This window comes from Thioclava litoralis, from assembly GCF_045278885.1.
GTDB classification, from domain to species: Bacteria; Pseudomonadota; Alphaproteobacteria; order Rhodobacterales; family Rhodobacteraceae; genus Thioclava; species Thioclava litoralis.
In genome coordinates this window covers 1-115,343 of the sequence record NZ_CP135445.1, presented here as the reverse complement: position 1 = coordinate 115,343, position 115,343 = coordinate 1, and the positions used below count along the sequence as shown (strand labels likewise).

The window sequence follows — 115,343 nt, the reverse complement described above, 5'->3', positions numbered from 1 at the left end:
CGACCGGGACGTTTCGGGGACACGGTCGTGACCCTGCGCCAGCTTACGGGCTTGCCCTGCCTGATGGCAGGGGTCGCGCTGCATCGACTAACACATTGGCAGGGCCGCCATTTTCTGGCGATCCTTGCGCTTGGCATGGCAAGCTGTCTGGCCGAGGTGCTGGTGTGCCACCGGCTGGGACTGCGCGCGATGGATCTGCAATGGGGCCTGCATGTGCCCCTGATCACCTTGGGCCTTCTGGGCACCGCGCTGCGCTGGCCTGATCTGGCCCCGCGATGGATGGCCCGCTGGGGGCTGCGCGACAGTCTGACCCTCTACCTGCTGCATCCGCTGGCGCTGCTGCTGGTTGCCGCGCTCTGGACGGGGCATCCGGTCAAGTGGCTGCCGCCGGACTTGCCCGGCCTGCTGCTCTGGGCAAGCGCCTCCGTGATCACCGTTCTGGCGGCAGCGATCATCGCCAAGCTGCCCCTGCTGAACGCCTTTATGAATGGCGATCTCTCGCGGTTGCTGGCCCCGACAAAGCGCACCGCGACAGATGCGCACCGCGCCGAACACGGCCAGAGGAACAGCCCGCCCTAAACGTCACCCTCAGGCGGAATGCGACCCCGCCGCCATTTCCGCAGACGGCGTTGCCTTGGGGTCCTCGGGACGCGCCTCGGGCCTCGGAGCCGCGCCAGCCTGCCATTCGGCGTGGCCCTGCGGTGTCAGCCTCCCGCGCCGTTCGGCCGCAACCAAGGGCTCTGATGCGGCAGGGAACCGCTCGACATGGTCAATGATATAAAGCGGGCGGCCCTTGGCCTCCATGAACATCCGGCCCAGATATTCACCGATGACCCCCAGAACCAGAAGCTGTGCGGCCCCGATAAAGAGCATGGTCATCATCACCGATGCCCAGCCGGAGACCGTTGTGAAAAAGGCCCATGAAATCAGGGTATAGGCCAGCAAAATAACCGCCCCTGCAGCCGCAACAAGCCCCAGATAGGAGGCCATGCGAAGCGGTTTCACCGAAAATCCCGTGATGGCATCAATCGCCAGAGATAGCATCTTGCGCAAAGGATAATGGGTCTGACCGGCAAAACGCTCCTCGCGGATATAATCGAACGGCTCCTGTCGCAGCCCGATCCACGCGACCATCCCGCGAATAAAGCGGTGACGTTCGGGCATCGACAGCAGATGGTCCAGCGCACGGCGGCTCATCAGACGGAAATCGCCGGTATCGGCAGGGATCGGCACATCGACCATATGATTGAGCAACCGATAGAACCCCGCGGCCGTGCCCCGTTTGAAGGCGGTTTCCCCCCGCCTTGCAACCCGCCGGCCATAGACCACATCCACCCCCTGATCCATGCGCGCCATCATCGGGCCAAGCAGCTCTGGCGGGTCCTGCAAATCCGCGTCGATAATGAAAATGCGCGCGCCGCGTGCCAGATCCAACCCCGCCGAAAGCGCAAGCTGGTGCCCGTGATTGCGCGCCAGCCGGATGGCCACCACCTGCGGCACATCCCGTGCCATCCGCGCAATCATCGGCCATGTCATATCTCGCGAACCGTCATCGACCAGAATGATCTCGAAATCCTCGCCACAGACGGTCTCGCAGGCGCAGAGCAACCGCCTGAGGGTCTCGGGCAAGGACTGCTCCTCGTTATAGCAAGGCACCACGACCGATAGTAACGGCCCTACGGCCATGCGGGTCGCAGGCGGGCCGTCCTGCTGCGGCGCGCGCCCGTCCTCGGGCTTTGCGTCGGGCCGGATATGGGACGGCGCGGCATGGGGCGGCGCGGTATGGGGCGGTGGGGTTTGCGGTCGATCCAATTCGGTTTGAGGCGTCATGATCACTCTCCGGTCACGCCCCCTTCAAGGGCTGTATGAATAGGTGAGAACACAAGGCAACAGGAAATAAACCAAAAGTTGTGCAAACTGCTATCGCGCGACAGTGCCGGACGGCACAGCCGCCAGCGCCTTTTCCGCAGAAAGAGTCTGTAAAACCCTGTAACGGGCATTGCTCCAGACCGGACGGGTGCAGTCCTGCAGGCCGTCGCGCGCTGCGCCATCCCCGTTGCGCTCGATGACAAGGTAATCCACCGGACGAGAGGCCGGCAACTGCCCCAGCGCGGCGCAATCGCCCGCAAAAACCTGCTGACGGAGCTGCAACAAACGATACCAGCGAATGATCTCCGAAGGGGTGGTGGGCACGAATTTCCAGTTCACCAGAGTTGCCCGCTGGCTAAGCCGTTCCAGCCCCAATCGCGGCATGTCGGCATCGCTGCGCATGTCGCCTTTGGCAGGCGCAATCAGGAACAGCGCCTCGGGCGGCGTCGATCTGCGCATCCATGCGACCAGCTCGGCATCCTCGGCCGACAGGCTATGGGCCAGATCGGGCACAGGCTGATGCGCCAGATTATAACCCAGCATCAGATATTGCGGTGCCACCCATGCCCCTGCCAGCAGAAAGGCCGCCAGAACGGGGCGCAGCATCGGCCTGCGGACCTTCTGGGGCGCCGCCTGCCCCGAGCCATCGGACAGCCGCGCCGTGATCCAGCGCAGCCCCGCCATGAAACTCAGCAGCAGGATCAATGATCCCGGTCGGAACATATAGAACATCCCGAAACGCTGGGTCTCGCGGTCGAGAAAGGCCAGACAGACCGCCAGCACCAGATAGAGGTTCAGACAGGCGACAAGCAGCATCAGACGCCGGTCCCGCGCCTGCGACAGATCCTGCCGCGCAAGGCCGAACGCCAGAGCCGCGATCACCGCCGCCATCAGGACCCCCGGAAACCACGTATGCGCGAACTCGCCCATAGAGACAAAGGGGGCAAGATGGTGCGGATTGCGGAAAACGGCATAGATCTGGTTGAGCGTCATCGACAGCCCTGCCATATCGGGTGTGCCGCCGGCCATCCTCTCGGAAAGGATGATCCAGACCAGCGGGGCCGTCAGCAGCAGATAGATTGCGAAAAACACCGCCATGCGCCGCCCTCTGGCCCCCTTGCGTCCCAAGGCGAACATGCCCAGCACCACCAGCATCCAGAACCCGCCCACAAGGAAATGCATCCATGTGGCCAGCGCGAGGCACAGCGCCGCCGCGAAAGCCGGAAACATGCGCGTTGCGGCACCGTCCGACCATGCCACCGCCAGCCCCGGAAAAATGAAGACATAGGCCAGAACCTTGGCCTCGACGCCCTGAAACAGCCATTCCTGCCCGAAGAGCGATTGCGGGGTGGCGACAAACAGCACCAAGGCGACCGTGGCCCCCGCGAGGCTTAGATGAAAGGCACGGGCCATCAGGCTGTAGCCCAAGGCAAGAGCAGGCAGGCATAGCGCCAGCAACGCAAGTTTGGCCCCGTCAAACCCGAACAGGTTGATCAAACTGCCGATCACGGCAAAACTGGCCACCCGCGCTTGCGAGGCATCGCGCACAGCATGATCGGGGCCGGACAGCTCGGGGTGGAAATGCGCCCAAGCAAGATCGAAGTAATTGACTTCATTGCCGGACCACCCCATGCGCCACATTTCGGGCACCAGCACGAACACCGCCGCAGCCCAGAGCAGTAGAAATGCGGCAGGCCCGGAGCGCGCGACAGGATCGGTCAGAAGTCTCATAAAGGACGCTCCTGTCGTTCGGTCGGCGGGCGGAACACGACCGTCCGCGCAAGAAGGAAAAAGGCCGCGCTGTAGCCGATCATCGCCACAGCCTGCGCCAGCCAGGAGGGCCAGAGGCGGAGACCGATCGAAAGGAGCGCGAGATTCAGCAGCCAGCACAACGCCACACACAGCACGAAGCGCAAGGCATGCCGCAAACCGCTTTGCGGGTGCTTGCGTGCGGCAAAAGTGATCCGACTGTTCAGCACGAAAGAGGTGACCAGCCCCAACACATAGCCGCCCGCATTGGCCCAGACCGGTCCGACCCCGCCCCACATCAACAGCAAGATAGTGCCATAGCCCACAGCCGTGTTGATCAGCCCGACAAGGGCAAAGCTTACCGCCTCGAAGCCTATCCCGCGCATGGAAGGGCGCATAGGGCCGCAATCAGAGGCATCAAAAAGATCTTCCGCGGGTTCCGCCATTGCCAGAAAACCTCCGAGAAGGACGCAAGGCAAGCTTTTCGGGTGCTCCGGACTACGGATCCCCTCCTCGCCTACGCTCAATTTCAAAATAACAAGAGACATCGCCCTGCCAAGCGCGCCCCCTGCCCTGAAGAAGAATAAAACGGCACTATTTCTAGGGACTTACCGCAGCCATCCCGAAAACGGGCGCCGCAAAATACGCATCCTAGGGTTGCAATGTGAAAAAGATTTGTCACGCGAAAAATGCGTCAGTAACAGAAAAACATATCGGCTTGTGTTAAAGAGATAACCAAAGCTGGCCATTTTCGACACCGCCCCCGAAGGGGCGGCACCAGAGCAACAGAGCCGGGAAGACCAGATAGATCAGGCCGCTTTTTTGCGGCGGCGCGCAACAAAACCACCCAGACCCAGAGCCCCTGCCAGCAGCGGCAGCGCTGCCGGAACCGGAACGGCAGGCACATCACTGATGGTCACGGTCACCGGTGCCGAAGAGGTCGACAGGAAGGCGACGGTCATCGAATAGTCATAGCCTGACGGATTGGAATCAGCGCTCAGATCATAGGTAAAGCTCGACCCGTGTGCCGCCGTCTCCATATCGAAGCTGCCATCGGTATTGATGCTATAGAGAATCGACCCCGCCGAATCCGGCGCATCGATATCGAACAGATACGTGCCGCTTTCAGCCACTTCGAACGAAAAGCTGAAAGATTGATAGACCCCGAGCCCGGGGACCGACAGCCCCGTGCTCACGCCGCTATAGGGGCCGATAACAGCCGCATTGGCGGCAAAACCGGCACCAAGGCTTACGGCAGCTGCAATAGCTGCGGTTTTCAGAAACGTCATGGAAAGCTCCCTCATCCGGAAGAACAGCCGCTGGATCGCGCCAGCTTCGGCTGTCTGGATAAACATGTTTGGAAACAAAACAGATGATACTGCGCTGCAGAACACACCTGCATGCCCCCCTTATGTCGTGTGCGCGCAGACGGAATCAAGAGAAATTGATGGAAATTGACGATGTATCTAAAATATGCTTATTTTCCGTGACGGTTTACAGAAAATGCAGCCGAAACAGGCGAATTTAAGAATCTTTTTTCTAAAAATCCCTCAATGGAGGGTGAACTCTCAGGAATTGCCCTAGATTGACTTTGGACGTAGCGTCCACATGTGAGTTAATAGGTTAAAAAATGATTAAATTTGTAGACCATTCAGAAAATTGGCTGTAATTCATGCATATCATTGCACGTTCTGGTTACCTTCCGTCGGCGTTTGCGGCGAAACCAGCTTGGTTCAGATTAGCTTAACAAGTGTTTCACCACCAAAAGACTGCCCAGCAGCTTGATTACACTCTCCCCATTTGTGGACTTATCTGATGAAATTTTCTTCGACCATGCCGACCTATGAAGGACCGGCCCCTTATGTGGGACACCGACCGGGATTTTATCAACGTCGGGGCAAACGCATTCTGGATATTTTTCTAGCCCTGCTGCTTCTGCCGGTATTGCTGCCGGTCATCGCCGTTCTATGGCTGATGGTACGTCGCGACGGAGGCCCGGGGCTTTTCGTGCAACCCCGCATCGGGAAAAATGGCAAAACCTTCCAATGTTACAAGCTGCGCACCATGCTTGTTGACGCCGAAGCCAAACTGCAAAAAATGTGCGCCGAAGACCCCAAGCTGGCAGAAGAATGGCATGTCCATCAAAAGCTTAGCATTGACCCCCGGATCACCTCCGTCGGTCGTTTCCTGCGCGCCACCTCGCTGGACGAGCTGCCCCAGATTTTCAACGTGTTCAAAGGCGATATGAGCTTTGTGGGCCCTCGCCCCTTCCTGATCGATCAGGAATCCCTCTATCGCAACGCAGGCGGCGCCGCCTATTTTGACATGCGCCCCGGCATTACCGGCCTGTGGCAGGTCGAAGGCCGCAATTCCACGACCTTCGTCGCCCGCGTCACGTATGACGATGATTATTTCGACAGGCTGAGCCTGAAAAGCGATCTGGGGCTGATCGTCAAGACCACATCGATTGTCGTCAAGCGCACCGGTCGATAAGCCACGATTTCTGACGCAGCCCAAAAGGCTTACAGGCGCATGTCCCGCCATGCATCCTAGTTTGGACCCGACCCGAGGGCAGGTCTGCCATCTTCCGCCTAGAGCCTCGGACCGTCCGGATTTGCGATTCACCACCGGCACAAGCTGTGTTAGGGTTTCGCCACGTCCTGAGTTGGCGTTTCTACAGGTAAAGGCGCGGGTTCTGCCATAACCCGCGCCTTAGCCTTGTCCGTCATACGCAACAGCCGCGCACAATCGGATACCAGCCCCGACAGCCCCTAATCCGAGGCAACGAAAAATGCAGAGCATGATCAAAACTCTTGATCATGCTGCTGTCGTTTACGGGTTCCCATACCACCTAAAGATGCATTACCAATGCTGCATATAATCTACCTGAGACACTAAGGGCGCGACATCACTCACGGAACTTCCGGTCGCGCCCGATTTTTCTGATACAGACCAAGGATCGGACGCGCCTATTTCTGACGCGGCACCTCGCCTCTCTGGGCAGATGCCCGGATCAACCGTCCCATCCCATGCAAAGTCTCGTCGGCACAAGCCGCCGTCGGTTTTGCGGGCTTGTCGATGACCGCTGCGTCCGAAAATCTGCTGCAGAAGATGATGAGGCCAGAAATCTGCGAATATTAGTATTCGCGCCGCAAGTGACATCGTATCGTCGAAACGAAAACAATTGAACAGCCGAAACTATGTCGTTCTCCCTAAGTTGGCAACTTGTTCGGGGAAAACTGATATCTGTTCGTCGGAATTAGCTTCAGGCAACCTTTGCTTGCCCTGCGTATCATGATCGCCGTTGGTGGCGGGCGGTCCGAATTCGCGAAGCTGACGTTTGGCCAAATCATCTTTTGACCACGGGTATGCACTTACGAAGGTTGCCAAAGGTCGCAAGATAATCGATGCAGCGCAGCATACGGCCAGAAGGGCGGGTGTTGTTGAAGAAGTCAGTCAAGATCGCCGGTTTTGAGGCTCGTCGTCGCTGAACCAGGCCGTTGCATTCGGGCAATCCCCCGCTCCTCCGCCTCAAGACGGCATGATAGCCGTTCATCTCATGCTGCGGCCTCCTGCTTGATGCTTCGCGGGCGCAGCTTCGCGAGTTTTCATAGGTTCTGGGCGATGGCGGCGAGCAGGAATTCGTCTTTGACGCCGTTTGGTCCGCGTAGCCGCGCCATCAACTCTGCCGCGATCACGCTGTCTTCCGCCGACAGATTGGCATCCCATTTCTCGCGGCTCCGGAAGGTAAGTTTCTTGGGCGCCACAGGCTCTCTCCTTGTCTTCGTCATCAAGGAACAGCCTAACCCAAGCCCCCGAAATCGCGCAGAGCGCAGCCTCTATAGGCCAGAAGTAAATTGATCCAGTAATGATGATCCTTGAACACCAAATCTCCCGCCAAATGCCGCCGCCCGCGCGATCTGCAAGCACGATCCCAATCTCAAGGACAGCGGGTCCGCCATGCAGTCGAGCTGGGCGCGGTGGTGCCAGCAGCGGCTTGATCCCCGCATCGAACGCGGGACCTCCAAAGAGGTTACGGGGCGTGACCAATAAGCTCGGGTTGCCTTCAGGTTGGTTGGCACAAAACCTGGCCATGAAACAGCATGCCGCCAATATGGCTGAGAGTGGCGCCCTCACGGTTCTCACCCGTCATCCCACAAGAGTGAAGGACTTCCTTTCATAAATTTGACCACCGGTCTCTGAATATCCCGATGACTGAAGCAGACGGAATGCCGTTTCACCTGCCCTCCTGCTTACTGGCTCATTGAAGCCACTATAGCTGCATGCAGATCCGGGCTCATCTTGGCATCCATAAATCGGTCCAATTTCTGAAGACCAGTTTTAACGCCTTTCGGGCTGGTATCATTCTCGCCCCCTAGCAGGTCATACAGTAGCTCCGCCAGAATTTTCTGGGCATCAGGATCGAGGTTCCTAAAGGCCTCTGTCTGCTCCAGCGATCGAAGTCCATCGTCAGAAACAACAAATTTTTTCCTCAAAAAATAAGCTCCCCAAATGTAGCGAGATTCCTCAGATTTGCATTTATTGGCAACCGTCAGCCGATATGTCCAACCATTCAATGACGCAGGTTGCCCACATGCCCGCTGGCCCTCTTTCATTCGCACCTGATGAAATGGGTCACCTTCTGCAAGCGCTTGGCCAGCTCTTCAGGTGGAAGCGCGTCGGCACCATCCGCCAAGACCGGCTCCACGCCATTCTGGGCCAGAAACAGCTTTACAATCTCACCGCGGATCGCGAAATTCACGTTTTGCGGAATATCCCCGATCTCGTTCTGGATGACCTGCGCATCGAGCTTGGCCACCACCACGCCCACGATCTGCCCGCGTGCATCGCTTACCGGCCCGCCCGAATTGCCGGGCTGGACAGGCGCCGAAATCTGCATCCGGCTACCATCGCCCGACAGCCCCTTCACACTGGTCACGGACCCGCGCGTGACATTCAGCCCGCCCAAGAGCCCCGCCAGTGGATAGCCCGCGACGGTGACATCGGAATTCAACCCCGCGGGGCGCATCGCAAATTCCGCCACCGGAAGCCCAGTCACGCCTTGCACCTGCACCAGCGCCAGATCGAAGCTTTCATCCTTGCCAACAAGCGTTGCCGGCGTTCCGTCCACGGAAATCGCGCGGCAATCGCCCGCGACATGGGCATTCGTCAGGATCATCCCGTCGGCGGCAACGGCAAAGCCGGTCCCCGTTCCGGCATGCGCAGGCTCAGGCGCATCGGGTTCCGCCTCCAGCGGGCGCTGAGCGACCTCTCCGGTCACGGCAGGTTCGTCCTCCTCTTCCATGGCTGCGAAGAAAGCGGCGGTCCCCTCCAGTAGCTCACCATCCTCGGGCAGGAACATATCCGGCCCCTGATATGGCAGGATCGAGCCTGTCACCACGGCGAAAGCCCCGCCATCCTCATCACGCGCCCGCACCAGAAGCGTCGACCAATGACCGGCCGCCACATAATCCGAACGGACATAGAGCGTCTCGCCATCGCGCCCGCGCCCTGAGGTGATCCAGAGGCGATCCTTGCGCACGGTATAGGGTGTGCCTTGGCTGTTTTGGGCGACATAGTCATGAAAGCCTACGGTCATCTCCAGATCGACCTGAAACAGCGAGACGCCCAAGGACGAGTGGTCATCGACCAGATCGATCCCGTGCCCATCGCTGCGCGTCACAAGCCGCATCTCGTTCATCGGCACAAGGAAAGACAGATCGGAGGAGCCGAAGTAATGCCGCCGCCAGCCTTCTTCCACGAACCGCGAGACTGTCGCGGCAACCACAGCGACAGGCGCGAGATTGGGCGGGTTCTCGAGATCAAGACCCAGATCTGCTTGACGCATATAGGCTTTCAGGGACCGGTTACTGCCCGCCCCCCATTTCCCATCAATCATGCCCGAATAAACGCCTTGCAGCGCCAGCCCCGCTTGGAGGTAACGCAACTCATCCGCGGTCAGATCACGCGCATCGAATGTCTCGAGCAATTCATTCTTAGTCCAGGACCAACCCGGTTCGGGCGTGAACAGACTGGCAGCAGCAAGACAAACAAAGCCAGCAACACCTTTGAGCATCAGAAAACCCGTCAAATAAAACGCCCAATCAATCAGCCAATCTTCCGTCAGATAAAAGGTTCTGTCCAGAGGACTACTGCAGTGGCAAGCAGCATATCCTTTCAAATGCCCCGAATTCTTCGCATGCCATATGACGCATTGACCATTGACCCCCGGACCAAGGATCGGCTTCATGATCAGGCATAGATTTTCTGATAAGACCCGTTCCATCCCATGTCCGAATTCGATTACCTGCGCGACAAGTTGCGGCGCTTGCGCGAGCAGAACCCTGCGGATCTGAACCTGCGCTGCCATCGCGCGGTCACATGGCTCTGCCGGTCCGATGATCTGGTCGCAGACGACCCCGATGCGGCGTTCATCTTCGGCTGGATCGCCTTCAACGCCGCCTATGCCCGCGACATCGGCAATGACCCTACAGCGCCGGAACGGCGAGTGTTTCAAGACTTCTTCACCGCTCTCGTGGCCGCCGACCCGAAGGGCCGCATCGCCCATGAGCTCTGGTGCCAGCATGAGGGGCTGATCACGCGGCTTCTGGATAACCCCTTCATATTCAACCCGTTCTGGCGCTTCCATAATGGCGACACCGAGGACGCCGATTGGGCCGAGCGTTTTGCCAAGGCCAAGGACGTCGCCCGCGAGGCGATCGAGCGCGAGAATGCGGCGCATCTTCTGTCGATCCTCTTCGACAGGCTCTATGTGCTGCGCAACCAGCTGATGCATGGCGGCACGACATGGGGCAGCCGAGTGAACCGCGCGCAGATGCGCGACGGGGTCGAGGTTCTGCATTGCCTGCTGCCTGTCTTCGTGGACACGATGATTTCGGCACCCGACAGGGATTGGGGCATCGCCCATTATCCCGTGATCGAGGACCCGCCCGTAACGGATATTCCCTAGATGCATTACCCTTTTCTCGTCGCCGATCCCCGCTCGGGGCTGCAGTTCCGGCTCTCAGATACCCTTCTGGCCGAACTGTCGCTGGCGCCCATAGCGGCGGAGTGGCCGGTGGGCCGGATAATCGCCGAAGCGCCCGATCCGGTCTGGGCCGAAAGCCTTGCCAATGCGCCCGTCGAGACGATCTCGGCGGTGAGCACCGCGCTTGAGGATCTGGTTATGGCCACGCCCGATCTGCGCGTGCCGGTGGTCGATCTCCCCGAGAGCCGCGCCAAGCGGCATCTCCTCGCGCTGACCCGTCTTTGGGCCTATCTGGGCAAGGCGCTGGCCGAGGGGCTCGCGCCCCTGCGCCATGTGCTGGAGCTACCGCATGGATGCTTCCTCGCCCCGCTGCCGGTCGTCGAAGGCTCGCTTGACCCGCAGGCCCCCGCCGCGATGCAGGCGCTTTATCAGCGCCTGAAGGATGAATTCGGCACGGTGAGCGCCCCCACCCGTGGTCGCTCGGCCAAGAGGGAAGCCGCCTCCATGCGCTGCAAGGCGGCCTCACGGCCCCTGAAATCACGGCAGGTCCTGCGGATACCAGCCTACGTTTTTACGGGCTACGCGACCCTGCCGCCTGCGCCGATTTTGCCGCAGCCCATGCGCGGGCGCTGATCGAGGCGGGCGTTGCCGCCCGCGAGATCGCGGTGCTTTCCGCCGCCGACCCGCGCCAGATCGCCCGCGCTTTTGCGGCGCAGGGCGTGCCCCTCTCGGGACTGCCCAAGGGGCTTCCCGAGCGCGATCTAATCGGCGAGGCCGCTCGGGCCGCGTTGTGATGGTAGTCTCCGACATGTGGCATATCCCTTTCTCAGCTGAGAATTGACGGCGTCTGGGCCTGCATCCCCTCGTCCAGAATATTCACCGCAAAGTGCCCTGCCTGTTCCAACCTGATCCGCATCCGCGCCCGACGGGCAACCGAGATCGCAATGAGCGGCGGATCGAGCGAAACTGACATGAAAGCGCTAAGTGTCATGCCGTGATCCCCGTCTTCCGTGCGGGTTGAAATCACACAGACGCCGGAGGCAAAGCGCCCGCAACAATCGCGCAACGCGCGCGGATCGATGGCGGGCCTGATATCATCATACATCGGAAGGCCTTCTTTGTAAAATGAGGCGGGCCTCGGCCAGCCCCGAACATTATCCCCGAATGTCAGCCCTGTAATTCAGACCGCACAATCGCCGCACCCGAGACAAGTGCCGCAAGCTTGCCCCGCGCCACATCGCGCGACAGCGGCGCCATGCCGCAATTGGTGCAGGGGTAAAGCTTATCGGCATCCACAAAGTTGAGAGCCTCCCGCAGGGTCGCGGCCACGTCTTCGGGCTTCTCGATCACATTGGAGGCCACATCAATAGCGCCGACCATCACCTTCTTGCCTCGGATCAACTCGATCAGATCCATCGGCACATGGGAGTTATGGCACTCGAGCGAGACCAGATCGACGCTGGATTTCCGGATGCTGGGGAATATCTCTTCATATTGACGCCACTCTTGGCCCAGCGTCTTCTTCCAGTCAGTATTGGCTTTGATGCCATAGCCATAGCAGATATGGACAGCCTTTTCGCAGGTCAGCCCCTCCATCGCACGTTCCAGCGTGGCCATGCCCCAGTCATTGACCTCTTCAAAGAAGACATTGAACGCGGGCTCGTCAAACTGGATGATATCGACGCCGGCCTCCTGCAATTCACGCGCCTCCTCATTCAGGGCCACGGCAAATTCCCATGCCAGTTTCTCGCGGCTTTTGTAATGCGCGTCATAGAGCGTATCGATCATGGTCATCGGGCCCGGCAGCGCCCATTTGATCGGGGCGCTGGTCTGGGCACGCAGGAACTTGGCATCCTCGACAAAGACAGGTTTCTGGCGCGAGACCTCGCCCACCACAGTCGGCACGCTGGCCTCATAACGGTTGCGGATGGTGACCGTTTCGCGCTTCTCGAAATCCACTCCTTCGAGATGTTCGATAAAGGTAGTCACAAAATGCTGGCGGGTCTGTTCGCCATCCGAGACGATGTCGATGCCCGCTGCTTGCTGTTCGCACAGTGCCACGCGCAGCGCATCTTCTTTGGCCTCGGTCAGCGCCGCGCCATCAAGCTTCCATGGCGACCAGAGCGTTTCAGGTTCGGCAAGCCAGCTGGGTTTGGGCAGGCTGCCTGCGGTAGATGTGGGAAGAAGTCGGGTCATGTCGGTGCTTTCTGTATCAGGCCGCAAAACGGGCGGCCCATTCGGCGAGACGCGCCTGATGGGGTTTGATGAGATGCTTGGCAGTATATTCGCCTTGAGTTATCGCCAGCTGGCTGCGCTCCTCGCGATCATAGGTGATGCGGGTGGGCGAATAATCGTCATGCGTCAGGCTCGGGCGGAAGATCTCGGCGGCACGGGCGTTCGCGTTATAGATCTCGGGGCGGTAGATGCGCTGGAAGCTTTCCATCGTTGCAATCGTAGCGATCAGCTCGAGATCGCTATACGCATTGGTCAGATCGCCCGCGTGATAGAAAGCCAGAGGGGCTACGCTGCCCTCGGGCATGAAATAGCGCGCCTTCAGCCCCATCTTGCCAAAATAGCTTTCGGTCAGAGAGGTATCATCGGCCAGATATTCCGCGCCCAGCACAAGGTGATAGCCCGCCGTCCGCTGGTAGATATTGTTATGCGACACACTCAGGCAGATGACAGGCGGTTTGTCCGAAAGCGCCTTATAGGCGGGGGATGCGAGAAAGCTTTTGAACAGCTTGCCATGCAGATCACCGAAATCCTCGGGCACGTCGAAATGCGGGCGATCCTTGTTGAACTGCTGCAGGCGCAGGCTGAAATCATAATCGCGGACATAGGAGGAGAAGTTATTGCCAACCAGCCCTGCGATACGCGTGCAGCTTCGATGGTCGCGAATGCTGGTCTTGAGCATCTCGATAACCGGAAAGCGCTGGCCCTGCGGCAGATCCATCTCGACCGAGAGGATATCAAGCTCGACCGAATAGCGGTCGGCCGTGGGATTATCCCATTGCGCCAGAGCGTTGAAGCGGTTGTCGATCATACGCAGCGCGCGGCGCAGGTTATCACGGCGATGCGCCCCGCGTGCAAGATTTGCAAAATTGGTGGTCAGGCGCGTATGGTCGCGCGGCGCGTAGCTTTCGTCAAAACGCAGCTTCGAGACCCTGAAAGTAAAATCCTCGGACATCATATGGGCATCCTGTCATGGCGGTGGACACCCTTTATGTGCCTGCAGGGTGCCAACCAATCAGCGGTTGAAAAGTGGTACCGCTGATATGGAAGAAACCCGACATGAAGAAAAATGATTATATCTCAGAGATCCATGACGCACTGTCATGTCAGGCCTCGACACGGGCCGCCAGTTCGATAAACCCGCGGAAATAATCGGGTAGGTCCCCGTTGCGGTGGCCCAGATGGATGGATTGGGCGATCCCCTCGCCCAGATGCAGCCCGCGCACACCTTTTGCCCCGCGCAACAGCCAGTCGGGGGTCACGCTGACGGCTCTGCCCGACGCCACCAGCCGCAGCATCAGGTCGGTCGTCTCGACCGTGCGGTGACGGCGGGGGAGCGTATGCGCGGGGATCAGGAACTGGCTGTAGATATCCAGCCGCTCGCGCGAGACAGGATAGGTGATCAGCGTCTCGGCGACCAAATCCTGCGGCATAACCCATGACTGCGCAGCCAGAGGGTGACGATTGGCCACGGCCAGAACCAGCTCGCAATCAAAGACCGGTGTATACTCCAAACCGTGATGTTCAGACAGGGTCAAGGGTCACAAGGATATCGATCTCATGGCTCAGCAGGGCCGCCAGCCCCCCGAACTGGAAGGCCGTTGTAACATCCAGATCGACATCGGGCCAAGCCGCCAGGAACGGGTCCACCACCCGCATCAGCCAATCCTGACAAGGGTGGCACTCCATCCCGACACGGATCGCGCCGCGCCGCCCTCGGGCATAATCCTCCAGCACGGTCGCGCCATATTCCAGCTGCGGCAGTACCCTTTGCGCCAGCCCCAGCAGATAGTCGCCCGCAGGTGTCAGCCGCAGAGCTTATGGCCCTCGCGCTCCCACAGTTTGACCTGATGGCGGTCTTCAAACCGGCGGATTGGGTCAGGCACAATTTTTCCGCCGCCGCCGTCAGACTTCCCGTGCGATCGATCTCGCGCAAGATAGCCAGAGGTTGGGTGTCGATCATCGTCCATGCTCCGCTTTGTCAGGGGGATATATAGGCAGGCGGCCCGAACCCCACAATCGCATTGCACCCACGCCCCCCCGCGTTGGTCGCCGTGCCCTTCACTCGGCTCTGATCAAATCGACTGCGGGCATGGCCTGCAGGCAGGGATCATCCTCGGGCACAGCCACCATGGTCAGCCCCCATTCGCCCAACAGGGCAAGGAGTTCAGGCATGTCTCCCGACAGACGCCGCCGTTCCTGACCCTGCTTTGTGCGGAACTGCAACCACAGCCCGTCGCCTTGCGTGCAAAGAGAGCCATCACAACTGCGCGGGATCTCTGTCCGCGCATTCTCCATCGTCAACACCAATGGCTGCCCCGTGCGGGTCCGGTGCAAAAAACCCGCCATGATCTTGGCCGCCGCATCGGCGCCCAGCCCCACCGAGAGCCTCACACCCGCAGCGCCCAACCGACGGAACCCGCCCCCGTTCACACGGGGGTCCGGGTCCTGCATGGCGCAGACAACACGGGCGATACCGGCAGAGATAATCGCATCGGTGCAGGGCGGTGTCTGCCCCCAATGGCAACACGGTTCGAGCGTGACATAAAGCGTGCCACCCCGCGCCTCTTCCCCCGCGGCCTCAATGGCGGCGCGCTCTGCATGCGGGCGCCCGCCCGGATAGGTCGCGGCCTCGGCCAGAGCCCGACCGTCCTTTACCAGCACACAACCCACGGGAGGATTGGGCCAGACGAGCCCCTGCGCCCCCCGTGCAAGATCCAATGCCCGCTGCATCCATTGCGTGTCAGAGCAGCGTCGGGTTCGGGGCATCGCCATAGACCAGCTTGGGGTCAAATGTCTTCTGCGGCTCACGGAACTCCAGCGGCTTACCGGCAGCAGCACCAAAGGGTACCGAGCGGTAGAAACACGAGCGATACCCCACATGGCACGAGGCCCCCGATCCCGTCACCGCAACCTTGATCCAGAGCGCGTCCTGATCATCATCGATCCGCGCCTCGACCAGCTTCTGCACCAGCCCCGACGTCGCGCCCTTATGCCAGACGGTTTGCCGCGTGCGGCTGAAATAATGCGCCTCACCTGTGGTGATGGTCAGCCGGAATGCCTCGTCGTTCATCCAGCCAAGCATGAGCACCTCGCCGCTTTGCGCATCCGAGGTGATACAGGGCATCAGCCCGTTGGGACCGAATTTCGGTGCCAGATCGGTGCTTTCTTCGACCTGCTCGACGGTAGTCCTTGGTTGGAAGGTCGGTTCTGTCATCACGTTTTCTTTTGGTGCCTTGTGTCGCGTAATGTTATATTGTAACAATAATGACCTAACAGAGCAGATTTGTAAAGGGCGGCCATGACGCAAGCGACAGAAAACCGCTGCCCCGTCACCGTGTTGACAGGCTTTCTGGGGGCGGGGAAAACCACGCTTCTCAACCATCTGATCCGCGACCCGCAGGCCGGCCGGATCGCGGTGGTCATGAACGAATTTGGCGATGTGGGCCTTGACCACGACCTGATCGAAGAGGCCACCGAAGAGACCGTCCTTCTGCCATCGGGCTGCCTGTGCTGCACGGTTCTGGGAGATCTGGCCAAAACCCTGCAACGGCTAGCCCAACGTAAAGACGCGGGCGAGATCGCCTTTGACAGGGTGGTCATCGAAACAAGCGGCGTGGCCGATCCCGCGCCCGTGATCCACACGCTGGCCACCGACCACCAGATTGCACAGGCCTACCGACTGGATGGGGTGGTGACGGTTGCCGATGCGGCCACAGGGATGGCTGCGCTGGACCGGCAGTTCGAGGCAGTCAATCAGGTGGCCGCGGCCGATCTGGTCATCGTCTCGAAAACCGATCTCGTGCCCCCCTTACAGCTTGCCCGCTTTGAACATCGCCTCGGAAGTATCAATCCGCATGCGCGGCAACTTCATGCGCAAAACGGACAGGTGCAGCAAGGGGTTCTGTTCAACCTCTCCGCCATGCGCAGCACTGTCGAGATGGCAGAGGTCGAAACCTGGCTGGGGCACCCCGATCCTTTGGCCGGCCTCTCGGGAATGGCCCCCAAGCCCGCGCCTTTTGCCCCCGCCCCGCATAGCCCGCATGACCACCGCATCAGCAGCGCCTCCGTCACACTAAAAGACCCGATCCCGGCAGAGACATTCGATCTGTGGCTGGACACGCTGATTGCGCTCAGGGGGCCGGATATCTTGCGCATCAAGGGGATCTTGCATGTTGAAGATGCAGACTATCCCTTCGTCTTCCACGGTGTACAGCATATCTTCGAGATGCCCGTGCCGCTGAAACACTGGCCCTCGGATGACAAAACCAGCCGTGTCGTGGTGATCGCCCGCGATATGACACAGGCCGATCTGGACGCCAGCCTGACAATGCTGCGCCTGCTTCCCGCACAAGAGACAACCCAGACTGCCGGCATCATGGTCCATTCCATCGACATGCCCGTATGACCTCGCCCCTTTGAAAGACCTCCCATGATCAATATCCGCCTGCCCGACGGGGCGATCCGCACGCTTTCAGATCAGAGTTCTGCCGCCGATCTGGCCCGAAGCATCAGCCCCAGCCTTGCCAAACGCACAGTGGCCGCCGTGGTCGATGGCGCCCCCGCAGATATGTCGGCGCCCTTGCCCGATGGCGCCCAAATCGAACTGATCTCGCGCGACGATCCCCGCGCGCTGGCGATGATCCGCCATGATCTGGCGCATATTCTGGCTCAAGCCGTGCAAGATATCTGGCCTGACACGAAAACCGCCATCGGCCCCGCAATCGATCACGGGTTCTACTATGATTTCGACCGCGAGCCCCCCTTTACCCCCGAAGACCTGCCGCGGATCGAGGCCAAGATGCGCGAGATCATCACCGCAAAACAGCCCTTTACCTGCGAGGAATGGTCGCGTGAAAAGGCGCGTGCGCATTTCGAGGCAGCGGGCTAACCCTATAAACTGGCGCTCTTGGAGGCCATTCCCGAGGGCGATCCGGTCAAGATCTACCGTCAGGGCGGATGGCTCGATCTGTGTCGCGGACCGCATCCTCGGGCACAGCCACCATGGTCAGCCCCCATTCGCCCAACAGGGCAAGGAGTTCAGGCATGTCACCCGACAGACGCCACCGTTCCTGACCCTGCTTTGTGCGTAGCTGCAACCACAACCCGTCGCCCTGCGTGGAAAGGTAGCCATCACAGCGCTGGGGGATCTCTGTACGCGCACCATCCATAGGCACCACCAGCGGATGCCCTGTACGGGTCCGGTGCAAAAAGCCCGACATGATCTCGGCCGCCTCATCGGCACCCAGACCCACCGAAAGCGTCACCCCCGCAGCGTCCAGCCGCCGGAATCCGTCCCCGTTCACACGGGGATCAGGGTCCTGCATTGCGCAGGCAACGCGAGCGATACCGGCAGAGATAATGGCATCGGTGCAGGGCGGTGTCTGCCCCCAGCAGGAGCCACTGCACCAGAAGATCGGGAATGTTGGCCAGATCCGCCACCCCGATATGGCGGGTAAAGAGCCACAGCCAGAGCGGATAGGCCCATCCCTCGCGGGTCCAGATGTAGATGATATCTCCCGCCCATTTCTGGTTTGGCGCCGTCGCCGTGAAATCCTGCTTGAGATGCTTCGGGGCGATGTTGAAGCTGTAGTCGCTGTCGGTCGTGCGCTTGAATTTGCGGCTTCTCAAGACCTGGATGCCATTGTCACGCATGATCCGGGCGATCCTATGTTGCCCGACCTGGACGCCTAGCTCGTTCAGTTCCTGCGTCATGCGCGGGCGGCCATACGGTGATGCGCCGAACCCGACACAGCTTTGACATCGCCGCAACCCAATCTGATCATGGTTCTCCCCTCGACCCGGGACTGATCTTCTGGGGACTGAAAATGCGCCGCACCGAAAACCGGAGCGGCGCGGAGGATGCCGGGAGGAAAGACACCTCAATCAATCCGGCGGCCGTTTCTTTGCAGCTTATTCTGCCGCGAACTGGTTCATGGTGTTGGCCGCGCCGCCCGCTTTCAGCGCCCGTTCGCCCCCGACCATTTCCTTGAAGGTATCGCCCAGATCGGACCCCACCTCGTGCTGGTGCTTGACCGCAGAGATGCCGCGACGGATCTCTTGCCGCTGAACGGTCGAAACATAGGCCAGCATCTTGTCCTCGCCGAAATAGCCCTGGCTCAGCTCGTCCATGGATTTCGCGGTGAGGTGGAAGGTCGGCAGCGTGATCAGGTTGTGGAACACGCCCGCTTTCGTCGAGATGTCGAACTGGAAGTTGCGCAGACGGTTGTCCGCCTCAAGCCCAAGCTCGGTTTCGTCGAAATCGGCCTTCATCAACTCGTTGCCCGCCGGGTAATCGGCCTCCTTGATCTTGCCCTCTTCAAGCCACTGATCGCGGACCTGTTTGCGCAGATTGAGCGTCCAGTTGAACGACGGCGAATTGTTGTAGGTCAGTTTCGCATTCGGCACTTTCTCACGGATTTCATTCACCATACCGGCGATCTCATCCACGTTCGGCGTGTCGGTTTCGATCCACAAAAGATCGGCCCCGCCATGCGACAGCGACGCGATGCAATCCTCGACCACACGGGCGCGCCCGGTGTTCGGTTTGAAAGGGAAAAGACCGTTGGGCAGCCGACGCGGACGCACGAACTCACCGTCCTGATAGAGCGCTAGCTCGCCTTCTGAGATCGGGGTTTCTTCCGTGATCTGTTCGGTGTCGAGCCATTTGATATAGTCTGAGGCCAGATCGCCCGGCGCGGCGGAGACCGGCACTTTCTGCGTCAGACCGGCCCCGAGACTGTCGGTGCGGGCGACGATCACACCATCATCGACGCCCAGTTCTTCGAAAGCCAGACGGCAGGCGCGCAGCTTTTCGATGAAGTCCTCACGTGGTACGGTGACCTTGCCGTCCTGGTGACCGCATTGCTTGGCATCCGACACCTGGTTCTCGATCTGGAGACAGCAAGCCCCGGCCTTGATCAGTTCCTTCGCCAGAAGGTAGGTCGCATGTTCGTTACCAAAACCGGCGTCAATGTCGGCGATGATCGGCACAACATGGCTCTCGAACGTGTCGATCTTCTCGATCACCGCTTTACGTGTCTCCTCCGTAGTGGCCAGCTTCAACTCCTTGAACAGATCGTTCAAAGCCACCTCGTCGGCCTGACGCAGAGAAGTATAAATCTCGCGAATGAGGTCGGCCACCGCGGTTTTCTCATGCATGGACTGATCCGGCAGATGCCCCCAGGTGTTGCGTAGACCGGCGACCATCCAGCCGGAGAGATAGACATAGGTGCGTTTCGTGGTACCGTTCAGACGTTTCACGGACTTGATCATCTGTTGGGCATGAAACCCGGACCAGCAACCAAGCGACTGGGTGAACTTCGTCGCATCCGCATCATAGGCGGCCATGTCGGCGCGCATGACACTCGCCATGTCGCGGGCAATGTCGAGATGGGTGTCATAGGTGTTCTGGATCCTGAGCTGGATGATGTCGTCCACGGTGACACCGCCTGCGGCTTGGCTGTTCGGGTAGCGGGCTTCAAGCTCCTCGCGAAGCTCGGCATAGGTTTTGTGCTGTTCCATGATATATCCTCTCTGTGGCAGTTTGAGCAGACTGGCGGGCAAGCGCATGGGTATCGGCCCGCCAAAGGGGGAAAGCTGTGTAATCAGGTCCATCAGTCGAGCGCGTTCAAGACATCATAGGCTGGGACCGTAATGAAATCGGGCATCTCGTGCGCCGTCACCGCTTCGTGCAAGAGGCGCAGCGCAGAGGCGTAATGCCCGCGGTGGAACCCAACCGGGCCAATCCGGTCGAGAATGTCCGACACCTCCGCCTGCAACAGCTTGCCGAACCACTCGGCGTCCATCTTGCGCGCGCCACTTCCGTCCAGCGCAACCTCCACCCCGTGACGTATCCATTGCCAGAGCTGCGCGCGGCTGATCTCGGCGGTGGCCACATCTTCCATCAGGTTGTGGATCGGCACAGCGCCCCGGCCCGAAAGCCATTGCGACAAGTATTCGAGCGCGACGGAGATGTTCATCCGCACCCCGGCCGCAGTGACCCTGCCCCGATGTGGTTCCAGAAGTTTGTATTCTTCAATCCGGTAATATTGCCGTGGGCGTTTGATCTGATTGGCCTCGGGCATATGGCGATCAAAGACCTCCATTGCGACCGACACCAGATCGGGATGTGCCACCCATGTACCGTCATGGCCCAGCTGCACCTCGCGCAGCTTGTCAGCCCGGACTTTCTCGAAAGCCGCCTCATTGGCCGCCGAGTCGCCCTTCACCGGGATTTGCGCCGCCATGCCGCCCATGGCGTGAATGCCGCGCCTATGACAGACCTTAACGAGCTGTGCGGCGTAGGTCGCCAGAAACGCCTTGTCCATCGTGACTTGCGCCCGGTCGGGTAACGCGTATTCCGGATGCGCGCGCAGCGTTTTGATATAGCTGAAAATGTAATCCCAGCGACCACAGTTTAGCCCAGCAATATGGTCGCGCAGCTCCCAGATGATCTCATCCATCTCGAAAGCTGCACGCAGGGTTTCGATCAGCACGGTCGCCTTGATCGCGCCCTGCGGCAGTCCGATCCGATCCTGCGCCCAGACAAAAATCGCATTCCAGAGCCGCGCCTCGCGATGGTTTTCCAGCTTTGGCAGGTAGTAGAACGGCCCCCGCTCAGTTTTATAAAGCTCATGGGCGTTGTGAAAGAAAGACAAACCGAAATCGAACAAGGCGGCGGACATCGGCTGGCCGTCGATCAGCACATTGGCCTCTTCCAGATGCAGCCCCCGCGGGCGCACGACCAGCGTCGCGGTGTGTTCTGCGGTGCGATAGGATTTGCCGGTTTTCGGATTGTCGAAGGCAAGCGTGCCGTCGCGATAATCCATCAGGTTCACCTGACCGGCGATCATGACGTCGAAACGCGGCGCAGAGGCGTCTTCGAAATCTGCCATAAAGACTTTGGCCCCGGAATTCAGCGCATTGATCATCATCTTGCGATCCACCGGACCGGTGATTTCGACCCGACGGTCCTGAAGCGCCTCAGGCACGCCCGCCGCCTGCCAGTACCCGCGCCGGATGTCCTGTGTTTCCGACAGATATTCCGGCAGATGACCGGTGTCATAGCCGTTCTGGCGCGAGGCACGCGCGTTCAAAAGTGTGCGCAGCGGCGTCGCAAACTCAGCATTCAGCGCGATGAGAAACTCCAGCGCCTCTGGCGTCAAAACGTGCTCCGCCCCCGCGACATCGCGCAGCACAAGCGCCTTCGAGTGTGTTAGATCCAGAGCCATGATTTCCTCCCTTATGTCAGTTCAATTTCTGTATGCATCGACATGCGATTCCTGTAGTTAGATTAGTAATGTCATGAAAAACTTCACTATCTATTTGTTATCAAATGGTTATATTGTAATTTTTGTAATTTCTTTCATGGCCGATTTGTAATGTTGTCACGCCAGAAACGGCACACTGAGCTAAACGGGAGAAGCAGGGCATGAGTCCTAAAGGCGTCAAACTGAACATCGGCAACCGCCTCAAGGTGCTGAGAAAATCGCTTGGGCTGACACAGGCGCAGATGGCGGCGCAGCTCGATGTCTCCACCAGCTACATCACCCTGATCGAGACGGATCAGCGCCCGGCCTCTGCTAAACTTCTGATGAAGCTCGCACAGGTCTACGACATGAACATCTCAGAGCTGGCCCCGGAGATCGACACGCAACTGACGGCGGATTTCGAAGCGGTGCTGAAAGACCCGGCGCTCGAACTGCCGCGCCTACCGAAAAGCGAGATCGATGCCGTGCTGCAAGCTTCGCCCCGGATCGCCGCAGCTCTGGTGCGTCTGCAAGGCAAGCACACCGACGCCATGATGCGCAGCCAGACCGACGAGAACCCGCTCACGGATCGCAACAAGGTCGAAGTGCTGGGCCAGATCGCACGCCCGGTGGAGCGGGTGCGCGACTGGTTCTATGCCAACAGCAATTACATCGCCCCGATTGACGAGGCCGCCGAAGCCCAGGCCACCGACATGAGCTTGCATCGCGAGGAACCGCACATAGCACTCACCGAACGGCTGACACGCCATGGTATCCGCGTGCGCATCCTCCCGGCCACCGTCATGAGCGGGGCGCTCAGGCGCTACGACCCGCATCGCAAAGAGTTGATGCTCTCAGAACTTCTCACTCAACGCAGCCGCCGGTTTCAGATGGGGGTTCTGATCGCGCGGCTTGAGCACGAAGAACTGATGGATACGGTGATGGCTAACGCGGGCTTCGGCGGAGACTGCGAAAGCCTCGCCCGTGTAAGCCTCGCAAATTACTTCGCCGCCGCCCTGCTCATGCCTTACAAACGCTTTCTCGCCGCATGTGAACAGGAGCGGTACGATATCGAGCTGATTGGCCACCGCTTTGGCGCGAGTTACGAACAGGTGGCGCATCGCATGTCCACCCTGCAACGGCCAGACGCGCGCGGTGTGCCGTTTTTCTTCGTGCGGATCGACCGGGCGGGGAATATCTCCAAACGCTTCAGCGCGGGCCGTTTCCCGTTTTCGCGCTTCGGTGGCACATGCCCGCTCTGGAACATCCATGGCGCTTTCGAGACCCCCGAACAGGTCCAGACACAGGTCATTCGGATGCCGGAGGGCGCAAGCTACCTGTCGATTGCCCGCACCGTGACCCGCGTGGGCGGCACCTATAATGCACCTGCACAGAAACATGCGATCGGTCTGGGATGCGACCTCTCCTACGCCGCGCGCCTGGTCTACGCCGACGGGCTCGATCTCGGGACCACCGAACCGACGGACATCGGGTTGAACTGTTACCTCTGTGAGCGCCGCAACTGCGCCTCACGTGCGCAAGCCCCGATCAACCGCAAACTCGCGATCAACGAACGCGAACGCAGCCTCGCCCTGTTCCGGTTCGAGGGCGAAGTGTGATCTCAACTTCCTTTCCTCCCTCAATGAGGGCATTCATGCAAAAGCGATGTCGTCCACTCAGCCGTGAAGGCATTTCGCTTTAGCTGCCCAAGCTGAGCCGATGCTGTTCGCGAATATGGGCCAAAAGGATCATGTCGCGGCGCTGACGTAGCGATGGCGGCCTGTGACGCCATGCCCGGAGCCCACGGTCCGAAACTTGCATCAGGCGACAAAGACGGGCGCGTGAAAGATCTCCGCGATAATCCGCAATGAACTGAAATCTCATTGCTTTTGACACGCGAAGAAGATCTCGGTGGGTTCAATCGGTCAGCGCAACATCTTTGATATGAGATGGTGTGAAAGGACTGGGCATGGCGCAATCTGCACGTATTGGATTTTTGCGAGAACAGAAGGCGGAACTCTGCCAACGCTGGAAGAATGGCGAAACTCTTAGCGAGATTGGTCGTGCCTTGGGTAAGCACGTGGCCTCTGTCTTTGCCATCCTCGTCGCGCGTGGTGGCTTCGCGCCTGTAGAGCGCAGGCATAAGGTGGGAGCGCTTACCTTTGCCGAGCGAGAGGAAATTTCGCGCTCCCTGAGTTCGGGGCGGTCTGTGCGGCAAATCGGTCGTGATCTTGGGCGGGCCCCCTCCACGATTAGCCGTGAGGTTTCGCGAAACGGGGGACGATTAGTTTATCGCGTAGCTCGGGCCGAAGATCAGGCTTGGACGCGCGCCCGCAGACCCAAGCCATGCGCATTCGATCCGCGCACCAGTCTTGTGATCGACGATAGTGGTTTTCAGCATCTCGATCACCGGGATGTCACCGCCATCGCCATCAATGTCCAGATCGGCAGAGACAATCCCCAGCTCGACGGCGTAGCAATCCCCCTTGGGGTTGTCCCAATGGGCCAATGCGTTGAAACGGTTGTCGATCATGGTGAGCGCCCGGCGCAGGTTGTCCTGACAGCTTTCCCCACGTGCCAGATTGGCAAAATTGGTCGTCAGCCAGGTGTGATCCGCCGACGTATAGTTTTCGTCGAAGCGAAGGGTCGAAATTTTGAATGCAAAATCTTCGGTCTGGTGATCGCTTATCCTGTGTGCCTGAGATTTGGCCAAAGGCCCAAGGCGGATCCCGGAAGGTTGCGTCAGGGCTTGCCAGTCTCGGGTCCGGTGTCTCAACTGGTGGTCGTCATTAGGCTGCGGAAGCCTTAGTCTCGGGAACCAAAGCAGTTTCGTGGCTGTATGCGCGAAAATAATCATGAATAGAAATGATAATATTTCTGAAATACATGACTGAACATCATATTGATGCTCCCCCTAAGGGAGCCGTCAGATTTGGACGGTGGCGGCCAGTTCCATGAAGCCGCTGAGATAATTGGGGCGTTCCCCCTTACGATGACCCAAATGAATCGACTTTTTGATCCCCTGCCCCAGACCCACGCCTCTCACCCCCTTGACTTCGCGCAGCAACCAATCCGGCGTTGCGCTGACTGCACGGCCCGACGCCACCAGACGCAGCATCAGATCGGTGGTTTCCACCGTGCGGTGACGACGCGGCAGAGCATGAGCAGGGATCAGAAATTGGGTATAAATATCCAGCCTCTCGCGGGAGACCGGATAGGTGATCAGGGTGTCCCCCGCCAGATCAGCCGGTTCTGCCCGATCTTTGCGCGCCAAAGGATGGGTTTCGGCCACGGCCAAAACCAGCTCATAGTCAAAGACGGGTTGATACTCGATCCCCGGCTGCTCGACCGGATCAGGCGTGACGAGAATGTCGATTTCATGACTCAAAAGCGCAGCAAGGCCACCGAACTGAAAGGCCGTTGTCACGTCTAAATCCACATCGGGCCATTGCGACAGAAACGGATCAAGCACACGCATCAGCCAGTCTTGGCAGGGATGACATTCCATCCCCACCCGGATCGCACCGCGCCGCCCGCGGGCATAATCCTCAAGCACCACGGCGCCATATTCAAGTTGCGGCAACACGCGATTGGCCAGCCCCAGAAGATACTCCCCCGACGGGGTCAGGCGCAGTTTGTGACCTTCGCGCTTCCAGAGTTTCACCTGATAACGTTCTTCGAACCTGCGAACAGCATGGCTGACGGCTGATTGCGTCAGAAACAATTTATCGGCAGCCTGTGTCAGGCTGCCCGTCCGATCAATTTCACGTAAAATTGCCAGCGGTTGGAGGTCAATCATCAGGTATGAATCCTTGCTATAGATCTCTGATATAATCGTGCTGCAACATCATATCCAACCCCGAAGCATGCGCAGCGATCCACTGCACATTCAATACAAAAGCGTTTGAAATCAGCCCCCTTACTCCGGCGCGACCGATGCGGCTATTGAATTGTCCAGCGCCTCGAAAGTGTTTAGGCTGATGGTCTCATAAAGCTCCTTGCGGGTTTGCATCTCCGGGATCATCGTCGTCGTGGCCCCGTCGCGGGCAAGGGCGGCGTAGAGTTTTTCCTGCGCCTTGTTGGCGACCCTGAGCGAAGACACCGGCCAGATCACCATGTCATAGCCCAGCTCTTCGAACTCCTTAGCGGTAAGCGCGGGCGTGCGCCCGAATTCGGTCATATTGGCCAAAAGTTTGACACCGGGCAAAGCCGCGCGCATCTCTTTGAACATCTCGACCGAGGTCAGCGCCTCCGGGAAAATCGCATCGGCGCCCGCTTCGACGTAAAGTTTCGCACGAGCCACCGCGCCCTCAATCCCCTCAGAGGCCGCAGCATCTGTGCGAGCGATGATGACGAGATCGCGTGAGGCTTTCGCCGCCGCCGCCACTTTCGCCGCCATATCGGCCGCAGAGGCGAGTTTTTTGTCATTCAGGTGGCCGCACTTCTTGGGCAAAAGCTGATCTTCGAGATGCACGGCGCCCGCGCCGGCCTCTTCGAAGGCGCGCACCATATGCATGACATTGAGCACTTCGCCATAGCCGGTGTCGCCATCAACCAGAAGCGGCAAGCCAGAGGCGCGCGCGATCTGGCGAATGAAGAAACAGACCTCATCCACGGTAATAATGCCCAGATCCGGCAGGCCCATCGATGCGGTCATCGCCGCCCCCGACAGGTACAACGCCCCGAACCCGGTCGCCTTAGCCTGAAGCGCGGCCTGACCGTTATGCGCGCCCGGAAGCCGCAAGATGCCCGTTTCATTCAGCGCCTTGCAAAAGCGCCGCCCGGCGCTCTCTGCGGGCAAATCATCTGCAATCAAATAAGTCATGGTCTCACTCCGCTGCTCTGGGAAAGTCGATGCCCCGCCGTCCGAGCGGCAGGAAGGGGCGGTTTTCGGGGCCGATATAATTGGCCGAGGGACGGATGATCTTGTTGTCGATCCGCTGCTCGATCACATGCGCCCCCCAGCCCGAGGTTCGGGCAATGACGAAAATCGGTGTAAACATCGCCGTCGGCACGCCCAGCAGGTGATAGGAGACGGCGGAATACCAGTCGAGATTCGGGAACATACGCTTGGTCTCCATCATCACGACTTCGATCCGCTCGGCGATGTCATACATTTTCATCGAGCCTGCCGCTTCCGACAGGTGCCGGGCGATGCGTTTGATCACCACATTGCGCGGATCGGAGACCGTGTAGACCGGGTGACCAAAGCCGATCACCACCTCCTTGTTGGCGATACGCGCGCGAATGTCGCTTTCGGCCTCCTCCGGCGTCTCGTAGCGTTTCTGGGTCTCAAAGGCGACTTCATTCGCGCCGCCGTGTTTCGGCCCCCTGAGCGCGCCGATCGCCCCGGTAATGGCGGAATAGACATCCGCCCCGGTGCCCGCGATGGAACGCGCGGTGAAGGTCGAGGCATTGAACTCATGCTCGGCATAGAGGTTCAGGGTCACATGCATGGCACGGACCTCGTCCTCGTTGGCCTGGTTACCATGCAACAGATGCAGGAAATGCCCGGCGATACTGTCGTCTTCGGTCTCGACCTCGATCCGTCGCCCGTTCTGGACGTAGTGATACCAGTAGAGCAGCATTGAACCCTGCACCGCGATCAACCGGTCCACAATGTCGCGCGCGCCAGCGGTGTTGTGATCGCTGGCCTCAGGTAAAACGCAGCCCATCGCCGAGGCCCCGGAGCGCAGCACGTCCATCGGATGTGCCGCTGCCGGGATTGCCTCAAGCGTTTTACGCACGGCTTTCGGCAGGCCCCTGAGCACCTTGAGCTTGGCCTTGTAGGCATCGAGCTCTGCGGCGGATGGCAGGCAGCCATGGATCAACAGATGCGCAACCTCCTCGAACTCGCAACTCTCCGCAAGATCGAGAATATCATAGCCGCGATAATGCAGGTCATTGCCGCTTTGCCCCACCGAGCACAGCGCGGTGTTGCCTGCTGTGACGCCCGAAAGCGCCACGGATTTTTTCGGTTTCTTGATGTCGCCGCTCATGTTTTCCTCCAATCAAAAATGCCATGCGGACGCAGCGCGCCGAGCTTTTCGGCATCGACCACGAAATTGAGTTGGCCCAGATCACCCGCCTTGAGATCGGCAAGCCCCTCGGCCACATCGAGAAAGCGCTGTTGTTCGGGCGCGCTCAGCACGCCTTCCGAGAGGGTCAGGAATTTCCGGACGTAATCCGCCCGCACGAAGGGGCGCGCCCCGTCGGGATGGGCATCGGCCAGTGCCAGCTCATCCACGATGTGGGACCCGTCATCAAGCGTGACCGTAACCCGCCCGCCGAAGGCCTTTTCCTTCGGATCGCGGACGTGATAGCGGCGCGTCCATTCGGCATCCTCGGCGGTCGAGATCTTGTGCCAGAGCGCCACGGTCGAGGGCCGCCGGGCGCGCTCCGGCGCATAGCTTTTCTCGTGGTGCCAACCGCCATCTTCGAGCGCGACCGCAAAGATATACATGATCGAATGGTCCAGCGTCTCGCGCGAGGCCGTGGGGTCCATCTTCTGCGGGTCATTCGCCCCGGTGCCGATCACGTAATGGGTGTGATGCGAGGTCTCGATCCGGATCGATTGGACCTTGGACAGATCGCCGATCTTCGGTCCCATGCGGCGGGCAAGGTCGATCAACGCCTGACTTTGGTACTCCGCCGAATACTCCTTGGTATAGGTGTCGAGGATCGCACGTTTGGCCTCACCTTGCTCCGGCAGCGGCACGTGATAGACGGCATCCGGCCCAGACAGCAGCCATGCGATAAAGCCGTCTTCGCCTTCCCAAGCCGGGCTGGGAGCACCTTCGCCGCGCATCACACGGTCAACGGCCTCGATCGCCATTTTGCCCGCGAAGGCCGGCGCATAGGCTTTCCATGAGGAAATCTCGCCCTTGCGCGATTGGCGCGTCGTGGTTGTCACATGCAGCGCCTGCTGGATCGCCTGATAGATCACCTCGACCGGCAGGTTCAGCGCGGTGCCGATCCCGGCTGCAGCCGATGGCCCGAGATGGGCGATATGGTCGATCTTGTGCTCATGCAGGCAGATGCCCTTTACCAGATCGACCTGAATCTCATAGCCGGTCGCCAGCCCTCGGATCAGATCAAGGCCAGAGAGGCCTGCATGCTGCGCGACCGCCAAAACCGGCGGGATATTGTCGCCCGGATGAGAATATTCGGCGGCCAGAAAAGTGTCGTGGAAATCCAGTTCTCGCACCGCCGCACCATTGGCCCAGGCGGCCCATTCCGGGCTGACGCGGGTGTCGGTCGGCATACCGAAAACAGTCGCGCCGGGGGCATAGGGATGACACAGTGCCTGCGCCCGAGCCGAGGCCACCGGACGGCGCGACACCGAGGCGGCGGCAACGGCGGCGTTGTCAATCACCCGGTTGATGATCATCTCGATCACCTCGGGGGCCACCGCGACCGGGTCGGCTGCCACCTCCGCGATTTTCCAGGCCAATTGGTCTTCGCGGGCCAGATGTTCGGCGGATTTATAGCTCCGCACATCATGCGTTTTCATATAGTCTCTTCCTTCTTTAAGAGCTTTTCAGTGAGGGCGCGTGGGCGCCCGGCTGCATCCACGGCCACCATCACGAACTGTCCCTTGAGGGCCTCGCGACGACTGCCGGTGTCCATCTCTTCTGCGATGCCCGTGACCGCGACACGCATGGAACTGCGACCAATACGGATGATCTCGGACCGAAGCTCCAAAAGCTCCCCGACCCGGACTGGCGTGGTGAAATCCACCTGTTCCGAACGCGCCATCACCACCGCACCACGCGCCCTGCGGGCCGCGGCGACAAAGGCCGCCCGCGCCATTAGCGACAAGGCCGTGCCGCCAAACAACGTGCCATAGTGGTTCGCCTGTTCGGGAAAGATCATTTCGACCATCAGAGTCGGGTCATCGAGCTGATCGTTTGGATGACCATCGGGCGTCTGGGACATCAGGGGCTCCATCTATCGGTTTGTGGAAACCGAACTTCGCAAAATTAGCAAAGCCAGCTTCACACAAGGATGAAGCCAATATAAACTACTGAAAACGCGTATATTTGCGAAGGGATGTCTTATAAATTGCGAATATTGCGAAGGATGAGAGAATGAAAAAACCTTTCATGGGCGTCCGCCTGCGCCGCCTGCGCGAAGAGCGCAGCATGACCCAAGCCGCGCTGGCCCGCGCTCTGGAGATTTCGCCAAGCTATCTCAATCAACTCGAACGCAACCAGCGGCCTTTGACTGTGCCCGTATTATTGAAACTGAACGCCGTCTTCGGACTGGATGTGCAGTTCTTTTCAGAGGCCGAAGAAGCGCGTCTCATCCCTGATCTGCGGGCCGCGCTGGCCGATCAGGGGGCGGGGGCATCTCTGGCGGAGGTGCGCGAGATCGCGGCCAATATGCCCGGTGTCGCCCGTGCAATCATCGCAACACACGCCAGGCTGCGCGAGAGTACGGAGCGCATGGACCTGATGAACGGGCGCCTCTCCGGGGAACTCGGTGCAGGCCCTGCGCCCTTTGAGGCGGTGCGCGATTGGTTTTATGAACAGCATAACTATGTGCCTGCCCTGGACGAGGCAGCCGAAAGCATCGGACAGGGGCTACGCCCCGGACGGATAGCCGAAGGGCTGATCGACCGCCTTGCCGGGCGACACGGTATTCGTGTGGTGCTGGCGGATGACACCCGCGCGCTGCGCCGGTTCGATGCGGGAGCGGGGGTCTTGCATCTGTCATCGCAGCTGACAGCGGGGCAACGCGCTTTTCAGATGGCGACGCAGCTTGGGTTTCTGGAGCAAGGGAGCCTGATCGAACGGCTGGCCTTGGAGGCCGGGATGGAAAGCGACGACGGGCGCGCGCTTCTTCGTATCGGGCTGGCGAACTACTTTGCCGGGGCGGTGATCCTGCCCTACAGCAGTTTTCTCGAAGCCGCTGAGGCCGAAAGCTATGACATCGAACGGCTTGCCCATCGGTTCGGGGTGGGGTTCGAGACCACCTGCCACCGGCTGTCCACCCTACAACGGCCCGCGGCGCGCGGCGTGCCATTTTTCTTCGTCAGGGTGGATCGCGCGGGCAATATTTCCAAGCGTCAGTCCGCGACCGACTTTCACTTTTCGCGGATCGGCGGATCGTGTCCGCTATGGAACGTCTACGCGGCCTTCTCGCGGCTCGGCGAGGTGCTGACGCAGGTGGCACAGATGCCGGATGGACGCAGCTACCTCTGGGTTGCGCGCATGGTGCGCCACGGAACGGGCGGCTTCGGCGCACCAGTCAAGGAATTCGCTGTGGCGCTCGGCTGTGATCTGTCGCATGCGGAGCGGCTTGTCTATTCCCGCGGGCTGGACCTGAAGAACCCGGACATTGCCACGCCGATTGGTGCGGGCTGCAAAATCTGTGACCGCCAGGACTGTGCGCAGAGGGCCTTCCCCATGACGGGGCATCCGTTGCGCCCAGACCCCGGTGTGTCGCGGCTTGCGCCCTATTCCAGCAAGGACGGCGGGTAAGTTCGGCTGATCCGCCAGCCGGTTCATCCCGAGGCGACGCGTCAGAAGGTTGAACTGATGGGTATCGGTCATCTTTTGCCAACCCTCGATCAGCGCCTCACGCTTGGCAGGATCGGCCATAGGCGCCTCCGGTGCAGGCACTGGCTCGGGCGAGATGTCCGGCACCTGCTCGGCGAGGCGCAACTCCGCCACAAGCGCCGCCCAGGCGTGCCGACAAAGACCCACGTCTTGAACCTGCTTCATAGGCTGGTGGATGGTATGCCGACCGACCAGCCCGACGTGACGCCGCCTTCAAGTCTCGTTTTGACGAAGGAGCCTGATACTCACGAACGGCCCTGGGCGCATCCGCGGGATCAATCGCTCCGGCGTCCCACTCATCCTTCGGCGTAGAGTTCTGCTTGTTGGCATCAGCTTCAATCAGGCTGGCATCAATAGCCATGCGCTGGCCACTGACCAGTCCCTCTGCGATACACCGTGCGACAGTCGTCTCGAAAAGATGCCGCAGTAACTCGCTGTCACGGAAACGGCCGTGTCGGTTCTTTGAGAAGGTAGAGTGGTCAGGGACATGGTCGCTGAGGTCCAGGCGGCAGAACCACCGATACGCCAGGTTCAGATGCACCTCCTCGCACAGCCGCCGCTCTGACCGGATGCCGAAGCAATACCCTACCAGCAGCATTCGGATCAGCAGCTCTGGATCGACTGAGGGGCGCCCCGTGTGGCTGTAGAAATCGGCAAGGTAGGTTCGGATCCCGGAGAGGTCCACGAACCGATCAATGGAACGCAGCAGGTGGTTCTGCGGGACATGATCCTCCAGAGAAAACTCGTAGAACAGCGCCGGTTGCGCCTCCTGCCGCGGTCCCATCATCGCCGATCCTCCCGTCCCTTGCAGGAATTGAATCAGCCGATGGCCCTTCGATCAAGCACGAGTTTTTCAACAAAATACGCCGATTTCTGGCCGCATGCTGCACTGCGTTGATTATCTTGCGACCTCTGGCAACCTTCGCGAGTGCATGCCCTTGGTCAAAAGATAATTTGGCAAAACGTCAGCTTCGCGAATTCGGACTGCCCACCACCAACGGTGATCATGAACCGTAGGGCAAGCAAACGTCGCCTAAAGCTATTCCCGACGACCAGATATCGGTTTTCCCCAAACAAGTTGCCAACTTAGGGCGAATAAGTTCCAATTTAGGGAGAACGTCACAAGGAAGGAGTTGGCTGGGGCGGTAGGAACCGAACCTCAACCATACGACCCTGAAAAAATGACTGAATATCAAACATGTAATTATGAGACACAAAGGTCAGATCGTCGTGATGTGTAACCTTCTGTGTAAACATAGTTAGACACTTGCAACACGTCCAGACCATCTAGAAACTATCTCGTGGCCTGTTCTGGAATGTAGCAAATCTACCGCCTATATCGAGTCAAACAAACGACGAGCCGTTTCCATGCAACTCTACAGCAACCGTGCCTTCGATATCCATTACCAGCATCTGGTCGGCGAACCCGAAGCCGCCGCCAGCTAAGCAAAGGGGCGGCCCCATAGGCCGCCCCCGTTCCTGTCCCGCCGCTCAGATCGAGAGGAACCGCGAGACCTTTTCCTCGTCCACCGAGGCGCGCGGCGCATCATGGACGATATCGCCATTCTCGATCACCAAGATCCGGTCGGCCACATCCAGCGCGAAACTCAGCACCTGCTCGGACACAAAGATGGTCAGCCCGCGCTCGTCACGGATGCGGCGCAAAACCCGCGCCATCTCGCGGATGATCGAGGGCTGGATCCCTTCGGTCGGTTCGTCCAGAAGCAGCACTTTGGGGTTTGAGGCCAGCGCCCGTGCAATGGCCAGTTGCTGTTGCTGACCGCCCGAAAGGTTGCCACCGCGCCTGTGGCGCATCTCCTTGAGCACCGGAAACAGCTCGTAGAGATTTTCGGGGATCTCGCGCCGTCCCGTGACGGTCAGGCCTGTGCGGATATTCTCCTCTACCGTCATCGCCGAAAAGATCATCCGGCCCTGGGGCACATAGGCAATGCCGCCCGCCACCCGCTTATGCGAGGGCATCTGTGTCATATCCAGACCATCCACCATGATCCGCCCCGATTTCGGTGGCACGATCCCCATCAGGCTTTTCATCAGGGTCGTCTTACCCATGCCATTACGGCCCATAATGGCCACGATCTCGCCTTTGGGGATAGAAAACCCTGCCCCGTGCAAAATCTCGCTTTCGCCATAGGCGGTGCGCAGCTCGGTTACATCCAGCATGTTAACTCCTCAATGGCCCAGATAGACTTCGATGACATTCGGATCGGCCTGCACCTTGGCCATCGACCCTTCAGCCAGCAGCTTACCCTGATGCAGCACGGTAACCCGCGTGGAGATATCCTCGACAAATTTCATGTCATGCTCGATCACCAGAACCGAACGATCGGCCACGATCCGGCGCAACAGCTCGGCGGTCTTGACCCGCTCGGCCACCGACATGCCCGCCACCGGCTCATCAAGCATCAATAATACAGGATCCTGGATCAGCAACATGCCGATCTCCAGCCACTGCTTCTGGCCATGGCTGAGAAAGGCGGCTTTCACCGACAGCAGATCGGAAAGGAAGATTGTCTCGGCGATCTCTTCGATCCTCGCACGCACCTGCGCATCGCGCCGGAAGGCCAGAGCCCCAAAAACCGAGTGGCCGCGCGGATAGGAGATCTCGAGATTCTCGAATACCGTCAGGTCCTCATAGACCGAAGGGGTCTGGAACTTCCGGCCGACACCGGCATGCACGATCTGGTCCTCACGCAGCTTGCGCAGGTTCTGGCCTTTGAAATCGATCCGTCCGCCAGTGGCCTTGGTGCGGCCACAGATCAGGTCAAGCACGGTGGTTTTGCCCGCCCCGTTAGGCCCGATGATGACGCGGCATTCATTGGGCGCGATATAGAGATTGAGCCCGTCCACCGCCTTGAACCCGTCAAAGGACACGGTCAGGTCTTCCACGGTCAGCACGAGATTGGGATTTATGTAATTCATGATCTTACTCCGCGGGGGTGGTATGGGGTTCGCCTTGCGGCGCGCGGCGGCTCAGGCGCGGAGCGATCTGGCTGTTCCAGATACCGGCCAGCCCCTGCGGGAAGAACAGCACCACCGCAATAAACAGTGCCCCAAGCCCGAACTGCCACAGATCGGGGAAATTCTCCGAAAACAGGGTCTTGGCAAAGTTCACCAGAAGCGTGCCCCAGACCGCGCCCAGAAGCGAGTTCCGCCCGCCAACAGCGCAGAAGATCACCATCTCGATCGAAGGCACGATACCCACGAAAGTCGGAGACATGAAGCCCACCTGCAGGGTGAACATTGCCCCCCCGATCGCCGCGAAAGCCGCACCGATACAGAAGACGAAAATCTTGAACGAGGCGACATCATATCCCGAGAACCGCACGCGGTCTTCCTGATCACGCATGGCAATCAGGATCCGCCCGAGTTTCGAATGGCGGATATATTGCGCCAGAGCCAGGCAGGCGAAGAGAAGCCCGCCATTGACGAAATAAAGGATCGTCTTGGCGTCATCGGTCCGGATATCCCAGCCTTTGAGTGTGCGCAGATCGGTGATGCCGTTGACCCCGCCGGTATAGCCCTGCTGGCCGATGATCAGGATCGTCAGGATCGCGGCAATCGCCTGCGTGATGATCGAGAAATAGACCCCGCCCACACGACGCCGGAACATCGCCGTCCCGATGATGAAGGCAAAGATCACCGGCACGGCCACCACCGCCAGTACGGAAAAACTCAGGGAATGGAAGGGCTGCCACCACAGGGGAAGCTGGGTGATCTGGTTCCAGTCCATGAAATCGGGGATGCCGGGTGTCGTCTGGATCTTGGTGGCCTCGGGGGTCGATGCTTCGAGTTTGAGAAACATCGCCAGGGCATAGCCACCAAGTCCGAAGAAGATGCCCTGCCCGAGGCTGAGGATGCCCCCTGCCCCCCAACACAGCACGAGCCCCACCGCGACAAAGGCATAGGTCAGGTATTTGCCGAACAGATTGAGCCGGAACGGGTCGAGAAAGAGCGGGAAGACCACGAAGATCAGGAGGGCAAGGATCACGGCGCCCAACAATTCGGTCCGGTCTAGGAACGGGTGTTTGGCCAGCGCTGGCCCTTTGGACGTGTTTGAAACGGTCATTGCGGGCCTCATTTACGGAGTTTCAGCGAGAAGAGCCCCTGCGGGCGCAACATCAGGATGATGACAACGGTCAACAGCGTGAGCACCTTAGCCATCGAGCCGGACAGGAAAAATTCCATGATCGACTGGGCCTGCGAGATCGAGAAGGCAGAGACGATCGTGCCAATCAGGCTTCCCGCGCCGCCAAAGACCACCACGAGGAAAGTATCCACGATATATTGCTGGCCTGCGGTCGGCCCTGTCGACCCGATCATCGTGAAGGCGCAACCTGCCACCCCTGCCACACCGCAACCGATGCCGAAGGTCATGCGGTCGGTCATCGCGGTATTGATCCCCACGGCATTGGCCATTGTCCGGTTGGCCACGACGGCACGCACCTGCAACCCCCAGCGCGAGCGGAACACCAGCACATAGATCGCCGCCGAAATCGAGACCGCCAGCGCCATCACGATCATGCCGTTGATCGGCACCTCGATCATATCGGTCACATTCCACGACCCCATCATCCAGTCGGGCAGGCTGACGCCCACTTCACGTGCGCCAAAAATGGTGCGATAGGTCTGCTGCAAAAACAGCGACAGCCCCCATGTAGCCAGAAGCGTGTCGAGCGGGCGCTTGTAGAGCCTGCGGATCAGCGCCCATTCCACCAGCATGCCAAGGGCCCCTGTCACCACAAAGGCCAGCACCATCGCGACGAAGAAATAGATGCCGTAAAGCGCGGGCAGATAGGCCTCGAACAGATGCGAGACCATATAGGTGACATAGGCGCCCAAGATCATGAACTCGCCATGCGCCATATTGATCACGCCCATCTGACCGAAAATGATGGCAAGCCCGAGGGCCATCAGGACGAAAACGGAAAAGAGGATCAGGCCGGCCACGCCCTGCATGGCAAAGATCGCCATCAGATCGCTCCAGCTATAATCGGCGAACATATCGCGCCTCCTTGAATGTGAGGGAAGGGTCGGCTGGACCCGAACAGGAAAAGCGGCGGAGAGACCTCTCTCCGCCGAAGTCAGAGCGACTGTCGCCAAAACGACTTCAGTCACAGGGGAAAGCTGACGCGGAAGACCCGCTTACTGATAGCCCTCGGGGAAGGGGTTCGGCTCGACCAGATCCTTGGTGGCATAGACCTCCTCGAACTGGCCGTTACTCAGGGCCTTACCCACCCGCGTATGTGACCAGAGGTGGTGGTTCTCGTGGATCTTCACCTCGCCACAGGGCGCATCCATCGCGATCCCCGGACTGGCGGCACGGATCTTGTCGATATCGAAGCTGCCCGCTTTCTCGACAGCGGCCTTCCAGAGCCACGGCCCGAGATAGGCGTTCTGGGTCACATCGCCCACAACCATATCGGCGCCCCACATCTCTTTGAAAGCAGAGACGAACGTATGGTTGGCCTCGTTATCGAGCGACTCGAAATATTTCATACAGGCATAGGCGCCCTCGATATTCTCGCCGCCGATGCCACGGATCTCGTCTTCGGTGACCGAGATGGTCAGCAGAAGCGGCTTTTCCTTGCTCATGTCGATGCCCGCCGCCTTCAGCTGTTTGTAGAAGGCCACATTCGAGCCACCGACCACGATCGCATAGATCACATCGGGGCGTTTGAGCTTGATCTTGTTGATGACCGAGTTGAACTGGGTGTTGCCAAGTGGATAGTAATCCTCGCCTACGACCTTCCCACCCAGATGGTCCTCGATATGTTTGCGCGCGATCTTGTTAGAGGTGCGCGGCCAGATGTAATCGGAACCCAGCAGGTAGAAGCTTTTCGCGCCCTTCTCCTGATTGACCCAGTTGAGCCCAGCGATGATCTGCTGGGTCGCTTCCATGCCGGTATAGATGACATTCGGGCTTTCCTCGAGACCTTCATAGAAGGTCGGATAATAGAGCATGCCGTTATACTGCTCGAAGACCGGCAGCACGGCCTTACGCGAGGCGGAGGTCCAGCAGCCCATGACCGAGGCCACCTTGTCATCCACCAGCAATTTGCGCGCCTTCTCGGCGAATGTCGGCCAGTCGGAGGCACCGTCTTCCTGCACGAATTTGATCTTGCGGCCAAGCACCCCGCCCTGCGCGTTGATCTGTTCAATCGCGAGTTTCTCGGCCTGCACCGAGCCGGTTTCAGAGATTGCCATTGTGCCGGTGATCGAATGCAGGATGCCCACGGTGACATCGGTATCAGTGACCGCCAGCCCCGTTGTGTTCACGGCAGCGGTCGGGAAATCCTGTGCAAAAAGCGCCTTGGGGGTAAAGAGCGAGGCGCCGAAGGCTGCGGCGGCGGTTCCGGCAAGGAACTGGCGGCGGCTGGGGCCTGCGCTCTGGGTCAGGTCCGGCTTGCGAGACATAGTGAACTCCCTTGAAGTTGGTTGGGCTGGATTTTTCGTTGCAATGGCGCCCCTTAGGTTTGGATCACCCCAGTTTGGACGCCTCATCCCGACCCTGCGCCTGATTGACCGATATCGACATACGTAGATTGACGTATTCATCTGCGCCTTTTGTCCGGTCATGGTGTAGGAAGGCCGCAACCCCGTCACAGAACGGGGCGCCACAACAGGGAGATCAGGCGCGATGCCCATACCGCAGGAGGCAACCGGCGAACGCCGGCGCTATAACCGCTGGGTGGCGAATGAAACCATCGAGGATTTCGCGCTGCGCTTTACCGCGCGCCGCGCGCGGCGCTGGAGCATGGCTCGGGTCGTCAATACAGCACTCGGCTCGATCTCGTTTCTGGCGCTCGAGGCGATAGGGGCAACGCTGGCAGTCAGCTGGGGCTTCGAGACGACCGCGCTGGCCATTCTGGTGGGCGGGATCATTATGATGCTCACAGCCCTTCCCGTCTCCTATTATGCGGCACGCTACGGGGTCGATATCGACCTTCTGACGCGGGGCGCCGGGTTTGGCTATTTCGGCTCGACGCTCACCTCGCTGATCTATGCCTGTTTCACCTTCATCTTCTTCGCGCTCGAAGCCGCCATTCTGGCGATGGCGCTGGAACTGATCTTCGGACTGCCGCTGCGTTTAGGCTATCTGATCTCGGCGGTGGCGGTGATCCCACTCGTGGCATACGGGTTCTCGAAAATATCGTCGTTTCAGGCGATTACCCAACCATTCTGGATCATCCTCAATCTGCTTCCCTTCGGCCTATTGGCGTTCACAGGCTATGATTTCCACATATGGGAGGGGTTTTCCGGCACGCTTCAGACCGGCCCCGACGGCAGCCGCACCCCCGACCTCCTGGCCTTCGGGGCGGCCTCCGGCGTGGTGTTGTCGCTGATCGCGCAGATCGGTGAACAGGTCGACTTCCTGCGCTTCCTTCCCGAGCCCAAAAGCCCGAAAGACCGCCGCAGATGGTGGTGCGCGGTGGTCGCGGGCGGTCCGGGATGGGTGGTGCTGGGCGCGGCCAAGATGCTGGCAGGCGCATGGCTTGCCATCTATGTTCTGCGCGAGAATATCGCACTGGTGCATCTGGCCGATCCGACCGAGCTTTATCATGCAGCCTTTGCCGCGGTTCTCCCATGGCCCGCCCTCGCCCTGATGACGACAGGAATTTTCGTGGCGCTATCGCAGATGAAAATCAATGTGACCAATGCCTATGCAGGCTCTATAGCATGGTCGAATTTCTTCTCGCGGATCACCCATGCCCATCCGGGCCGTCTGGTCTGGCTGATCTTCAATGTCTCGATCGCGCTCTTGCTGATGGAGCTGGGCGTGTTCGGCGCCCTCGCGGCCACGCTGACATTCTATGCGCATGTGGCGGTGGCATGGATTGGCGCGCTTTTTGCCGATCTGACAATCAATAAACCCCTTGGCCTCTCGCCCAAAGGGATCGAATTCCGCCGCGCCTATCTGCATGACATCAACCCCGTGGGAACTGGCGCCATGCTGGGGGCCGCCTGCCTATCCCTTCTGGCCCATAACGGGATATTCGGGCCGGACCTGGCCGCTCTGTCGACATTTCTGGCCTTTTTCCTGGCCATTGCACTTGCGCCCGCGATCGCTCTGGCCACGCGCGGACGCTATTATCTGGCGCGTCCGCCAGAGGCCGATATTCCGCATCTCCGCCCCCATAAACATGGCGAAGAAGGCGCATTGGTCGAATGTGCGGTCTGCCAATACCGGTTTGACGCGCAAGATATGGCACATTGTCCTGCCTATCATGCACCGATCTGCTCGCTCTGCTGTTCGCTCAATGCCTCTTGTGGCGATGCCTGCAAGCCCGATGCCACGCTAAAGGCGTTCTGGGCACGGACATTACTCGATCATCTGCCGCAATCGGTGAGGGCAGTGCTGCATCAGCGGCTCACACGGTTTTTGCTGCTGACCGGTCTGATTTCCGGTGCCATTGGCGGGGTATTATGGGTCATCCGTGCCCGCTCGGGAGGCGAGCTGCTCGACCCTATTCTGGGGCTTATTCTCGCCGTGGCGATTATTCTGACAGGGATCGTCGTCTGGCTATTTATCCTCAGCGCCGAGGCCCGCAAGGCCGCCATCGCCGAGAGCGAAACCCAGACCGAGAAGCTACGCCGCGAGATCCGTGCCCATGAGCGCACCGATCAGGCGCTCCAGCAGGCCAAGGAAAAGGCCGAGGCCGCCAATCTGGCAAAGACCCGCTATATGGGCGGGATGAGCCATGAATTACGCACACCCCTCAATGCGATCTATGGCTACGCCCAGATCCTCGAGGCCGACCCCCGCCTGCCCGCGGGCCGCCTGGACGCCGTGCGCGCCATCCGTCGCTCGAGCGAACATCTGGCAGGGCTGATCGAGGGGCTTCTGGATATTTCCAAGATCGAGGCCGGACGGCTTGAACTTAACCGCACCCGTGTGCATTTCCCCGAGCTTTTGCACCAGATCACCGAGATCTTCGATGAAACCGCCCGCGAGGAGGGGATCGCTTTCGAGGTGGTCTACGAGACTCCGCTGCCCAACTGGATCGTGGTCGATGAAAAGCGCCTGCGTCAGGTGCTGATAAACCTCTTGTCGAACGCCTTCCGCTATACCGAAGCCGGCACAGTGACGCTGCGGCTGCACTGGCGCAACCACGTGGCCCGCATCGATGTCATCGACACCGGCGCAGGGATCGCGCCCGAAGACCTGACCCGCATCTGGGCCCCCTTCGAGCGCGGGCGCGGCGTGCGTCGGTCGGGCTCGGGTCTGGGACTGACAATCACCCAGCTCCTGACCGACCTGATGGGTGGCGAGATCTCGGTGAAAAGCACGCTGGGCCAAGGCAGCACCTTCCAGCTGCGCCTCTATCTGCCCACAGCCTCGCGCACCGCAGGCCATATCCGCACAGCCCCCGCCCCGCAGACCACGCTCCATCCTCCACGGCGGGCGGACCCCGATATGCTCAATACCGCCTCCTATAGGGGGCGCAGGCGGCGGATCATGGTGGTTGATGACGAGGCCGATCACCTCGATCTGATGCAGACCTATCTGGGCGCGCAGCATTTCGACATCCTGCCCGCGCGCTCGGCCGAAGAGGCGCAGAGCGCCCTGTCCGATGGCCAGATCCCGCCCGATCTTTTCCTCTTGGATATCGACCTGCCCGGCCAGAGCGGCTGGGACCTGTTGCGTTGGCTGCGGAGCAATGGTCACCATAGCACCCCTGCAATCATGCTCTCGGGTCATGCACTGGAAGCACGCTCGGATTCCTCCGAACGGCTTTTGCATGACGCTTTCATTGCCAAGCCCTGCATTCTGGCTGATCTACGCGACCGGATCGACGATCTTCTCAAGCTGCGCCGAAGCGCAACCGAAGCCGATCCGCAGGCCCCCGCGGACATGCTTGCACTTGCGCCCGAGATGATCATACGCCTGCGCGATCTCGCCCTGATGGGGCGCCTCAAACCGCTGCGCGACCTCATGGGGACGCTCGCCCTCCCCCCAGCCCTCAACCGCGCCCTGCGTTCTGCGCTGGCCGATGCCGATTTCGAAAGGTTTACAGATGAGCTTGATGCCGCCTTCCCGCGCCGTAACGAAACATCCCGAGACCGCCATGCGTGATCCGTCGGAAGAGGCACCGGTGGTGATGGTGGTCGATGATGACCCCGCCTCGCTGATGATGGTCTCCGAGGCGCTGGAGGCGGCGGGCATCGTGGCCGTGGTGGCGCGTGACGGAGCGGCGGCGCTACGGCTGATCGACCGCGTGCGCCCAGACGGTATCTTGCTCGATGCCTTGATGCCCGGTCTGGACGGGTTCGAAACCTGTAAGGCCCTGAAGGCCGCCCCGAACCGGATCGAGGCGCCGGTGATCTTCATGACAGGGCTCACCGAGCCCGAACATATCCTGAAAGGACTGAAGGCGGGCGGGGTCGATTACATCACCAAACCGCTCAATCTCGACGAGGTTCTGGCACGGCTCTCCATTCATCTGACCAATGCCAAGATGCTCAGGGGGGCGCGCTCGGCCCTCGATATGACAGGGCGCGCAGTGGCAGCCTTCCATCGCAATGGACAGCTGTCATGGTCCTCGCCCAAGGCCACCGAGCTTCTGGCCGAGAATTTCGACGCGCTGTTCGACACAGATGGCACCGCCACCGGCGAGCTGCGGCGCTGGCTCGACGAACTGGAAGATACGCCGCTGTCGCAATCGCGCCGATTAACGGTAGACCAGTTGGAGCTGGCCTATCTGGGCGCAGGCCCGGCGCAAGAAATCCAGCTGACGCTGTTTGACCGGTCCGGCCCCTCGCGCGAAGATCTGCTGTCCAGCCGCTTTGGCCTGACCACCCGCGAGGGCGAGGTTCTGTTCTGGCTGAGCCTTGGCAAAACCAACACCGAAATCGGCAATATCCTGGGGCTCAGCAGCCGCACAGTAAACAAGCATCTTGAACAGGTCTTTCAGAAAATGGGGGTCGAGAACCGGACCTCGGCCGCCGTGCTGGCGGACCGCGCGATGAACGGAAACTGAGGTGCCTACGTTATTTGACGTAGCCTGTTAAGCGGTTCGGCCCATAGGAGAACAGGTCCACACCCGACAGACTGGGACCATGCCGAAAGGGCAATCAGTCAAACAGAGGAGTGAGAACATGGGCAGCACGGGTAGCGTCAGCGCATGGGAAGAGGCGCTTTTGGTCGCCATGATCCAATATCCGGTGCCGGTCATCAAAGGGCCGGAGGATATCCAGACACAGGTCGACCAGATCTGCGGGGCCGTCGCCTCGACCAAGGCGGGCTATCCCGACCTCGACCTGATCGTCTTCCCCGAATATTCGACCCAAGGTCTGAACACGGCCATCTGGACCTATGACGAGATGCTGCTCACACTCGACAGTCCCGAGATCGGGCGGTTCAAGCAGACCTGTATCGACAATGATGTCTGGGCCGTATTCTCGCTGATGGAGAAAAACGAGGACCCCTCGAAGCCCCCCTATAACTCGGCCATCATCGTCAATAATGAAGGCGAGATCGCGCTGCATTACCGCAAGCTGCAGCCTTGGGTGCCGATCGAGCCGTGGTCGCCGGGTAATAAGGGCATGCCGGTCTGCGACGGTCCGAAAGGCTCCAAGCTGGCCGTTTGTATCTGCCATGATGGCATGTTCCCTGAACTGGCGCGTGAGGCCGCCTATAAGGGTGCGAACTGCTATATCCGCATCTCGGGCTATTCCACGCAGGTCAATGACCAGTGGATCTGGACCAACCGCACCAATGCCTGGCAGAACCTCATGTATACGATGTCGGTCAACCTCGCGGGCTATGATGGCGTCTTCTACTATTTCGGCGAAGGCACGGTGTGCAACTATGATGGCAATGTTATCCAGCAAGGTCACCGCAACCCGTGGGAAATCGTCACCGCCGAGCTGTTCCCGCGTCTTGTCGACAAGGCCCGCGAGAACTGGGCACTGGAAAACAATATCTTCAACCTCGGCTGCCGTGCCTATGTCGGCAAACCGGGCGGCGAGAAAGAGAACTATCTCACTTGGGTCGAAGACCTTGCCAAGGGCGAATACAAGCTTCCGTGGGATGACAAGGTGAAGGTGCGCAACGGGTGGAAATACTATCCCGATGGCGTGAAACTCGGCCCGATCCCGAAATCAGCTAAAGCCGAAGCCGCGGAATAACCCCTGCACAATATCGAGAAACGGGGCCGGCGATCCGGCCCCGTTTTGTTCAGACGACCGCTTCGGCCACGGGTTGCGGATCGCGTAGCGGATGGCGATGATGGTGGTCGTGCCCTGCCCCATCGAACGGGGCAGCATGATGGCGCGCGAACACCACCGGCTCGCCATGCCGGGTGGCCAGATAGGACCTGCGCCAGTGCTCCGATGCCTTGGAAATCACACCATGTGAAACGCCATGCGCCCCGAGCAACTCTTCCAGAGCGGCCGCCCATTGCCGGAAATAGGCGCCCTCGACGCTTTCTTGCGGGGCTTCCGGCCAGTGACATCCAACAGTCCTGGCGGCCATGGTCGCAAAGCTGCGCTCCGAACTCTATCCCTATGTTGGTGGCCGGCTCGCGCCCTTCGACGCGTGGCTTCTTTTGCGCGGGCTTCGACGCGGCTTACACCCATGGGGCCGTCGATCTGGCGCAAGGTGGACAAGTGCAAATCGGTGCGGGCCTGAACCTGACACTAGGCTCAGCTCTCAAATTGGGGATACGCCCCGAACATGTCATGCTCGATCCGAGCGGACTACCCGCCCGGGTGGATCTCGTCGAACCGACGGGCGACGGGATCATCCTGCATCTATCGCTGGGCAGCGAGCGGTTCAAAGCGCTAACACAGGACCGCACCTATCTGGCACCGGGCGAGCAACTAGGTGTCAGGTTCGCGGCGGAGCATCTGGGCCCTGCGGACGGAACCCCATCGCAGGGGCCGCTATACTGGGCAGGGCGCGGCCCAGAAGCGGGCTTCGGCGGATTTCGTCATGGCCAGTCAGGGAAAGTATCTTGCGCATCACGAGCGGCTCCTCATCTGTGATTTATGAGGCATCAAAGGCGCGGATCGTCCCTGTGTGACCGCTTGGGCGAAAAATACACGCCGCTGCTGGTTGCCCTCGCAAGACCACGACGCGACAGGCTCTCCCGGAGATACGCTGGGTGCTCATTCCCAGACCGGCAACCAAGGCCAAGAATTCTCGATCCACGGGAAGAGCAGGAACAGTGTATCGATCATGATGATGTAGCCGAAGAATTTCGACATATCCTCGTATTCCGACGAGGTCGTCTCGCTGCGCTCGGTCCGGACAAGCTCCTTCCACAACCCGTGGTTTTCATAGGTCCGCCGGATCCGGACCCGCGTGTAGCGCTCATGCGCGTCGGGACTCTCGCTGTGCAAGCACTTCGGATATGGATGCTTGAGAGGGAGCACAGCATCCACGCTTGGGCTGCGCTGTAAGATGCAGGTCGGCCCATACCTTCTCTTCCTTTTACGTGTCGCAACTGCATAGTTGCGGCGCGTAACATAGCGCGCCAACCGCCCGGCATCGCGATGCTCGGTCAGGTACGGGCGGGGCATGTCACCACCTTCCGGAATTCGGCATGGATCTCGCGCAGCGCCGCCTCGATACGGGCCGCGCTTTCCGGGTCCGCCCGCGCCTGATCGCGCAGGGCGGTCAGCGCATCGGTGGCGCGGATCAACGCCACGAAAGCCGCTTCCTGCTGGGCCAGCGCCGGACGCGTCAGCGCATGGCGGATAAACTCCGTGCGTTTCTCAAAACCGAGCCGTGCCATCGTCTCTGCCGCGATCACGCTGTCTTCCGCCGACAGATTGGCATCCCATTTCTCGCGGCTCCGGAAGGTAAGTTTCTTGGGTGCCACAGGCTTTCTCCTTGTCTTCGTCATCAAGGAACAGTCTACCCCAAGCCCCCGAAATCACGCAGAGCGCAGCGCCTCCCCGATGCCGGAACATGTGGAAAACCAAGCCTTTCTCTATTACCGAGCTTTTATTCCAACCCCTTTCCGAGCTTGACACGCCGCGTTTTGCTGCAGCTTCTAGGTTCTCTCCCACGCGAGACCCGTCCGAGCGTGAATTATATAGAAACCCTAGAACAGACGGGGCAGCCGTTCGATCGCGGCAGAAAGCGGCCCAAGCGGTTTTTCCGCCCGCCGATAGGTCGCATGGTTGGTGTCGTTCAGCTGATGCCCAAGAAGGTCCTTCCGGTCGATCTCCGGCACGACCTGCGTGCTGCCATCGGCCTGACGCAGATTGATCAGATGGTCATTCACATAATGCCGGAACCCATGCGCCGACAATCCGCGCGGGTTGCCATCGAGACTATGCTCGAAGCTCATCCGCAACATATGATCGAGCACATCGCCGAATTTCTTGTCATAGGCCGTCCTCACCTCGCCGCGCTTGTGGGCCAGATGTCGCATCGCCTCCGGCACCGCTTCGGGAAACAGCGCCACATCTCCGCGCTTACGGGCTTTCGCGACAAACTCCGGAAAGCCCAGTTCCACGAGATGCGAGTGCAGAGGCACCCGCCGCTTGCTCGCGCGGTTCTTGAGCCCGCGCAGATGGTTGGGCCGGAGCGAGACAAAATGAATGCCTTCTTCCACGCCCAGATCATCAACCAACAACCCCGCAATCTCGCTGCGTCGCGCGCCCGTGTAGACCAGAAGAAGATTGATCCAGTAATGATGATCCTTGACCACAATCTGCCCGGGCGAATGCCGCCGCCCACGCGATTTGCAGCCCTGCCAGAGCGAATGCCGGAACAGGGTCTGCACATCCGCCAATGTCGGAACCTCGCGTTTTTCGTCATCACTGCGCGTATCTTCCGGAATGAGGCCGCGCAGGTTCGGGTCCAGCTGCGTCACATTCCCCTCCGCGCGGCCATGATGCACGAGGGCTGCGACCGTGTTCATATGGCGCTCGATCGTGCTGGGCGACAGACCGCAAGCTTGCCCAAGATGCTCCGCCCGCTGCAAAAGCTCGACGCTGGTCAGGTCCTGCTCCTCCGGTTTGCGCCAGTAGATCTTCGGCATCCTGCCCGCGAGTGTCTTCGAATAGTGATCCAGATGATGCTGGCGGATCTCGCTCATCCGCTGCACGCCGGTCAGGAACATGAAAACCGTCACCGATTTCAGCTTCTGGTCCCGCGTATCCTGATTTGCATTCGACCGCCTGACCATGCGCACCGCTGTCCCCGCGATATCATCCCCACGCGCGGCCTCGATGACCGACGACCCCGCATGCCCGTCAAACTCCGCATCTTCCGGCTGGACGCGGGCCGCCTCCATCTGCGCCGAGAGGCTGCGCCCCGTCATCCGCCCTTCGATCAGTTCGACGCCTTCGGTCACTACGGGTGCCGCGGGGGGCTTGTTGGGCATAGACGCAGGCGCGATCCGCGGAGCCACCTCTCCCACCGCCTCCTGCATCAAGCCGCGCAAAAGCGAGATCGCCTCATTGCGCGCGGCCTCCGCCCGATGAAGCGGCAGCTCTTCAACAGCCTCGCTCGCCGCGGCCCGCGCCCCCACCGCCGCCCACCGGAGTTGTAACATATCCGCCGCCGGCAGGTCCTCGGGCGCCTGCGCACGCAACCGCGCCTGCTGATTGAAGGCGGGCGAGAGAAACTCCCGATAAAGATCCGACTGGATCTCGACCGCCAGCCCGCGATCCTCCTCCGCCAAGCCTGCAAGCCGCTCGGGCGCCATCTCCTGACGCAATCCGTCCTCGACCATTCCGCGCAGCACAAGACTCTCGATCCGGTTGCGCCGCGCTTTCTCGGTGGTCATGGAGCCATCCATCCGCTCGATCATCCGGCTCTGCCGCAACTCGCTCACACAACGGCGCAGCTCGGCCTTAAAAAAGGCCGCCACCTCCGTTTCGGGCAAAGTCATATGCAGGTTTTGGTCGAGCATCCGGTCCATATACGCCGTTAATCTGACGCATAATTTAGAAGCTAATGCCCGATCTGTCGTCCCCAGCGAGACCATCACCGGTGCGGAATATGTGGAAAACCCCGGCACGCGGCGCCGGAAATAGAATCGCGCCTGACGCGCGCATAGGTAGGAAATGCCCTGCATGACGATCCCTCCACGGATCTGTCACCACTTCCGACCAAAGCACCGCATTCTCCGCGCTTGTGTAAGCGCAGGTGTAAAAGACTGTGTAACCTTTAGACCTTCACGCCGCAACGCGAAACATCAAGGCTTTGATATATCATCATTTTTGGAAGGAGTTGGCTGGGGCGGTAGGATTCGAACCTACGGTGCGCGGTACCAAAAACCGGTGCCTTACCACTTGGCTACGCCCCAACTCTCTGTCAGTGAGGGGGCTTTTAGCCAAGCCGCTCGGAGGGTGCAAGAGGAAAAATCAGAAAAGATTTGTCGCCGCCCAAACTTTCGTGCAGGGAAGATCGCATGATGAGATTTGACGCAATAATCATTGGCGCTGGCGCCGCAGGCCTGATGGCCGCAATCGAAACCGGACGTAGCGGAAGGTCGGTCTGCCTGATCGATCATACCGCAAGACCGGGGGAAAAAATCCGAATCTCCGGCGGTGGCCGGTGCAATTTCACGAATCGCGAGCTCGACCATCTGACCGCGCGCGACCGTTTCCTGTCACAAAACCCGCGCTTTGCCCTCTCGGCACTCTCGCGCTACAGCCCGCAGGACTTCATCACTCGCCTCGACCGCGCGGGCATCGCTTGGCACGAGAAACACAAAGGCCAGCTCTTCTGTGACGGCAAGGCCTCGCAGATCGTCGACATGCTCACCCGCGACCTGCGCGAGGCCGGTGGCACGCTCAGCCTCGACACCACCGTCGAGACCATCACCCGCGAGGGCACCGACTTCCACGTCACCACCTCGCAAGGCCTCATGACAGCCCCCAAGCTCGTCATCGCCACGGGCGGCAAATCCATCCCCAAAATGGGCGCCACCGGCATCGGCTACAAGATCGCCGTGCAATTCGGCCTCTCGCTCACCGAAACCCGCCCTGCCCTCGTACCGCTCACCTTCGCGGAACAGGAGCTGGTGAAAACCAAACCGCTGGCCGGCACCGCGATCCCCGTCACCATCCAGCACAATAAGACCCGCTTCGACGAGGATCTGCTCTTCACCCATCGCGGCCTCTCGGGCCCCGCCATCCTGCAGATCTCGAGCTACTGGCGCGACGGAGACCCGCTCACCCTCGACCTCCTGCCGGGCCAGAACATCGCCCGACTGCTCGCGGATCAACGTCAGGAGAAAGGGCGCATGGCGCTGCATAACGCGCTGGCCCGATGGCTCCCCGAGAAGATCGCGGCGCTGGCGGTGGCCGAGTCGGGCATGCAAGGCCGTCTGGCCGACCAAAATAACGCCAAACTCGAACACCTCGCCACCTATGTCCATCAATGGCAGATCAAACCGGTGGGCTCCGAGGGCTACCGCACGGCGGAAGTCACGCTTGGCGGGGTCTCCACCAAAGACCTCGACGCCAAAACCATGGAAGCCAAATCCCAACCCGGCCTCTTCTTTGTCGGGGAAGTGGTCGATGTCACCGGCTGGCTGGGCGGTTACAACTTCCAGTGGGCCTGGGCCTCGGGCTTTGCCGCGGGCAAGGCCTAGACCGGCTTCCACGCGAACGGGGGACGGGCCGCAGGCTGCGGTCTCCCGTCCGCCAGACCGCAGCCTGCCGGCCCCGCCCGACCATCAGGCCTGCTTGTAATCATACATGTAGATCTTGCGGATCGGCTCCAGAACCTCCCAGCGGCCACGCCACCCCAAGGGCATCATCAGCGCATCGCCCGGACCATATTCGGTATGGCGACCATCGGGCTGGACCACCCTCAGGCGGCCCTGCAGAAAATGGCAGAATTCCGACCCGCCCTCCATCTCCAGCTCGAACTGGCCCGCAGTGCACGCCCAAAGGCCCAGCTCCACCCGTCCGTCCGCACTGCTCCAAAGCGTTTTGGCGGCCTCGCTCATCCCCTCGGTCAGCGCCCCTTCCAGCGGGCTGAACGCGCCCAGATCCGTGGTCAGCGCATCGGGAAAGCTTTGAAAATCGATCATCATAAGTGTCCTGAAACCGGAAAAGATACCGCAGTGTCGATGAGGCCGCCGGACGACGCAAGCGCGATTCCACTCCGCCCGCGCGGCACGCAACCTGCGAAGGCAGACCGCGACGCGCCCCCGAAATACGCCACAGACCAGACGCACGAAATTTTGCCCATAAAGTAACCGCAAAAGAGCAACAAATAGGCTATTTAAAAACACCCGATTCCGGATTACATGCCAGCCCGAAGTGCCCGCCACCCTATCGGAGCCCGTTATGACACCGCTCGCCTCTTCCGCCCTGTTCTGGCTGGATATTGCCGGTATTGCCGTTTTTGCCGCCTCGGGCGCACTTGCTGCGGCAAAAGCCAAGCAAACGCTTGTAACCTTTGCCTTTTTCGCGTCCATCACGGGAATCGGCGGCGGCACATTGCGCGATCTTCTGATCAACGCACCGGTCTTCTGGGTGCATAATTCATGGGTGCTGACCACCTGTCTGGTGGTCAGTTTCGCGGTCTGGAAGACGCCCAAACGGTTCTGGAACGAACGCGCGATCGACTGGTTCGATGCGGTCGGGCTGGCGGCCTATTCGGTCTATGGCGCGGCAAAGGCGCTTGCCTTCGGGGTCTCTCCGCTGACAGCGGCGGTTATGGGGGTGATCACCGCCTGTGCGGGCGGCATTTTCCGCGATGTGCTGGCGGCCCAGCCCTCCATCATCATCCGCCCCGAAATCTATGTCACCGCCGCCGCCGCCGCCTCGGCGGGGTTTGTGGTGCTGACATTGGCCGGTTGCCCCTTCGCCATCGCGGGGCCGCTGGCCGCCGTCTTCGGCTTTATCCTGCGCGCACTGGCCATTGCCCGTGGATTGTCGCTGCCCTCCTATCGCGGCTAAGCGCCCCCCTCGGGGGGCTCAGGCCCGCACCCGCCGGTTATAGCGCACCGAAGACAGCAGCGCCAAACCGATAAACCCTGCCCCCAGCAGCCCCGTCACCAGCTCGGGGATCGGCATCAGGGTCTGCACGAACATGATCACCGACAGCACGAGAATCGACCAGAACGCCCCGTGTTCAAGATAGCGGAACTCGGTCAGAGTGCCCTGCTCTACCAGCATCAGGGTCATCGCGCGCACATACATCGCCCCGATCCCCAGCCCGATCGCGATCAGGAACAGGTTCTGGGTCAGCGCGAAGGCCCCGATCACCCCGTCAAAACTGAAGCTGGCATCCAGCACCTCGAGATAGAGAAACGCCCCCAAACCGCCCTTGGCCACCATGCCCGCCGCCTCGCGCCGGTCCAGATAGGCCCCCAGCAGCTCGACACAGAGGAAGGTCGCAAGGCCAAACACCGCCGCAAACAGGAACTCATCCTGCGAGGCTTCGGGCAACGCGGTGGAAAAGCCCATCATCACCAGCAGGACCAGCACGATTTCCGTGCCCTTCACCGCCCCGAACCGGCGCAACCCGCGCTCGATTCCGGTGATCCAGTCAACATCCTTCTCGGCATCGACAAAATAGCTCAGCGCCACCATCATCAGGAACGCGCCGCCAAAAGCGGCAATCTGCAGATGCGCCCCGTGGATGATCGCCGCATAGCGCGCAGGCTCCGTGGCGGCCAGATGCACCGCCTCAAGCGGGCCGATCCCCGCCGCCACCACGACGATCAGCAGCGGAAACACCACCCGCATCCCGAAGACCGCAATCACGATCCCCCAAGTCAGAAACCGCCTGCGCCATTTTTCGGACATCTGTTCCAGCTTGTTGGCATTGACGATCGCATTGTCGAAAGACAGCGAAATCTCCAGCACGGCCAGAATCGCCCCGATCAGCAGGAACCCGAACGCCCCCGACAGCGTAGCGCTATAATGCAGCCCCAAGCCGAAGGCCCCTGCCAGCGCCAGCACCGTTATCGCGAAGGGCCAGTAAAAATATTTCAGCACATCAAGTCTCCACATATCGGCCCAGATCGACCGGACTGACCAGTTCTGCGCCAGAGAAATGCGCATTCAGATTATCGACCACAAGCCCCGCCATCGCATCGCGTGTTTCTTCGGTGCCCGAGGCATGGTGCGGATAGAGCGTCACATTGGGCAACGCTACCAGATCGGGGTTAGGATCTGGTTCATTCTCGTAGACATCAAGCCCCGCATGGCCCAACCGCCCGTCGCGCAATGCCGCAACCAGCGCCGCCTCATCCACCACCGACCCGCGCGCCACATTGATCAGCAGCCCCTCCGGCCCCAGCGCCTCGATCACCGCATCGTCGACCAGATGCCGCGTGCCCGCACCACCGGCGACAATCACCACCAGCACATCGGCCTGTGCGGCCAGATCGGTCAGCACGGGCACATAGGTATAGGGCACCGCCTTCTTGCGCCGGTTCCAGTAGCGCAGGTCCATCTTCATCGCCTGCGCCCGCTCCGCAATCGCCAGACCGATCGTGCCAAGCCCGACAAGCCCCAGCACCTTGCCTTTCAGGCTGCGCCCCAGCGGCATCGGACCCTGACGCGCCCAGATCCCCTCGCGCACCCAAGCCTCGCCCGCCACCAGACCACGCGTGGCCCCGAGCATCAGCATGATCGCGCAATCGGCCACATCATCGCAAAGCGCAGGGCTGGAATTGGTCAGCGCAATCCCGCGCCGTGCCAAGCCCTCCAGATCGAACCCGTCAAACCCCGCCGAAGAACAGGCCACAATCCGCAGATCCGGCAGCGCCGCCAGAATATCGGGCGTCACCTTGCAATGCCCGTCGGTCACCAAGGCCGCACAGCCCGCGCCCTCGCGCGCCAGAAACGCCGCGCGATCCGTGGCCAGATCGGCACGCAGCACCCGATATCCCGCCTCAAGCCGTGCCATTGCCTGCGGACGCAAAGGCCGCAGTACCATCACCCTTGTATCGTTCATGCGTGTCTTCCCCTTCCATTGCTGCGGCCCGAGGCCTGCGCCGCCCGGCCCAAGGCGGCTTGCACATCATGATAGGGCGCAAAGCCCCTGCCGGCACCCCTCCTTGGGGACCCCCCACCGCAACAATGCCCCAAAACGGCGACCAAAGCCCCAGAGGTTAAAGATAACACATTGAATATACTTAGCAATCCAAGAGACCTAGCCCTTCAGGCGGGCCTCTAGCCCGTCCTGCAACCGCGAGACCCCCTTGGCCAAGGGGAGCAGATCGGCCTGTAGCGCATGATAGATATCGGGCTTGCCCTTGAACTGCCCCTCCACGGGCCGATCATCCGCCCCAAGTTCCGGATACCAACCGCCACGCGCCTGATCCACCAGATGCGCCGCCGCAAAGGCCCATAGCCTGCGATACCACTCCTCGCCCGCAAAGGTACCCGTTTTCAGGAGCGCCGATATCGCCCCGATCCCTTCACATACCGGCCACCAATAGCGGGCGTTACGGTCCACCTGACCGTCGAAATCCAGCGTATAGACAAAACCGCCCCTGCGCCCCCATGCCAGCCGGAGCGCCTCTTCCACCAGACACCGCGCCGCCTCGGGCAAATCCTCATCGACCCGCCCGCGCAGATCCCAATATTGCAAGACCAGCCGCGCCCATTCCACCGAATGCCCGGGCGTCGTGCCTGCAGGCCGGAACACCGGATCGCCCTCATAGCCGCGATCCACCTCCCAACGCTCGGAATAATGCTCTGGAATCCGCCAGTTATACCGGGGAGCAATGCGGCGGATAAACACATCGATCAGCCGCCCCGCCCGCACCAGAAACAGCGCCTCGCCCGTGGCCTCATAGGCCGCCAGATGCGCCTCGGTGGCATGCATATTGGCATTCATACCGCGATATTTGTCCAGATGCGCCCAGTCTTCCGACCAGTCCTCGACAAACAGCCCCGCGCCCTCATCCCAGAAACGCTGCTCCAGAACCTCGGCCACATCGGCCAGAAGCCGGTCCGCCTCGGGATGCCCTGCCCGCTTGGCCGAGGCCGCCGCCAGCAGCACGAACATATGGCCATAGGCCTTCTTCGTGCCATCCGCCACGCCCGAGCGCACCGCATGGAAAAACCCGCCGCGCTTGGCGTCACGGTGCGCGCGCCACACAAACCCCATACCGGCATCCACCATATCGGCGCCTTCGGCAAAGCCCAGCGACAGGCCCAGACTATAGGAATGGATCAGCCGCGTGGTGGTGTGCAGCTCTTGCGGGCCGGGGATCGGCTGCCCCGCATGGTCCAGCACCGCAAACCGCCCGCGCCCCTTCAACGAGGCCAGAAAAAACCGCAGCTGCCGCTCGGCATCCTCGCGTAACCACGCGTGATGATGCGGGTTTTCAAGCCACGTATCGTCAACCTCCAGCATCTCGCGCGGGGCAACAGGGTCCATCTCACACCTCGAATGCATCGGGCGACAATTCCCGCCAGAAGGCCGCAATAGCCGCCGCATTCAGCGCCGACATCCAGCCGTGACGCTCGAAATCATCGCGCTCGCTGCCTTCAAGACGCGACAAAAACAGCCGCTTATCGGCATCGCGCTGGGTGGGCGTGCGGCTTGCGGCCAGATCGCGGATCACCGTCAACTGCTTCACCCGCTCGGCCAGCGCCGGATCGGGGGCGGGGTTTCGCGGCGAAACCTTATCCGAGCGTTCGGGCCGGTAATCATCCTTCAACGCGGCACTCAGATAGCCGATGGCATTCTTCACAGCCCCCTGCCCCGCCACGTAATCCACCTTCTGGCGCACATAGTCCTCGCCATGTTCGGTGATCCATTGCCGCGCCAGCCGGTCCGACACGCCCAAAGCCAACAGACGCGCATAAACCGGACTTTTGCGCAGCCCCTCCCCGTCATCCAGATCAAGGATCGCCAGCTGCGGGTTCTCCCCGATGCGGAAACGGATCTCGGTCACCGACCGGCCCATCTTCTTGAATTCCGGCGTCACCATGATATTGGAGGACTTGTTCACCTCGGCTACGGCAGGCTTGATGATCTTGGCGTTCAGATGTTTGAACACCTCGTAATAATCGCTATCGGCCACGCCCATCAGCCGCCGGAACAGATCAAGGCTCCACCAACCGGTCGATCCCGTGCGCACGAAACGATAGCAATTCTCGTAAAGCGCCAAGGCATGGCCAGAGGTGAACCGGCGCTGGATATTCAGGTTGATCAGCGCGAAGACCTTGGGATCATTCAGTTTTTCGGCCAAGGCAGGCGAATAGGCATATTCGCAGACACCGCCTTTGAGCTTGGCATAGGACAGAAGCGAGCTGATGCCCCATTCCTGCTTGCCCTCGCTATCGAGCATATCCCACTCGGCCACCGTCTCGGCCAGCCCACGCAACGACTGCTTCAGCGTGTCCATGTCGTTGGAATTATAGCCGATCATCAGGCACAGGGTACGCGCGTCAATGCGGTGCACCTGCTGGCTGATCAGCGTGTCATAGGCGTTGAGCAGCAATACATTGGACAGTTTGCGCTGCAAGAGCGTCAGCTTGCCCGACACGTGGATCGCCGCCACATGTTTCTTGACTGCGCCGCGGCGCAAGGACCCACTCAAATGGTCCTTAGGGATATCATCCAGCTCGTTCATCCTGCCCGGCCTTTTTTATGCCTTGTGAAAGCGGGCAGAGATTCGCCCGCAAGCTTTGCGATCTAGCCGATTATTTGCCGAAAAGGTACCCCATGACAACAGATTTCCTGGCACCTCTTTCGTCTCCCGTAAACGGGCACCCAAGGCGAAACCCGACGGTTTGAGGTACCCGCTTACAGGAGAAATCCGGCCCGAAGGCCCGCTCCCGTGAATCGGTACCTTTCAAAATCGGGCAGTTATCCACAGCCAGAGTCCCGATTTGCAACCGGAATCTGCCAAAACCGCGCACATCCCCGAGAATCGGACCCTTTCCCACCGGAATCGGGTACCCTGCCCCCCGTATCCGGTATCCGTTCCTCCCGTAGATAGGTGCCAGACATCATCTAACAGTATGTTTTTATTTCAGAATAGCCGCCGTAAAGATTCTAAATATTACAATAAAGATTCAAAACACCCGTTCGTATGTTCTCTAAATTCTCGATTTCAGGAATATTCCGGCCAAGATGATTCCCATTGCGCGCTGCATGTGCGATAGTTGCCGTGATATCGCGAGAAACAGCGAACATGCTGAGGTTTCATGGCAAGCAAATCTGGAAATGGCAGCCGTACCGATCTGCCCCCGTATTTCAATATAGACCCCGAAGAAGCCGCCGAGAAGCTCTCGGCGAGCATCGACACCGCCCGTTTCGCCCGTGCCGCGGCCTTCGCCTCGCGCGGGCGCGATGATCTGGCGCGGCGCGGCTATGCCCCCGATGGCAAAAAGCGCCTGCGGAAGTTTTCGATCTGGGAAATCTGTAAATATCTTATTCCTGTCGCGCCCGCCCATCTGCGCCGCGTGCTGAAGGCCAATCCCGAACTGCCGCAGGGTGACGGGGACAGCGGTTCCAAATGGTTCACGCTGGAAGATATCCTGATCCTGCGCGAGCATTTCGCGGAAGAAGGCGCGCAGAACCGGCAGTATAAACCGTGGCGACCGGAAGGTTTGCCGGCGAAGGTCGTGGCGGTTGCCAATTTCAAGGGCGGCGTCGGCAAAACCACGACTGCCGCGCATCTGGCGATGTCCGCCGCGCTGGACGGCTATAAGGTGCTGGTCATCGACCTTGATAGCCAGGGCTCGATGACTTCGGTGATGGGCGGTCAGGTGGCCGATGAATGGCAGACCGCCTTCCCGCTGCTGGCCCGAGACTATGCCACTGCACTACAAGCCGAAAATCGTATCCGTGAAGCCGGTGGCCAACCGACCTACGCCTTGGACGAAACCCTGAAAGAGGCGCTGGAGGTTTCGCCGCGAAACCTTATCCAGAAGACGCATTGGCCCAATATCGATCTGATCGGGGCGCAGCTCAATCTGTATTGGGCCGAATTTCAGGTGCCCGTCTGGCGGATGCAGCTGCGGAGCTGGCCGCTGTGGGATGCCCTGTCAAATGCCCTGAGCGACGGCGGCATTCTGGATGACTACGATCTGGTCTTTCTCGATACGCCTCCCGCACTTGGGTACCTTACGATCAATGCGCTTGCGGCGGCGGATATTCTGCTGGTGCCGCTTGGGGCGTCTTTCCTTGAATTCGACTCGACGGGCCGGTTTTTCGATATGATCTATTCGACCTTTGCCTCTATCGAGGATGGTGAAAACCGTCAGCGGCGGGCGGATGGTTTGCCGGAGATCGGCTTCGAATGGGATGCTGTGCGGGCGATTGTGACCCGTTTCGATGCGGCGCAGCAGACCGATCTGGCCAATGTGGTGCAGGCCTATTTCGGGGATTTCATGACGACTTACCGTCAGGAAGTGACGGCTATGGTCGGGCAGGCGGGCGAGCAGGTTTCGGGGATCTACGAGATCGATTACCGCGACTTCAACCGCGATACCTATATTCGCGGACGGGAAACATTCGACCGCACCTGGGCCGAGGTGAAGGAGGTGATCCTTGGCACCTGGTGGCGTGATATGAAGCTGAATGAGGCCGAACTGGCGGGCCAGAGTGAGGAGGGCTGAGCATGGCTAAACGGAGAAAACTGATCGCGCCGAGTGCTGATGATCTGAGCCGTCTGGAAGACGAGTTTCGCCGCGAAACCTCCTCGCGGGCCTTTACGGCGGCCCCGATCGCGCAGGTCGCGGCGGAGACGGCCAGTTCCTATGACCCGCGTCCGGCAGAGGATCGTGAACGGGCCGCGCGCGACCGTAACGATGCGGAAAGCTTCCGCCAGAAGACCGAAGCCGGACTGGTGATGCTGGAGATTCCGCTGGCCGAGATTGATGCGGATGCGCTGGTGCGCGACCGTGTCGTGCTGGATGCGGAAGACATGCAGGAATTGCAGATGTCGATTGCCGCCAACGGGTTGCGCCTGCCGGTCGAGGTCTATCCGCTGGCCGAGGACGGGCGTGGTTTCCGCTATGGGCTGTTGTCGGGGTATCGCCGTTTGCGCGCTGTGCAGGCGTTGCAGGAGCTGACCGACAAGCCGCAATACGCAACGATCCGTGCCGTCTTGCGCGACCCCGAGGCGATGGGCGGCACCTTTGCCGCGATGATCGAGGAAAACGAGATCCGCGCCAATCTCAGCCATTTCGAACGGGGCCGGATTGCGGTGATTGCCAGCCAGCAGGGCGCGTTTATCAATGTGGAGGCGGCGGTGGATGCGCTGTTTCCGATGGCATCGAAAGGCAAGCGGTCGAAAATCCGGTCTTTCGCGCTGATCTTCGAAGAGCTGGGCGATATGCTGCGCTTCCCCGAGATGATGAAGGAGCGTGACGGGCTGAAACTGGCCGCGGCATTGCGCGGCGGGGCGGAGGCGCGGCTGCGCGATCTGCTGGCGCAGAGAGAGCCGGAGAGCGCCGCGGACGAGGCGGAGATGGTGCAGGAGGCGCTGGCCCAGCTTGAGCCGGTCGAGGCCGACCCTGCACGCGGAGGCCGCCCGAAAAAGCCTGCGCCACGGGCCGAGAAGGCGCGGGAGGTGCGCAAGCTGACAAGCGGGGTCACGCTGCGCTCTGTGCCGGAGCAATCGGGCTGGTCGATCCGGATCGAGGGCGGGCCAGTGGATGGGGAAATGGTCGATGCGCTGCTGGCGAAGCTGGCCTACTGGCTGGAAAGCCCGCAATAGATCCGTCCTGTAAACGGGTGCTTCAGGGGGCTGCCGGAGGGGCGGCCCTTTTGCTTTCTGGCTCCTGCATATGGGCACCTATGGTGTGGGGCTGGCCATTTGGCACCCGTTTACGGTGCTCCTGTAAACGGGTGCTTGTGAGGGCTTTGGGGTGCCGAACCGGCCCGAAAACGGCTCCGATCCGGAACAGGATCAGGGCGTTAGGGGCAGTTCTGCGGCCATGAGCCGTTGCGTATAGGGATGGGTCGGGGCCTCCAGCACCTGTGCGGTCGGGCCGGTTTCCACGATGCGCCCCGCCTGCATCACCGCCACGCGGTCGCAGAGCGCCTCCACCACAGCAAGGTTATGGGTGACCAGCAGGATGGCAAGGCCGTGGCTGTCGCGCAGGTGGCGCAGCAGGTCGAGGATCTGGGCCTGCACGGCCAGATCGAGGGCCGAGGTGGGTTCGTCCGCGACCAGCAGTTTCGGGCGCAGGATCAGGGCGCGGGCAATGGCGATGCGCTGCCGCTGGCCACCGGAAAACTGGTGGGGGTATTTCTCGGCATCTTCGGGGGCCAGCCCGACCTCGGTCAGGGCCTGCGCGATGCGGGCATTGCGTTCGGCGCGGGGCAGGGGGCGCAGATGCAGCGGTTCGGCCACGCTGGTGCCGATCTTGCGGCGCGGATCGAGCGAGCTATAGGGGTCCTGGAAGACCATCTGCATATCGGCGCGCGCGGCCCTGAGGGCCTTGGGCGGCAGGGCGAAGAGATTGCGGCCCGCCAGATGCACCTCGCCCGAGCTGGGGGAATCGAGCGCCATGACGATCCGCGCCAGCGTCGATTTGCCCGAGCCGGACGCCCCCACCAGCCCGAGGATCTCGCCCTGCGCAAGCTGCAGGTCCACCGCGCTGAGCGCGGGCGTCTCGCCGTAATGGCGGGTCAGGCGATGCAGGCGCAGCAGGGTCATGAGGCGGGGCTTTGCGGGGCCGCGGTGCGGCGGGGCTGGCGGGGGGGCTGGCGGCGGGGCAGGGCGGCGATCAGGCGTTTTGTATAGTCTTGTGCGGGGGCGTGCAGCACCTGCGCGGTGGGGCCGGTTTCGACATGGGTGCCGCGATACATCACCATCACGCGGTCGGCTATGCAGTTGATAACGCCCAGATCATGCGAGATGAAGAGCATGGTCAGGCCGAATTCGCGGCGCAGGCTGTCCAGCAGGTCGAGGATATCGGCCTGCACGGTGGTGTCCAGCGCGGTGGTCGGTTCGTCCGCGATCAGCAGGTCCGGCTGGCGGGCAAGGGCGATGGCGATGCAGACGCGCTGGCGCTGCCCGCCGGACAGTTCATGCGGGTAGCTGCGGGCGCGGCTTTGCGGGATCTGCACGCGGTCGAGCAGCCCGAGCGCATGGCTGCGGGCGGCGGCGCGGGACAGGCCGCTCAGGCGCATGCCTTCGGTGATCTGCCGCCCGATGGTCATGGCGGGATTGAGCGCGCTCATCGGTTCCTGAAAGATCATGCCGATACGTGCGCCGCGATAGGCATCAAGGGCCTTGTCGGGCAGGCCCAGAAGGTCGGTGCCGTCAAACAGGATGCGCCCCGTCGCGCGGGCTTTGGCGGGCAACAGGCCGATGGTTGCCAGAGCCAGCATGGATTTTCCCGAGCCCGATTCCCCGACAATGCCAAGGGTTTCGCCTTTGGCGACCGAGAGCGAGATCCGGTGTGTGGCGCAGACATCGCCAAAGCGGATGGACAGGTTGTCGATATGGAGCATCACGCCCGCCCTTTTGCATCAAGCCGGTGGCGGATGCCGTCGCCCAGCAGGTTGAGCCCCAGCACCGCAAGCGCGATGGCAAGCCCCGGTGCCAGTACCAGATGCGGGGCCTGCGTGAGATAGGTCTGGGCGTCGGACAGCATCCGGCCCCAGCTCGGGGTCGGGGGCGGGCTGCCCATGCCCAGAAAGCTCAGCCCCGCCTCGGCCAGAATGGCCAGCCCTGTCTGGATCGAGAGTTCCGCGATGATCTGGCCCGAAATATTGGGCAGCACATGGTCGAGGGTGATACGGGCGCGCGATTTTCCGGCCATGCGCGCGGCAAGGATATAGTCCTGTGTCCAGACGCGCAGGGCCTCGGCGCGGGTGATGCGGGCAAAAACGGGGATCATGAAGAGCGCGATGGCCAGAATGGCGGTGGGGCCTCCGGGGCCGAGGACCGCGCCCAGAAGGATCGCCGACAGCACCGGCGGAAAGGCGAAGAGGATGGCGTTGGCGGCCATGACCGCGCGCGCGATGCGGCCCTCGGCCAGTGTGCCAAGGGCGGTGCCCACCAGCCCCCCCGCGAGGGTGGCAAGGCAGGCTGTGCCCAGCGAGGTCCACGCGCCCGCCATCAGGATCGAGGCGACATCGCGCCCGATCTGGTCCGTGCCCAGAAGCCCGTGTTCCAGCGGCGCTTTCAGGCGGGCGAGGAGGTTCATCGCGGTCGGGTCCTGCGGGGTCCAGAGGCGCGACAGGAGGGCGGTGGCGGCAAAGCCTGCGGTCAGCGTGCCGCCAAGGGCAAGGGAGAGGCGGCTCATGACCGGCTCCGCAGGCGCGGATCAAGCGCGAGATAGGCCAGATCGACAAGCGCGTTCGACACAAGGGTGAGGGTGGCAAAGAGCAGCACGGTATTTTGCACCACGATCAGATCCCGCTGCGCCAGTGCCTGATAGGCCAGACTGCCGATACCGGGCAGGTTGAAGACATTTTCCACCAGCACCGCGCCCGAGATGAGAAAAGGAATTTGCAGCCCCAGCATGGTCACCACCGGCACCAGCGCATTGGGCAGCACGTGCTGCCACAGGGCGCGCTGGCGCGACAGGCCCTTGGCGCGGGCGGTGCGGATGAAGTCCTGACCTGTGATATCGAGCACGGCGGTGCGGGTGACGCGGGTAAGAACGGCGGCCTGCGGCAGGGCCAGTGCGATGGCGGGCAGGATCAGGGACAGCAGCGCCGAGGGCCCCGTGTCCCATCCCTCGAAGCCACCGGACGGAAACCAGCCCGTGCCAAGCGCCAGCCCGAGGATCAGCAGCAGGCCGATCCAGAAATTCGGGATGGCGATGCCGAACTGGCTGAGGATCTGGCCCAGAATATCGACAGGGCCATTCGGGCGATCCGCCGACCAGACCCCAAGGGGCAGGGCGATGGCAAGGGCGAGGGCGGTGGCCAGCGCCGTCAGCGGCAGCGTCACCAGAAGTTTCTGGCCGATCAGCGCGGCCACTGGCGTGCCATAGGTATAGGAGCGCCCCAGATCGCCCGTCACAATGCCCCCCAGCCAGTGCAGATATTGCCAGACGAGCGGCTGGTCGAGGCCAAGCTGGCGGCGCAAGGCGGCAAGGGTATCGGGCTGAGCCGAGGTGCCCAGCATGATCTGTGCGGGGTCTCCGGGCGCCAGCGAAACCGCCAGAAAAATCACCACCGAGGCCGCCAGAACCGTCAGGGCCAGCCCCGCAAGACGTTTGAAAACCGTTTTAACCCAAGGCATTCGCATTTTCCTGAAATTACGGAAAAATCTGTTAGTCGCTGGTCCAGCGCACATCCGTCATGTCATTGGCGGGCACGGGACCATTTTCCCAGACCCCCGTCAGTCCGGCCTTCCACACCCCCAGCTTGGGGTCGGAATAGAGGAAAAGCGCGGGCAGGTCATGGGCGAGGATCTCTTGCGCCTTGTGGTAACCGGCGGCACGTGCGGCCTCGTCCCGCGCTTGCGAGATTGCGGAAAGCGCGGCGCTGAAGGCCTCGCTGTGATAGTTGAAGTAATAGGGCGAGCGCGCATAGATGCCGATATCCATCGGCTCGGCATGGCCGATAATGGTCATGTCGTAATTGCTGTCCTTGAAGACATCCTGAATCCATGTGGCAGGGAAGGTCGAGGGCTCGATCGTTGCGGTCACACCGATCTGCTGGAAAAAGGCCTGAAGAATTTCGGCAGATCGCTGGGCATAGCTGCGGGTGGGCACCTTGAAGGTGAATGCAAAACCATCGGGATAGCCTGCCTCGGCCAGAAGCTGTCGGGCGCGGGCCGGATCATAGGGATATTCGCCGGTCAGATCCTCGTAATAGGGGCTGGCGGGCGAGAAATGCGTGCCGATGGGCGTGCCATAGCCCGACTTCACCGCCTCGATCAGCATGGAGCGGTCAATCGACATCTGTAGCGCCTGACGCACGCGCAGGTCATCGAAGGGTTTGCGGGCATTGTTCATGCCGGCCACCACCTCCATCTCGCCGCTGCCGACATGGGTGGTAAAGCGGGCATCCTTGGTGAAACGGTCGAAAAGCTCGGGCGCGGCAAATTCGGAGATGATATCGACCTGTCCCGATTGCAGCGCCGCGGATTGCGCCTGCGGGTCCGCGATGAACCGTGCGGTGACATGCGACAGGGCGGGCTTGGTGCCCCAATAGCCGTCCCATGCCGACATCAGGACGCGGTCGCCCTTGCGCCATTCATCGACCTTGAACGGGCCGGTGCCCACAGGCTGCGTGGCATTGCTGGCGGCAGAGGCGGGGTCGACCATGACGGCTGCGGGAAAGCCCAGCCAGTAGAGCAGGTCTGAATCGGGGTGGGACAGATGCAGCACAAGGGTCTGCGGATCGGGGGCCTCGACCGTCTCGATGGCCGAAAACAGCGCCTTCTGCCCGTTGGTGGACTGATCCGAGAGCAGCCGGTCGAGTGTGAATTTCGCGCTGGCACTGCTGAAGGGCGCGCCGTTGTGGAACTGCACATCGGGCTGGAGCGTGAAACGGTAGGTCAGCCCGTCTTCCGAAATCTGCCAGCTTCTGGCCAGTTGCGGCTGGATCTGGCCGTTCCGGTCGATCGCGACGAGCCCCTCGAAGACGTTTTCCCATGTGACCTGTCCCGCTGCGACGGGCGAGCCAGAGGTGGGGTCAAGGCCCTGCGGCTCGACCGCCTGCACGAAGGTGACATCCGTGCCGGATCGGGCCAAGGCGGGCGAGGTCAGGCCTGCAAGGCAAAGCGAGACAGCGAGGGCGCGTTTGAGCGTTGAAAACATGGGCGTTCCTGTTCTAACCGGTCCGGCTGGTTTCTGAATGCCCTTTTTCAGGGCAAGAAACCATAGAAAACAGAAAGCGCGCGGCGCGCAGGGGTCAGTCTTCGGAGGCGGTGTCGCCCTCGGTGGTATCGATCTGCTTCATGCGATAGACGCCCTCCGGCAGGTTGAGGGAGGCCGCCAGTTCGCGAAGCTGTGCATGAGAGAACACGACCCGTTGGACCGTGTCCGTCTGTTCGTCTAGCTGCTCGACAACAACACAATCCTCGAAGGATTCAATCTTGATGTCTTCCTGCAGGTAATCCCGTGGGTCATCGCCCTCGTCAACGAGGGTGATCACGGTGGCGTCAAATTCGTGCTCGATGGTGAACATAAGGAAAGTCTGGCAGATATTCCTGCCGCCCGCCAGAGCAAATCGTGCCTTGTTTACACTGCCTTGAAAATTGATCGCACAGGCTCTTCCCACCTATGGGGAAGGGGGCTAGGCTGAACGGATGCCCCTTTGGAAAGGACCTGCCCATTATGCGAATTTCGGTCTTGTGTGTTTCGGCTCTTGTGGTGCCTGCGTTTCTGGCACTGGCGGGCTGTGCGACCGATCCGATGGCAACCAACGGGGCTGCGGGGCGCGACGGGGAAGCGATGAACTTCACCCAGAGCACCCAGCTTCTGTCACCCGAGGCCGCGGCAAAGAACTTCATGGCCGCCGCGCATCGGATGGAGCCGGTGATCGAGGACTACTGCCGCCATCACCAGCTGGCCCAGACCCATAGCTGCGATTTCCGGATCATGGTGGATGACCGCCCCGATCCCGAGCCGAATGCGTTCCAGACCCTTGACGAGCAGGGCCGCCCCGTTCTGGCCTTCAACCTGACGCTGATCTCGCAGGCGATCAATCAGGACGAGCTGGCCTTTGTGATGGGCCATGAGGCGGCGCATCATATTCTGGGGCATCTGGCGCTCAAGGCCGATGATTCCGAGACGGGGGCCGTGCTGATGGGCACGATCATCGCCTCGCAGGGGGCCTCGAACCGTCAGGTGCGGCAGGCGCAGCATCTGGGGGCAGAGATGGGCGCGCTGACGCGGGCCAAGGATTACGAGATGAAGGCCGATAGTCTGGGCACGGTTCTGGCCTATCGCGCGGGCTACAGCCCGATCCGCGGGGCGCAGTTCTTCAAGCGCATCTCGGACCCCGAGCAGGATATCTTCAGCAGCCATCCCTCGAACCGCGCGCGCATGGCCAATGTGCGCGCCACGATGCGGGCAATCGAGAGAAAGCGTGTGGCGTCCAAGGTCTGACAGGCTTGGCAGGCGGGGCTGATGCGCTAGATCCGCACTGCATGGCATGGGGACATGCGCGATGAAGGAGGCGGCATGTCGCGTTGGCGCTGGCATATCAAACGGGTGTTCGAGCGGATCTGGGTGCGGGTCAGCGCCTTCGGGGTTCTGGGGGTTCTGACCGCCTTGGGGGCTGCGGCCATCGGGCGGCTGGTGCCCGAGGATCTGGGGTTTAGCGTCAGTGCCAATGCCATCGAGAGCCTGCTTGAGATCATCGCCTCGTCGATGCTGACGGTGTCGACCTTCTCGCTGTCGATCATGGTCTCGGCCTTCAGTGCCGCGCAGGGATCGGCGACGCCTCGGGCGATCACGCTGCTGCAATCGGACCGGCTGACCCAGCATGTGCTGGCCTCTTTCATCGGGGCCTTTGTCTATGCGCTGGTGGGGATCATCACTCTGGAAACCGGCATTTATGGCGATTCCGGTCGGCTGGTGCTGTTTGCGGTGACCATTGCGGTGGTGGCGGTGATTGTCATCATGCTGCTGCGCTGGATCCAGCACCTGAGCGAGTTCGGGCGCCTCGAGGACACCGCCTCGCGGGTGGAGGAGGCCACGCGACAGGCGTTGATGCGGCGTGCCGAGGATCCGGTGCTGGGCTGCGCCGACTGGCAGGAGCCGCCCGTGGGAAGCTGGCCGGTAATGGCCGAAGGGGCAGGGCATGTGCAGCATGTGGACCCCGATTATCTGCAGCAGATCGCCCAGATGATGGATTGCCGGATCTGGATACTGGCGCAACCGGGCACCTTCGCGCATCCGGGAACGGTGCTTTTGCGGTGCGATGCGCTGCTGGAGGATGCGCAGGCGCGGCGCGCGGCGGAGGACAAGATGCGCGCGGGGTTCAGCATCGGCCATGCGCGTTCCTATGAGCAGGACCCCGAATTCGGGCTGCGCGCCATGTCCGAGATCGCGTCGCGGGCGCTGTCGCCTGCGGTCAATGATCCGGGCACGGCGATTGATATTCTGGGGCGGTTGATGGTGGTGCTGGTGGATTGGGCCCGCCATCGCCCCGCGCCGCAGGAGGTGCGCTGCCTGCGGGTCATGGCCCGCGAACTGGATCCCGAGGGGCTGATCCGCAATGCGTTCGATGCGATCGGGCGCGACGGGGCGGCCCAGATCGAGGTGGCAACGCGTTTGCAGGATGTGCTGGCGGGGCTTTGCATGACCGACCGCCGTTTTGTGGTGCCGGCCCGTGCGATGGCGCAACGGGCGGCGGCGCTGTCGGAACAGCAGATGGCCCTGCCCGAAGATGCGGCGTCCATTCGCGCCCGCGCGGCGGCGTTGGGAAATGTAACGTAGGGTTGCGAAGCGCCGGTTGATCCATATCAAAGTTTAACCGATGCCGGTGGTGCACCTTTGGCGGCATGGGGCCAAAGCGGCCCTTTATGTATTGGGGGCGCTGATGACCGATCCTAGAACGCTGAACAAACATGCCGCGCTTGTCTCCCGTATGGGCGATGTCGTGGGGGTGGATTTCACGCAGGCCAAAGCCAAGGGCCTGATGTCGGATACGGGATGGAGCGAGACGGTCACGCGCTGCACGAAATGCGCGAATCCGCAGGCGTGTCAGGGGTTTCTGGCCGCACAGGAGGCGCCGGAAGACCGCGAGGGCGTCGTGGCGCAGGCCCCCGATTATTGCAATAACCGCCTGCTGATGTCGCGTTTGCGGCGCCTTATCGACACCGATGACCGACCGATCGCGGCGGAATAGCGGCAAGACACCTGCCTTGGCCCCGCCTCGGGGCCTTTTTATTTCCAGAAAGAATTTGATGATCATTGATCAAGAGAACAGTCTGCATTTTTGGTTGCTGCGCGGGATGGCGCGGCGGGCGGGGATGGATGTCACCGACCTGCTGCACCGTCAGGCGCTGCCGCGCCACGAGTTCGACCGGATGGTCGATCTGTGCAGAACCTGTTCGCATGCCTGCGACTGCCTGTCGGAGCTGTCCTATTATCCGGCACATCCCGAAGCCCCTCCGAATTTCTGCAAGAACGCGCGTAATCTAACAATATTGCGAAACTGATAAATAATGCTTGCCTTTTGTTCTTCGGCCTTCAAGTATGCGCTCGGTGAACATGGTCCGGTCCCGCAGTGTCTTTGCAAGGGCAGTATAGCGGGGGTGGGACATGGCAAGGTGTTTGGGGTCTTCCCGTCGGGCAGATCCGTGTCGGTGTGAGTTAGCCACAGATTGCCTGCCTCTTCGAGAGGTGTATCGCAGCGCGCATCGGCTTGGGCCATGCGCGTGGCGAAGTGCTGCCATGCTCATTCCGAAGTATTCATTCGCGTCAGGACAGGCTAGAAGGGTCTCAAGGAATTCTTGAGGCTCCTCCTCCTCCCTGAGCCTCGGGACTACGCGGCGGCTTCCTCTCCTCCTCCCTGGAAGCCGCCGTTTCCTTTTCTCCCTTCGCCTCAAGATCTGCCGCTGTGTTGACGCATGGTGATTCTGCAACTCCGTGGGGAAACGGGGCCTTCCGGCGCTGCCTGTTTTCGCGGCATAGTGGTGGGCGGATTCAATAAATACAAATATTCCAATGTGTTATTTTGTGACCATTCCGGTGTTCGGCTTATATTAAGTTTATCAGGCGATAACCTTTCCAATCGGATTACACACGGGATGTAACAAATTGGCTTGGTTCAAATCACTGCGGGCGCGCCTTTACGGGATCGTTCTGCTTGCCGCTTTAGCCCTGTTCGGGACGTCTGAACTTTTGCTGAAGTTTTCTGTCGATAATGCCTATCATATGCGCGAGCAGCACCTGCGCGATGTGACCCAGACGGCGGTCAGTATTCTGGAACATCTGCAGAAACAGGTCGAACAGGGGAAAATGACCCCCGATCAGGCGCGCGAGACCGGTCGCGAGGAACTGACGGCCCTACATTTTGAAGGCAGCGGATATTTTTTCGTTTTCGATACCGATATGGTCTATCAGGTCCATCCGCATAAGCCGGAATGGATCGGCAAGGACCAGTCTGCCTATGAGGATGTCAAAGGGCAGAAGATCTTTGTGGAGATGGGCAAGATTGCCCAGACACAGGGCGGTGGTCCGCTGGTCTATTATTTCAACAATCCCGATACGGGGGCGGTGGAAAGCAAGTTGGGCTATGTCACGCTGTTCCCCGATTGGAACTGGATCGTCGGGACCGGATCCTATGTCTCCGATATTGCGGCGTCCCTGTCCCATCTGCGCACAATGAGCCTGGTCACGATGGGGATCAGTCTGGCAATACTTGCGGTGATCTCGGGGCTGCTGGCGCGGGATACGGTGCGCCAGATCACCCGGATCAAGGGCCGGATGGAAGCGATGGGCGCGGGCGATACCGAAACGCCGGTGCCCTATATCACCTCCCAGACCGAGATTGGCGCGATGGCGCGGGCGATCGAGGGATTCCGGATTGCGCTGATCGAGAAGGCCGATCTGGACAGATTGCAGGCGCAGGCCGAGGCCGAGCGTCATCGCGCCGAGGAAGAGGCGATGCGCAAGCAGACGGAGCTGCGCGAGATGCAGGCGGTCGCCGAACGCGAAGCGCGCGAGAAAGAGGACCGGTTGCGCGAGGAAAACGAGGCGCAGCGCCGCGCCGCCGATGCCGAACGTCGCCGCCAGATGGAAGAGCAGGAACGGGTGGTGGGCCAGCTCGGGCAGGCTCTGGCAGGGATGTCGGATGGGGATCTGACGGTTGCGATCCATCAGGCGTTCCCCGAGTCCTACGAGGGGCTGCGGCGCGATTTCAACGCGGCCATCAAGAATATGGCCCGCATGGCCGGAGCGATTCGCGAAAGCGCGATCCGGCTTGAGGCCGAGACGGTGCAGATCGACCGTGCTTCGTCCGAACTGGGGCGGCGCACCGAGACTCAGGCGGCGTCGCTGGAGGAAACGGCAGCGGCGATGAACGAAATGTCATCTTCGGTCTCGAACGCGCTGGAAAATGCCCGCAATGCGACCTCGGCCGTGTCGCGCACCTTGCAGACCGCGACCGATGGCCACCATATCGTGCAGGGCACCGTGGAGGCGATGGCCGAGATCGAGAGAAGCTCCGAGCAGATCAACCGGATCACCTCGGTGATCGACGATATCGCGTTCCAGACCAATCTTCTGGCGCTGAATGCGGGGGTGGAAGCGGCCCGTGCGGGCGAGGCGGGGCGCGGCTTTGCGGTGGTGGCCTCCGAGGTGCGGGCGCTGGCGCAGCGGTCGTCGGAGGCCGCGCGCGATATCTCGCAGTTGCTGTCCACCTCCGAAGTGCAGGTGCGCAGCGGGGTCGAACAGACCAACCGCTCTTCCGAGGCGTTGACCCAGATCGAGGCGCTTATCCGCGAGGTGGATGGTATGGTGCGTTCGATCGAGGCCGGGGCCTCCGAGCAGGCCGCGGGCGTGTCCGAGATCACCAATGCGATCAACCAGCTTGATCAGGTGACCCAGCAGAACGCGGCCATGTTCGAGGAAAATTCGGCGGCGGTCAGGGCGCTTTCTGCCGAGACCCGTTCGCTGAAAGAAGAGGTTTCGGTCTTCCGTATCGAGCCGGAAGAGGAAAGCGAACAGCGCGTGGCATAAGATGGAAACCCGAGGAAAGGCCGCGAATTCGCGGCCTTTTTCATGAGGTTGGACCTGTTTCGGGCAGGCCCAAGGCCCTGCGCCCGACGCGAATCGAGCCATCTGTGATATCGGCACGCAGCGCGGTGCTGAGGGCCTCGCTTGCGCGGGCGCGCAGGGCGGCCAGCATCTCTTTATGGCGGTCGATCTTGTAGTGGTCGGTGATGCCGCCAAGCACATGGCGCTGGAACGGCCCGAGCTGTAGCCACAGGCTTTCGATCATCGGTTGGGCCGCATGATCGGGGTTGGCGCAATAAAGCATCCGGTGGAACACCTGATTGAGCCGTGTCAGCTCGTCCAGATCCTGACGCTGGATGGCCAGATCCATCTCGCGGTCAAGCGCCTCCATCTGGTCGATCTGCCGGTCCGTGATATGCGGCAGCGCCCGCAGGGCGGCATGGGTTTCAAGCATGACCCGCAGCGCGATCAGCTCTTCGAAACGGCCCGCCGTCATCTGCGGGATTTGCAGGCGGCGGTTGCCCAGCACTTCGATGCCGCGTTCGGAACTGAGACGGCGCACGGCCTCGCGGATCGGGGTCGGGCTGAGTTTCATCTGCTCGGCCAGCCCGCGCAGGGTCAGCTGCGTACCGGGGGCGATCAGCCCCAGCATCACCGCATGGCGGAGCCTCCGGTAACAATGGTCCTGCACCGTATCACCGGCATAGGGAGGCAGATCTGGAATACATGTTTCTTTGCTCATGGTCACCACGACGAGTTGACAGACTCTCATAATGCTATCACAATGAAAAAAATGCTATCACATTTTTGCGGGAGCAATCATGACAAGCCGCGTCAAACACGACCTGGAAAACGAGACGGATGTCGAGACCGTCTTTGCCTGTATCTGCGACCTGAACGGGGTCATGCGGGGGAAACGCCTGCCGATTGAACATGTCGACAAGGTCAAGAACGGCTCTTTGCGGATGCCCTTGTCCTTGCTGGGGATGGATATCTGGGGGGAGGATATCGAAGGGTCGGAGCTGGTCTTCGATACGGGCGATGCCGACGGGATCGGTGATTTTACGGGGCGGCCGTTGAGCCTGATCAGCTGGACCTCGCGTCCGGCGGCCTTCGCGCAGCTATGGATGGCCAATGAGGATGGCACGCCTTTCATGGGCGATCCGCGCCGCGCGCTGGCAAGCGTCTGCGACCGTTTCAAGGCGCTGGGGCTGACGCCGGTGGTCGCGACCGAGCTGGAATTCTACATTGTGGACCCTTCGGAGGCCACGCCGCAGCCGCCCTGTTCGCCGGTGACCGGCAAGCGGCTGGATAGCGATGGCGCGCTGTCGCTGGACGAACTCCAGCACTTTGACGAGCTGTTGAACGAGATCTATGACGCCTGCCGCGCGCAGAATATCCCCGCCGATACCGCGATTTCGGAAAACGGGGCAGGGCAGTTTGAAATCAACATGATGCATGTCGATGACCCGCTTCGGGCTGCCGATGATGCGGTGCTGTTCAAACGGCTGGTGCGCGGGATCACCCGCAAGCACGGCTTTGCCGCGACCTTCATGGCAAAACCCTACGGCGACCGCGCCGGTTCGGGGATGCATGTGCATTTCTCGTTGCAGGATAAGGACGGCAATAACGCCTTTGACAATGGCGGCGAAGAGGGCACGCCCCTTTTGCGCCATGCGGTCGCGGGGCTGTTGCGCACCATGCAGGAGAATGCTCTGGTCTTCGCACCGCATGAGAATTCCTTCCGCCGTCTGCTGCCCGGAAGCCACGCGCCCTCCTCGGTGGCTTGGGGCTATGAGAACCGCACCGCCGCGATCCGTATTCCGGGCGGTCACCATAAGGCCCGCCGGATCGAGCATCGTGTGGCAGGGGCGGATGCCAACCCCTATCTGGTGCTGGCCTCTATTCTGGGGGGCGCGCTTCTGGGGATCGAGGGCGAATGGCAGCCGCCGGAACCGATCGAGGGCGATGCCTATTCGCTGGATCTGGACCATCTGTCGCTGGATTGGGCCTCGGCTATTGACGCCTTTGCCCGCGGGCCGCATATCGAGCAGATCTACTCCAAACGTCTCAAGCGGATGTTCGTGCAATGCAAGCAGCAGGAGCTGCGCCGCTTCACCCGCCATGTGACCGATTTCGAATTCCACAGCTATCTGGAGGCAGTCTGATGTCTGTTTCTTACGCCGGAACGGGTGCCCATACGGGCAGCTATTATGCGGCTTCCGCCAACCCCGCACCGCTGCGCCCGCAGCTGGAAGGGGCACAGGAGGCCGATGTCTGCGTCGTCGGCGCAGGCTTTTCGGGGCTTTCGACCGCGCTGCATCTGGCCGAGAAGGGCTATCAGGTGACGGTCGTCGAGGGCGCGCGCATCGGCTGGGGCGCGTCGGGGCGCAATGGCGGGCAGATCGTCAACGGGCTGAACGCCAGCCTGCAGAAGATCGGTAAATCCTATGGTCAGGACACCGCGCGCTTTGTGGCGGGGCTGGTGACCGAGGGTGGCAAGATCATCCGCGAGCGCGTCTCGACCTATGGCATTCAATGCGATCTGAAGGATGGCAATGTGTTTGCCGCCTTCAATGATATGCATATGCGCGAGCTTGAGGAGAAAAAGCAGCTTTGGGAAAGCTATGGTCTGTGCGACCAGCGGATGCTGACCAAGGCGGAAATCCGCGAGCATGCCGCGACCGATCTTTATGTGGGCGGCATGATCGACCCCACGGGCGGGCATATGCATCCGCTGAACCTGTGCCTGGGTGAGGCGGCGGCGATTGAGGCCAATGGCGGCACGATCTACGAGATGTCTCCGGTGGTATCGGTGGACACGCAGGCGGCGCGTCCGGTGATCAAGACCGAAAAGGGGCAGATCACCTCCCGCATTCTGGTGCTGTGCGGCAATGCCTATCTGGGCCATGTGGTGCCGGATCTGGAAAACCGCGTGATGCCGGTCTCGACGCAGGTGATGGCGACCGAGCCCTTGGGCGAGGACCGTGCGCGCGCGTTGATGCCCGCCGATACCTGTATCGAGGATGTGCGCTATATCCTTGATTACTATCGTATGTCTGCCGACAAGCGGCTGTTGTTCGGGGGTGGCACCGTTTATGGCGGGACCGATCCGAAGGACATCAAGGCCAAGCTTTGGGGCAATATGATGAAGGTCTTCCCGCAGCTTTCCGATGTGAAGATCGACTATGCATGGTCGGGCAATTTCGCGCTGTCCTTCTCGCGCGTGCCGCAGATGGGACGGCTGGGGAATGCGACCTATTACGCGCATGGCTATTCGGGCCACGGCGTGACGGGGTCGCATACGTTCGGGCGGATTTTGTCGGAAGCGATCGACGGGGATGCCTCGCGCTTTGACGTCTTCGCCAAGCTGCGCTGGATCCCCTTCCCCGGCGGGCGGACCTTCCGCGTGCCCTATTCGGTGATCGGTTCGTGGTATTACGAATTGCGCGACCGTCTGGGGCTTTGACCGGACGACCGGCTTTGAGATCGGCTGCGGGCAGGGCTTGTGTTTCGACGCAAGCCCTGCCTATTTGCGGCCATTGTTGTTTATTGGAGGTCGCGCGCCATGACCATCACCCATCTTGTGACCCATTCGGGCGGTTTCCATGCCGATGAAGTGTTTTCGACAGTCGTTCTGACACGGCTTTTCCCTCAGGCCGAATTGGTGCGCACGCGTGATCCGCAATGGCTGGTGCCGGCAGAGGGCCGTGTGATTTACGATGTGGGCGGCGATTTCGATCCGGCCCGCAATATCTACGATCACCATCAGCGCGAGGCCCCTGTGCGCGAGGACGGTGCGCCTCTGAGTTCTTTCGGGCTGGTCTGGGCACAATTCGGGCGCGATTATCTGCGCAGCTCCGGCGTGCCGGAGGCCCATCTGGACGAGGTGCATGACGGCGTGGACCGCAGCTTCGTGCAGCCGGTTGATCTGGTCGATAATGGCAAACTGTCCCCTGGCGAGGCGGGGGCGCTTCAGGCGATGACCCTGCCGGGGCTGATCGAGACCCTGCGTCCGGTCTTTGACGATAAGGACCCCGAGGGGGAAATCCGCACATTCTGGCAGGCTGTAGGCATTGCGCGCGCCTTTCTGGAAGCGCGGGTGGCGCGTTCTGCGGCGAAGCTGCGGGCGGCGGGCATGGTGGCAGAGGCCATTGTCGCCGCCGGTGAGGGGCGTATTCTGGAACTGCCGACGGGTATGCCGTTCCGTCCGGCAGTGGTGAAGGCGGGGGCTGACCAGCTTTGGTTTGTCGTGACGCCGCGCGGTCCGGAAGACTGGACCTTGGGCACGATCCGCAAATTTGACGAGGGGTTCGAGAACCGAGCCGATCTGCCTGCCGCTTGGGCGGGGCTGAACGGTGTGGCGCTGGAAGAGGCCTCGGGCGTCAAGGGCGCGAAATTCTGCCATAACGGGCGGTTCATCGCCGCCGCCAATTCGCGCGAGGCGGTCATGGGGATGGCGCGGCTGGCGGTGGAGGACGCTTTGGCGCGCGGGGTCGTGTGAGGGGCGCTGCCCCTCTTGGGGCCTGACGGCCCCAATTCACCCCGGGATATTTAGAGCAGCTGGAACGGGTGGGCGCAGGCCGTCCTATCGCAGAATGGGCGGTTTGGACGGGTCCATGCCGGGGCCTTTGGGTTTTTCCTGCGGCGCGGCGGGAGCTTCCTCATGCTCATGCTCGGGGAGGTGCAGCACGAGCGCCTTGGCCAGCAGGCGTTGGGCGGCCTCGCTGTCCTCGTCGAGGAAGGTGACATCCAGCTCGCCCGCATCAAGGCCGGAGAATGTCAGCGCCTCGCCCATCGCTTTGGCGATGGCCGGACGCGCGCTTTCAGGGGTGCCCAGCAGGGCCAGAACATGGCCTTTATGACCGTCTTCATAGGTGACGCCGCCCAGAAGCGCGTGGGTGGCCGCGCCGATCAGTTGGTCGAATTTGGCTTCGAAGGCCGGAAGCAGTAGCCCGAGGATGGCGGGCGGAAGGGCGGGGGCCTCGAAGCTGACGGGGCGGCCTGTTATATGGGACGGGCTATGGGTCAGCGTTTCGCTGAGCCAGTCGAGGGCTTCGGGCGGCAGGAGCATGGCCGAGGGGGCCACGCCCAGATTGATGCCGAGGCCGATATTTTCTCCCACGAGATTCTGCGCGATGATCCGGCCGGGCAGGGCGGCATAGGGCATCGGGCCGTCGCAGAAGTCGGCCATGCGTTCTTCGGTATCGAAGGCAAGCACGAAGGCTCCGTCCTCGGCTTCGAAGACCTGCGGGCGGATGTCCTGCCCCTCGACCTCGTCTTCCAGCAGCAGGAAGAGTTCGGCATCGGCAAGGCGGTCGTAAACGGCCAGACGCAGGGCATCGTTTTCCGGTTCGGCGGTCATAGCGGCATGGGCGCGGTCATAGGGGGTCATCTGGAATCCTTCCGAGAGGCGGGCCGCAGGCAAGGCGGGCGGCTTCGGCCCAAAGCCCTATTGCGCGCGTTGGAGTATGGCAAGCCCGAAGGTCTTGTGGACCTGCGGGCTTGTGGCATTTTGGCATTTTGCGCGGGCGGGGAGGGTCAGCTTGAGACTTGCTCGCGCAGCACCGAGGCTGTGAGAGAGAGCATCATATAGATCCCCGCAAAGATCAGGAAGGCCACCACCGTATCCTCGAACGCGCGGGGATATGTCGGGGCATCCGGAGCGATGGGGCGCACGCCCATTTCCAGATAGCGCACCTGTTTATTGGCTTCGAGCCTTGCGGTTTCCATCTGCTGGGCCGCCTGTGCCAGAAGGCCCTGACGGGTGGCCAGATCCGCCTCTGCGATACGCAGATCACCGGTCACGGCGGCGAGCGAGGCGGTGGAGGAGGTCTTCTGCGTCAGTTGCTTGCGCAGATTGGCGATCAGGGCTTCGAGGCGGCTGATATCGCCTTGGACACCGGCCACGCGCGCGGCATTGGGGCTGGGGTTGTCTTGCAACTGGCCCAGTTCGAGCCGCTTTTGCTGGAGCTGCGTTTCGAAGGCCGACACCTGCCCCATCACCAGACTGCTTTCGGAGACGGGGTCAAGCACCCCCTGTTTCTCCTGTAGTTCCAGCACTTTCTGTTGTGCTGCCAGAACCTTGGCCTCGGCATCATCATAGCTGTCGCGCGCGCCCTGCATCTGGTCGCCGCGCAGGCGGGAGGTCAACTGGTCCACCTGTTCTTCGGCATAGGAGATCAGCGCCTTGGCAAAGCGGGCCGAGGTTTCCGGATCGGCGGCGATGACCTCCATCTTGATCACCCCCTCCGAAGGATCATAGCCGATTTTGACGACCTTCTTGTAAAGCGCATAGGCCTCGTTATCGCTGGCGGGGGTGGGAAGACGTTGCAGCGGGTCGATGAATGCCTGCTGGAAGTGCTTTTTGAACCCCTGTTCCGCGTCGAGGCGCTTCATGGCTTCCAGCGATTGCAGGAAGCTCTGGACCGTGACGCTATCCTGATTTGTGGCCAGCTGCGTGCCCGAGAACAGGCTGCTGATCCCGCTGGAGGCGACGCCATCGGCTTTCTGGATCACGAATTCGGTCTTGGTGGCATAGGTGGGCGTGGCCATGACGAAATAGTAATAGGCTGCAACCACCGTCGGCAGCAGGACGAAAAACGCCAGCCGTGTGGCCAGCAATATCAGCTTGCGCCGCCGCCTGCGGGTGATATCGCGCTGGATGGCGAGGATCTCGCTGGCGCGATGTTCCTCGGTCATCATATCGGCGGGCGAGGGTGTCGCGGTGGCGACGGCCATCGCATTCGTTTTGGTCAGGCTGCGTTTGGGCGGCACAGCGGGCAGGTTTTCGGTTTTGCCCGGTTTGACCAGCGACAGGATATTGGAGCGGTCCAGCGGGTCGATGCCCTTGCGACGCAGCAGCAGCACCGCCTCGAAATCCGAGGTCGCCGCGATATTGTGCTTTTGCGCCATACGGCGGGCAAGGCGTAGCTGGCGACCGGTCAGGCCTTCCTTGCGGATGGCCTCGATCTCTTCCTCTAGCGTCAGCTCGTCCTTGCCGAGAACCTGCTCGGTCTCGGCTTCCTGCTGCATCCGCTGGGCATCGGCAAATTTCATATCGCCGAACCCGTCATCATGCTGTTCGAAAATGGCGGCCGGATCCTTGGCCGCGCCCTTTTCCTCCATCGCGCCCAAAGCGGCATTGCGGGGCCGCTCCGGCTGCGGTTTGGCCGGTTGCGCGGCAACGGTTCCGGCTTGCGCGGCATCCCGCGACAGGGTCGCGTCGGTTTGGGGCGCACTGGTTAGGGCGGCGTCGGGCGTTCCTGCGGGGGCTGCGACCGGCGTGGCTTTGGCCTGAAGCGCGTGACGGCGGATGCGATATTTGGTGGTCCTAGGCTGTGTAGTCATACATCCGCTTCGCTTCTTCCAGAGTGTCAAACATATAAAGTTGGCCATCGCGGAGCACGGCAGCCGTCCGACAGAATTTCTCTAATGTCTCGGCTTGGTGCGAGACGACGATCACCGTCGAGCGTTGCAACCTTTCGCGCAGGATGGACCCTGCCTTGCGGTTGAACACCACATCGGTGGTCGAGGGCATTCCCTCGTCAATCAGGTAAATATCGAATTCCAGAGCCAGCAGCAGCGAGAAGGTGAACCGCGCTTTCATGCCCTGACTATAGGTGCCGACCGGCATATCGAAATATTCGGCAATGCCGCAAAGCCAGCGGCAGAAGGCCTCGACATAATCGGGGTCGAGACCGTAGAGCTGCGCGATGAACCGCGCGTTTTCGCGGGCGGTGTGTTTGGTGACCACGCCGCCCATGAATCCCAGCGGAAAGGACACGCGGCAGGTTTTGCGAATCGTGCCTTCGTCGGGCTTTTCCAGACCGGCCATCATGTTGATAATGGTGGTCTTGCCGGTGCCGTTGGGGGCAAGGATGCCAAGCGAATTGCCCAGCTCCACACGGAAGCTGGCGCGATCAAGGATGACCTTGCGCTGCTTGCCCGTCCAGAAGGACTTGCTGACATTTTCAAACTCGAGCATTTCCCTCCCACCCCTGGTTGTGACGCTCTGCGACGGTCGGCTCGTCTTACAACTAGCTTATCGTCGTTAACAAAGCTCCTAAGATCACAATCGGGCAAGATTATGTCGGGTTGGCCGAAATATATGCGGTGTAATTTTGCTATTGTTCACGCAGAGGCAACGACGACGCGGATCTTTGCATTTTGCGCCGCGCGAGCGATTCGGTTTGCCTAGCGGTCCAGTGCATCGCGCAGGCGGTAATAATGGAGGGCGAGGGTGCCATAGAGGGGATGCAGCCCGTAGAGGGGCATCTGGGTCATTTTGGTCTGGACCGGCAGCGGCATCGGGCGTCCGGTCAGGAAATGTTCGGCAATGCGTTGGCCTAGCGCCGTGGCCAGCGCCACCCCGCGCCCGTTGAAACCCGTGGCCGCAAAAAGACCGGGGGCAGGGGCCACAAGCCGTATCCGGTGGTCGGGGGTCATCGCGATACGCCCGTACCAGTAATGCTCCATCGTCAGGCCCGCACCATAGAGGCGGCGGATCTCGGCTTCGATCATGCGGAAGCGCCGCGGGCCCTCGGGGGCGGTGAAATCGCCGCGTCCGCCCAGCAGCAGCCGGTTTTCCGGCCCCAGCCGGAAATAGGTGCCGACCCGCCGCGCTTCAGAGACGGGGGTGCGGCGGGGCAGGATACGGGCGCGCTCTGACGTGCTGAGCGGTCGTGTCGCGATCTGGAAACTATGCGCGGGCAGTGTCGCGCGGCTTAGCCCGCGATGCAGATCCGGCGGGGTGTAGCGGTTGGTGGCCAGCAGCACGCGCTCGGCTGTGACCTGCGCGCCCTCGGGCAGGGTGGCGACCCAGTGGCGGCCCTGCCGTGCCATGCTGCACACCGGCGAACGGGCATAGATCTGCACGCCTGCGGCCAAGGCCGCAGCGGTCAGGGCGCGCACCAGTTTCAGCGGGTGCAGCTGGCCGGCGCGCCGGTCGATCCAGCCGCCCTTGAACCGGTGGCTGCCGGTATGCGCGGCCATCGCCTTGGCGTCGAGCCAACCGACATCGGCCCCGCGGGCCTGCCATTCGGACATGCGCCGTTCCAGCGCCGGAAGAAGCACCTGTTTGTCTGCCGCCTGAATCCAGCCGGTGCGCTCGGCATCGCAGTCCAGCCCGAGCCGCGTGACCAGATCGAAGAGCATGGTCGCGGTCGATCCGGCAAACTCTGTCGCTTCCGGCCCGAAGAGGCGGTCCAGCGTGTCGGGGTCGTCCTTCAGGCCGGGAATAACCTGCCCGCCATTGCGCCCCGAGCCGCCCTCACCGGGATCTGCCGCTTCGAGAAGGGTTACCGCCGTGCCCGCTTCGGCCAGATGCAGGGCGGTGGACAGGCCCTGCAAGCCGCCGCCGATCACCAGCACATCGCTGTGCAGGCTCTCTTGCAGGGTGGGCAGGGCTGGCCCTGCGGGGGCGGTGGCGGACCAGAGCGATGACATCGGCATGGGGCAGGCTTTCGGCTATGTTCCGGTGCAGATTGGGCAGGGTCTTCGCCAATGTCGAGCCGGATCGGCGGTTTCGCATGCCTGTGCCGGAGACCGGGCCGAGCCTGCCCAATTCGGGAGCAGTTCAACGAAAAACCCCGGCCATTGGCCGGGGCAGTTCGGACAGATAGGGCGGTTGGTCCTAGATCTTCTCGCGGCCAATCGCGAAGATACAGGCCAGCGTGATCAGCGCCGCAGCCCCCATATAGTAGCCCACATAGGCCAGCCCGTAATTGGCCTGCAGCCATGTTGCGGCATAGGGGGCAAGCGAGGCGCCTACGATACCGGCAAAGTTGAAGGTGATCGACGAGCCGCTATAGCGCACGCGGGTCGGGAACGGGGCGGCCAATGCGGTGCCGATCAGGCCGTAGGTCAGGCCCATCAGCATCATCGACAGCGTGACGAACAAGAGGATCGCGCCTTCATTGGCCACCATCAGAACCGGCACGAGGAAGGAGAAGGCGGCGATCAGGATGGTGGTGACAATCAGCACCTCGCGGCGACCGAAACGCTCGGCCGCAAGCCCTGCAACAGGGATCGCCAACCCGAAGATGATGGCGCCCCAGAGCTGCATCACCAAGGCGTCCGTGAAGGGGATTTCCAGTACTTTCACGTTATAGGACAGCAGATAGGCCGTGCCGATATAGAACAGCACGAAGGTCACCATCGCCACGAATGTGCCAAGGAAGATCGACAGTTTGTGATTGGCAAAGAGTTCGAACACCGGCACCGCCACACGTTCGTCCTTCTCGATCGCCTCCTGGAATGCGGGGGTCTCGGTGATCGACAGGCGCACCCACATCCCGATCACCACCAGCGCGATGGAGGCGACGAAGGGAATGCGCCAACCCCAGCCAAGCAACTGTTCTTTCGGCATGAATTGCAAAAGCAGCCAGAACAGGCCGGAGGACAGGAACAGACCCACCGGCGCGCCCAGTTGCGGGAACATACCATACCAGTTCTTCTTGCCCTCGGGGGCGTTTTCGGTGGCCATCAGCACCGCGCCGCCCCATTCGCCGCCCAGACCGAAGCCCTGGCCAAAGCGGCACAGCGCCAGCAGAAGCGGCGCGGCGACCCCGATTTGCGCATAGGTCGGCAAAAGCCCGATGACGACGGTCGAGACGCCCATCGTCAGCAACGCCGCCACCAGCGTGGCCTTGCGCCCGATCCGGTCGCCGAAATGGCCGAACACGACCGCGCCCAGAGGCCGTGCGAAGAACGCGATGGAGAAGGTCGCGAAAGAGGCCAGCAGAGCGGTCATGCCGTCTTCATTGGGGAAGAACAGCGTGGGGAAGACCAGCACGGCGGCGGTGGCATAGACGTAGAAATCGAAGAATTCGATCGTGGTCCCGATCAGGCTGGCCAGCAAAACCTTGCCCGCCGAGTTTCTGGCGGGGGCTTTTGCGTCGGCAAAGCCATTGGCTGAGGATATGTCCGACATTTTATTTCTTATTCCAGTGTGTATTGTTTGCAAAATTGCTAACCTTGGCGGGTTATCGGAATAAAAGAGTCTCTGTAACCCGCTATTTTGTGAGCATGCGCACAATATTGCCGTCCGTTGCGCGCCTTCTCGCGGCAAAGGGGAGCTCTCCGCGCAAGATTGCCCTGCGCGGTGTTCGTGTCGGAGATAGGGAGGTTAGCGTTTTTTGCGCCGCTGGACGTTGCCGCCGCGCTGGCCGGGGCGGCCTGCGGTGGATCTGCCACGCGAATTGACCGCAGCGTCAGAGGCCTCTTCCACCGCCGATTGCCGCGCCATCGGGTCATCCGAGACGGCCAGCTCGACCGCCTCAAGCCGCTTGACCTCGTCGCGCAGGCGGGCGGCTTCCTCGAATTCGAGGTTCTCGGCGGCCTTGCGCATCTCGGCGCGCAGGCTGTCCAGATGCGCCTGAAGGTTCGCCCCAGGTTTGACCTTATCGACCTTGGCAGTGACACGCGACATATCGGTATCGCCCTGATAAAGCCCCGCCAGCACATCCTCGACATTCTTGCGCACGGTTTGCGGGGTGATGCCATGTTCCTCGTTATAGGCGATCTGCTTGGCACGGCGACGCTCGGTCTCGTCCATCGCGGCCTGCATCGATCCGGTGATCTTATCGGCATACATGATCACGCGGCCATCGGCGTTCCGCGCCGCACGGCCCACCGTCTGGATCAGCGAGGTGGTCGAGCGCAGGAAGCCCTCCTTATCGGCATCCAAGATCGCCACCAGCCCGCATTCGGGAATATCCAGACCCTCGCGCAGAAGGTTGATCCCGATCAGCACGTCAAACGCCCCAAGGCGGAGGTCACGCAGGATCTCGATGCGTTCAATCGTGTCGATATCGCTATGCATATAGCGCACCCGCACACCCTGTTCGTGCAGATATTCGGTCAGATCTTCGGCCATACGCTTGGTCAGCGTGGTGACCAGCGTGCGCAGCCCCTTGGCGGCAACCAGACGGATCTCATCCAGCACATCATCGACTTGGGTCTCGACAGGGCGGATCTCGATCACCGGATCCAGAAGGCCCGTCGGGCGGATCACCTGTTCGGCAAAGATACCACCGGTCTGCTCCATCTCCCATTTGCTGGGGGTGGCCGAGACAAAGACCGACTGCGGGCGCATCGCGTCCCATTCCTCGAACTTGAGGGGCCGGTTATCCATGCAGGACGGCAGGCGGAAGCCATGTTCGGCCAGCGTGAATTTGCGCCGGTAGTCGCCGCGATACATGCCGCCGATCTGCGGCACGGTGACATGGCTTTCATCGGCAAAGACAATCGCGTTATCGGGGATGAATTCGAACAGGGTGGGCGGCGGCTCGCCAGGTGCGCGGCCCGTGAGATAGCGCGAATAATTCTCGATCCCGTTGCAGACGCCCGTGGCCTCCAGCATCTCGAGGTCGAAATTGGTGCGCTGTTCCAGCCGCTGGGCCTCCAGCAGCTTGCCCTCGTCGTTCAGCTGCTTCAGCCGCAGACCGAGTTCTTTCTTGATGCCCTTGGTCGCTTGGTTCAGCGTCGGGCGCGGGGTGACGTAGTGGCTATTGGCGTAAATCCGGATCTGGTCGAAACTGTCGGATTTCGCCCCCGTCAGCGGGTCGAATTCGGTGATCGCCTCGAGCTCTTCGCCAAAGAAGGCAAAGCGCCATGCGCGGTCTTCAAGGTGGGCAGGCCAAAGATCGACCGTATCGCCCTTCACACGGAAGGACCCGCGCACAAAGGCCGCATCAAGGCGCTTATACTGCTGCGCCACCAGATCGGCGAGGAATTTGCGCTGCTCGTAAAGCTCGCCCACCTTCAGATCCTGCGTCATGGCGGAATAGGTTTCGACCGAACCGATACCATAGATACAGGAGACCGAGGCCACGATGATCACATCGTCACGCTCTAGAAGCGCCCGCGTGGCCGAGTGGCGCATCCGGTCGATCTGTTCGTTGATCTGGGATTCTTTCTCGATATAGGTGTCCGAGCGCGGCACATAGGCCTCGGGCTGGTAGTAGTCGTAATAGGACACGAAATATTCGACGGCATTCTCGGGGAAGAAGCCCTTGAACTCGCCATACAGCTGGGCGGCCAGCGTCTTGTTGGGCGCAAGGATGATCGCGGGACGCTGGGTCTCTTCGATGATCTTGGCCATGGTGAAGGTCTTGCCCGTGCCCGTCGCCCCCAGCAGCACCTGATCGCGCTCGTTGTCCCGCACGCCCTGAGACAGCTCGGCAATGGCCGTGGGCTGGTCGCCTGCGGGCGAGAATTCCGAATGCATCACAAAGCGCCGACCGCCTTCCAGCTTGGGCTTGGTCAGCACATCGGGGCGTTCGGTGGGCAGATTGGTGTTGTTATGGGGCATGAACCTCTACCTATCGGGGACGCCCATAGATGTGGCATAGGCGGCGGGGCTTTCAAGTGGATAAGCCCGATCAGGGGAAAAATGTTCACGATATTTCCCCGTTTTTTCCAGCCGCCGCCCGCAGCGGGCAGGGCGGGGCGATCTTACAGCAGACGGGCAGAGAGCGCCGCCGGATTCTGGCTGAGATACCAGTCAAGCTGCGCCCAGCCCTGCGCGGTATTGCGCAGGATATAGGCGCGGTTTTCGGGGAACTGACCGGCCCGCCAGAGCGTGAGCAGCGCGCGGGTCACGACGCGGGCGAAGACCAGATGCGGCAACAGGCGGCGCTCGGCCTTGGAAAGCGGGGCATGGGCAATATGGCCCTCGAAAAGGCGGGTCGGTCCGGCAAACATCCCGTCCTGTCCCTGTTCGGCGGCATCGCGAGGGAGCTGGTTGAGCATGGCGGTCGACAGGTCGATGGCCACAGCCGTTTCGACCACATCGCCGAAATCGATGATGCCGGTGATTGGTTGCGCCTTGCGGCGGTCAACCAGCAGGTTCGAGCGGCTGAAATCATTATGCAGGATTTGCCGCGGCAGGGCCTCGATGTCGTCGCGCAGGGACAGGATCTGGCGAAAGGCACGGGTCAGGGCACTTCGCTGACTTTGGTCAGGCACGTGGTCCAGAAGCTCTGCCAGCCTCGGCAGGTGCCGGATATCCCATGCCAGCTGGCGGGCGGCAAAGGGGTGGCGGAAATCGGTCATGGCCAGCCGTAGCTTGGCGTTCATTTCGCCAATCCGGTATTGCTCGGGGCCAAGCGGGGGCAGAGTGTCGAGCAGATCGCCCTCAAGATAGGTCATCATCCGCGCATGCCTTACCCCGTCGGCCAGCGGCAAAGCCACAAGCGCGGCACCATTCAGCGCGGGCACAATCTGCGGCACAGGCAGATCGGGGGCGTGGCGGTTCAGATGGGCGAGCGTCTGGATCTGAAGGTCGAGTTCGGCGGGCGGCTCTGCCGGATTGGCGATCTTGAAGATCAGTTTGCGATCCTGTTGGCGGAGCGCGAATGTATCGTCCTTTTCGGTGTCCAGCCGCGTGATATCGCCGGATAGGCCCCAGAGCTCCCGCGCCAGACGGGCGGCGTGTTCCGGCCCGACCGTCTGACAGCGGGTCGAGAGCGACCCGAGGTCGATCCTTTCCGGCGCGCCTGTCGCAGGCAAAGCGGCAAGCGGGCCGGAAACAGGGGGGAGGCAGGGATCGGGGTTGGGCAAGGCGGGCTCCGTCCTGAGGTCTAGGGGCTGGCGTGCAAGGCAAGGTCTTCGCGTGCATCGCGGCTGGTGCGGGGGATGGCGCGATTGATGTCCGCCAGATAGTCTCCGCGCGGGTCGGGGCTTCGCGGGCGGTCGGCGCGGTCCTGCAATCCCGCATCGACGATCTCGCGATAGCTGCGGGCCGCGCGTTGGGAAACGGCGTTACGGGTGGCGGCATCGGCTTTGCTGGCAAGGGAAAGCTCGGCCCTCGCCTTATGGGTCATGCCGTTGAACTGCGCTCGCAAGCCTCGGGCGAGGCTGGTATAATCGGGGTCGATCAGCCGTTGCAGGCGCTCGATATCCCACCATTGATCGGGGTCGGTATGGTGGGCGGGCTGGCTCCAGCCTTTGGGCAGATCGGTATCGAGCCAGACCGGAATGAAGCCCGACAGGCAGGGCGAGGCAAGGCTGACCCAGATCTCGCGCGGGGTCTGCGGCGTGGTTGGCAGGGCCACGATCATCGAAGCGGCGGTTTCCGAACCGGAACTGGCGCTGACCCCATGCATGCAGACACAGGCCTGACCGCCCGCCGCCGGATGCCGGTCCGGATCGCCGCCATGATCGCGCAGCACGTCGATCATCTCGGTCAACCCGATCCGGCCCTTGGGCAGGCCCGCCACTTTGGCGCGCGACATGGCAAGCCGCGCATGGCAGGCGGGCAGATTGGCGCGGGTGCTATCGGTATAGGCGCGCGCCCAGTCAAAGGGCGTGCCTGCCGGATGCCAGCCCTGTTCAGTGGCAAAAGCCTCGGCCTGATCCGAGATCAGGTCATAATCGCGCCCGATCGAATAGACATTGGAAATGGCGGCCCATTGCGTGACCTCGCGGGCCACCCAATGGCGGCCCGCGCTTTCCACCACCCAGCCTGAGCGGCCATCGGCCAGCAGGAAGGCGTTGTGATAGACCATCTCGTGGGTCAAAGCGGCATGGCCCCCCTGACCATAGGTCTCGATCAGGCCGGTCAGCACCGTCAGCCCCTCATCGGCATCACGGGCGCGTTCCAGCGTCAGGCGCAGGAGATCCATGCCCAGAAGGTTCGGCCCCTGATCGGCCGCCAGCCGCGACCAGACGGCCTCATTGCCGATGGTCAGCCCATGTTCGTTGACGCCATGCTCAAACCCCCAGATCCACCACGGGCGCGAGCCGATACAGGCATAGGTGTGCCCGACCTGCGGCAGGTCGACATAGGTGGCCTGCACGCGGGCATCAGGGGCATGGCGCGCGGCCTCCACCTTCGTCAGATATTGCGCCTCATTCGGCGCGCGGTCCGAGTTCTTGGCAAAATAGCTGCGCCCGTCTTGGGTCAGGCTGCCCAGAACCAGTATTGTGTCGCACATGGGGCCTCCTTAGCCGAGCTTGGTCACATGGACCTGCGGCAGGCGGCCCTGATTCCACTTGCCTTCGATCGCGCGCTCGACCTGAGCGGCCAGTTGCAACAGCAACCCGTCATTGCCTTGCGCGGCATGGATCTGCATCCCCAAGGGCAACCCATTGGCATGAACGGCCAGCGGCAGTGACATACCGGGGGTGCCGCAGAGATTGTTGAGCGGCGTATAGGCGAAGAACCCCCAGAGGTTTTCAAACCAGTTCAGCGCCGAAGGGTTATCGGTGGTGGTCAGATATTCGGTGGTGCTGATGGTGGGGGTCTCGCGCGCGGTGGTGGGGGTCAGCAGGATGTCCCATTCCTGAAAGGCTGCGCCGAAGGCTCGGGCGGTTTCGTTGAAATCCAGCTGCATATCGGCGCGGGTCGTATAGCTGATATCCTTGCCCTGTTCCCAGATGCGGATGTTCATCGGCTCGAAAAGGTCTTCGGGCGGCTTGTCCAACCCCTTCATCCGCAGGAGGTTATTCACCACCTGCGCGAAATTCGAGATATAGCAGGTGGTCTGGGCGGCATAGGCTTTTTCAAAATCCACCTTGGGCGTGACGAATTCTACAGAATGGCCGAGGCTCTCGAAGAATTTCGCCACGCGGGTGAGTTCGGCTGCAATATGGGGCGTGGCCGCATAGGGCCCCCATTCATGCGAAACGGCAATCTTCAGCCGCCGTGGGTCATTCTGGATCTGCTCAAGGAAGGGCGTCTCGGGGTGCCAGAAGGGCATGAATTCCCCCGGCGCTCCGCCACGGCAGTGGTCTACAAAGGCAGCGGTGTCGCGCACCGTGCGCGAGATGCAGCCCTGCGTCGAGACCACCGAGGAGAAATCGGAATTCGCGGGCGCAATCGAGAAGGTCCCGCGCGAGGATTTCAGCCCGATCGCCCCGCAGCAGCCCGCCGGAATCCGGATCGAGCCACCCCCATCGGTGCCATGCGCAATCGGCAAAACGCCCGCGCCCACCATCACCGAAGACCCCGCAGAAGATCCGCAGCTGGTGAAGCCCGTGTCCCAAGGGTTGCGGGTGACATAGACGGCAGGGTTCTCGGCCGAGCTGCAGCAGCCGAATTCCGGCGTTGTGCTGCGCCCGATGATATTCAGCCCCGCCTGTTTGATCTTCGTGGTCAGAAAGGCGTCTTTCTCGGGCCGGTTGCCTTTCAGGTAAAGCGAGCCCTGTTCCTGCAGCCGCCCCGCGACGGTCGGCCCCAAATCCTTCATCAGGAAGGGCAGCCCCGCGAAGGGGCCTTGGGGATTGGTGCCATTCGCCGCACTATCGGCCACGGCATCGTCAAAGACCTCGATCACGCCGCAGACTTTGGGATTCACGCCCTTGATCGCGTGGGCCGCCTGAGCGGCGACCTCTTCGGCGGTGACATCGCCCGCACGGATAAGCTGGGCCAGCCCCAGCCCGTCATGGGCGTACCATTCGTCCCAACTCATTGTAAGGGAGGCGTCTATTGTGTCGGTCATGCGGGTCTCCGGCGCTTGGTGGCAAGCAGGCCCTGCCAGCCCCTGAGCGGGGAGGTACAGGTGCCAGTGGCATGGGGGATATGCGGAGAGGGAGCGATTGTTCTGCCCCCGATCCTGTCTCTCTATCGACGCTACAAAATTGTCGACAATAATCAATGTCAAAAATTTTGGCCTGTTTTACAGAACGGTTCTGTCACGGCCTGCAGATTTGGCATCAGTGAGGGATTTTTTGTTAAGGCACTGAAAAGATTGTATAATAGATTGAATTTATAAGGTGTATTATGGAGGCCTATGGCAAAATATTCCCTGAATAAATCTGCCTAAATAATAATCTTGATTATCATATATGTATGATATGGTTTGATTTTTGCGCCGCGATCCTCGGGCATCCCTTTGACCGATCACATAAAATTTGAGCTTTTGAGAACTGGGGCTTGCTTGGAGAAAAGATCTGCCCTTACCCTGAACGAGTGATTGTCGACAATCACCAACAATCCAAAGCACGACGTCCAACAGGAGATCATCATGTTTCTTCCGAAGTCCTCTTCGGGGCTGCTCAAGGGTGCGCTGGTATCAGTGCTTTTGGGAGCCAGCTCTGTCGCCGCCCATGCCGAAACCACCATTACCGCCGTGATGAATGCGCCCCTGCGCGCGCTCGATCCGGCGATCAGCACGGCCTATATCCTGCGCAATTACGGCTATATGGTCTATGACACGCTGCTGGCGCGCGACGAGGCCGGCAAGGTCCAGCCGCAGATGGCCAGCTGGGCGGTTTCGGAGGACGGGCTGACCTATACGTTCACCCTGCGCGACGGGCTGAAATGGCATGATGGCACGCCGGTGACGGCGGCGGATTGTGTGGCCTCGATCGCGCGTTGGGATCAGGTCGACAAGACCGGTCAGGTGATGGCCAAGCTGATGAGCGCAATGGAAATCGTGGACGATAAATCCTTCACCATGACCTTTGCCGAACCGACGGGGATCGCGCTTCTGGCGCTGTCCAAGCCCTCGGGGATTGCGCCTTTCATGATGCCCAAGGCCGTGGCCGAGACGCCGATTTCCACGCCGATCACCTCGACCATCGGCTCCGGCCCGTTCAAATTCGACAGCGCGTCCTATCAGCCGGGGGTGCAGGCGGTCTTTCTGAAAAACGAGGACTATGTGCCGCGTGACGAACCCTCCAGCGGGATGGCGGGCGGCAAGGTCGTGAAGGTGGATAAGGTCATCTGGACCGCCATGCCCGACCCGATGACCGCCCTGACTGCCATGATGTCGGGTGAGGTCGATTTTGTGGAACAGGTGCAGCAGGATCTTCTGCCGCTGGTCGATGGCAACCCCGATTTCTACACGCAGGCCTTCGCCAAACAGGGCAGCCAGAACCTCGTGCGGCTGAACTGGACGCAACCGCCCTTTGACAACCTCAAATACCGCGAGGCCGCGATGGCCGCGCTTGGCCAGAAACCCATGCTGAACGCGCAGGTGGGCACGGCTGAAGACAGCTCCAGCACCTGTGCCGCCGTCTTCGGCTGTTCCGGCCCTTATGCCACCGACTATAAGGCCGAGGAGATCATCAAGGCCAATCCCGAGAAATCCAAGGAACTGCTGCAAGAGGCGGGCTATGACGGCAAGCCCATCATGCTGATGCAGGCCACCGATCTGGCGTCTCTGGCGCCGCAGGGTCCGGTGATTGCCCAGCAGTTGCGCGATGGCGGCTTCAAGGTGGATGTGGTCGCGATGGATTGGGCCAGCGTCGTGGCGCGCCGCGCGTCCAAGGCGCCGGTGGCCGAGGGTGGCTGGAACATCTTCTCGACGACCAATGTGCTGCCCGATGTGGGCGATCCGGTAGGCTTTATCGGCACGGCGGCAGGCGGGGATAGCGCCTGGTTCGGCTGGCCGGATGTGCCGAAGATCGAAGAGCTGCGCGCCTCATTTGCCGAAGCGCCCGACACCGCGTCTCAGGTCAAGATCGCCAAGGAGATCGACCAGCTGGCCATTGATAACGTCGTGATGATCCCGATGGGGGAATTCGCCAATATCAACGTGGTCTCGGCCAAGCTGCAGGGCATGCCCGAAGCGGAAGCCCCCGTCTTCTGGAATGTGACCAAGTCGGAGTGATCCTGACATGCTGCTGTTCATCACCAAACGTATCCTCTCGGCCATTCCGGTGCTGTTGATGGTCGCGATCATCGTGTTTCTCGTGTTGCGCCTGTCGCCGGGGGATCCGGCGGTGATGATTGCGGGGCCCAATGCGACCCCCGAGCAGCTTGACCAACTGCGCGAGAGCATGGGGCTGACAAAGCCCCTGCTTGAACAGCTGGTGATCTGGCTGGGCAATATGGCCCATGGCGATATGGGCACCTCGCTGATTTCCGGCAAACCCGCGACCGAGCTGATCATGGACCGTTTCGGGCCAACCCTGGCGCTGAGCCTGTGCACCGTGGTGCTGGCGATTGCCGTCTCGATCCCGCTGGGCGTGATTGCGGCGTGGCAACAGGGCAAATGGCTGGACCGTCTGGTAATGGCGGGGTCGGTCGTGGGGTTCTCGGTGCCGGTGTTTATTATCGGCTATGTGCTGATACTGGTCTTCTCGCGTATCTTGGGCTGGTTTCCGGTGCAGGGTTACCAGCCGCTGGCCAATGGCTTTGGCGGCTTTATCGAACGGCTGGTGCTGCCCTCCGTCGCGCTGAGCTTTCCCTATATCGCGCTGATTGCCCGCATCGTGCGCACCAATGTCATTGAGGTGATGGGCGAGGATTACATCCGCACCGCCCGCGCCAAGGGGCTGCGCGAACGATCCGTGCTGATGAGCCATGCGCTGGGAAATGCCGCCGTGCCGATCATCACCATCATCGGCGTGTCGATTGCCATGCTGATCGGCGGTGTGGTGGTGACAGAGTCGGTCTTCAATATTCCGGGCCTCGGGCGGCTGGTGCTCGATTCCGTTCTGGCGCGGGATTACACCGTCATTCAGGCCGTGATCCTTTTGTTTTCCGCCATCTATGTGGTGATCAATCTCTGTGTTGACCTTCTGTATGGCGTCTTCGATCCGCGCATCCGTCACTGACCAAGCTCAGGAGGACTTTCATGAAATCCGATACTTCCGCCCTTGATGATGCGCCCCTCAGCCTTCCGGAGATGGAAGGCAATGGCCGGAAATCCGGTCTGATGGCAGCCCTTGGCGGCGTCTTCTCCAGCTGGCCTGCCAAGATTTCCGGCGCGGTGCTGCTGGTCATCGTCCTGATGTCGGTCTTTGCGCCGCTGATCACCGCCCATGACCCGATCCAGCTTGACCCTTCGGTGCGGCTCAAGCCGCCATCGCCCGAGCACCTTCTTGGCACCGACAGCTATGGCCGCGACATGTTCGCGCGCATCATCTACGGGTCGCGGATTTCGCTCGCGGTGGGGGCGGGGACGGTGGTGATCTCGATCCTCTTCGGGATGGTGATCGGCGTGCTGACGGGCTATTTCAAATGGATCGATGCGGTGCTCAGCCGTGTGATGGACGGGCTGATGGCCATTCCGGGCGTGCTTCTGGCGGTGGCGCTGGTGGCGATTTCGGGCGGCACGCTGACCACGGTGCTGATTGCGATTTCCATCCCCGAGATCCCCCGCGTGGCGCGGATGGTGCGCGGCGTCATCATGGGGGTGCGCAATGAACCCTATGTCGAGGCCGCCTCGGTTCTGGGCACCTCGATGGGCAAGATGGTCTGGCGGCATATGCTGCCCAATACGGTGGCGCCTTTGCTGGTGCAGGGCACCTATATCTTTGCCGCCGCCATCATGACGGAATCCATCCTGTCCTTTCTGGGCGCGGGTGTGCCGCCCGAAATCCCCTCTTGGGGCAATATGATGGCCGATGGGCGCAAGTTCTTCCTGCTCAAGCCCGAGCTGATCTTCTTCCCCGGTGTGATGGTGTCGCTGACGGTGCTGAGCGTGAACATGCTGGGCGATGTGCTGCGTGACCAGCTGGACCCGCGCATGGCGAAACGCCTCTGAAAGGACGTGTTATGAAGGATGAAAATGTTGTGCTCTCGGTCGAGGATGTCAGCATCGACACCCGTCCCAAAGGCGCCCGCCCGATCACCCGCAATATCAGCTTTACCGTGAAGGCCGGAGAGACGGTCTGTGTGGTGGGCGAAAGCGGCTCGGGCAAGTCGATCACCTCTATGGCGGTGATGGGGCTTCTGCCGAAGGATGCGCTGCAGGTCACCACGGGGCGTATTTTGCTGGATGGTGAGGATGTGCTACAGGCCACGCCCGCGCGGATGCGGGCGCTCAGGGCCTCCAAAGTGTCGATGGTGTTCCAAGAACCGATGACCGCGCTTAATCCGGTGAAGACGGTGGGCGAGCAGATCGACGAGGTGCTGCGCCTGCATACCAAACTGTCCAAGGCCGAGCGCCGCAAGTCGGTTTTGCAGATGATGGAGCGCGTGCATCTGCCCGATGTCGCGCGCATCTATGGCAGCTACCCGCATCAGCTCTCGGGCGGGCAGCGCCAGCGCATCGTGATCGCCATGGCGCTGATCCTGCGGCCCCGCGTGTTGCTGGCCGATGAGCCCACCACCGCGCTGGATGTGACCACGCAGAAGCAGATCCTGAAGCTGATCAAAGAGCTGCAGCAAGAGGAAGGCACGGCGGTGGTTTTTGTCACCCATGATTTCGGGGTGGTCTCGGATATTGCCGACCGGATCGTGGTGATGAACCGTGGCGATCTGGTGGAAACCGGCACGCGCGATGAAATCCTTACGCGTCCGAAACAGGACTATACGCGGATGCTGATTTCCTCGGTGCCCTCGATGCAGCCGCGTTTCGCACCGCTGCCGGATCAGCCCAAGGTGCTGGATGTGATCGGCCTTGCCAAGACCTATGGCAAGGGCAGGACCGAGGTAAAGGCCGCGCAGAACATCAATTTCACCGTCCGCAAGGGCGAGATTACCGGAATTATCGGCGAAAGCGGCTCGGGTAAATCCACCGTGGCGCGCTGTGTGATGCGGCTGACCGACCCGAGTGACGGTGCAGTGCGCCTGCAGGGCAAAGATATCGTGCCGATGCGCAATCTGCGCGAGATGCGCAAACAGGTGCAGTATATCTTCCAAGATCCCTACCGCTCGCTCAACCCGCGCCGGACCATCGCGCAATCGCTGATGGAGGGGCTTTTGAATTACGGCATGCCCGAAGCTCAGGCGCGGGCCAAGGCGGCGGCGACGCTTGAGATGGTCAATCTTCCGGCCTCGGTGATGGACCGCTATCCGCATCAGTTCTCGGGCGGGCAGCGCCAGCGGATTGCCATTGCGCGGGCGATCGTGATGGAGCCGGATCTGTTAATCGCGGATGAGGCGGTCTCGGCGCTGGATGTGTCGGTGCAGGCGCAGGTGCTGGATCTGCTGGAGGATATCCGCGACCGCACCGGCGTGTCGGTGCTGTTTATCACCCATGATCTGCGGGTGGCTGCGCAGATCTGCAATGCGCTTGTGGTGATGCAGAAGGGGCAGATCGTCGAACAGGGTGCCACGCGGGATGTGCTGATGGCCCCCTCGCATCCCTATACCCGCGCACTGATCGAGGCCGCCCCCGCGCCAGAGTGGGATTTCCAGAACTTCCGCCCGCTTTTGCGGGCCGTCTGAGAGGAGAAGCCATGCGTGTGCTGCTTGCCGGTTTCCAGCATGAGACCAATACGTTTGCCAAGGATCGCGCCGATATGGCGGCCTTTGAACATGGCGGCGGCTTTCCGGCGCTCTGCCGTGGGGCGGCGATCACCGAGGTGATGACCGAAACCGTCAATCTGCCCGCCGCCGGTTTCCTGCGCGCGGCCAAAGCGGCGGGGGTCGAGGTGGACCCGCTCTTATGGGCGATGGCGGTGCCCTCGGGTCCCGTGACGCGCGGCTGTTACGAGGCCATCGCGGGCGAGATTTGCGAGCTGATTGCAGCGGGCCTGCCTGCCGATGCGGTCTATCTGGACCTGCATGGCGCGATGTGTGCCGAACATATCCCCGATGGCGAGGGCGCGCTGATCGAACGTATCCGCCAGATTATCGGGCCGGATCTGCCGCTGGTTGTCAGCCTTGACCTGCATGCCAATGTGACTCGTCGGATGGTCGAGATGACCGATGCCTTGGTGGCCTATCGGACCTATCCGCATGTGGATAGCGCCGATACGGGGGCTGCGGCCTTTGATCTATTGCAAAAGCGGGTAGATTTGGGGAGGCCTTTCGCGCGGGCTATGGCGGCGCCGGACTATATGATCCCCATCTGCTGGCAATCCACGATGAATGCGCCCGCCGACGGGCTTTATGCCGCTCTGCCGCAGATCGAAGAGGACACGGGCGCGATCAGCCTCTCCTATGCGATGGGTTTTCCAGCGGCGGATTTCGATGAATGCGGCCAGCTGATCTGGGCCTATGGCGCGGCAGCCCCCGAGGCCGAGGCCGCCGTTACGGCACTTCTGTCACGGGTCGAGGCCGCGGAAAGCGCCTTCCAAGGCGCGCTTTACACGCCAGAGGGGGCCGTGGCCCATGCGCTTGAGCGCACCGCAGTTGGCTGCGCGCCGGTGGTGATTGCCGATGCGCAGGACAACCCCGGTGCGGGCGGTAGCTCGGATACCACCGGCCTGATCAAGGCGCTTCTGGCGGCGGATGTGCCCGATGCGGCGGTGGGCGTGCTGTGGGATCCGAAGGCCGTGGCGCTCGCGCATCAGGCGGGCGAGGGGGCCGAGGTTGCGCTGTCGCTTGGTGGCCATAGCGATGTTGCGGGCGATAGCCCTCTTGAGGCCCGCTTTACCGTCGAGCATTTGTCGGATGGGCAGTTGCGCACGCTTGGCCCCTATTATGGCACGCGCGACATGCATCTTGGCCCTGCCGCCTGCCTGCGCCTTAGGGGCGTGCGGATCGTTGTGGCCAGCCAGAAGGCGCAGATGGCCGACCGCGAGATGTTCCGCTTTGCAGGCATTACCCCCGAGACGACCCCGATCCTTGTCGTCAAAAGCGCCATCCATTTCCGTGCCGATTTTGCCCCGATTGCGGGTGAGATCATCACCGCCACCGCTCCAGGCGCGATGATGATGCGCGCCACCGACTGGCAGTGGGCGCATCTGCGCGATGACCTGCGGCTGATGCCCGAAGGCCCGACGCAAGCCGAACATCGGGCCGAACACCTTGCGGCGCTCCGCCTTCCTGCCTGATCCGCTTGCCAGAATGGGGTCCTGATGACGATGACCGATATCCGCTCGCCGCATATGTCGCGCAGCCTCTCTTTAACCAAACCCGCAGCCCGCAGCCCGCGGGGTATCGTCACGGCGCAAAACCGCCATGCGGCCCAGATCGGCGCGGATATTCTGGCCAAAGGGGGCACGGCGGTGGATGCCGCCATTGCGACCTCTTTCGCGCTGGGGGTGCTGGAGCCGTGGATGAGCGGGATCGGTGGGGTGGGGGCCATTCTGATACGTCCCGACGGCAAGGGCGTCACGGCGATCGATGCGGGGGCGGTGTCTCCGGCGGCGCTGGACCCGCAGGATTTTCCGCTGGTCGAGGGGAAGGATGGCGATCTGTTCGGTTGGCCCAATGTGTTGGAAGACCGTAATGTGGTCGGGGCAAAATCCATCTGTGTTCCGGGGCTTCTGCGGGGGATGCAGGCGGCGCATGAACGTTTTGGCCGCCTGCCCTGGGCCGATCTGGTGGCCCCAGCGCAGGCGCTGGCGCAAGACGGGCTGGTGGTGGATGCCCATGTTACCGCATGGGCGGCGCAGGAAATGGGACGTCTCCGCCGCAACGAGGCTTTGGCCGCGTGGTTCCTGCCCGAGGGCCTGCCGCCTGTTGCCCCTGCGGCGGTGGCGGGGCGTGTGACACTGCTGCACAATCCCGCTTTGGCCGAAACCCTTGCGGTGATCGCCAAGGAAGGGGCGCAGGCGCTGTATCACGGGCCGGTTGCCAAAGCACTATGCGCCGATATCCAGACCTTGGGCGGCTATCTGGACTGCGCGGATCTGGCGGGGTTCCGGGCCGAGATTTCGCCCGCCGCCACGGCCCCCTTCCGCGACCGCAAGGTGCATTTCGTGCCGGTTCTCAATGGCGGGGTCACGGTGGCCTTGGCCCTGCGCTATTTCAACGAGACACCGCCGGATGGGGCGGCGGTTCCATCGCCGCAAGGCTGTCTGGCCAGTGCCCAGGCGCTGGCGCGGGCATGGGCGCATCGCTTCAGCGAAATGGGCGACGGGGCCGAACGTAGCTTGCCCAGTTGCACGACCCATTTCAGCGTGGTCGATGCCGAGGGCATGTGTGTCTCGATGACGCAGACGCTTCTGTCGCTATTCGGCTCGGCGGTGCTGTCGCCTTCGACGGGGATCTTGCTCAATAACGGGGTGAACTGGTTCGACCCGCGGGCGGGACGGGTCAATGGTCTTGCGCCGGCCACCAAGGCGCTGGCCAATTATGCGCCGATGATGATGACAGGGGCGGGCGAGACCGTGGCGATTGGCGGCTCCGGCGGGCGCAAGATCCTGCCCGCCATCTATCAGGCGCTGATCCATCTGGTCGATCATGGCTATGGCCTGCACGACGCGATTGCCGCCCCCCGCTACGACCTTTCCGCTCCGCCGGTTCTGGTGGCGGATGCGCGGCTGGGGCAGCCCACCATCAGGACGCTTGCGGCGGCATTCGATCTGGTGCTGGCCGACCGCGAGATCCAGCCCAACAGCTTTACCACTTTGGGCGCGGTGCGCCGCCAGCACGGGCCCGATGGGCCGGTCAATGAAGGCATGGCCGAGCCGTGGCACCTCTGGGCCGAGGCGGTGGTCGAAGGCGCGCCGCTGATGCCTGTTCCCCCCTGCCGAGGAGAGATCTGATGAAAGACATGCCGACCGATCCGGCCCTCTGGGCTTGGCCCGCCACCCGTCTGGCCGCTGCGATCAAGGCGCGCGCACTGAGCGCCCGCGAGGTGGCGCAGGCCCATATCGACCGTGTCGAGGCGGTCAATGGCCAGATCAATGCCATCGTCGATTTCCAGCCCGAAAAGACCCTGGCCGCAGCCGATGCGGTGGATGCAAGGCTTGCGCGCGGGGATGAGGCAGGCTGTCTTGCGGGGGTGCCGGTAACGATCAAGGTCAATGTCGACCAGACCGGCTATGCCACGACCAACGGGCTGAAGGCGCAGCAGGCCCTGATCGCCCGAAGCAATAATCCGGTGGTGGAAAGTTTTCTGGCGGCGGGGGCGGTCTCGTTGGGGCGCACCAATACGCCTGCCTTCAGCTATCGCTGGTTCACCAATAACCTGCTGCACGGGGCGACCCATAACCCGCGCAAGAAAGGCCTGACGCCGGGGGGCTCTTCAGGCGGCGCGGGGGCGGCGGTGGCGGCGGGTCTGGGGGCGATCGGTCATGGCACCGATATTGCGGGTTCGGTGCGCTATCCGGCTTATGCCTGCGGTGTGCACGGGCTGCGCCCCTCTGTCGGGCGGGTGGCTGCGTGGAATGCTTCCGGCCCCGACCGCACGATTGGCGGGCAGATCATGGCGGTCTCGGGGCCGCTGGCCCGTAACGTGGCCGATCTGCGGCTGGCCTTTCAGGCGATGCTGCGTCCCGACCCTTGCGATCCTTGGGCCGTGCCTGCGCCGTTTCACGGGCCGCAACTGCCCAAGCGCGCGGCGCTCTGCACCCATCCGGAAGGGGCGCAGACCGCGCCCGAACTGGTGGCCGAACTCCATGCGGCGGCGGACCGCCTGCGGGAGGCGGGCTGGCAGGTGGAGGCGCTTGACACCCTGCCGGATCTGGCTTCGGCGGTGCCCTTGCAACTGACGCTGTGGATGGGCGACGGGTATGACGGGCTTCTGGCCAGTGCCCGGGCCGAGGGGGATCGCGGCGCTTTGGCCGCCCTTGAAGGGCAGGCAGAGTTTGTCAGGTCCCTCGGGCCTGACTGCATCGCCAAGGCCCTGACCGCACGCATGGCGATTGCGCGGGACTGGGGGCTGTTTATGGCCCGCTATCCGGTGCTGCTTTTGCCGCCTTCGGCAGAGCTGCCTTTTGCCGATAATCTTGATCTGGTGGATGAGGCCTCGTATAGGCGGGTCTGGGCGGCGCAGATGTCGATGATCGGCCTGCCGGTCACCGGACTTCCCGCGTTGACGCTGAACACCGGCCTGCTGGCGGATGGCACGCCGGTCGGGGTGCAGATCGTGGCCGGCAAGTTCCGTGAGGATATCGCGCTGGAGGCGGCAGAGGCAATCGAGGCCAGAGGCAAGCGGGTCTCGGTCGCACTGCCCTGACAGGATCTGCCGGTCACATATCCGGCGCCGTGTAGAAAGAGACGCTATGACATTGAAAAACCTGCGCCCCGTCACGCGGCAATCGACCGAAGCCATTGTTATCGACAATTTGCGCGCCTTCATTCTGTCGGGCGAGGTCGCCGCGGGCGGGCGGCTGACCGAGGCCGCGATGTCCGAACAGCTGGGGGTCTCGCGGGCGACGCTGCGCATGGCTTTGCACCGGTTGGCGGGGGAGGGGCTGATTGAACAGATCCCCTATACCGGCTGGCAGGTGGCGCAGCTGTCGCAGCAGGATATCTGGGAAATCTGGACCCTGCGCGGCGCGCTGGAAAGCCTTGCCTCGCGGTTGGCGGTCAGTCGCGATGATCCTCAGGTTTTCGCGGCTGTCGAAGAGGCGTATGCCGAACTGGAAAGCGCCTGCGCGCGGGGCAATATGCGCGCCATCAGTGCCGCCGATTTCGCCCTGCATCAGGTGATCATTGACAGTGCCGACCATGCCCGTCTGGCGGCGCAATATCGGGTGGTCGAACAGCAGGTGCGCATGTTCATTTCCACCAGCAACCTGCATGTGGCCACCGGCCCCGACGATATTATCGCCCAGCACGCGCCGCTGATTGCGGCCTTTCGCGCGCGGGATGCGCAAGCGGCAGCGGATGCGGCATGGTGGCACGACGAGACCGAGGGCCAGAGGTTGATTGCATGGCTTGCACAGAGCGCCGCGCGGGGGGCTGAGCAAACCTGACCAGAGCCTTACCGGATTGATGACATCTTTAGCTATTCTCTTTCCGGCGGGCATAAGAAATCGCTTGAAATCGCGGGCTTTTGTTCACATATTGTTCCCGCAAGCAGCAATTCGTTGTCGGCCAGCGCACCACTACACCCATTGCCCCCAAGCTGGCCGACAACACCGCCTTGCCTCCCTTCCCACCTTGTCGGAACCTGCCCTGATGGCTTTGCGCGGGCCGTTCCCCACGGGCTATGTCCAAGGGCTGTTTTGCGGGGGAGCATGCGCCCGCCTCCACGCCCGTAGCCCCCGCGCCGATCGGCGCAGGGGACATGGTCGGACGCCTTCGGCTGGTCCGCACGGCCTTGATTAGGGTTAGCGCAGGAAATTATCGGCCAGCAGATCGACAACTTCCTTCGTGCGGCCCTTCGCCACGGCTTTCGCGCCGAACAGCGCGGTCGAGGCCACCTGTGCCGCCTGGATCTTGGGGGGCATCACCAGTTCCATCCGGCTTGTGCGGACATCCAGAACCGCCGGGCCGGGCTGAGCCAGCCAGTCGGTAACCGCTTGCGGCAGATCCGTCGCAGTCTCGACACGCTGCCCCCACAGGCCGATCGCGCGGGCGACCTCGCCGAAATCGGGGTTTTCCAGATCGGTGAAGGCATCCAGCAGCCCTTCCACGCGCTGCTCCATCTCGACAAAGCCCAAGGTCGAGTTGTTGTAGATCGCGATCTTGATCGGCACATTTTCCTGACGCAATGTCAGCAGGTCGCCCATCAGCATCGACAGACCGCCATCGCCGCACATCGCGATGACCTGCCGTTCGGGATAGGCTTTCTGGATGCCGATCGCCTGCGGATAGGCGTTGGCCATTGTCCCGTGCAGCAGCGAGGTCAGGAAGCGCCGCTGCCCCTTGGCGCGGATCTGGCGCAGCATCCACACCATCGGGGACCCCGCATCGGCAGTGAAGATCGCATCTTCGGCAGCATGGGAATTCAGGGCTAGGGTCAGAGCCTGCGGGTGGATGAGGCTCGGGTCCGGTTCGCGGGCCTCGCGCCCGTATCCTTCGAGATCCTTATGGTATTGCTCGACCGCCTTGCGCAGCCAGCTGGTATCGGAATGCGGTGCGAGCTGCGGCAAAAGGGCCTGTACGGTGGCCGCCACATCCCCGACCAGCCCCAGATCAACCGGCGCGCGCCGTCCGATGGCGGCAGGGTCGATATCGACCTGCGCGATTTTTGCCGCATCGGGATAGAACTGCGTATAGGCGAAATCGGTGCCCAGACACAGCATCAGGTCGCAATGGGCCACCGCCTCCATCCCTGCGCGATTGCCCAGAATGCCGGTCATGCCGACCTGCCACGGGTTATCGGGTTCGATGAACTCTTTCGCGCGGGTCGTATGCACGATTGGCGCGCGGATTTTCTCGGCCAGCGCGATCAGCTCGGGACGGGCCTTGCGCGCCCCGATTCCGGCATAGATCACCGGACGCTGGGCCTGATCGATCATCTGTGCCAGCTCTGCAAGCTCGGTCGGAGCGGGCACGGTGACCGGATGCGGGCGATGGACCGACCATGCCAGCGCATCCGACGAGGTTTCGGTGAACATGTCGCCATTGACGATAATCACCGCCAGCCCGTGCTTGGTCAGGGCCGCTTGGGCCGCCATTGCGGTAATCCGCCGCGCCTGATCGGGATGGTTGATCTTTTCACAGAAAACCGAGCATTGCTGATAGATGGCCTTCTGGTCGACCTCTTGCGGGAAGCCCAGCCCCTCTTCATTGCGGGCGATGTTCGAGGCGATCATCACCACGGGCGCGCCGTTGCGATGGGTCTCGAAAAGGCCGTTGACGAAATGCAGCGATCCCGGACCGCAGCTGCCTGCACACAGGGCCAGCTCGCCCGTCATATAGGCCTCGCCCCCTGCGGCAAAGCCGCCCACCTCTTCGTGGCGGACATGGACCCAGCGGATATCGGATTTGCGGATTTCATCGGTGAAATGGTTGATCGTATCGCCGGCCACGCCGTAGCAGCGCTTTGCGCCCGCGGCCTGCAAGGTCTCGGTGATAATCTTGGCAACGGATTTTGACATGATTGGTCCCCTAAGGCTGAAATCTGGCTTTAGAACGGGTGGCAGGGCATTCGGGTCCCGTCAGGAGGCTACACAAGCATGTGACGTTACGACGAAAAACGGCCAAGGAGCATTCGTGATGCCTTGCAAGGGAACAGAGTGCCCGGACTGGCGTTTGGCGCATAATTCAGAACGCGAGCGGGCATTGAGGAGAAGGTCATGGCGGGTCGGTTGATTGTGATATCGAACAGGATACCCACGGGGGATCCGTCTGGCGGGCTTGTCGTGGCGCTGCATGATGCGCTGCTGGCGCGGGGAGGGGTATGGGTCGGGGCCGATCCCGATCCGTCGGAGGAGGGGCGCGAGTGCCTGCACGAGCTGGGAGATATTCCCTATCGCAAACGTGCGTTCCGGCTGAGCAAGACGGAGCGGCAGAACTATTATAGCGGATTTGCCAATTCGGTGCTCTGGCCGATCTGCCACCGGCGCACCGATCTGATCGAGATAAAATCCGAATATCGCGCCGATTATCTGGCGGTCAATCTGCGCCTCGCCCGCCTGATTGCGCAAGATCTTGCCCCGCAGGATGTGGTCTGGGTGCATGATTACCACTTCCTGCCGCTGGCGATGATGCTGCGCTCGCTGGGGGTGACCAACCGCATCGGCTTCTTCCTGCATATTCCGTTTCCTAATATCACCGATCTTGCGATCCTGCCCCGCCCCGAGGATTTTGCCCGCTGGCTGGCCAGCTATAATCTGCTGGGGCTGCAGACCCGTGGTGATGTGGCGCGCGCTTTAGAGATGTTCCGCGCCGATCCACGGGCGGAATTCCTGCGCGACGGAACCGTGAAATTCGACGAACATATCGTCACCGTGGCCTCTTTTCCGATCGGCATCGATTGTGACCAGATCGAAGCCACCGCCCGCCGCGCCGATCCCGGCCCGTTTGGAGCCGCCAACCCGCGTGAGCTGATTATCGGCGCGGACCGGCTGGATTATACCAAGGGGCTGCCGCATAAATTCGAGGCCTTCGGTCGCCTTCTGCAAGGACGGGTGGACCGCGATGCGCGACCGACCCTCCTGCAGATTGCCTCGCCCAGCCGTGCCGATGTGGCCGCCTATCGGCAGATTACCAATGATCTTCAGGCGATTTCGGGCCGGATCAACGGTCAGTATTCCGAGCTTGACTGGCAGCCTTTGCGCTTTGTGCACCGCTCGGTCGCGCGGGACCGGCTGATTGGTCTCATGCGCCGCGCCGAGGTGGGGCTGGTCACGCCTCTGGCGGATGGGATGAACCTTGTGGCCAAAGAGTTTGTGGCCGCGCAAGCCCCTGATAATCCGGGCGTGCTGGTGCTGTCGCGGTTTGCCGGTGCGGCAGAGGATATGAAAGGGGCGCTGCTGATCAATCCGCATGATCTGGACGAGACCGCCGGTGCGATCGATTACGCGCTGGCCATGCCGCTGGACGAACGGCGCAAGCGCCATGCGGATTGTCTGGCCGTGGTGCGGGACAGCCGGATTTCCGTCTGGACCGACAGGTATCTGGCGCGATTGGCAAGCTGTGTTCCGACCTTGGCTTTGTCCCGTCATCAGGCAGCTTCGGCCTGACTAGGCCAACGGCCAATCGGCGGCACGTCGCAGGCTGGCGGTAAAGGCGGCCTGCCGCGCCTGTGCAAGCTGCGGATCGGGCAGGCGCAGAAGATGCGCGGGGTGATAGGTGATCAGGCAGGGGGTGCCATCAGGAAGCGTCTCGATCTGTCCGGCGCGTTCAACAAGCCCCTTGCCGGTGCCGGTCAGAGAGGCTGCGGCGGTTGCCCCCATCGCCACCACCAGATCGGGCTTGATCAACTGGCGTTCAAGATCGAGCCACCAGCGGCAGGCCTTCACCTCGCCCGCATTCGGTGCCTGATGCAGCCATTGCTTGCCGCGCGGAGTGAACTTGAAGTGCTTCACCGCATTGGTCAGCCAGATCCGCTCACGGTCCAGCCGCGCCGCGCGGGCGCATTGGTCAAAGAGCTGCCCCGCAGGGCCGATGAAGGGGCGTCCCTTGAGGTCTTCCTGTTCTCCGGGCTGTTCGCCCACCACCATTACCCGCGCCGAGGCCGGACCTTCCCCCGCCACCCCCTGCGTGGCACAGGGGCCAATCGCACAGCGGCGGCAGGCGTCCAGCGCGGGTTTCATCGTCTCCAGTGCGATCTCTGAGGGCAGCTCTTTCGGCGCGGGCCGCAAGCGGTCGGCCAAGGCCGCCTTGGGCGTGGGCATCGCGTCCTGCATGGCACGCGCCCGCGCAGGCGCTTGGCGGATCATCTCGGGGATCAGCTGCGCCTCGGGGAGGTTCTTCCAGTATTTGCGCGGCATCTCGGAGGTCATCGCCTTCACCATCAGCCGCGCGGGGTTGAAGATATGGGTGAAATAGGTGCGCCATAGCTCTTCGGTGGCATCCTCGGGCGGAGGGCTGCGGTCTTCGGTCTCGCTATAGCTCAGCTGGCCCGCCTCAAAGCGTGCGGTCAGGCTGGGGGTCGCGATCACCCAATCCATATCTCCGAAACGCTTGGCAAAGAACGGCGTCGCGGGTTCGACAATCGGGTGGTCGGGTTCGAACCATGCCGCAAAAGCACGGCGGTTAGCACTTTCGGCGGTGATCTCGCGGAAGCGCACGAAGGCATGCATCTTGTGGATGTCGCGCCGCACATGTTTGGCCTGCGCAATCAGCCTGTGAAGGGCAGGGTCCTCGCGGTCGCCCCAGCGCAAGTCCCCACGCGACAGCCGCAGCACGATGTCATAGGCGCGGGCAAACCGCTCGGGGTCGGAATGATGGAGCGCGCATTCGATCTCGCCAAGCGCCGCACGGGGCAGGGTGAGGGTGACGGGGGCGGCCTGAGGCGCGGCCATGCCACCAAAAAGTTCGGGGCCAAAAAGATCGGGAGCCGCATCGCCTACCCGCCATAAAACCGCCTCGGCAGGCACACCCCGCGCCGCCAAGCCCCGCGCCTTCTCGCGCCAAGCCGCCACCGTGCCGATATGGGGCAGGATGACCTCTTCCATCAGAAGAGGCTCAGCTGTTCGGGCGGCGGCGCGAAACGCGCCCGCAGGTCCTGCGCGTCAAGGCTGCGCGCGGTCCAGCCGGGCAGGGTGATGAAGGGGCGGGCATGTTTCATCACGCAGCCGATCTTCACCAGCGTTTCATAGCGCAGCACCCCATGCCGACGCGCCGTCAGAATACGCTCCACCGAACGCGTGCCAAAACCCGGCACCCGCAGCAGAAGCTCTTTGGGCGCGCGGTTCACATCCACCGGAAACTGGTCACGATGGGCCAGCGCCCATGCCATTTTCGGGTCCACCTCAAGGTCCAGCATCCCCGAGGGCGGCGCGATCTCTCCCGCCTCGAACCCGTAAAACCGCATCAGCCAATCGGCCTGATAGAGCCTGTGTTCGCGCATCAGGGGCGGGCGCTTCAGCGGTAGCAGTTTCGAGGCATCGGGGATCGGCGAGAAGGCCGAATAATAGACCCGCGACAGGTGATAGCCCGAATAAAGCCGCGAGGCCGAATGCAAAATCTCCCCGTCATGCGCCGCATCCGCCCCCACGATCATCTGCGTGGACTGGCCCGCAGGCGCAAAGCGGCCTGCGCGGCGGCCCCTATGGCTGCGCTCTTTGGCGGCCTCGCGGCGGTTGCGGACCTCGGCCATGGCGGTGCGGATGGTTTGCGCGCTTTTCTCGGGGGCGTAATCCGAGAGGCCCTTATCGGTGGGCAGCTCGACATTGATCGACAGCCGGTCCGCCCATTTGCCCGCCTCGTCGATCAGCTCGGGGGCGGCATCGGGGATGGTCTTGAGGTGGATATAGCCGCGGAAGTTCTCCTGCTGGCGCAGCGTCCGCGCGATGCGGACCATATCGGCCATCGTATCATCGGGGCTGCGGATGATGCCCGAGGAAAGGAACAGCCCCTCGATATAGTTGCGGCGGTAGAATTCGACCGTCAGGCTGACGACTTCCTCGACGCTGAAGCGGGCACGCTCGACATGGCTGGAGGCGCGGTTGATGCAATAGGCGCAATCATAGATGCAGAAATTCGTCATCAGGATCTTCAGCAGGCTGATGCAACGCCCGTCCGGCGCATAGGCATGGCAGATGCCCGCCCCGCCCGAGGAGCCAAGCCCTTTGCCGTCTGTCGACGACCGTTTCTGCCCGCCTGAAGAGGCGCAGGAGGCATCATATTTCGCGGCATCGGCAAGGATGGCCAGCTTGTCTGAGATCGTGCGTTTCACCATGATGTTCATCATATGTTCACACTGATGGACCGGCAAGGGAAATCTCGCGATGTCAGGAAGGGCGGCCGAAGCCGCCCGACAGTCTTAGGCCGCCTGTGTGATCGGTGCGTCTGCCGAACCAAGCCGGAACTGGCCCACCAGATCTTTCAGCTCATGTGCCTGCTGATCCAGTGCAAGGCAGGCCGCGCTTGTTTCCTCGAAGGAGGCGGCGTTTTGTTGCTGGGCACGGTCAAGCTGCCCCACCGCCGAGTTGATCTCGGAAATCCCCGAGGCCTGTTCATTGGCCGAAGAGGCGATATCGCCCATGTGATGCTCGATCACCTCGACCGATTTGACGATCGCGCGCAACGCATCGCCGGCACGGTTGACCAAGGCCACACCATTCTCGACCTGCACGCCGGATTTCGAAATCAGGGCGTTGATCTCCAGCGCGGCTTCGGAAGACCGCTGGGCCAGACCGCGCACTTCCGAGGCCACCACCGCGAAGCCGCGTCCGGCATCTCCGGCCCGCGCGGCCTCGACGCCCGCATTCAGCGCCAGAAGATTCGTCTGGAAGGCGATGTCATCAATGACGCTGATAATCCGCGAGATATGGTTCGAGGAGTCACGGATTTCGTCAATGGCGGTGATCGTATCGCCCACAACGCCTGCGGTCTCTTTGGCGTTTTGTGCCGCATCCTTGACCAGATTATTGGCTTGGGTCGCGCTTGCGGAGGCGGTCTGGACCGAGACTGTCAGCTCGTTCAGGGCTGCGGCGGTCTGCTCCAGAGTTGCGGCGGAACGCTCTGTCTCGCGCGACAGGCCGGTGGCTGCACCGGTGATTTCCTGCACCCCGCCGACAATCGCATTGGCCGATTGGGTGATGGCCTGAACCAGTTCCGACAGACGCAGGACGGTATTGTTGAAATCCTGACGCAGCTGGTCGTAGCCTTGGGGGAAGCGGTCATGGATCATGACATCCAGATTGCCTTCGGCCAGCCCGCTCAGCGATCCTGCCAGACGTTTCACCACGGCCTCCTGCTCGGCAGCAAGGGCTGCGCGATGCTCTTCCTGACGGCGACGGTTGGCCTCTTCGGCCAGAATGGCCTGATGTTCGCGTTCCTGATCGGCCTGTGCACGTTCTTCGCGTTCCTCGCGCAGGCGGGCGTCTTCCTGCGTGCGGCGTTCTCTTTCGATCTCGCGCTCCTGACGGGCCAGTTCCTGTTCGACCTCCAGCGCGCGTTTTTCCAGCAATCCGTTGCGCAGGGCCTCGACGGCGGTGGCCATCTGTCCCATTTCGTCATGGCGATCCGTCCCCGGAACGGGGTGGTCATATTGACCCTCCGCCAGCCCTTTGACGACATCCAGCATTTTCTGCATCGGCTTGCGGACAACGGTGCTGGTGGCCAGAGCGATCGTGGTCAGTGCCATCAGCAGGATCAGCAGGCCACTGAGGATCGAGGCCTTGATTGCGGCATGGACGGGGCCGGAGAATGTCGCGGCGGGCACATCCAGCACGGCGGCCCATGTGCGGTTCATCCCCGGTGCCGAGAAGGGCAGAACCAGCCGCGTCGCACCGTCGGGCATATCGGAGATGATGTGCATCTTGCCATCTTCTAGCGCGGCATTGACGGCGTCCAGACCCGCGCCCTCATAGGGTTTGCGCTTCTCGTCCGGCGTGGGGGCAACGACCCATTTCGCGCCGGCATCCAAGAGCATCATGCGCCCGCCCTCGAATGTATCGATAGCGCCCAGAATCGTGGAGAGATTGTCGAGCGTGATATCGGCCCCTGCCAGACCCACCATCGTGCCCTTTACCACAACCGGAATGACGACAGAGGTCAGCAGGATCCCCTTCTCTGTCAGATAGGGATCGGTGATCAATCCGCGTTTGGTCGAGGTCGGGCCGGCATACCATTGCGCGGTCGGATTGAGGCTATAGGTCTGGAAATCCATTCCGCCGCTGTCATTCTTGGTCCAGAAGGCGGCAAAGTCGCCTTTCTCGTTCCGGCCCTCCGTGCCGCTGGCCAGCCCGTCCAGCGTCCGGCCTTCCAGCTCGTTCATCCATGATGCGAAGATATCGTCATATTGCGGGGCCAGATCGTGTAGGACGGTGGTCAGGCCTTTGGTCGTGGCCTCGCCGGTTGCAAGATAGCCTGCAAGCGAGCTGGACAGGGCCGTGGCCGCAGAGGTGGCCTGAGTAATGGGAATCATGACCTGTTCTGCGGCACGGCGCGTCTTGATTTCGGCAAGGTTCATGACCTGATCATGCACCTTCCGCGTTTCCGACCATCCGCTAAAGACCGTATAGGCAAGAACAATCATCGTGATTGCAGTTCCGGCGGCCAAGATCAGCTTGCCCGAGACGGTTTTTATGACTCGCATTGTCTACCTGTATAAGAAACCTGTACGATAGACATGTGCTCCCAAAGCCCCAAACAACTGGTAAATGCGCGCATTCCTAAGCAGGATAATTTTCAGCGGGATTGCTAAATCTGTGCACAATTTTAGCCAGAGAGAGACCGGCTGCGCCAAAAGCGGTTTTCCGTGGCATTTGCCTGCTGCCGCGATGAAAAAAAGGGCCGCATTGCTGCGACCCTTCGGCGTTTCTCCTCCGGCCTTGGTGCAAGGCCCGCGACGGACAGGATCAGTCCCGCTTTTCCCAAGCGCTGCGGTCGATATCGAGATCCGCATACATATCGGGGTCCAGAACCGGACGGTCGATGCCCGCCTTGAGCTGGGCGCGGAAGTCGCGCAGCAGCCGCATGGCCACCGGGAACAGCATCATGATCGCCAGCAGGTTGACCAGTGCCAGAACGCCCATCATCGGGTCCGAGAAGAAGAACACATCGGTCGCCCCCGGTGCCAGAGCGCCGATAAAGACGATGCCCACAACCGCCACACGCAGGATGGTGATCGCAATCGGGTTTTCCGAGAAGACCGACAATGCGTTTTCGCCAAGGTAGTAGTTGTAGATGATCGACGAGAACGCAAACAGCAGAACGGCGATGGACAGATAATATTGCGCCCAGTTGCCCAGCTCGCTGGTGACCGATTGCTGGGTCAGTGCCACGCCATCAATGCCTTCGGCACCCGGTACATAGACATCGCTCAAGAGGATCACGAATGCCGTGCACGAGCAGATCACGATGGTGTCGATGAAGACCGAGAAAGACTGCGTGATGCCTTGGCTGATCGGGTGGCGGACCTCTGCGGTGGCGGCCACGTTCGGCGCCGAGCCCAGACCGGCCTCGTTCGAGAACAGACCACGGCGCATGCCCTGCATGATCGCGGCCCCCATACCACCGCCAACGGCCTGTTCGATCCCGAAGGCGTTCTTGACGATCATCGACAGCACATGCGGCACTTCCGAGATGTTGAGCACGATGATTACCAGCGCCATCGCCAGATAGCCAACGGCCATGATCGGCACGATCACGTCAGAGGCTTTGGCAATCCGGTGGATCCCACCGAAGATGATGATCGCGGCCAGAATGGCCAGACCGATGGCCGTCCAGGAGCGGGCGATATGGAAGCTGTCCAGCATCGCGCCGGCCACGGTATTGCCTTGGAACGCGTTGAAGCCAAAGCCGAATGCCGCAATCAGGCAGACAGCATAGATGCCCGCCAGCCATTTGTATTCCTTGCCCAGACCATGAATGATCGACAATGCCGGACCGCCGCGGAAGCTGTGCTCGCCGGTGCGGCGTTTGAACAGCTGTGCCAGCGAACATTCCACAAGGCTGGTGGCCATGCCGACAAGCGCCACGACCCACATCCAGAAGACAGCCCCCGGCCCCCCGAGCGTGATGGCCACAGCCACACCGGCAATATTGCCGCCGCCGACGCGCCCGCCGACCGAGACCAGCAGCGCCTCACGCGCCGAGATCTTGTCGGCATCCGCCGCATTGTTGGATTTGCGCAGCACACGGAACATCCGTCCAAAGAATTGGACCTGGACGAACCCGGTTGCCAGAGTGATGAAAACGCCAAAGACGACGAGAATGGGGATCAGAGACCACCCCCAAGTCAGATCGCCGATCTTGGTAAAGATCAGCTCTAGAAAATCCATGATATCCCCCTTTATTGCGCGCATAATTTCGATGTCGCGAATTTGGTGCAAACTAGGGATACGTGGGCGGATTGCTATGGTCTATCTTGCATCACGGCGACGCGAACGGATACATAAGTAGCGTCAACTAGCATAAGAGGTGGGCCTTGTCCCAAGATTTGCCACGGAACCTGCGCCTGTTATGCAGCTATCACGCTTCGATCGTCGCGGTGTGTCAGCAATTGGGGGTGAATCGGTCCCAGTTCAACCGCTACCTCACCGGAGAGACCTTTCCCTCGTTGCGGTCCATGCGCCGGATCTGCGACTTTTTCGGGGTCGAAGAGGCCGAGTTGCTGCTTGCGCATGGGCAATTCGTGGAACTGGTGCGGCTGCGGCCCCAAAGTACCGGCGTGCGGGCCGAGCGCGACATCGTGTCCTTGACGGCAGGCGAGCTGCGGATGCAGTCGGCCAAGGCGCTGGTGCCCTATCTCGGATATTATCTGACATGGTATAACTCCATGTCCCATCCCGGTCAGGTGCTCTGCGCGCTGTCCAAGCTGTATGACACACCTTTCGGCGTGAATGTCAAAAGCGTCGAAAGTGTCGGGCGGCCAGGTGCGCGGAAGTTCACCTGTAAATACGAGGGGGCCTGTTTCCTGCTGGGCGACCGGCTGTTTATGACGGTGATGGAGACGCTGACCCGTAACGAGGTGATGCAGATCATCCTCTATCCCAGCTACAATAACCGGATCCGCTATCTTGGCGGTGTGGTCTCTGGCGTGGCGGCCCGTGCTCCGCGTCCGCCCTCGGCGACGCAGATGGTGATGGAATATCTGGGCAAATCGGTTGATCTGCGCGCGATGATGCGGCGCTGTTCGCTGTATTCTCCGCAAGATCCGCGTATTCCCGAAGAGGTGCGGCAGATGCTGTCGGGGGGCTTGCGGGCGGGCAGCCAGCTGGTGGAGGCCCCCGTCGTCTAGGCGGAATACAACCGAAAGGCGGTCCTTGCCGCACGCCTTTGCCGGTAGGGTGGTCGATTCCATCTATCTTTCGGCGCACGGGATCGTGTATGGCTGGGCACATGTTGATCCGTTTTTGGAAAATGCTTTTTATAACGGTCACTGTCGCAATGCTTGCGACGGTCAGTATCGGCTCGGCTTCGGCGATGGCGCCGGATCGGGATCTGCTGATCAAGGCACAGGCCGAAGCGCTTGGTCTTTCGGGGGATGATCTCTGCGGCGGGTCCGGCAAACCCGAGCATCGCTGCCCCTTCTGCCATCTTCTGCCCGATGTCGATCCGCCCGTGCTTGCGGCCATCCGCTGGAGCCGTGTGTTTCAGGCCCAATGGCTGGTGCCTGTCCAGTTCCGCACGGCCCCGCATAGCCGCGACCATGCCCGCATCCCCCGTGCCCCACCCGTGGCGCTGTAATCAGGGCCGCGGCCAGACCTCCGTCTGATCTTCCACCGGAACGCGGCTTTTTCATGCGCCATGCGTAGCCTTTCGCTGCGCGGTTTTTGGGATGTCCCGCATCTGTCGGGCGCGGGTGCGCCGCATGCGGATCTGAGACCGGATGACCATGTTCCATCATTCGACTGCCAAAGCGCTGCTGGCAGGCACGGCCTTATGGGCCTGTCCGCTATGGGCGCAGGAAGACCCGCCGATCCCGTTGGACGGGATTTCCGTCTATGCCGCCGACGAGGGGGCAGAGATCGACGGATATCATAGTCTTGCGATCTCCAGCGCGACGCGCACATCCACGCCGTTACGGGCCACGCCACAATCGGTTCAGGTGATCCCGTCCCGGATGCTGGCCGACCAGTTGCCCGCGCGTCTGGCCGAGGTGCTTTATAATGCCAGCGGCGCACAGGGCAGCGTGGCGCTGCAGACGCCCGCTTTCGAATCCACTCTGCTGCGGGGCTTTCCCGCCGAGATCTATAGCGACGGGATCACCAATTATATCAATGCGGGCGATGCCAATGCGCTTGCAGGGATCGAGAGGGTCGATGTGCTCAAAGGGCCCAATGCCATCCTCTACGGTGGAGGGACAGGCACGCCTCTGGGCGGTATCGTTAATCTGGTCACGAAGAAACCCCAGCCGGACAGGTTCGCCACGGCGGCCTTGACGCTGGGCAGCGAGGCCCTCATCGCACCGTCTTTCGATGTGAATGCCCGTCTGGGCCAGACGGCGCTTTTCCGGATGACCGGTAGTGCCGCACGTGCGGGGGCGCAGACCGATGTGCTCGAGACCCGACGCTATGCGTTCAGCCCCGCGCTGACGCTGGGATATGGCGGTGCGACGCAGCTGACGGTTCAGGGCTATCTTTCGCGCTGGCAGCAGCAGGAATATCAGGGGCTACCGGCCACGGGCACAGTGACCGGCGGGTTTGCGCTGGACCGGGACCTGTTCATTGGCGATCCCGATATTCCCGAGAGCACGACCAGCACCCGCAAGCTGACCTTCACGCTGGACCATAGGTTCAACGAGACATGGAGCGCGCGGGGCCAGTTCCGGATCGGCAGGACCAAGGTGGAACAGATCACCCAGATCATCCTGTCGAATGTGCCGGATGCAGGGGATAGCCGCTGGTCGCTATATAATTCCTATGTGCCGGGCGAGCAGACCGAATATAATTTTAACGCATCGGTCGAGGGGCATCTGAGCACTGGCGCCGTCGATCATACGCTGCTGCTGGGCGTCGATTATGCGCGGATCAAAGACTATTCGCTGATGTATATGGATTATGCGGGCAGCGTGGATCTGACCGATCCTTTTGCCTGGCCCGCATGGACCATGCCTGCCAGTCTTGCGATGGGGGAAGGTCATGGCCGTTACAGCACCGCCGGAGCCTATGCGCAGCTGCAATCGGATGTCGGAGCATGGCATCTGCTGGGCGGTGTCCGCTTTGGCTACCTCCAGACCGTCTACGAGTCCGAAGGCTATGGCCGCCGCGATAGCCTGCAGCAGGCCCGCTTGCTGCCACGGGTCGGCGCGGTGTGGGATCTGGCGCCGCAGGTGTCGGCCTTTGCCAGCTATAGCGAGGGCATGAAGGCCAATGCCTTCTATTTCTATTCCGACATGCCCGAACCCGAATATTCGCGTCAGGCAGAGCTGGGGGTGAAGTTTGACCAAGGGGCATGGTCGGGCAGCGTGGCGGCATTCCAGATCCAGCGCCGCAATGTTCCGGTGACCGATCCCGACGACCCCCTGATGCTGAGTTCGATCACCGAGGGGCAGCAACGCTCGCGTGGGGTCGAGGCCGATCTGGTGTGGCAGTCAGAGGGGCCTTGGCGTCTGGTGGCCAATTATGCCTATGCCGCCGCTGTCCTGACAGCAGACATCCCCAATGGTGCCCGCGCAGGGTCTTCGCTGGCAGGGGTGCCACGACATTCGGGCGGGCTTTGGCTGACCTATGATCCGCGTGATCCGGCGGGCGAGGGCTGGCAGGCGGGGGTTGGCCTCTATGCGGCGTCTTCGGCCTATATCGACCTTGAAAACCTATATAAAACAGGCGGCTACGCTACGGTTAATGCCTCGGGAAGCTATACCCGAAACGGCATGACCTATGCCTTGGCCATCAAAAACCTGCTGAACCGCGATTACGACCTTCCGTTCTGGAAATATCTCGACGGGCGCGTCGCGCCGGGGCCGGAACGGCAGGTTCTTCTGACGATCAGCAAGACCTTTTAACGAAGCGAGATCCCTATGACGAAACATTCCTCCAAGGCCGGAGCGCGCGCCACGATCAGCCCGTTCTATTTCGCCGCATGGCGCTGGCATTTCTATGCCGGTCTGTTCGTTGTGCCCTTCCTGTTGATCCTTGCGGTCACGGGGATGGTGATGATGCTGGCCACCGCCTCGTCCAACCAGTTGGGCGATGTGCGCGATGTGGTGATTGCGGGTCCGGCCATGCCGGTCAGCCAGCAGGCGCAGGCGGCGCTGGACGCAATTCCGGGCGGGGTGCTGGACCAGTATGTGGCGCCCGAGGCCGCAGACCGCCCCGCGTTCTTTGCGATCCGCGACGGGGCGGCCATGATGTCGGTGGCGATCGACCCCTATACCGGCGATGTGCTGAACGCACAGGACAAGACCACCACCCTCTATGCCATCGCCAACCGCATTCACGGCACGCTTTTGCTGGGCGATACCGGAGACCGGATCGTGGAAATGGCCGTGTCGCTGATGATCTTGCTGATCGTGACCGGATTGTGGATGTGGCTGCCCAAAGCGGGGTGGCGCGCGATGGTGCCGAACATGCGCGCGCGCGGGCGCAATTTCTACAAGTCGCTTCATGCCAGCCTGGGCACTCTGGTCGCGGTGTTTCTGGTGCTCTTCGCGCTGTCGGGCCTGTCTTGGGCAGGGATCTGGGGCGGCAAGTTCATCCAGCCGTGGTCGTCGTTTCCGGCAGAGAAAACATGGAAGGGCACGCCGCTTTCGGGGCATAACCATGCCTCGATGAACCATTCGGGCTATCAGGACGTGCCTTGGGGGGTGGAGCTGGTGCCGATGCCCGCATCGGGCAGCGCGGCAGGAACCGAGGCGGTGCAGGGGCCGGTGACGCTTGATAGCGTCAGCGCATGGGCGCAGGCCAATGGCTTCCACGGCCAGTACAAGATCACCCTGCCCAAAGGGGAGACCGGTGTCTACACGCTGATGGCCGAGGTCCGTAACGAGGATGGCGTGATGCCGTGGCAGGACCGGACCACCCATATCGACCAGTTCACCGGACATATTCTGGGCGATATCCGCTATGCCGATTACACGCCGATGGCGAAGGCGATGGCTTGGGGGATCGGGCTGCATAAAGGGCTGGTCGGCCCGTGGAATTTCGCCCTGAATTTCGTCGTTCTTCTGCTGGTCATCGCGATCTGTGCCAGTGGCATCGTGATGTGGTGGATGCGCCGTCCGGCAGGGGCTGGCCGTCTGGCCGCCCCGCCCGTGCCGCGCGACATGCCGCTTTGGAAAAGCGGCATTCTGGTGGCTGTGCTGATTGCGATCGCCTTCCCGATGGCGGGGGTCGCGCTGGCCTCGGTGATCGTGCTGGATGTCCTGCTGATTGCGCGCGTGTCCTTTCTCAAGCGCGCGTTCTCCTGAAATCTGTGGCGTCGCATCCTGCGGGGCCAAAGACTATTTTCCCAACTGATAAAGGATCTTCCTATGAAACTTGTTCTTGCAACTCTTGCCCTGATGGCTTCGGTCGGTCTGGCTTCGGCCCATGAGACCGCGATGGCGAAAGACGCGCAGGGCGCGGCATCGGGGGCAAGCGCCCAGATCGGGGCCATCACGCTGAGCGGCGGCTTTGCCCGTGCAACCCTGCCCAACCAGCCGGTGGGCGGCGGCTATGTGGCGCTGACCAATACCGGCACCAGCGATGACCGTCTGATCGCGGCCCAAAGCCCCGTCGCAGGGGAAGTGCAGTTGCATGAGATGGCCATGAAAGACGGGGTCATGGTGATGCGCCAGCTGGAAAACGGGATTGCGCTGCCTGCAGGCAAGACCGTCACCTTGCAGCCGGGCGGCTATCACCTGATGTTCATGCAGCTCAAAGAGGCGCTGGTGCAGGACAGCACCGTGCAGGTGACGCTCACCTTCGAACAGGCCGGAACCGTGACAGTGGATCTGCCGGTGATGGCGCCCAATGCGACAGGCGGGGCGGCACCGATGCATGGCATGACCCACGCGATGCCGAAAGAGGTGCAGTAGGATGTTCCGCAGCGGCGAACGTTTTGCACTGTTCATGACGGGCCTCGCGCTCGTCATGACCTTGGGGATGGTGGTCTATGACAAGGTGGTTCTGCCCAAATATCGCGCCGCGCAGGCGGCAGTGATGGGGCAGGGGGAATATGTCCTGCAGGCCACCGACGGGCAGGATTTCACTTATGACAGCCTCAAGGGCAGCCCCTCTGCGGTGTTCTTCGGCTTTACCCATTGTCCTGAGGTCTGCCCGACCACGATGGGCGATCTGGCGACATGGAAAGAGGATATTCCGGGGGCGACGGATCTGCGGGTCTATTTCGTGACGGTCGATCCCGCGCGGGACCGGCTGGACCAGTTGCGCGACTATGTCTCTTGGATCCCTGGTGTGATCGGTGTCACCGGCACGCAGACCGAGATCGACAAGGCGATCAAGGCCTATAACGTCTATGCCAAGAAGGTCGTGTTTGACGATGGCAGCTACACGATGGACCATTCGGCCTTCGTGATGCTGTTCGACGAAAACGGGCGTTATGTCGATTCCGTGGTATATGGCGAGCCGCTGGAGGTGGCCGAGGCCCGTATCAAGAACCTCGTCGATGGCAATCCGCTGGGGCGGGGGGCGGTGCTGCCCAATGATCTTCTGGGTATCCTGTGCCTTGAGGCGGTCAAGATCTTCGGGGCCTGAACCGCTGGCGATGCCTGTGCCTGCTGCGTGGCGCAGGCCTTGGGATGTGGCGCGCCCCCTATGTCACGAAAGCGGATCTTTAGGGGCGCGGCACAGCCGGACGGGTCAGGGTGTGGCGGGCAAAGGCGCCACCACTCAGAGCGCGTCGAGGGCGGCTTTCTGTTCGGGGCTGAACCGCAATCCGGCGGCGGCGATATTGTCGCGCAGATGCGCCCTGCGCGATGTGCCGGGGATCACCAGAATATTCGGGCTGCGCGCCAGCAGCCAAGCCAGTGCCGCCTGTTGCGGGCTGACCCCCATATCGGCGGCGATGCTGTCAAGCTTGGCCGATTGCAGCGGGGTAAAGCCGCCCAAGGGGAAATAGGGCACATAGGCAATGCCCTCTTCGGCCAGCGCATCGATCATGGCGTCATCCTCGCGATGGGCCAGATTATACTGGTTCTGCACACAGATAACGGGGGCGATGTCACGGGCGATGCGCAACTGCTCTGCGCTGACGGTGCTGACCCCGATATGGCCGATCAGCCCCTCGTCTTGCAGCGCGCGCATGGTTTTCATCGGGGTGGCGATGTCGTCTTCGGGGCCACCCATCCGCAGATTGACGATCTCCATCCGCTCCAGCCCGAGGCGCGTCAGATTGTCGAGCACCGACTGGCGCAGAAACTCGGCGTCGCGCCGCAGGTTCCAGCCGCCTTGTGCATCGCGCCATGCGCCGATCTTGCTGACCAGCACGAGGTTGCGGGGATAGGGAGCCAGCGCTTCGTGCAGCAGCGCGTTGGTGACATGGGGGCCGTAGAAGTCGCTTGTGTCGATATGGTCGATGCCAAGGGCCAGCGCCTCGCGCAGGACGGCAAGGGCTTCGGGGCGGTCCTTGGGCGGGCCCATCACATGCGGACCGGCCAGCTGCATCGCGCCATATCCCATGCGGTTCACGCTGAGCTGCGTTCCGGGAAAGGTAAAGCGGCCAGCGGCAGTGGCGAGAGTGGTCAT

The 115,343-nt window shown here is 61.6% G+C and carries 97 protein-coding genes, 1 tRNA gene and 6 pseudogenes (1 of these 104 running past the window's edge); 42 read left to right on the top strand and 62 right to left on the bottom strand.

Features of this window, described 5'->3' with window-relative positions; all coding sequences use genetic code 11:
• A protein-coding gene (locus RPE78_RS16375) for an acyltransferase family protein (RefSeq protein ID WP_406721723.1) crosses the window boundary here: on the top strand, positions 1-579 show its 3' portion. It extends 495 nt beyond the left edge of the window; the window shows 579 of its 1,074 coding nt (coding positions 496-1,074); its start codon lies beyond the left edge, outside the window; it ends in the stop codon at positions 577-579.
• 9 nt (positions 580-588) lie between these two features.
• On the opposite strand, the gene RPE78_RS16370 is transcribed toward RPE78_RS16375, so the two are convergent.
• From RPE78_RS16370 to RPE78_RS16355, 4 genes are all read right to left on the bottom strand, one after another.
• Complete coding sequence (locus tag RPE78_RS16370) at positions 589-1,686, bottom strand: glycosyltransferase family 2 protein (RefSeq protein WP_406721730.1); 1,098 nt, start codon at positions 1,684-1,686, stop codon at positions 589-591.
• Positions 1,687-1,920: 234 nt separating this feature from the next.
• A complete protein-coding gene (locus RPE78_RS16365) occupies positions 1,921-3,600 on the bottom strand; it encodes a DUF6798 domain-containing protein (RefSeq protein WP_330629534.1) in 1,680 nt (559 codons plus the stop codon).
• Complete coding sequence (locus RPE78_RS16360; RefSeq protein WP_339110012.1) at positions 3,597-4,004, bottom strand: GtrA family protein; 408 nt, start codon at positions 4,002-4,004, stop codon at positions 3,597-3,599. The genes RPE78_RS16365 and RPE78_RS16360 overlap by 4 nt, the downstream gene beginning before the upstream one ends.
• Positions 4,005-4,427: 423 nt before the next feature.
• Positions 4,428-4,907 (bottom strand): PEP-CTERM sorting domain-containing protein, encoded by a 480-nt coding sequence (locus RPE78_RS16355; RefSeq protein ID WP_330629532.1) that lies wholly within the window; start codon positions 4,905-4,907, stop codon positions 4,428-4,430.
• A gap of 544 nt (positions 4,908-5,451) precedes the next feature.
• On the opposite strand from RPE78_RS16355, the gene RPE78_RS16350 reads away from it, so the two are divergent.
• A complete protein-coding gene (locus RPE78_RS16350; RefSeq protein WP_406721722.1) occupies positions 5,452-6,111 on the top strand; it encodes a sugar transferase in 660 nt (219 codons plus the stop codon).
• A 1,115-nt stretch (positions 6,112-7,226) separates the two neighbouring features.
• Here the strand turns inward: RPE78_RS16350 and RPE78_RS16345 are convergent.
• The 3 genes from RPE78_RS16345 to RPE78_RS16335 form a co-directional block, all read right to left on the bottom strand.
• Complete coding sequence (locus tag RPE78_RS16345; RefSeq protein WP_330629648.1) at positions 7,227-7,385, bottom strand: hypothetical protein; 159 nt, start codon at positions 7,383-7,385, stop codon at positions 7,227-7,229.
• A gap of 486 nt (positions 7,386-7,871) precedes the next feature.
• Complete coding sequence (locus RPE78_RS16340) at positions 7,872-8,234, bottom strand: hypothetical protein (RefSeq protein ID WP_330629530.1); 363 nt, start codon at positions 8,232-8,234, stop codon at positions 7,872-7,874.
• Positions 8,231-9,607, bottom strand: a complete 1,377-nt coding sequence (locus RPE78_RS16335; protein WP_330629529.1) for a S1C family serine protease — start codon at positions 9,605-9,607, stop codon at positions 8,231-8,233. Before RPE78_RS16335 ends, RPE78_RS16340 begins: the two co-directional genes overlap by 4 nt.
• 300 nt (positions 9,608-9,907) lie before the next feature.
• Between RPE78_RS16335 and RPE78_RS16330 the strand changes: the two genes are divergently transcribed.
• The 3 genes from RPE78_RS16330 to RPE78_RS16320 are packed head-to-tail and all read left to right on the top strand — an operon-like array spanning position 9,908 to position 11,400.
• Positions 9,908-10,588 (top strand): hypothetical protein, encoded by a 681-nt coding sequence (locus RPE78_RS16330; RefSeq protein WP_330629528.1) that lies wholly within the window; start codon positions 9,908-9,910, stop codon positions 10,586-10,588.
• Positions 10,589-11,239, top strand: a complete 651-nt coding sequence (locus RPE78_RS16325) for a hypothetical protein (protein WP_330629527.1) — start codon at positions 10,589-10,591, stop codon at positions 11,237-11,239.
• A 32-nt stretch (positions 11,240-11,271) separates the two neighbouring features.
• Positions 11,272-11,400, top strand: a complete 129-nt coding sequence (locus RPE78_RS16320) for a hypothetical protein (protein ID WP_330629526.1) — start codon at positions 11,272-11,274, stop codon at positions 11,398-11,400.
• A 32-nt stretch (positions 11,401-11,432) separates the two neighbouring features.
• Here the strand turns inward: RPE78_RS16320 and RPE78_RS16315 are convergent, their stop codons facing one another.
• The 6 genes and pseudogenes from RPE78_RS16315 to hisI all read right to left on the bottom strand — a co-directional run bounded on the left by RPE78_RS16315 (position 11,433) and on the right by hisI (position 16,055).
• Positions 11,433-11,711 carry a flavin reductase family protein gene (locus RPE78_RS16315; RefSeq protein ID WP_330629525.1) on the bottom strand — a complete coding sequence of 93 codons (279 nt, stop codon included), beginning with the start codon at positions 11,709-11,711 and terminating at the stop codon, positions 11,433-11,435.
• A gap of 62 nt (positions 11,712-11,773) precedes the next feature.
• Positions 11,774-12,802, bottom strand: coding sequence for a methionine synthase (locus RPE78_RS16310; RefSeq protein ID WP_330629524.1), 1,029 nt, complete (start codon positions 12,800-12,802; stop codon positions 11,774-11,776).
• Positions 12,803-12,818: 16 nt separating this feature from the next.
• Positions 12,819-13,793 (bottom strand): putative oxygenase MesX, encoded by a 975-nt coding sequence (locus RPE78_RS16305; protein WP_330629644.1) that lies wholly within the window; start codon positions 13,791-13,793, stop codon positions 12,819-12,821.
• Positions 13,794-13,944: 151 nt separating this feature from the next.
• Positions 13,945-14,801: pseudogene (locus RPE78_RS16300) on the bottom strand (LysR family transcriptional regulator).
• A gap of 98 nt (positions 14,802-14,899) precedes the next feature.
• A complete protein-coding gene (ribD, locus tag RPE78_RS16295) occupies positions 14,900-15,607 on the bottom strand; it encodes a bifunctional diaminohydroxyphosphoribosylaminopyrimidine deaminase/5-amino-6-(5-phosphoribosylamino)uracil reductase RibD (RefSeq protein WP_406721721.1) in 708 nt (235 codons plus the stop codon).
• Positions 15,582-16,055 carry a phosphoribosyl-AMP cyclohydrolase gene (hisI, locus tag RPE78_RS16290; RefSeq protein ID WP_330629522.1) on the bottom strand — a complete coding sequence of 158 codons (474 nt, stop codon included), beginning with the start codon at positions 16,053-16,055 and terminating at the stop codon, positions 15,582-15,584. The genes ribD and hisI overlap by 26 nt, the downstream gene beginning before the upstream one ends.
• Before the next feature lie 84 nt (positions 16,056-16,139).
• Here hisI and RPE78_RS16285 point away from each other — a divergent pair, with 84 nt between their 5' ends.
• Together RPE78_RS16285 and RPE78_RS16280 are read left to right on the top strand one after the other, a co-directional pair.
• Positions 16,140-17,246, top strand: a complete 1,107-nt coding sequence (locus RPE78_RS16285) for a GTP-binding protein (RefSeq protein WP_330629521.1) — start codon at positions 16,140-16,142, stop codon at positions 17,244-17,246.
• Between the two features lie 24 nt (positions 17,247-17,270).
• Complete coding sequence (locus RPE78_RS16280; RefSeq protein WP_330629520.1) at positions 17,271-17,729, top strand: TGS domain-containing protein; 459 nt, start codon at positions 17,271-17,273, stop codon at positions 17,727-17,729.
• Between the two features lie 46 nt (positions 17,730-17,775).
• Here RPE78_RS16280 and RPE78_RS16275 read toward each other — a convergent pair whose 3' ends face one another.
• The 4 genes from RPE78_RS16275 to aceB all read right to left on the bottom strand — a co-directional run bounded on the left by RPE78_RS16275 (position 17,776) and on the right by aceB (position 22,071).
• A complete protein-coding gene (locus RPE78_RS16275) occupies positions 17,776-18,144 on the bottom strand; it encodes a hypothetical protein (RefSeq protein WP_406721720.1) in 369 nt (122 codons plus the stop codon).
• Between the two features lie 7 nt (positions 18,145-18,151).
• A complete protein-coding gene (locus tag RPE78_RS16270; RefSeq protein ID WP_406721719.1) occupies positions 18,152-18,610 on the bottom strand; it encodes an IS3 family transposase in 459 nt (152 codons plus the stop codon).
• Positions 18,611-18,751: 141 nt separating this feature from the next.
• Complete coding sequence (locus tag RPE78_RS16265; RefSeq protein ID WP_330629518.1) at positions 18,752-20,362, bottom strand: isocitrate lyase; 1,611 nt, start codon at positions 20,360-20,362, stop codon at positions 18,752-18,754.
• 92 nt (positions 20,363-20,454) lie between these two features.
• A complete protein-coding gene (gene aceB, locus RPE78_RS16260) occupies positions 20,455-22,071 on the bottom strand; it encodes a malate synthase A (RefSeq protein ID WP_330629517.1) in 1,617 nt (538 codons plus the stop codon).
• A 200-nt stretch (positions 22,072-22,271) separates the two neighbouring features.
• Between aceB and RPE78_RS16255 the strand changes: the two genes are divergently transcribed.
• On the top strand, positions 22,272-23,708 hold the full coding sequence (locus RPE78_RS16255; protein ID WP_330629515.1) for a short-chain fatty acyl-CoA regulator family protein: 1,437 nt from the start codon (positions 22,272-22,274) through the stop codon (positions 23,706-23,708).
• An 82-nt stretch (positions 23,709-23,790) separates the two neighbouring features.
• Here the strand turns inward: RPE78_RS16255 and RPE78_RS16250 are convergent.
• Positions 23,791-23,979, bottom strand: a pseudogene (locus tag RPE78_RS16250) (IS3 family transposase); the annotation flags it as partial.
• A 79-nt stretch (positions 23,980-24,058) separates the two neighbouring features.
• Between RPE78_RS16250 and RPE78_RS16245 the strand changes: the two are divergent.
• A pseudogene (locus RPE78_RS16245) lies at positions 24,059-24,352 on the top strand (helix-turn-helix domain-containing protein); the annotation flags it as partial.
• A gap of 90 nt (positions 24,353-24,442) precedes the next feature.
• On the opposite strand, the pseudogene RPE78_RS16240 reads toward RPE78_RS16245, so the two are convergent.
• The 6 genes and pseudogenes from RPE78_RS16240 to RPE78_RS16215 form a co-directional block, all read right to left on the bottom strand.
• Positions 24,443-24,778, bottom strand: a pseudogene (locus RPE78_RS16240) (putative oxygenase MesX); the annotation flags it as partial.
• 237 nt (positions 24,779-25,015) lie between these two features.
• Positions 25,016-25,888 carry a LysR family transcriptional regulator gene (locus tag RPE78_RS16235; RefSeq protein ID WP_330629514.1) on the bottom strand — a complete coding sequence of 291 codons (873 nt, stop codon included), beginning with the start codon at positions 25,886-25,888 and terminating at the stop codon, positions 25,016-25,018.
• Between the two features lie 120 nt (positions 25,889-26,008).
• Positions 26,009-26,914, bottom strand: coding sequence for a methylisocitrate lyase (gene prpB, locus RPE78_RS16230; RefSeq protein WP_330629513.1), 906 nt, complete (start codon positions 26,912-26,914; stop codon positions 26,009-26,011).
• A gap of 4 nt (positions 26,915-26,918) precedes the next feature.
• Entirely contained in the window at positions 26,919-28,088 is a 1,170-nt protein-coding gene (prpC, locus tag RPE78_RS16225; RefSeq protein WP_330629512.1) for a 2-methylcitrate synthase, read from the bottom strand.
• The gene (locus RPE78_RS16220; RefSeq protein ID WP_330629511.1) at positions 28,085-29,602 is read right to left on the bottom strand and encodes an MmgE/PrpD family protein; all 1,518 of its coding nucleotides are present in this window, start codon (positions 29,600-29,602) and stop codon (positions 28,085-28,087) included. The genes prpC and RPE78_RS16220 overlap by 4 nt, the downstream gene beginning before the upstream one ends.
• Complete coding sequence (locus RPE78_RS16215; RefSeq protein ID WP_330629510.1) at positions 29,599-30,027, bottom strand: hotdog domain-containing protein; 429 nt, start codon at positions 30,025-30,027, stop codon at positions 29,599-29,601. The genes RPE78_RS16220 and RPE78_RS16215 overlap by 4 nt, the downstream gene beginning before the upstream one ends.
• Positions 30,028-30,179: 152 nt before the next feature.
• Between RPE78_RS16215 and RPE78_RS16210 the strand changes: the two genes are divergently transcribed.
• Positions 30,180-31,574 (top strand): short-chain fatty acyl-CoA regulator family protein, encoded by a 1,395-nt coding sequence (locus RPE78_RS16210; protein WP_330629509.1) that lies wholly within the window; start codon positions 30,180-30,182, stop codon positions 31,572-31,574.
• 204 nt (positions 31,575-31,778) lie between these two features.
• Positions 31,779-31,964, top strand: a pseudogene (locus RPE78_RS16205) (hypothetical protein); the annotation flags it as partial.
• Here RPE78_RS16205 and RPE78_RS16200 read toward each other — a convergent pair.
• The 6 genes and pseudogenes from RPE78_RS16200 to urtA all read right to left on the bottom strand — a co-directional run.
• Positions 31,890-32,439, bottom strand: a pseudogene (locus tag RPE78_RS16200) (transposase); the annotation flags it as partial. The pseudogenes RPE78_RS16205 and RPE78_RS16200 sit on opposite strands and share 75 nt — an antisense overlap.
• Before the next feature lie 704 nt (positions 32,440-33,143).
• Complete coding sequence (urtE, locus tag RPE78_RS16195; RefSeq protein ID WP_330629508.1) at positions 33,144-33,833, bottom strand: urea ABC transporter ATP-binding subunit UrtE; 690 nt, start codon at positions 33,831-33,833, stop codon at positions 33,144-33,146.
• Between the two features lie 9 nt (positions 33,834-33,842).
• Complete coding sequence (gene urtD / locus RPE78_RS16190) at positions 33,843-34,592, bottom strand: urea ABC transporter ATP-binding protein UrtD (protein WP_330629506.1); 750 nt, start codon at positions 34,590-34,592, stop codon at positions 33,843-33,845.
• Between the two features lie 4 nt (positions 34,593-34,596).
• Positions 34,597-35,739 (bottom strand): urea ABC transporter permease subunit UrtC, encoded by a 1,143-nt coding sequence (gene urtC, locus RPE78_RS16185; protein WP_330629505.1) that lies wholly within the window; start codon positions 35,737-35,739, stop codon positions 34,597-34,599.
• Positions 35,740-35,747: 8 nt separating this feature from the next.
• Positions 35,748-36,674: an urea ABC transporter permease subunit UrtB gene (urtB, locus tag RPE78_RS16180; RefSeq protein WP_330629504.1), complete on the bottom strand. Its 927-nt coding sequence runs from the start codon at positions 36,672-36,674 to the stop codon at positions 35,748-35,750.
• A 141-nt stretch (positions 36,675-36,815) separates the two neighbouring features.
• The gene (gene urtA, locus RPE78_RS16175; protein ID WP_330629503.1) at positions 36,816-38,087 is read right to left on the bottom strand and encodes an urea ABC transporter substrate-binding protein; all 1,272 of its coding nucleotides are present in this window, start codon (positions 38,085-38,087) and stop codon (positions 36,816-36,818) included.
• Between the two features lie 223 nt (positions 38,088-38,310).
• On the opposite strand from urtA, the gene RPE78_RS16170 reads away from it, so the two are divergent.
• The 3 genes from RPE78_RS16170 to RPE78_RS16160 all read left to right on the top strand — a co-directional run bounded on the left by RPE78_RS16170 (position 38,311) and on the right by RPE78_RS16160 (position 43,802).
• Entirely contained in the window at positions 38,311-41,748 is a 3,438-nt protein-coding gene (locus tag RPE78_RS16170; protein ID WP_330629502.1) for an ATP-binding protein, read from the top strand.
• Positions 41,690-42,652, top strand: coding sequence for a response regulator (locus tag RPE78_RS16165; protein ID WP_406721718.1), 963 nt, complete (start codon positions 41,690-41,692; stop codon positions 42,650-42,652). The genes RPE78_RS16170 and RPE78_RS16165 overlap by 59 nt, the downstream gene beginning before the upstream one ends.
• A 118-nt stretch (positions 42,653-42,770) precedes the next feature.
• On the top strand, positions 42,771-43,802 hold the full coding sequence (locus tag RPE78_RS16160) for a formamidase (RefSeq protein WP_330629500.1): 1,032 nt from the start codon (positions 42,771-42,773) through the stop codon (positions 43,800-43,802).
• A gap of 49 nt (positions 43,803-43,851) precedes the next feature.
• On the opposite strand, the gene RPE78_RS16155 is transcribed toward RPE78_RS16160, so the two are convergent.
• Positions 43,852-44,148: a hypothetical protein gene (locus tag RPE78_RS16155; RefSeq protein WP_330629499.1), complete on the bottom strand. Its 297-nt coding sequence runs from the start codon at positions 44,146-44,148 to the stop codon at positions 43,852-43,854.
• 32 nt (positions 44,149-44,180) lie between these two features.
• Here RPE78_RS16155 and RPE78_RS16150 point away from each other — a divergent pair, with 32 nt between their 5' ends.
• Positions 44,181-44,660 carry a TOBE domain-containing protein gene (locus RPE78_RS16150; RefSeq protein WP_406721717.1) on the top strand — a complete coding sequence of 160 codons (480 nt, stop codon included), beginning with the start codon at positions 44,181-44,183 and terminating at the stop codon, positions 44,658-44,660.
• A 123-nt stretch (positions 44,661-44,783) separates the two neighbouring features.
• On the opposite strand, the gene RPE78_RS16145 is transcribed toward RPE78_RS16150, so the two are convergent.
• From RPE78_RS16145 to RPE78_RS16130, 4 genes are all read right to left on the bottom strand, one after another.
• The gene (locus tag RPE78_RS16145; RefSeq protein ID WP_406721715.1) at positions 44,784-45,017 is read right to left on the bottom strand and encodes a hypothetical protein; all 234 of its coding nucleotides are present in this window, start codon (positions 45,015-45,017) and stop codon (positions 44,784-44,786) included.
• A gap of 161 nt (positions 45,018-45,178) precedes the next feature.
• Positions 45,179-45,499 (bottom strand): hypothetical protein, encoded by a 321-nt coding sequence (locus tag RPE78_RS16140; RefSeq protein ID WP_330629497.1) that lies wholly within the window; start codon positions 45,497-45,499, stop codon positions 45,179-45,181.
• 225 nt (positions 45,500-45,724) lie between these two features.
• Complete coding sequence (locus RPE78_RS16135; RefSeq protein ID WP_406721714.1) at positions 45,725-47,545, bottom strand: tyrosine-type recombinase/integrase; 1,821 nt, start codon at positions 47,543-47,545, stop codon at positions 45,725-45,727.
• Between the two features lie 321 nt (positions 47,546-47,866).
• Positions 47,867-47,941: transfer RNA gene (locus RPE78_RS16130), tRNA-Gln, on the bottom strand.
• 105 nt (positions 47,942-48,046) lie between these two features.
• Here RPE78_RS16130 and RPE78_RS16125 point away from each other — a divergent pair.
• Positions 48,047-49,234, top strand: coding sequence for an NAD(P)/FAD-dependent oxidoreductase (locus tag RPE78_RS16125; protein ID WP_330629495.1), 1,188 nt, complete (start codon positions 48,047-48,049; stop codon positions 49,232-49,234).
• 84 nt (positions 49,235-49,318) lie between these two features.
• On the opposite strand, the gene RPE78_RS16120 is transcribed toward RPE78_RS16125, so the two are convergent.
• The gene (locus RPE78_RS16120; protein WP_330629494.1) at positions 49,319-49,681 is read right to left on the bottom strand and encodes a cupin domain-containing protein; all 363 of its coding nucleotides are present in this window, start codon (positions 49,679-49,681) and stop codon (positions 49,319-49,321) included.
• A gap of 256 nt (positions 49,682-49,937) precedes the next feature.
• Between RPE78_RS16120 and RPE78_RS16115 the strand changes: the two genes are divergently transcribed.
• Complete coding sequence (locus tag RPE78_RS16115; protein ID WP_330629493.1) at positions 49,938-50,552, top strand: trimeric intracellular cation channel family protein; 615 nt, start codon at positions 49,938-49,940, stop codon at positions 50,550-50,552.
• Positions 50,553-50,570: 18 nt separating this feature from the next.
• On the opposite strand, the gene RPE78_RS16110 is transcribed toward RPE78_RS16115, so the two are convergent.
• The 4 genes from RPE78_RS16110 to RPE78_RS16095 form a co-directional block, all read right to left on the bottom strand.
• Complete coding sequence (locus tag RPE78_RS16110) at positions 50,571-51,611, bottom strand: DUF475 domain-containing protein (protein WP_330629641.1); 1,041 nt, start codon at positions 51,609-51,611, stop codon at positions 50,571-50,573.
• Positions 51,598-52,560, bottom strand: coding sequence for a 2-hydroxyacid dehydrogenase (locus RPE78_RS16105; RefSeq protein WP_330629492.1), 963 nt, complete (start codon positions 52,558-52,560; stop codon positions 51,598-51,600). The genes RPE78_RS16110 and RPE78_RS16105 overlap by 14 nt, the downstream gene beginning before the upstream one ends.
• A 198-nt stretch (positions 52,561-52,758) precedes the next feature.
• On the bottom strand, positions 52,759-53,994 hold the full coding sequence (locus tag RPE78_RS16100) for an AGE family epimerase/isomerase (RefSeq protein WP_330629491.1): 1,236 nt from the start codon (positions 53,992-53,994) through the stop codon (positions 52,759-52,761).
• A 1-nt stretch (position 53,995) separates the two neighbouring features.
• A complete protein-coding gene (locus RPE78_RS16095; protein ID WP_330629490.1) occupies positions 53,996-55,195 on the bottom strand; it encodes a replication initiation protein in 1,200 nt (399 codons plus the stop codon).
• Between the two features lie 577 nt (positions 55,196-55,772).
• On the opposite strand from RPE78_RS16095, the gene RPE78_RS16090 reads away from it, so the two are divergent.
• Both RPE78_RS16090 and RPE78_RS16085 read left to right on the top strand, forming a co-directional pair.
• The gene (locus RPE78_RS16090; RefSeq protein WP_330629489.1) at positions 55,773-57,188 is read left to right on the top strand and encodes an AAA family ATPase; all 1,416 of its coding nucleotides are present in this window, start codon (positions 55,773-55,775) and stop codon (positions 57,186-57,188) included.
• A gap of 2 nt (positions 57,189-57,190) precedes the next feature.
• Positions 57,191-58,291 (top strand): ParB/RepB/Spo0J family partition protein, encoded by a 1,101-nt coding sequence (locus tag RPE78_RS16085; RefSeq protein ID WP_330629488.1) that lies wholly within the window; start codon positions 57,191-57,193, stop codon positions 58,289-58,291.
• Between the two features lie 192 nt (positions 58,292-58,483).
• Here the strand turns inward: RPE78_RS16085 and RPE78_RS16080 are convergent, their stop codons facing one another.
• The 6 genes from RPE78_RS16080 to RPE78_RS16055 all read right to left on the bottom strand — a co-directional run bounded on the left by RPE78_RS16080 (position 58,484) and on the right by RPE78_RS16055 (position 63,675).
• Complete coding sequence (locus tag RPE78_RS16080; RefSeq protein WP_330629487.1) at positions 58,484-59,236, bottom strand: ABC transporter ATP-binding protein; 753 nt, start codon at positions 59,234-59,236, stop codon at positions 58,484-58,486.
• Entirely contained in the window at positions 59,233-60,036 is an 804-nt protein-coding gene (locus RPE78_RS16075) for an ABC transporter ATP-binding protein (protein ID WP_330629486.1), read from the bottom strand. Before RPE78_RS16075 ends, RPE78_RS16080 begins: the two co-directional genes overlap by 4 nt.
• A complete protein-coding gene (locus RPE78_RS16070) occupies positions 60,036-60,833 on the bottom strand; it encodes an ABC transporter permease (protein WP_330629485.1) in 798 nt (265 codons plus the stop codon). Before RPE78_RS16070 ends, RPE78_RS16075 begins: the two co-directional genes overlap by 1 nt.
• The gene (locus RPE78_RS16065) at positions 60,830-61,780 is read right to left on the bottom strand and encodes an ABC transporter permease (protein WP_330629484.1); all 951 of its coding nucleotides are present in this window, start codon (positions 61,778-61,780) and stop codon (positions 60,830-60,832) included. Before RPE78_RS16065 ends, RPE78_RS16070 begins: the two co-directional genes overlap by 4 nt.
• A 31-nt stretch (positions 61,781-61,811) precedes the next feature.
• The gene (locus RPE78_RS16060) at positions 61,812-63,305 is read right to left on the bottom strand and encodes an ABC transporter substrate-binding protein (protein ID WP_330629483.1); all 1,494 of its coding nucleotides are present in this window, start codon (positions 63,303-63,305) and stop codon (positions 61,812-61,814) included.
• Between the two features lie 94 nt (positions 63,306-63,399).
• Entirely contained in the window at positions 63,400-63,675 is a 276-nt protein-coding gene (locus RPE78_RS16055; RefSeq protein ID WP_330629482.1) for a hypothetical protein, read from the bottom strand.
• A gap of 149 nt (positions 63,676-63,824) precedes the next feature.
• On the opposite strand from RPE78_RS16055, the gene RPE78_RS16050 reads away from it, so the two are divergent.
• The 5 genes from RPE78_RS16050 to RPE78_RS16030 all read left to right on the top strand — a co-directional run bounded on the left by RPE78_RS16050 (position 63,825) and on the right by RPE78_RS16030 (position 69,182).
• A complete protein-coding gene (locus tag RPE78_RS16050; RefSeq protein ID WP_330629481.1) occupies positions 63,825-64,598 on the top strand; it encodes a M48 family metallopeptidase in 774 nt (257 codons plus the stop codon).
• Positions 64,599-64,673: 75 nt separating this feature from the next.
• Positions 64,674-65,933: a DUF2254 domain-containing protein gene (locus tag RPE78_RS16045; RefSeq protein ID WP_339109974.1), complete on the top strand. Its 1,260-nt coding sequence runs from the start codon at positions 64,674-64,676 to the stop codon at positions 65,931-65,933.
• Between the two features lie 103 nt (positions 65,934-66,036).
• Positions 66,037-66,345 carry a DUF6455 family protein gene (locus RPE78_RS16040; protein WP_339109973.1) on the top strand — a complete coding sequence of 103 codons (309 nt, stop codon included), beginning with the start codon at positions 66,037-66,039 and terminating at the stop codon, positions 66,343-66,345.
• A 58-nt stretch (positions 66,346-66,403) separates the two neighbouring features.
• Positions 66,404-66,658, top strand: a complete 255-nt coding sequence (locus RPE78_RS16035; protein WP_330629478.1) for a DUF6455 family protein — start codon at positions 66,404-66,406, stop codon at positions 66,656-66,658.
• A 601-nt stretch (positions 66,659-67,259) separates the two neighbouring features.
• Complete coding sequence (locus tag RPE78_RS16030; protein ID WP_330629477.1) at positions 67,260-69,182, top strand: methyl-accepting chemotaxis protein; 1,923 nt, start codon at positions 67,260-67,262, stop codon at positions 69,180-69,182.
• A 40-nt stretch (positions 69,183-69,222) separates the two neighbouring features.
• On the opposite strand, the gene RPE78_RS16025 is transcribed toward RPE78_RS16030, so the two are convergent.
• Positions 69,223-69,921, bottom strand: a complete 699-nt coding sequence (locus RPE78_RS16025) for a GntR family transcriptional regulator (protein ID WP_339109972.1) — start codon at positions 69,919-69,921, stop codon at positions 69,223-69,225.
• A gap of 79 nt (positions 69,922-70,000) precedes the next feature.
• On the opposite strand from RPE78_RS16025, the gene RPE78_RS16020 reads away from it, so the two are divergent.
• From RPE78_RS16020 to RPE78_RS16010, 3 genes are all read left to right on the top strand, one after another.
• Positions 70,001-71,347, top strand: coding sequence for a glutamine synthetase family protein (locus RPE78_RS16020; protein WP_330629475.1), 1,347 nt, complete (start codon positions 70,001-70,003; stop codon positions 71,345-71,347).
• Positions 71,347-72,648 carry an FAD-binding oxidoreductase gene (locus RPE78_RS16015; RefSeq protein ID WP_330629474.1) on the top strand — a complete coding sequence of 434 codons (1,302 nt, stop codon included), beginning with the start codon at positions 71,347-71,349 and terminating at the stop codon, positions 72,646-72,648. The genes RPE78_RS16020 and RPE78_RS16015 overlap by 1 nt, the downstream gene beginning before the upstream one ends.
• A gap of 99 nt (positions 72,649-72,747) precedes the next feature.
• Positions 72,748-73,683: an MYG1 family protein gene (locus RPE78_RS16010; protein ID WP_330629473.1), complete on the top strand. Its 936-nt coding sequence runs from the start codon at positions 72,748-72,750 to the stop codon at positions 73,681-73,683.
• Positions 73,684-73,767: 84 nt separating this feature from the next.
• Here RPE78_RS16010 and RPE78_RS16005 read toward each other — a convergent pair whose 3' ends face one another.
• From RPE78_RS16005 to RPE78_RS15965, 9 genes are all read right to left on the bottom strand, one after another.
• Complete coding sequence (locus tag RPE78_RS16005) at positions 73,768-74,574, bottom strand: SseB family protein (RefSeq protein WP_330629472.1); 807 nt, start codon at positions 74,572-74,574, stop codon at positions 73,768-73,770.
• 146 nt (positions 74,575-74,720) lie between these two features.
• Positions 74,721-76,529, bottom strand: a complete 1,809-nt coding sequence (locus tag RPE78_RS16000; protein WP_330629471.1) for a capsule biosynthesis protein — start codon at positions 76,527-76,529, stop codon at positions 74,721-74,723.
• Positions 76,513-77,166 (bottom strand): ATP-binding cassette domain-containing protein, encoded by a 654-nt coding sequence (locus RPE78_RS15995; RefSeq protein WP_330629470.1) that lies wholly within the window; start codon positions 77,164-77,166, stop codon positions 76,513-76,515. Before RPE78_RS15995 ends, RPE78_RS16000 begins: the two co-directional genes overlap by 17 nt.
• Before the next feature lie 209 nt (positions 77,167-77,375).
• Positions 77,376-78,632 (bottom strand): FAD-dependent oxidoreductase, encoded by a 1,257-nt coding sequence (locus RPE78_RS15990; protein ID WP_330629469.1) that lies wholly within the window; start codon positions 78,630-78,632, stop codon positions 77,376-77,378.
• A gap of 181 nt (positions 78,633-78,813) precedes the next feature.
• Positions 78,814-80,124: an MFS transporter gene (locus RPE78_RS15985; RefSeq protein ID WP_330629640.1), complete on the bottom strand. Its 1,311-nt coding sequence runs from the start codon at positions 80,122-80,124 to the stop codon at positions 78,814-78,816.
• 183 nt (positions 80,125-80,307) lie between these two features.
• Complete coding sequence (uvrB, locus tag RPE78_RS15980; RefSeq protein ID WP_330629467.1) at positions 80,308-82,494, bottom strand: excinuclease ABC subunit UvrB; 2,187 nt, start codon at positions 82,492-82,494, stop codon at positions 80,308-80,310.
• A gap of 143 nt (positions 82,495-82,637) precedes the next feature.
• Positions 82,638-83,744 (bottom strand): phosphotransferase, encoded by a 1,107-nt coding sequence (locus RPE78_RS15975; protein ID WP_330629466.1) that lies wholly within the window; start codon positions 83,742-83,744, stop codon positions 82,638-82,640.
• A gap of 20 nt (positions 83,745-83,764) precedes the next feature.
• Entirely contained in the window at positions 83,765-85,120 is a 1,356-nt protein-coding gene (locus tag RPE78_RS15970; protein WP_330629465.1) for a C69 family dipeptidase, read from the bottom strand.
• A gap of 9 nt (positions 85,121-85,129) precedes the next feature.
• Positions 85,130-86,626 carry an amidase gene (locus RPE78_RS15965; RefSeq protein WP_330629464.1) on the bottom strand — a complete coding sequence of 499 codons (1,497 nt, stop codon included), beginning with the start codon at positions 86,624-86,626 and terminating at the stop codon, positions 85,130-85,132.
• A 552-nt stretch (positions 86,627-87,178) separates the two neighbouring features.
• Between RPE78_RS15965 and RPE78_RS15960 the strand changes: the two genes are divergently transcribed.
• The 8 genes from RPE78_RS15960 to RPE78_RS15925 are packed head-to-tail and all read left to right on the top strand — an operon-like array spanning position 87,179 to position 97,619.
• Entirely contained in the window at positions 87,179-88,741 is a 1,563-nt protein-coding gene (locus RPE78_RS15960; protein ID WP_406721729.1) for an ABC transporter substrate-binding protein, read from the top strand.
• Between the two features lie 7 nt (positions 88,742-88,748).
• A complete protein-coding gene (locus RPE78_RS15955) occupies positions 88,749-89,690 on the top strand; it encodes an ABC transporter permease (protein WP_330629462.1) in 942 nt (313 codons plus the stop codon).
• 20 nt (positions 89,691-89,710) lie between these two features.
• On the top strand, positions 89,711-90,622 hold the full coding sequence (locus tag RPE78_RS15950; protein ID WP_406721713.1) for an ABC transporter permease: 912 nt from the start codon (positions 89,711-89,713) through the stop codon (positions 90,620-90,622).
• 11 nt (positions 90,623-90,633) lie between these two features.
• Positions 90,634-92,250 (top strand): ABC transporter ATP-binding protein, encoded by a 1,617-nt coding sequence (locus tag RPE78_RS15945; RefSeq protein ID WP_330629461.1) that lies wholly within the window; start codon positions 90,634-90,636, stop codon positions 92,248-92,250.
• 11 nt (positions 92,251-92,261) lie between these two features.
• Positions 92,262-93,803 (top strand): M81 family metallopeptidase, encoded by a 1,542-nt coding sequence (locus RPE78_RS15940; RefSeq protein ID WP_330629460.1) that lies wholly within the window; start codon positions 92,262-92,264, stop codon positions 93,801-93,803.
• A 24-nt stretch (positions 93,804-93,827) separates the two neighbouring features.
• The gene (locus RPE78_RS15935) at positions 93,828-95,462 is read left to right on the top strand and encodes a gamma-glutamyltransferase (RefSeq protein WP_330629459.1); all 1,635 of its coding nucleotides are present in this window, start codon (positions 93,828-93,830) and stop codon (positions 95,460-95,462) included.
• Positions 95,462-96,877, top strand: a complete 1,416-nt coding sequence (locus RPE78_RS15930; protein ID WP_330629458.1) for an amidase family protein — start codon at positions 95,462-95,464, stop codon at positions 96,875-96,877. Before RPE78_RS15935 ends, RPE78_RS15930 begins: the two co-directional genes overlap by 1 nt.
• A 46-nt stretch (positions 96,878-96,923) precedes the next feature.
• Positions 96,924-97,619 carry a GntR family transcriptional regulator gene (locus tag RPE78_RS15925; protein WP_330629457.1) on the top strand — a complete coding sequence of 232 codons (696 nt, stop codon included), beginning with the start codon at positions 96,924-96,926 and terminating at the stop codon, positions 97,617-97,619.
• 357 nt (positions 97,620-97,976) lie between these two features.
• Here the strand turns inward: RPE78_RS15925 and RPE78_RS15920 are convergent, their stop codons facing one another.
• The gene (locus tag RPE78_RS15920; protein WP_330629456.1) at positions 97,977-99,692 is read right to left on the bottom strand and encodes a thiamine pyrophosphate-dependent enzyme; all 1,716 of its coding nucleotides are present in this window, start codon (positions 99,690-99,692) and stop codon (positions 97,977-97,979) included.
• 198 nt (positions 99,693-99,890) lie between these two features.
• Here RPE78_RS15920 and RPE78_RS15915 point away from each other — a divergent pair, with 198 nt between their 5' ends.
• A complete protein-coding gene (locus RPE78_RS15915; protein ID WP_330629455.1) occupies positions 99,891-101,279 on the top strand; it encodes a trehalose-6-phosphate synthase in 1,389 nt (462 codons plus the stop codon).
• Here RPE78_RS15915 and RPE78_RS15910 read toward each other — a convergent pair whose 3' ends face one another.
• The 4 genes from RPE78_RS15910 to RPE78_RS15895 all read right to left on the bottom strand — a co-directional run bounded on the left by RPE78_RS15910 (position 101,280) and on the right by RPE78_RS15895 (position 107,993).
• Entirely contained in the window at positions 101,280-102,716 is a 1,437-nt protein-coding gene (locus tag RPE78_RS15910) for a UdgX family uracil-DNA binding protein (RefSeq protein ID WP_330629453.1), read from the bottom strand. It abuts the gene before it with no gap.
• Complete coding sequence (locus tag RPE78_RS15905; RefSeq protein ID WP_406721712.1) at positions 102,716-103,954, bottom strand: putative DNA modification/repair radical SAM protein; 1,239 nt, start codon at positions 103,952-103,954, stop codon at positions 102,716-102,718. Before RPE78_RS15905 ends, RPE78_RS15910 begins: the two co-directional genes overlap by 1 nt.
• A gap of 72 nt (positions 103,955-104,026) precedes the next feature.
• Positions 104,027-106,306, bottom strand: coding sequence for a methyl-accepting chemotaxis protein (locus tag RPE78_RS15900; protein WP_330629452.1), 2,280 nt, complete (start codon positions 106,304-106,306; stop codon positions 104,027-104,029).
• A gap of 262 nt (positions 106,307-106,568) precedes the next feature.
• Complete coding sequence (locus RPE78_RS15895) at positions 106,569-107,993, bottom strand: alanine/glycine:cation symporter family protein (protein ID WP_330629451.1); 1,425 nt, start codon at positions 107,991-107,993, stop codon at positions 106,569-106,571.
• A gap of 146 nt (positions 107,994-108,139) precedes the next feature.
• Between RPE78_RS15895 and RPE78_RS15890 the strand changes: the two genes are divergently transcribed.
• The 6 genes from RPE78_RS15890 to RPE78_RS15865 all read left to right on the top strand — a co-directional run bounded on the left by RPE78_RS15890 (position 108,140) and on the right by RPE78_RS15865 (position 114,353).
• Positions 108,140-108,952: a helix-turn-helix transcriptional regulator gene (locus tag RPE78_RS15890; protein ID WP_330629450.1), complete on the top strand. Its 813-nt coding sequence runs from the start codon at positions 108,140-108,142 to the stop codon at positions 108,950-108,952.
• A 149-nt stretch (positions 108,953-109,101) separates the two neighbouring features.
• On the top strand, positions 109,102-109,401 hold the full coding sequence (locus RPE78_RS15885) for a hypothetical protein (RefSeq protein WP_406721711.1): 300 nt from the start codon (positions 109,102-109,104) through the stop codon (positions 109,399-109,401).
• A gap of 142 nt (positions 109,402-109,543) precedes the next feature.
• Complete coding sequence (locus RPE78_RS15880; RefSeq protein WP_330629448.1) at positions 109,544-111,661, top strand: TonB-dependent siderophore receptor; 2,118 nt, start codon at positions 109,544-109,546, stop codon at positions 111,659-111,661.
• A gap of 15 nt (positions 111,662-111,676) precedes the next feature.
• On the top strand, positions 111,677-113,065 hold the full coding sequence (locus tag RPE78_RS15875; RefSeq protein WP_330629447.1) for a PepSY domain-containing protein: 1,389 nt from the start codon (positions 111,677-111,679) through the stop codon (positions 113,063-113,065).
• Positions 113,066-113,128: 63 nt separating this feature from the next.
• A complete protein-coding gene (locus RPE78_RS15870) occupies positions 113,129-113,674 on the top strand; it encodes a copper chaperone PCu(A)C (protein ID WP_330629446.1) in 546 nt (181 codons plus the stop codon).
• A 1-nt stretch (position 113,675) separates the two neighbouring features.
• A complete protein-coding gene (locus RPE78_RS15865; protein ID WP_330629445.1) occupies positions 113,676-114,353 on the top strand; it encodes an SCO family protein in 678 nt (225 codons plus the stop codon).
• Between the two features lie 135 nt (positions 114,354-114,488).
• On the opposite strand, the gene RPE78_RS15860 is transcribed toward RPE78_RS15865, so the two are convergent.
• Complete coding sequence (locus RPE78_RS15860) at positions 114,489-115,343, bottom strand: oxidoreductase (protein WP_330629443.1); 855 nt, start codon at positions 115,341-115,343, stop codon at positions 114,489-114,491.

Bases quoted from the DNA above. Each gene is read 5' to 3' on its own strand.
- RPE78_RS16090 (WP_330629489.1), top strand. From the start codon at position 55,773: ATGGCAAGCAAATCTGGAAATGGCAGCCGTACCGATCTGCCCCCGTAT.
- RPE78_RS16115 (WP_330629493.1), top strand. From the start codon at position 49,938: ATGACACCGCTCGCCTCTTCCGCCCTGTTCTGGCTGGATATTGCCGGT.
- prpB (WP_330629513.1), bottom strand. From the start codon at position 26,914: ATGACTTATTTGATTGCAGATGATTTGCCCGCAGAGAGCGCCGGGCGG.
- RPE78_RS15970 (WP_330629465.1), bottom strand. From the start codon at position 85,120: ATGTGCGACACAATACTGGTTCTGGGCAGCCTGACCCAAGACGGGCGC.
- RPE78_RS16235 (WP_330629514.1), bottom strand. From the start codon at position 25,888: ATGATTGACCTCCAACCGCTGGCAATTTTACGTGAAATTGATCGGACG.
- RPE78_RS15875 (WP_330629447.1), top strand. From the start codon at position 111,677: ATGACGAAACATTCCTCCAAGGCCGGAGCGCGCGCCACGATCAGCCCG.
- ribD (WP_406721721.1), bottom strand. From the start codon at position 15,607: ATGCCCCGAACCCGACGCTGCTCTGACACGCAATGGATGCAGCGGGCA.
- RPE78_RS16215 (WP_330629510.1), bottom strand. From the start codon at position 30,027: ATGTCCCAGACGCCCGATGGTCATCCAAACGATCAGCTCGATGACCCG.
- urtD (WP_330629506.1), bottom strand. From the start codon at position 34,592: ATGAATTACATAAATCCCAATCTCGTGCTGACCGTGGAAGACCTGACC.
- RPE78_RS16355 (WP_330629532.1), bottom strand. From the start codon at position 4,907: ATGACGTTTCTGAAAACCGCAGCTATTGCAGCTGCCGTAAGCCTTGGT.
- RPE78_RS16110 (WP_330629641.1), bottom strand. From the start codon at position 51,611: ATGTGGAGACTTGATGTGCTGAAATATTTTTACTGGCCCTTCGCGATA.
- RPE78_RS15965 (WP_330629464.1), bottom strand. From the start codon at position 86,626: ATGACCGACACAATAGACGCCTCCCTTACAATGAGTTGGGACGAATGG.
- RPE78_RS15950 (WP_406721713.1), top strand. From the start codon at position 89,711: ATGAAATCCGATACTTCCGCCCTTGATGATGCGCCCCTCAGCCTTCCG.
- RPE78_RS16125 (WP_330629495.1), top strand. From the start codon at position 48,047: ATGATGAGATTTGACGCAATAATCATTGGCGCTGGCGCCGCAGGCCTG.
- RPE78_RS15865 (WP_330629445.1), top strand. From the start codon at position 113,676: ATGTTCCGCAGCGGCGAACGTTTTGCACTGTTCATGACGGGCCTCGCG.
- RPE78_RS15920 (WP_330629456.1), bottom strand. From the start codon at position 99,692: ATGTCAAAATCCGTTGCCAAGATTATCACCGAGACCTTGCAGGCCGCG.
- RPE78_RS16360 (WP_339110012.1), bottom strand. From the start codon at position 4,004: ATGCGCGGGATAGGCTTCGAGGCGGTAAGCTTTGCCCTTGTCGGGCTG.
- urtA (WP_330629503.1), bottom strand. From the start codon at position 38,087: ATGTCTCGCAAGCCGGACCTGACCCAGAGCGCAGGCCCCAGCCGCCGC.
- RPE78_RS16050 (WP_330629481.1), top strand. From the start codon at position 63,825: ATGCGAATTTCGGTCTTGTGTGTTTCGGCTCTTGTGGTGCCTGCGTTT.
- RPE78_RS16285 (WP_330629521.1), top strand. From the start codon at position 16,140: ATGACGCAAGCGACAGAAAACCGCTGCCCCGTCACCGTGTTGACAGGC.
- RPE78_RS16365 (WP_330629534.1), bottom strand. From the start codon at position 3,600: ATGAGACTTCTGACCGATCCTGTCGCGCGCTCCGGGCCTGCCGCATTT.
- RPE78_RS16040 (WP_339109973.1), top strand. From the start codon at position 66,037: ATGACCGATCCTAGAACGCTGAACAAACATGCCGCGCTTGTCTCCCGT.
- RPE78_RS16265 (WP_330629518.1), bottom strand. From the start codon at position 20,362: ATGGAACAGCACAAAACCTATGCCGAGCTTCGCGAGGAGCTTGAAGCC.
- urtB (WP_330629504.1), bottom strand. From the start codon at position 36,674: ATGTTCGCCGATTATAGCTGGAGCGATCTGATGGCGATCTTTGCCATG.
- RPE78_RS16210 (WP_330629509.1), top strand. From the start codon at position 30,180: ATGAAAAAACCTTTCATGGGCGTCCGCCTGCGCCGCCTGCGCGAAGAG.
- RPE78_RS16000 (WP_330629471.1), bottom strand. From the start codon at position 76,529: ATGACTACACAGCCTAGGACCACCAAATATCGCATCCGCCGTCACGCG.
- RPE78_RS16100 (WP_330629491.1), bottom strand. From the start codon at position 53,994: ATGGACCCTGTTGCCCCGCGCGAGATGCTGGAGGTTGACGATACGTGG.
- RPE78_RS16095 (WP_330629490.1), bottom strand. From the start codon at position 55,195: ATGAACGAGCTGGATGATATCCCTAAGGACCATTTGAGTGGGTCCTTG.
- RPE78_RS15870 (WP_330629446.1), top strand. From the start codon at position 113,129: ATGAAACTTGTTCTTGCAACTCTTGCCCTGATGGCTTCGGTCGGTCTG.
- RPE78_RS15940 (WP_330629460.1), top strand. From the start codon at position 92,262: ATGCGTGTGCTGCTTGCCGGTTTCCAGCATGAGACCAATACGTTTGCC.
- RPE78_RS16155 (WP_330629499.1), bottom strand. From the start codon at position 44,148: ATGGCCGCCAGGACTGTTGGATGTCACTGGCCGGAAGCCCCGCAAGAA.
- RPE78_RS15910 (WP_330629453.1), bottom strand. From the start codon at position 102,716: ATGGAAGAGGTCATCCTGCCCCATATCGGCACGGTGGCGGCTTGGCGC.
- RPE78_RS15895 (WP_330629451.1), bottom strand. From the start codon at position 107,993: ATGGATTTTCTAGAGCTGATCTTTACCAAGATCGGCGATCTGACTTGG.
- hisI (WP_330629522.1), bottom strand. From the start codon at position 16,055: ATGACAGAACCGACCTTCCAACCAAGGACTACCGTCGAGCAGGTCGAA.
- RPE78_RS16075 (WP_330629486.1), bottom strand. From the start codon at position 60,036: ATGCTCCATATCGACAACCTGTCCATCCGCTTTGGCGATGTCTGCGCC.
- urtE (WP_330629508.1), bottom strand. From the start codon at position 33,833: ATGCTGGATGTAACCGAGCTGCGCACCGCCTATGGCGAAAGCGAGATT.
- RPE78_RS16070 (WP_330629485.1), bottom strand. From the start codon at position 60,833: ATGAGCCGCCTCTCCCTTGCCCTTGGCGGCACGCTGACCGCAGGCTTT.
- RPE78_RS16330 (WP_330629528.1), top strand. From the start codon at position 9,908: ATGTCCGAATTCGATTACCTGCGCGACAAGTTGCGGCGCTTGCGCGAG.
- RPE78_RS16010 (WP_330629473.1), top strand. From the start codon at position 72,748: ATGACCATCACCCATCTTGTGACCCATTCGGGCGGTTTCCATGCCGAT.
- RPE78_RS15930 (WP_330629458.1), top strand. From the start codon at position 95,462: ATGAAAGACATGCCGACCGATCCGGCCCTCTGGGCTTGGCCCGCCACC.
- RPE78_RS16045 (WP_339109974.1), top strand. From the start codon at position 64,674: ATGTCGCGTTGGCGCTGGCATATCAAACGGGTGTTCGAGCGGATCTGG.
- RPE78_RS16055 (WP_330629482.1), bottom strand. From the start codon at position 63,675: ATGTTCACCATCGAGCACGAATTTGACGCCACCGTGATCACCCTCGTT.
- RPE78_RS16310 (WP_330629524.1), bottom strand. From the start codon at position 12,802: ATGACCCGACTTCTTCCCACATCTACCGCAGGCAGCCTGCCCAAACCC.
- RPE78_RS16280 (WP_330629520.1), top strand. From the start codon at position 17,271: ATGATCAATATCCGCCTGCCCGACGGGGCGATCCGCACGCTTTCAGAT.
- RPE78_RS15860 (WP_330629443.1), bottom strand. From the start codon at position 115,343: ATGACCACTCTCGCCACTGCCGCTGGCCGCTTTACCTTTCCCGGAACG.
- prpC (WP_330629512.1), bottom strand. From the start codon at position 28,088: ATGAGCGGCGACATCAAGAAACCGAAAAAATCCGTGGCGCTTTCGGGC.
- RPE78_RS16160 (WP_330629500.1), top strand. From the start codon at position 42,771: ATGGGCAGCACGGGTAGCGTCAGCGCATGGGAAGAGGCGCTTTTGGTC.
- RPE78_RS16340 (WP_330629530.1), bottom strand. From the start codon at position 8,234: ATGAAAGAGGGCCAGCGGGCATGTGGGCAACCTGCGTCATTGAATGGT.
- aceB (WP_330629517.1), bottom strand. From the start codon at position 22,071: ATGGCTCTGGATCTAACACACTCGAAGGCGCTTGTGCTGCGCGATGTC.
- RPE78_RS16220 (WP_330629511.1), bottom strand. From the start codon at position 29,602: ATGAAAACGCATGATGTGCGGAGCTATAAATCCGCCGAACATCTGGCC.
- RPE78_RS15995 (WP_330629470.1), bottom strand. From the start codon at position 77,166: ATGCTCGAGTTTGAAAATGTCAGCAAGTCCTTCTGGACGGGCAAGCAG.
- RPE78_RS16025 (WP_339109972.1), bottom strand. From the start codon at position 69,921: ATGAGCAAAGAAACATGTATTCCAGATCTGCCTCCCTATGCCGGTGAT.
- RPE78_RS16005 (WP_330629472.1), bottom strand. From the start codon at position 74,574: ATGACCCCCTATGACCGCGCCCATGCCGCTATGACCGCCGAACCGGAA.
- RPE78_RS16065 (WP_330629484.1), bottom strand. From the start codon at position 61,780: ATGCCTTGGGTTAAAACGGTTTTCAAACGTCTTGCGGGGCTGGCCCTG.
- RPE78_RS16325 (WP_330629527.1), top strand. From the start codon at position 10,589: ATGCATTACCCTTTTCTCGTCGCCGATCCCCGCTCGGGGCTGCAGTTC.
- RPE78_RS16165 (WP_406721718.1), top strand. From the start codon at position 41,690: ATGAGCTTGATGCCGCCTTCCCGCGCCGTAACGAAACATCCCGAGACC.
- RPE78_RS15880 (WP_330629448.1), top strand. From the start codon at position 109,544: ATGACCATGTTCCATCATTCGACTGCCAAAGCGCTGCTGGCAGGCACG.
- RPE78_RS16305 (WP_330629644.1), bottom strand. From the start codon at position 13,793: ATGTCCGAGGATTTTACTTTCAGGGTCTCGAAGCTGCGTTTTGACGAA.
- RPE78_RS16035 (WP_330629478.1), top strand. From the start codon at position 66,404: ATGATCATTGATCAAGAGAACAGTCTGCATTTTTGGTTGCTGCGCGGG.
- RPE78_RS16255 (WP_330629515.1), top strand. From the start codon at position 22,272: ATGAGTCCTAAAGGCGTCAAACTGAACATCGGCAACCGCCTCAAGGTG.
- RPE78_RS15900 (WP_330629452.1), bottom strand. From the start codon at position 106,306: ATGCGAGTCATAAAAACCGTCTCGGGCAAGCTGATCTTGGCCGCCGGA.
- RPE78_RS16120 (WP_330629494.1), bottom strand. From the start codon at position 49,681: ATGATGATCGATTTTCAAAGCTTTCCCGATGCGCTGACCACGGATCTG.
- RPE78_RS16060 (WP_330629483.1), bottom strand. From the start codon at position 63,305: ATGTTTTCAACGCTCAAACGCGCCCTCGCTGTCTCGCTTTGCCTTGCA.
- RPE78_RS15990 (WP_330629469.1), bottom strand. From the start codon at position 78,632: ATGCCGATGTCATCGCTCTGGTCCGCCACCGCCCCCGCAGGGCCAGCC.
- RPE78_RS16315 (WP_330629525.1), bottom strand. From the start codon at position 11,711: ATGTATGATGATATCAGGCCCGCCATCGATCCGCGCGCGTTGCGCGAT.
- RPE78_RS15925 (WP_330629457.1), top strand. From the start codon at position 96,924: ATGACATTGAAAAACCTGCGCCCCGTCACGCGGCAATCGACCGAAGCC.
- RPE78_RS15915 (WP_330629455.1), top strand. From the start codon at position 99,891: ATGGCGGGTCGGTTGATTGTGATATCGAACAGGATACCCACGGGGGAT.
- RPE78_RS16085 (WP_330629488.1), top strand. From the start codon at position 57,191: ATGGCTAAACGGAGAAAACTGATCGCGCCGAGTGCTGATGATCTGAGC.
- RPE78_RS16150 (WP_406721717.1), top strand. From the start codon at position 44,181: ATGTTGGTGGCCGGCTCGCGCCCTTCGACGCGTGGCTTCTTTTGCGCG.
- RPE78_RS16370 (WP_406721730.1), bottom strand. From the start codon at position 1,686: ATGGCCGTAGGGCCGTTACTATCGGTCGTGGTGCCTTGCTATAACGAG.
- RPE78_RS16080 (WP_330629487.1), bottom strand. From the start codon at position 59,236: ATGACCCTGCTGCGCCTGCATCGCCTGACCCGCCATTACGGCGAGACG.
- RPE78_RS15905 (WP_406721712.1), bottom strand. From the start codon at position 103,954: ATGATGAACATCATGGTGAAACGCACGATCTCAGACAAGCTGGCCATC.
- urtC (WP_330629505.1), bottom strand. From the start codon at position 35,739: ATGACCGTTTCAAACACGTCCAAAGGGCCAGCGCTGGCCAAACACCCG.
- RPE78_RS16020 (WP_330629475.1), top strand. From the start codon at position 70,001: ATGACAAGCCGCGTCAAACACGACCTGGAAAACGAGACGGATGTCGAG.
- RPE78_RS16015 (WP_330629474.1), top strand. From the start codon at position 71,347: ATGTCTGTTTCTTACGCCGGAACGGGTGCCCATACGGGCAGCTATTAT.
- uvrB (WP_330629467.1), bottom strand. From the start codon at position 82,494: ATGCCCCATAACAACACCAATCTGCCCACCGAACGCCCCGATGTGCTG.
- RPE78_RS15945 (WP_330629461.1), top strand. From the start codon at position 90,634: ATGAAGGATGAAAATGTTGTGCTCTCGGTCGAGGATGTCAGCATCGAC.
- RPE78_RS16135 (WP_406721714.1), bottom strand. From the start codon at position 47,545: ATGCTCGACCAAAACCTGCATATGACTTTGCCCGAAACGGAGGTGGCG.
- RPE78_RS15885 (WP_406721711.1), top strand. From the start codon at position 109,102: ATGCTTGCGACGGTCAGTATCGGCTCGGCTTCGGCGATGGCGCCGGAT.
- RPE78_RS15935 (WP_330629459.1), top strand. From the start codon at position 93,828: ATGACGATGACCGATATCCGCTCGCCGCATATGTCGCGCAGCCTCTCT.
- RPE78_RS16350 (WP_406721722.1), top strand. From the start codon at position 5,452: ATGCCGACCTATGAAGGACCGGCCCCTTATGTGGGACACCGACCGGGA.
- RPE78_RS16105 (WP_330629492.1), bottom strand. From the start codon at position 52,560: ATGAACGATACAAGGGTGATGGTACTGCGGCCTTTGCGTCCGCAGGCA.
- RPE78_RS15955 (WP_330629462.1), top strand. From the start codon at position 88,749: ATGCTGCTGTTCATCACCAAACGTATCCTCTCGGCCATTCCGGTGCTG.
- RPE78_RS16170 (WP_330629502.1), top strand. From the start codon at position 38,311: ATGCCCATACCGCAGGAGGCAACCGGCGAACGCCGGCGCTATAACCGC.